We start from the raw sequence: 110,781 nt of genomic DNA on the forward strand, positions 1-110,781 counted from the left end.
CCAGGCGTTCGGCGAGGTCGGAGAGCACCAACCAGCCTTCACCGCCCGGTTCGAGATGATCGGCCAGACCGGCCAGGAATCGGCGCAGGACGTCCGAATCATCGTCGTACACGCCGAGTTCCAGCGCCGAGGTCGGCCGCGCGGGGATCCACGGCGGGTTGCACACGACGACGTCGGCGCGCCCGCTCGGCCACAGGTCGGCGAGTTCTACCCGCACCCGCTCGGCGAGTCCCAGGTCGTCGACGTTCGCGCGGGCGCAGGCCACGGCGCGCGGGTTGATGTCGGTCGCCACCACGCGAGCGCCGCGCCGCGCGAGAACCGCTGCCAGCACGCCGGTTCCGGTGCCGAGGTCGAACACCGCCGGCTCGGGCGAGGGCAGCGGCGCGGCGGCGACGAGGTCGACGTACTCGCCCCGGACCGGGGAGAACACGCCGTAGTCGGGACGGATCTTCGCGCCGAGCGCGGGCACGTCGACACCGGTCAGGTGCCACTGGTGCGCGCTGATCACGCCGAGCAGTTCGGGCACCGACACGCACACCGGCTCCCCCGTCGGCTCGCCGTAGGCGTGCGCGCACGCCTCGCGCACGTCGGGCGCGCCGCGCAGCTGCGGCCGGTGCTCGGCGTCGAGCAGCACGAGCACCTTGCCGAGCAGTTCGGCCCGCTCGGCTCGGGCGGTGCGCTGCGCGTGGAACAGCTCCGCGGCGTCGCCGCCCTCGGGTTCGGGCCGGAGGCGGCGCAGGCGGCGGTCCAGGTCCTGCACCAGGCGCCGGACGGCGTGGAAGTCGCCGCGGCACAGCATCGCCGCGCCGGACTCGGCGGTGCGGTGGGCGGCCTTGGCGGTGGTGCGGTCGTCGATGACGACGACGGTCGAGGGCGCGGGCGCCGAGTTCTCGGAATGCCAGCGGGCGGAGTGCGTCGATCCGTTCTCGGACCAGCTGATCGTCTTCAACGCTTGCTCCTGCGAGTGCCTCGGGTCGGGCAGCGCTCCGCAGGAGTGCGTCCGGTTCTCCAACTGTGCCCCCATCCTCCCACGAGCCGGAATCCGTTGGGCCGGACGATCGACATTCGTGGGCCGTCCGTGTGGCAAGAACGGGAAACCGCCCGCTCACCGGGGAGAATCGAGCGCACCGCAGCAAGAGGTGGGACATGTCCGGTGCGCTCTCGGGATCACGGCCCAACATCGTGCTGATCGTCCTCGACGACCTGGGGTACGGGGACCTCGGCTGGTACGGCTCGCCGATCGCCACACCGCGCATCGACGAGATCGGCCGCCGCGGCACGACCTTCCGGCAGGCCTACGCCGGCGCGCCCATCTGCACGCCCTCCCGCGCGGCGCTGATGACCGGCCGCTACGCGCAGCGCGTCGGGTTGCCGGTGGTGCTGTGGCCGGAGGAGGAACGCGGGCTGCCGGAGTTCGAGCGCACCGTGGCCGAGGTGCTGCGATCGGCCGGGTACCGCACCGGTGTCTTCGGCAAGTGGCACCTCGGCGACCCGCGGTTGTCCGGCAACCCGTGGGACGCCCAGCCCGAATTCCTGCCGTCCGCGCACGGTTTCGACCACTACTGCGGGATTCCCTACAGCAACGACCAGGGTTGGGGCGACCAACGGCGACTTCCGCTGTACCGGGGCGACGCGGTGGCCGTCGACGACGTCAACACCGAGCGCGGGCAGGAACTCCTGGCCGGGCAGTACACCGACGCCGCGATCGCGTTCATCCGCCGGAGCGCCGCCGAGCGGCGGCCGTTCTTCGCCTACGTGCCGCACAGCGCGGTGCACCAGCCGTTCCACGTGCCCGAGGAGACCGGCGGTGTCGACGGCCGCTACCCCGACATCGTCCGCGAGGTCGACCGGCAGGTGGGGAGGCTGCTCGACGAGCTGCGGGCGCTGGAGCTGGTGGACTCCACGCTGGTGATCCTCACCAGCGACAACGGGCCGTGGTACTCGGGCAGCACCGGAGGGCTGCGCGGGCGCAAGACCGATCCGTTCGAGGGCGGCATCCGGGTGCCGCTGCTGGCCCGCTGGCCCGGGCGCGTCCCGGTCGCCGAGAACCAGTACCCGATCTCGTTCGTCGACGTGCTGCCGACGCTGGCCGACCTGGCCGGTGCCGCGCCGCCCGCCGACCGTCCGCTCGACGGCATCAGCATCGCTCCCGCGCTGGCCGGCGAGCCGATGCCACCGGGTCGCACGCTGTACTTCTACGGCGATCTGGAGGAGGGGCCGAACGGGGAGGTCCGGCAGGACTGGGTGTGGAACGTCGCCGCGCTGCGCCAGGACCGGTGGAAGCTGCTGTGGCCGGCCACGGTGTGGCCGGAGCTGGGGCGCGAGATGCTGATCGACCTGGACCGCGACCCCGGCGAGACCACCGACGTCGCCGCCGCGCACCCGCTGATCCGCGACTCCCTGGCCGAGCGGGCGCGGATCTTCAACGACGACGTCCGCGGCAACCGGGCCGCCGCGGTCGAGCGCACCAGGCGGAAGCGGTGATCCGGATGCGAAGATGCGCAGGTGAGCGTCAAGGACCTGTGCCCGTGCGGCCTCGGTGAGCCCTACTCCGCGTGCTGCGGCCCGCTGCACGCCGGTGAACGCGACGCGGCCACGGCCGAGCAGCTGATGCGCTCGCGCTACTCCGCGTTCGCCGTCGGCGACGCCGACTACCTGCTGCGCACCTGGCACCCGAAGACCCGTCCAACCGAGCTCGACCTCGACCCGGCGCAGCGCTGGCTGCGCCTGGAGATCGTCTCCCGCACCGGCGGCGGCCCGTTCGACGCCGAGGGCACGGTCGACTTCATCGCCCGCTACCGCCACGACGGCCGCACCCACGTCCTCTCCGAGCGCAGCCGCTTCACCCGAACCACCAAGACCTGGCTCTACGTGGACGGCGACGTCGAGGCGTGAACGTCACCAGGGGACAGTTCTTCCTCGAATTGACCAGACATTTCGGACATCGATCATGGGTGATCCGAGGAAAAACCGTCCCCTGCCGAGCACCGCACTCCCCGGAACCCCAAACCCAAGATCCACATCCGGAGACCACCCACCCCCGCGGTCAAGAACCGCAACATTCATCGCGTCGAAAACCGCAACATTCGTCGTGCGAAAACTGCGGTTCTCGATCGACGAAAACCGGGGTTTTCGACCGGGGGTCGTCTGGGTGGGTGAGGGGTGGGGTTATCTGGCCGGTTTGGGGAGGTAGGACTTGGGGGTGAAGGTGAAGATCGTGTAAGTGCGGTCTTCGAGGGTGAAGCGGGCGTGCTTGGTCATGCCCAGGGCGCGGTGGACCTTGAGCGAGCGCTGGTTGGTGTTCTCGATGAACAACGCGGCGCTCGGGTAGCGGTCGCCGAGCATGAGGGCCATGCCGGAGAGCAGCAGGCGGACCACTCCCCTGCCCCGGTACTTCGGGGCCACCACGACCGGACCGTAGTAGAGGACGGGACCTTCGAGCTTGCTCGTCAGCTGGACCGTCCGCTGCGCGGGCGGGGGCATCGGGCCGCCGCCCTCGGAGGTCAGCACGACTCCGGCGATCTTGCCCTTGTCCTCGGCCAGGAAGATGCCCGGCCCGCCGGCGAAGGCCTCCAGCGCCGCCTCGTCCCACTCGCCCTGGACGAACCCCCGTTCGCCCCGCTCGTCCTCGGGCACCGCGTCCTCGTGCGCGGAGCGGAGCAGGTCGAGGATCGCGGGCCGGTCCTCCTCGGTCGCCAGGCGTACTGCAATGGGCATGCCGCGAAGCCTAACCGGCGCTGCGACCAGCGGCGTTGCCGGTCGCGGTTCGGGCGGAGCCCGCCCGACCGGCTAGTGGTACCGGTGCATGACCGCGTGACCCTTGCCGCGCGCGATGAGGGCGCGGTTGACCGGGACGGTGAGCGCGAAGGCGATGGCCAGCGCGGCCGCCAGCGATGCCCAGAACAGCCAGCTGGTCAGGCCGGCCTCCATCGCCCCCGGGATGAGGACCATGAACAGGTTGTCGACGATCTCCATGACCGTGATCGAGAGGGTGTCGGCCGCGAACGCGACGCCCAGTGCCGTACCGAAGCCGAGCCCCGCGCGCAGCACCGGCGCCATCGTCAGGCTGTAGCCGAAGACGAAGGCCAGCGCGACGGCCAGCACGATCGTGGCCAGGTTCCCCCAGCCCAGCGCCGTGCCGATGACCATGCCGAGGACCTCGCCGATGGCGCAGCCGGTCAGGCAGTGCAGCGTGGCGCTGATCGCCGAGCGCGTCAGCGCGCGCCCCTCGGTCGCGGTGTGGTGGTGGTCCATGACGACCTCCCGGTTGGTCCGTTTCGACTGGGCCGAACATACCCCTAGGGGGTATGGGTACGCAAGACGGGCCGCACCACGGCCATCGCTCTGACCTGGCAGAACGGGGTCGAGAAAAATCTGTTGCCCGCTCCCCCGGACGAGTCATAGCCTGCGGGTACACAGGAAAGGAGGTGGTCCGACGTTGAATACCAACAGGACTTGTGAGGTGGCTGTCCGCTAGGACCGCCCACGGCACTCCTGCCGACCCGAGCGCGCGACGATCCCGCGGGATCCCCGCACGGGAGCGCGGTCGGCGAATACCAGGCAGCTACCCGGCCCCGGAGCCCCGAACTGCGTCCGGTTCGGCCTCCTCATCGAGGAGGAAGCGGCTCCGGGGCTGCTGCGTGTTCAGGCCGCTTCGCACTCGGCGAAGAACGGCACGAAGTCCTTGCGGCGACCGTCGGCCCGCAGCGTGTGCCCCATCCGCTTGGCGAAGCGCGGCGTGATCCAGCGGTCCAGCACCCGCGTGCCGGAGAAGTCCGTGGCCAGCTGCTCCTCGAACTCGTCCAGGTCCTCCAGCCGGTGCAGCCACACCTGCGCGACCAGGTTGGCCTCGCTGCCGATCGTGGCGCACAGCCGGATCTCCGGCAGCGAGGCGATCGCGGCGGCGACCGTCGTCAGCTCGCGCTGCGGCACGTCCAGCCACAGGGTCGCGGCCACCTGCCACCCGGCGAGGTAGTGGGCGACCTCGCAGCGGGTGGCGACGTAGTCCGAGGCCAGCAGCCGCTCGATCCAGCGGCTCGCCGTCGCCGTCGAGCAGCCGAGGCGCCGCGCCACCTCCGACGCCGGTAACCGCGCGTCGGGCCCGAGCATCCGCAGCAGCGCCAGGTCCCGCTCCCCCGGCCGCGACCTGCCCTGCGCCGAAGCGGGTTTCAGCGCGCGCTGCTGATCGGGCGAGAGCGCGTCCAGCCGCCAGGAACCGCCTTCGCGCAGGATTCGGCGGAAGAAGTGCGTCCGGGTCGCGCGCACGCCCGGGACCGTCGCGATGGAGGTCATGACCTCCTCGTCGAGCTCCATGACGCCGGCGGAGGCGACGGTGAGCATCAGGTCCCGGCGGCCCGAGGTCGCGTCGATGTTCCAGACGTTGCTGAGCTTGGCGAGATCCTCGGTGACCGCGCGCCGGTTTCCCGGAACGGTCTCCACCTCGACGAACGCGTTGGCCTGCCAGCCGTGACCGCTCCAGGCGGGGTTGCGGCGCGGGTAGCAGCTGAACCACGCCAGGCCCTCGCGGGTGAGGCGGCGCCAGCGCCGGGTCAGCGTCGAGGGATCGACGTCGAGGACTCCGCCCAGCCGCGTCCAGGTGACGCGCGGGTTGATCTGCAGCGCGTGGATCAGGCTCAGGTCCGTCTCGTCGACTTTCGAAGAATCCTGCACGAAAACGACCGTATTCGAAGTTCTTTGCATCAACGAGACCCCGCGCGTGAACGGGGCATGATTCGGCGCATCCAGCAAGTGAGCACGCCAGCCGGTGCGACGGGCCCCGCCGCCGGCGTGCGCCGTGATCGACCTCTGGAGGCCGGGATGAGCACCCCGGGCATCGCCCACTCACCGATCCTGTGGATCGCCGCGCTCGCCGTGTTCGCGGTGATCGCCGTGCAGTCCACCGTCTACTGGCGCGCCGCCGTGCGCGGCGCCCCCGAAGCCGGGATGAGCCGGAAGGAGCTGGTCAGCGCGTTCCGCGTCGGGGCGCTGTCGGCCGTGGGACCGTCGCTGGCGGTCGTGTTCGTCGCGATCGGGCTGATCGCGATGTTCGGCACCCCCGCCGTGCTGACCCGCATCGGCCTGATCGGCTCGGCCGGGTTCGAGACCGCCGCGGCCCAGACCGCCGCCGAGGCAGCCGGCGTCGAGCTCGGCGGCGCGGGCTACGACGGCCGGGCGTTCGCGCTGGTGCTGTTCACCATGTCCGTCGGCGGCGCCGCGTGGATGATCACCGCCCTGGTGTTCACCCCGATCCTGCAGCGCGCCGACGCGAAGGTCCGCGCGCTCGACCCCGCGGTGATGGCGGTGGTGCCCAGCGCCGCGATGATCGCCGCGTTCAGCTACCTGGGACTGGCCGAGACCGCCAAGTCGAGCGTGCACCTCGTGGCGTTCCTCGCCGGAGCCGCGGCGATGCTGCTGCTCCAGCTCGTCGCCCGGCGCCTCGGGGCGCGCTGGCTCCAGGAGTGGTCGCTGGGGATCTCGATGGCCGTCGGCCTGGCCGCGGCCGGGATCGCGCTGTGAGCGGGAGGTACGTGATGACGGACGATTTCGAGCGCACCACCTCCCGGTGGGGCCGCTGGACGATGCTCGCCGGCCTGGTGATCTCCCTGGCGGGACCGGTGTACCTGATGTTCGGCGCCGGCCTGTGGCCCGGTTTCGGGTTGGTGGCCCAGGCGTGGCTGGCGGTGGCGGCGGTGTTCGGCGTGATCTGGTTCGTCGAACCGATCTCGTACTACCCGATGCTGGGCCCGGCGGCGACCTACCAGGCCTTCATGATCGGCAACATCGCCAACAAGCTGCTGCCCTCGGCCGTGGCCGCGCAGCAGGCGATCGGCGCGAAGCAGGGCACCCGCAAGGCCGAGATCGCCGCGGTCGTGGCCATCACCGGCGCCGCCGCCGTGCACCTGGTGTCGCTGCTGGTGTTCGTCGGGCTGCTCGGCACCTGGCTGGTCTCGGTGCTGCCCGCGGGCGTGCAGGAGGTCTTCGGCTACGTGGTGCCCGCGATCTTCGGGCCGGTGCTGGTGCAGTCGGCGATGACCGCCCGGCACCTGCGCACCGTGGTGATCTCCGTGCTGTGCGGGCTGATCGGCGTGTTCGTGCTGGTCCAGCTGGCACCCGCGACGAGCACCTTCGCGATGGCGCTGTGCGTGCTGGCCGCCGTGGCGCTGTGCCTGGTCTTCCGCCCGAAGGCGGAGAAGTCCGAATCCGACGAGCGAGCGGAGGTTTCCGCGTGAGCGCGACCGCTGTCAAGCAGGTCCTGACCGGACTCGACGACATCAGGGACGACCTGCACGCCCTGTACCGCCACCTGCACTCCCACCCCGAGCTGTCCATGCAGGAGCACGAGACGGCGGCGCTGATCGAGCAGCGCCTCGACGCGCTGGGAATCCCGGCGTTCCGCTGCGGCGGGACCGGGGTGGTGGGCGTGCTGGAGAACGGCCCCGGACCGGTGGTGGCGTTCCGCGCCGACACCGACGGGCTGCCCATCGACGAGCGCACCGGACTCGACTACGCCTCGACGGCCACCGGGACTTTGCCCGACGGCACCGAGACGGCGGTGATGCACGGCTGCGGGCACGACACCCACGTCGCTTCGCTGCTGGCCGCCGCGACGCTGATGGCCGGTGCGCGGCAGGCGTGGTCGGGGACGCTGGTGCTGCTGTTCCAGCCCGGCGAGGAGGTCGCGGCCGGTGCGCGGGCGATGGTCGCCGACGGGCTGTGGGACCGGGCGCCGCGCCCGGAGGTGGTGCTCGGCCAGCACGTCATGTCCGGTCCGGCCGGGGTGGTGGGCTGCGCGACGGGGACGGCGGCGTCGATGGCCGACTCGTGGCAGGTCGTGGTGCGCGGGCGCGGCGCCCACGGATCGCAGCCGGATCTCGCGCTGGATCCGATCGTGCAGGTCGCGCACACCATCACCCGCATCCAGGGCGTGGTGTCGCGGGAGGTGAGCCCGCTGTCGTCGGCGGTGGTGACGGTCGGGCGCATCGCGGGCGGTTTGAAGGAGAACATCATCCCGGACTCGGCGATGTTCACCCTCAACGTCCGCACCTTCGACGACGCCGTGCGCGCCCGCGTGCTGGAGGCGCTGCGGCGCATCATCCGCGCCGAGGCCGATGCCTCCGGCGCGCCGGAGCCCGAGATCACCGAGCTGTCGGCGTTCCCGAGGCTGGTCAACGACGAGGCGGTGTCCGGGCGGGTCACCGCCGCCCTCGACGCCCACCGGGGCGAGGGCTCGGTGCGCGCGGCCGAGGCGATGATGGGCAGCGAGGACTTCGGCGTGCTCGGCGAGGCCATCGGCGTGCCCTACTGCTTCTGGACGATCGGCGGAACCGATCCCGAGCGGCACGCGCGGGCCGAGGCCGACGGCGAGGTCGTGCCGGGGAACCACTCGCCGTTCTTCGCGCCGGTGCTCGAACCCACCCTGTCGCGGATGGTGGAGGCCGCGGTGGTGGGGATGCTGGAGTTCCTCGACGACGAGCCGCGGTGAGGCGGTCCGCCGCCATCGCCTCCGGGTGGACGAGATCGCGGGAGAGGGCGGCGAAGGTGTCGCCCAGGGGACGGTTTTTCCTCGAATCACCCATGATCAATGCCCGAAATGTCCGGTCAATTCGAGGAAAAACCGTCCCCTGGTGACGCCCTCAAAGCCGGAGACGCGCGAGTGCGGCATCAGAGGCCGAAGAGGGAGATGGCGGAGACGAGGGCGAGGCCCGCTACTGCGAGTGCACCCGAGGTGACCGCGAGGCGCTGGGCGAGGATGCGACGGCCGGACATCGCCGCGGCCGTGCCGACGACGACGGAGAGCGGGATCAGCAGCGCGCACAGCAGGTCAAGAGGCGCCATCGCCCGATCCCTCCCCGTAACGTCGGCGTTAACTCCGGTCGGCGGCAACTAAACTAACGATCAGGGGATCGTCCGTAAACACCTCACAGCGGGTGACTTCGGGCACCTGGCGCCAAAGCGCCGGTCCGGCCGCCCGGTGAACCCGAGCGGCCGGACCGACGTGCACCGGGTCAGCTCGGGGTCGGCAGCGACCGGCTGATGATCTCCTTCATGATCTCGGTGGTGCCCGCGTAGATCTGCTGGACGCGCATGTCGGTGAACACCCGGGCCACCGGGTACTCCTCCATGTACCCGTAGCCGCCGAACAGCTGCAGACACTGGTCGGCGACCTTCATCGCGCGCTCCGAGCACCAGTACTTGACCATCGCCGCGGTCGGGATGTCGAGCTCACCCTTGACGTGCAGCTCGATGCACTCGTCCAGGAACGACCGCGCCACCCGGGCCTCGGTGGCGATCTCGGCCAGCTCGAACTTCGTGTTCTGGAACTTGAAGATCGGCCGGCCGAACGCCTCCCGCTCGTGGACGTAGTTCAACGTCTCGTCCAGCACGAACTCCATCGCCGCCACGCACGCCACGGCCACGATGAGGCGCTCCTGCGGCAGCTGCGTCATCAGCTGGACGAAGCCCTCGCCCTCCTTCTCGCCGAGCAGGTTCGAGGCGGGCACCCGGCAGTCGTCGAAGAACAGCTCGCAGGTGTCCTGCCCCTTCATGCCGATCTTGTCCAGCACCCGGCCGCGCTTGAAGCCGGGGGTGTCGGTGGGCACGATGACCAGCGAGATCCCGGACGCGGCCTCCTCCGGGTCGGTCTTGGCGGCCACCAGCACGACGTCGGCCTGGTAGCCGTTGGTGATGAAGGTCTTGGCCCCGTTGACCACGTACTCGTCGCCGTCGCGGATCGCCTTGGTGGCGATGCCCTGCAGGTCGGAGCCGGTGCCCGGCTCGGTCATCGCGATGGCCGCGACGGCCTCGCCGCTGGCCAGCTTCGGCAGCCACTCGGACTTCTGCGCCTCGGTGCCGTAGGCGAGCAGGTAGTGGGCGACGATGCCGCTGTGCAGCGAGGCGCCCCAGGAGCTGTCGCCGACGCGCCCCTGCTCCTCGATGACCACCGCCTCGTGGGCGAAGGTCCCGCCGGAGCCGCCGTACTCCTCCGGGATCGACAGGCACAGCAGGCCGATCTCGCCGGCCTTGGTCCACAGCTCGCGGTCGACCTGCTTGTTGGCGATGAACCGCTCGACGTGGGGCTTGATCTCCTTCTCGGCGAAGGTGCGCGCGAGTCCGCGCAGGTCGTCGAGTTCCTCGGTCATCCAGGGCGAGGGGCGAGCGGGCACGGCGAATCCTCCCATTACGGAACGATGGAGTACTGGATACAGGTTGTAGCACGCGTTCCGAACTGGGTACAAGCTGTATCAGCAGGGGGCGCATCAGCAGGTACGGTGTCGCCGTGGTGAACGTGGCGAGATGGGTCGACTCCACGGTCCGGCGCCGGTCGGCCAAGGCGTCCCCGGACAACGACTCGCGGCGCGCGCAGATCGTCTCGGCCGCCGTCGAGGCGATCGACGAGACCGGCCCGCACGTGGGCATGGCGCAGATCGCCGACCGCGCCGGCCTCCCGCGCCCCAACGTCTACCGGCACTTCGCGAGCAAGGAGCAGCTCGACGCCGAGGTCACGCGCTTCGCCGCCACCGAGCTCATCCGCCGCGTCCGGCCGCACCTCACCCGCGCCGGGACGCCGTTCGAGGTGATCCGCGGGATCGTCGCCGCCAGCATCGCGTGGGCCTCCGAGCACCCCAACCTCTACCGGTTCGTCGCCGCCCAGCAGCAGACCAAGGCGCTGCACCGCGCCCGGATGGGCCGAACCCGCTTCCTCAACGAGATCGTGGAGGCGATGCGCGCCTACCTCGACGCCGCCGAACTGCCCGCCGCACCACCGGACGGCGTGCTCGCGGGCCTGATGGGCATGGTCGACGCCAGCATCATCTGGTGGCTCGACCACCACGACGAGACCGAGGAGGAGCTCGCCGACCGGGTGAGCCGCCAGATCGCCGTCGTGCTCATCGAACTCCTCGCCCAGCTCGGCATCGACATCCCCGACGACCAGGTCTTCCGCCCGAGCTAGGGGTCGGCGAGGAGTTGCTCCGCTCCGCCGCGATCCTCAACAGCGCCCGGGGCCCAGGCCGTACACGCGCTCGGCGTTGTCGCGGCCGATCATGCGGGCGACGCGCAGCGCGTCGTCGAGCGCCCACTCTCCGGAATCGACGTGGCGGGACAGGACTTCGGTCATCCCGCGGCGCCAGAGGCGGGCGCCGAGGTGGTGCAGCTCGGGCAGACCCCAGGCGTCCGAGGAGTAGAGGACCTTGGCGAACGGGGCGAGCTCCAGGGATTCGGCGAGCACCGCCGTCGCGCGGGCGCCGGTGTGGTTGATCGCCAGGCCGACGTCGAAGTGCACGTGCGGGAACACCTGCGCCAGGTAGGCCGCGTTGCGGTGGAACGGGTAGCAGTGCAGCAGCAGCACGTCCACGCCGCGCGGTGCGACCTCGCGCAGGAACCCGGTCAGCAGCAGCGGATCGCAGCGGTGCAGGTCCAGGTCGGGGTCGCCGAAACCCGCGTGCAGCTGGAGCGGCAGGCCGCGCTCCACCCCGGCCCACAGCGCGAACCGCAGCAGCACCGGGTCCGCCACCCGGGGCGCGCCGTCGCGCAACCAGCTCCCGGCCGCGCGCACGACCTCGGCCGAACCCGGTGGGCGCGGGTCGAAGCCGAAGCCGAACCGGTAGGCGATGATGCTCTTGATCCCGACCGCGAACGCCGTCCGCCGCGACAGCTCCTCCTGGAACCGCGCGGGCAGCTCGGCCGCCGAGACGCCGGAGCGGCCGACGTCCTCCAGCACCGACTCCAGCCGCACCACCTCGTGCACCGGTTTCCCGGACGCCTCGGCCAGTTCCGCGATCCCGCCGCCCAGGCCGGTGTCGACCAGGAACCGCCCCGCCCCCGAGGCCGCGAGCAGTCGCCGGCTCACCTCGGCGACGCCCAGCGAGACCCGCGCGGCCAGGTACTCCTCCGGCGAGGCGTGCGGCTCCAGGCCGAGCACCGGCGCGCACCAGCGCCGGACGGCAAACCCCAGCGGGGAGTCGAACTGCGTCATCCAGCCCGGGATCGGGGCGTCGGACTCGGTGAGCAGCGACTCGAACCCGGCCCGGTCGAGCTCTCCCGGCACCACGCCGTGGGCGTGGTGGTCCACCAGTGCGACGTCCTCGACCCCCGCGCGCAGCTCCTCCACCCCTGCACGGTACCCGGCCTCCGCGCGAGCTGGCAGCGTCGCGCAATCCGAATTATTATTGCGTCACAACAACAATTTTGGACGTCTACTGTGGATGGTGAAGCGTGCGCAGCGTTGTCCGGGGACGGATCAAGACCCGCTTCGACCGATGGGACCGGGACGGCCGGGGCGGCCTTCGCCGGGACGACTTCGAACGCGAGGCCCTGCGCATCGCCGCGGCGTTCGACGCACCGCCGGAGGCACCGGAATCGGTGCGGCTGCGGGAGGCGCTGCGCGGGCTCTTCGAGCTCTGCGCCGATCACGCCGGGGTCTCACCCGACGCCGCGATCAGCGAGGTGCAGTTCCTCAAGATCTCCGAGGACCTGATCTTCGAGCAGGGCGAGGCCGCGTTCAACCGGGCCCTGCGGCCCGTCGCGGCGGGTGTGATCGGCGTGTGCGACGGGGACGGGGACGGCCGGATCGACCGCGCGGAGTTCGTCCGGTGGCTCACGGCCCTCGGACTCGACGACGCCCAGGCCGGGGCGGCCTTCGAGCACGTCGTCGGCGGCGCGGGGACGCTGTGCCTGGACGAACTCCTCGCGGCGATCCGCGACTACCACTACGGCCGGCTCGACGTCGAGCTCATCGCGGGCTGACCTGCGGCGACGTGGTCCGCCGCCAGCGCCGTGACGGTGCGGCGGCAGACCTTGCCGGTCGGGGCCAGCGGGAGTTCCGGCAGGCGCAGCAGGTACTCCGGCAGCTTGCGCCGCTCCAGCCCCCGCTCGTGCTCCAGGAACTCGGTGAGGTCGGACAGCGACAGCTCGGCGCTGCCGGCGGCCTGGCTGACGCAGGCGCACAGCCGCTCCCCCAGCTCCTCGTCGGGCACCGGCACGCACGCCACGTCCACCACGGCGGGGTGCGCGCCGAGCTCGCGCTCCACCTCGGCCGGGCTGATCTTGAACCCACCGCGGGAGACGACGTTCTCCAACCGTCCCAGCACGTGCAACCGGCCGAGCTCGTCGAGCACGCCGCGATCACCGCTGCGCACCCACCCGCCGCGCGTGCGGTAGCGCTGGTCGAGGCCGGGATCGGCGACGTAGCTCAGCGGCGTCATCGGCCCGCGCGCCCAGATCTCCCCGGCCTCACCGGGGCCGACGTCGCAGCCGAGCTCGTCGACGATCCGGATGTCGGCGACCTCCGGGTCGGGCATCCCGGTCCCCGACCCGTTCCCGGTGCCGGTGAGCGCCGTGTGGCAGTTGATCCCGTCGGACGAGCCGTAGACGGTGATGACCCGGGCGCCGAACCGGCGGGTGCAGGCGCGCGCGGTGACGTCGGACAGCGGTGCCGCGCTGGAGACCACGGCCCGCAGGCTCGACAGGTCCTCCCCCGGCTCGGCGGGGTGCTCGGCGAGCCGCCGCAGCATGGTGGGCACGCCGAACAGGTGGGTGGGCCGGTGCCGGGTGACCGCGCGGAGCGCCTCGCCGGCGTCGAACCCGCGCTGCAGCACGGCGGTCGCGCCGAGCGCGGCGATGCCCACGTGCGTGACCAGCGACCCGTACCCGGAGGAGAGCTTCATCAGCACCAGCGCGCGCATCGGCTCGTCGCCGCCGCCGAGCTCGCGGACGTAGTTGGCGCGCCCGCCGACCATCGCGTTGTGCGAGTAGGCGATCATCTTCGGCTCGGACTGCGACCCGGAGGTGACCAGGATCCGCGCCGGGGCTTCGGGGTCGAGAGCCGGTGGGTACCAGTCGGTTCCGCTGTCGAGGTCGTCGAAGTGGAAGGCACGGCGCAGCGTCGGCAGCTGCGAGGCGACCTCGACGTCGGCGGGATCGGTGAAGATGCCCGCGGCGGCGCGGGATCGGCCGAGCAGGCTGCGGGTGTCCTGGGCACCGGACCCGTCCGGGTAGGGCAGGGCGACCGCCCCGATGGCGGCGACGGCGAGTTCGGCGACGATCAGGCGCCAGCCGTTGGGCATCCGGATGCCGATGATGTCGCCTTCGCCGAGGCCGTCCGCGCTCAGGGCTGCGGCAACCCGCCGCACCTCGTCGTCGAGGTCCCGGTAAGCGAGCACGACCTCGCCGTCGATGACGGCCTCGCGGTCGGGGTGCGCGCGCACCCGCTCGACGAACAGGTCGTAGACCGGCCGGTCGGGGCACAGACCCTGCTCGACCCAGTGCCTGCGCAGTTCGGCGGGCACCAGGTCGCGGATCTCGATGCCGTTGCGGGACGTCCAGGTCATGCGAACTCCCAGGGTGGTTGCGGTGCGGTGTGCGTCGTGCGGGTCAGCGCGCGCTTGAAGCGCGGGTCGGCGGCCAGTTCGCGCAGATCGGTGCGCACGGGCGTGCCGTCGGGCAGGACGGGCCGGCCGTCGCGCCACACGAACCGGCCGGAACCGCTGGGTTTCCGGGGGATCACGCCCGCCGCCGAGTACAGCGAGCTGTCCACGCGCGCGCCGCGCCCGGTGCGCTCGCGGCGCAGCAGCGCAGCGAGAACACCCGTGGCGCAGACGAGTCCGCCCATGATGTCGGTGAGCGTCATCAGCGACGGAGCGCGGTCGGGCGCGGCCAGCCCGCTGTGGGCCTGCACGAGGAAGTCGGTGCCCAGCGGCGGGTCCGGCCAGGGCAGCGGCGCCCAGCCCGACGACCACGCGTGCACGAGCCCGGGCCGCGCGCGGGCGAGGTCGTCGGCGTCCAGCCCGTACTGCTCGGCCCTCCCGGGCGCCCAGTTGTGCGCGAACGCGTCGGAACCCGAGACGAGTTCGCGCAGTTCCTCCTTCCCCGCAGCGGTTTTCAGATCGATCTCGGTGACGCGCTTGCCGTCGTTGAGCACCCGGAAGCGCGCCGAGACGTCCCCCGAGATCGGCGGGATGCCGCGCATCGGGTCGCCGCCCGGCGGCTCGACGCGGACGACGTCGGCGCCGAGCATCTCCAGCACGTGCCCGACCATCGGGCCCTGGATCCGGCGGGTGGACTCCACGACGACGATCCCCTCCAGCGGTCGCCCTCCCGTCCACGGGTGGGAGGGCGCCCCGCCCGGCAGGTCGTGGAGGGTGACCGCCGGGACGCGGGTCGGCTGGTCGCGCTCGGCGCGGACCGGGAGCACGCTCACCCCGGCGTCCTCGGCGGCCCGCAGCAGCTCGCGGAGCGGGAACCGCCTGGTGCGGGTGAGCAGTCCCGGGGGCAGCGAGCAGGAGGCGGTGGCGAAGCGCTGCTGGAACGGCCACCAGCCCGCAGCGATATCGGCCTGCTCGGCGTCGAGGGCGCTCCAGAACCGCTGCCACCCCTCGGGGTGCAGGGTTTCCAGCTCGAATCGGATCCCTTCGCGCGACCGGAACGGCGGGCGCTCGCCGGGTTCCCAGCGCTCGTCCCAGTCGTCATCGGTGGTGGCCACCGCGAGGTACTGCCCGACCGCCAGCAGCGCGGCCTGGGCGACCGAGGTGCGGGCCGACTCGATCCGCGCCCCGCGTGCCCGGGCCAGCTCGGCGGCCAGCGACGCCTGCGCGGCGAGCACCCCGGCCACCGCCGAGGCGTAGTCGACCCCGAGCCTGCGCGGGCCTCCGGACGCGCGGCCGTGGACGTGCATGATCCCGCAGGCGGCCTGCACCGCGGACTCGTCGCGCAACGTCATCTCCACCGGACCGGCCCAGTCCACGTCGCACCAGACCTCGGGCGCCACGCCGAGCTCGCGCAGCAGCCCGGCGGCGACGTGCTCGGCGATCACGGCTTCCTCCCCTGCACCGAGTGCAGGACGCTGGACGAGGCGCGGAATCCCGGATCGCGCATCACCTCGCGCACCCGCACCAGTTCCGCCTCGGTCATCCCGGCGGCCAGCAACCCGGCCCGCAGGTGGTGGGTGTGGTTGAGCTGCAGCGCCAGCTCGGGCGATCCGGCGTGCCGGGACCCGATGTGCGGGCGCGGGTCGATCTCGACCAGACCGGCGGCGCGCATCGCGGCGGCGGCCTCGCGACCCCACTCCGGATCGCCTCCCCGGGAGCGCATGTGCTCGGTCTTGGCGGCGAGGAACTTCTCGTACAGCGCGGTGTCGGCGGCCAGCAGCACCGGCTCGTAGGAGGTGTCGAGCTCGTCCACCTGCAGCCAGCCGCCGGGCTTGAGCGCTCGGATCATCTTGTCCAGCAGCGCTTCTCGCTGCGGGAACTGCTGCAGAAGCATCCGCACCGCGATGAGGTCGAAGTGCTCGTCCGGCAGCGGGTCGGTGGTGATGTCGTGCACCGCCGCGGTCAGGTTCGGGTGCGGCTCGATGTCGACGGGGGCGAGGTCGGTGGCCAGCACGCTCCCGGTGGGCGCGACCCGGTGAGCCAGCCAGCGGGCGATGCTGCCGCGCCCGGCGCCGACGTCGAGGCACCGCCAGCCGTCGCCGACGCCGAGGGCTTCCAGCCGGGCGGTCGTGATGCCGTCGTAGGCGGCGGCCAGGCAGCGGTGCTGCTCCGCCACGCGCGGCTCCTCGTCGGTGAAGGCGTAGGTCATGTCCACCGCCCGGTCCCGTAGGTGTCGGTGCTGCCGGTGAGCCGGTCGAGCAAGGCGAGCCTGCGGACCTTTCCGGTCCCGGTGCGCGGCACGTCGTCCCAGGTCAGCGCCACGGGATCGGCCATCTCCGGAAGTCCGTGGCAGGCGTGCCGCCAGGCGTGCTCCGACAGCGTCCCGTCGGCGGTGACCACGACCGGCAGCGGCGGGTGCTCGGCGCGGGCGAGCAGCACGCACTCCAGGGCGTGCGGGAGCCGTTCCTCCAGGGTGTCCTCGGTGGCCAGGCAGCTGCCTTCGGCGACGCAGTCGACCTCGCGGTCCACGAGGTGCACGCTGCCGTCGCGTCCCCGGATCGCGAGGTCCCCGGTGTTCCACCACTGCCCGCGCTTCTTGGCCGCGTAGCGCTCGGTCTCGCCGAGGTAGTCCAGGCACAGCGCGCGGGTGCGGGCCAGCACGAGCCCGGCCTCGCCGGGCCGGACCGGGTGGAAGGTGGCCGGATCCACCACGCGCAGGCGGGTTTTCACCGGGACCGGCCGTCCCGCCGGGTGCGCCCGGGCGCGGCGCCGCTGCACCGAGGAGCGGTGGTGCAGCCGGAACGTCAGCGGTCCCGTCTCGGTCTGGCCCCACCCGTCCAGCCACACCGGGTGCTTGCGGCCGCTGGCCCGGAGGTAGGCGCGCAGCGTCGGCGGGTGCACGGCGTCGTAGGTGCTGATGAACAGCCTGACCCGGCGGAACGGGTTGGCCAGCCGCGCGGTCAGCGGCTTGAACCGCACGAACGCGGAGGGCAGACCTTCGAACACGGTCGGCGGGTGCTCCCGCAGCAGCGGGTCGACCCGGTCGGGGTCCTGGGAGGTGAGCACGACGATCTCGGCGGGCGCGGCGGCGATGGTCGCGGCGGTCCAGCTGAAGGTGCGGCCGTGCGCGTAGCCGCTGGCGGTGGCGACCACGTCGTCGCGGCGCAGCCCCACGACCGGCGTCGGCAGGGCTTCGAAGCGGGCGAGGTTGCCGATGATCGTGCGGGTGGAGTGCACGACGAGCTTGGGGACGCCGGTGGTGCCCGAGGAGTGCGTGATGATCAGCGGCGCGTCGTCGTCGCGGCGCTGCGGCTCGGGCGGGGCGCTGCCGCGCAGCTCGTCGAGGGAGACGGTGCCGGGCGCGGGCGCGGTGCTCACCGTCGTGCGGGCGAAGGAGGCCAGGTCCACGCCCTCGGCGACGCCGCGGCCGAGCACCCGCGGCGAGGTCACCAGCACGTCGGGTTCGAGGCGTTTGAGCAGCGCCGAGGCCGTTTCGGCGGACAGGTGCGGGGAGAGCTTCGCCGGGACGGCCCCGGCGCGGATGGCGGCGCAGGCCAGCAGGTCGACGTCCCAGTGGTCGTCCTTGAGGATGGCCACCCGCCCGCCGGGCCGCGCACCCGCCGCGACCCACCAGCCCGAAGCGGCGCGCACCAGTTCGGCCAGCGCGGTCACGTCGTGACGGAGCCCGGTCTCGGGTGCGATGTCGAAGGGCCGGTCGAGGTGGATCGTCGTGGTGCGCCCTCGGGCGGAGGCCTGCTCGAAGAGCACACCCATGTCGTGCGGTAGCAACGCGAACTCCTTGTCGTCAGACCGGAACCGGTGAGCCGAGCCTGCTGAGCGTGCGGGAGACCGCCAGCGCGGCGGTGCGCACGGCGCCTTCGCTGTGCGGGCGCAGGTTCACCCAGTCGCCCGCGTAGTCGACCGGCCCGAGCTCGCGGGACCGGAAGCCGGGCAGCGCGGCGAGCGCGGCCGGGGTGCACTCGGGCAGCGCGTGCCGGTGCCGGTGCACCCGGGCCTCGCCGCCGATCGGGAGGTAGCGCCGCACGGCCTCGGTGACCCGCGCGATGACCTCGTGGTCGGGGGCGTCGAGCAGCGCCGGGGTGTTCTCGACGTTGACCACGGCCGTGACCAGCCCCTTCCCCGCCGGGACGCGGCGCGGGTGCTTGAGGTGGTCGAAGAGGATCGCGGCGAGGAACTCCTCCTCGGCGCGCGGGGTGATCACCAGGTAGGGCTTGCCGGGCAGCTCGACCGGGGCGTCGAGCAGGAACGGCACCTTGATCGCCGAGGAGAACGTGCACGCCGCCAGGAACTCCGCCTCCACCGCGGGAGCGCCGGGGTGCAGCCGGGCGGCGATCGGGGCGGGCACGCACAGCAGCACCTGCCGCGCGGTCACCACGTCCTCGCCCGCCCGCAACCGGGCACCCGTCCCGTCGGCGACGACCTCGCTCACCTCCTGGCCGGTGACCACGTCGAGGTCGACGGCCATGCGGCGGCACGGGGTGTCCATCCCGTCGCGGTAGGTCCGCCACGCCGAGGCGGCGCCGACGGCGCGCTGCATTCCCAGAAGCACTGCGGCCGAGGACTTCTCGGGATCCCACAGGCAGAACGAGGCGGCGGGCTGGAGCAGGTGGTCGCCCACGTCGCGGTGGTGCCGGCGCGCCAGCTCGGCGACGGTGGTGTCGCCGAGCTCCGAGTCCTCGGGGCGTTCCGGGTCGACGGGGACGCCCAGCCGCGGCAGCTCCAGCCGTGCGCGCACCGACAGCCCGGCGCCGGTGACCAGCCCGCGCGCGGACCCGAAGCCCAGGTGCGCCCGCCCGTCCCGCCACATCCCGATGGGACGGCCGATCGGCGGCACGTCCTCGGCGCGGAACCCCAAGCGCCGCAGCAGGTCCCACGTCGCCGGGTAGCCGTGCGGGGAGATCTGCTCGGCACCGGTGTCGACGGCGTAGCCGTCACCGCGCGCCGTGGCCATCCGCCCGCCGACCTGCCCGGCCGCCTCGTAGACCCGCACCTCCAGCCCGGCCCGCTGCAGCTCGTGGGCGGCGGTGAGCCCGGCCACGCCTGCGCCGACGACGGCGACGTCCAGGTCGCGGCTCATCCGAGGGCCACCAGGACGTTGGCCAGCACCAGCAGAGCGACGCAGGTGCGGTGCGCGGTGAAGCCCAGCTTGCGGGCCCGCATGATGTCACCGACCGCGAAGCCCAGGTGGTACTGCCGCGCTCGCAGCGCGGTGGCCGGAAGCAGGAGCAGCGCGAACCACCACGGCGCGACACCGGTCAGCGAGGCCAGCGCGCCCAGCAGGAACTCCCCGACCGACAGCGCGGCGATGAACCGCGCGTTGCCGCGGCGCGAGGTCAGCGCGGCGACCGTCGGGCGGGCCACCGCCCGGTCCCCGTCGACGTCGTTGGTGTTGGAGTACACCCCGAACATCAGCGGACCCATGCCGAACAGCACTGCCTGCACCAGCACGAATCCCGAGAACTGGCCGGTGATCAGGCCGTAGGGCGCCAGCACCAGCGTCGCGCCCAGCACCACCAGGAACGCCTCCTGGAAACCCCGGTAGCTGAGCTTGAGCCCGTAGGAGTACTGCAGCGCCGCGGCGAACACGACCGCCAGCAGCACCACGGTCCACATCGGACCGTGCGGGGCGGTGAGGATCGCCGCGCCCCACAGCAGCGCGCCGATCCCGGCCGCGCCCCAGGCGAAGCGCAGCGCCTCGGCCTCGGTGAGGGTGCCCGCGACCAGCGGTTTGCGGAGCTTCTTGCGCAGCCGGTCGTCCGAGCCGTAGTTCACCAGGTCGCTGCCGTCGCGGAACCCGGTGATGTCGTCGAACGCCACCCCGGCCACGATCACCGCGACCGCGCCGAGCAGGAACAGCAGCAGCGTCCCCGGCTCGGTGGGCGCGGCCGAGGCGACGACGAGGATGCCCAGGTAGTAGTCGTAGACGTCGAACTTGCCCAGCCGCAGGTAGCTGCGGAACCGGGACTCCTGCGGAACGTTGAGCATCTCAGCGGACATGCGTGCTGAACTCCTCCACCGCGTCGGCGACCCGCTCCACCTCGGCGTCGGTCAGGTGCGGGTAGATCGGCAGCGCCAGGATGCGGGCGCAGGCGCGCTCGGCGTTCGGCCAGCGCTCGCCCACCGGCGCGTGCCGGGCGAATGCCGGCTGGGAGGGCAGCGGCTGCGGGTAGTACACGTGCGACCCGATCCCCTTCTCCGCGAGGAACCCGCGCAGCTCGTCCCGCCGGTCGCTCTGCACGCAGTAGACGTAGTAGCAGCGCCCGTTCCGGCCGGGCGGCGGCGGTTCGAGCCCGGGCAGCCCGGCGAAGCGCTCGGTGTAGTGCTCGGCGATGCGGGCGCGGCGCTCCAGGCGTTCGGCGAGCCCGGTGTAGCGGTAGGACTGGAACGCGGCCTGGAACTCGTCGAAGCGGCTGTTGACGCCGACCACCTCGTGCACGAACCGCTCGCGCTGACCGTGGTTGCGCAGCATCCGGACCCGTCGCCCCAGCTCGGGGTCGCGGGTCACCACCGCGCCACCTTCACCGGGCATCCCGAACGACTTGACCTGCACGAACGAGTAGACCCCGGCCTCGCCCCACAACCCGGCCGGGGTGCCGTCGAGCACCGCGCCCTGGGCGACGGCGGAGTCCTCCAGCAGCCGCACCCCGCGCGCGGCGGCGATCCCGGCGAACCGGGGCATGTCGGCCATCACCGAGAACATGTGCGCGGGCATGATCGCCTTTGTCCGGTGGGTGATGCGCGCTTCCACCTCGCCGGGGTCGACGACCATCGTGCGCGGGTCGACGTCGGCGAACACCGGCTGCGCCCCGACCTCCAGCACCGCCGAGGCCAGCGGCGCGCAGCCGAACGCGGGCACCACGACCTCGTCGCAGGTGCCGACGTCCATCGCGCGCAGCACGAGGCCCAGGGCCGCGGTGCCGCTGCCGCAGGCCACGACGTCGGCGGCGCCGAGCTCGGCCCGCAGCAGGTCCTCGAAGGCGCGGGTGTGCTCGCCGAGGATGAACTTCTGCTCGGGCGCGGTGCCGATCTCGCGGATCAGGTCGAGCATGACCTTGCGGTCGCCCTCGAACAGGTCGGGAGGGAAGAACGGGATCTGCATCAGGGCCTCCCGGCGTAGAACTCGCGGATCGTCGCGCACACCCGGTCCACCTGCTCGTCGGTGAGGTCGGCGTGCAGCGGCAGCGCGAGCGCGCGACGGCTGGCCGACTCGGCGCGGGGGAAGTCGCCCCGCCGGTGGCCGAGATCGGCGAAGCAGGGCTGCAGGTGCAGCGGGACCGGGTAGTAGGTCTCGGTGCCGATGCCGCGCTCGGCGAGGTGCTCGGCCAGCTCGTCGCGCAGCTCGACCTCGATGAGGTGCACGTAGAACACCGGGTCGTCGCCGGGCACCGGCAACCGCACGACGCCGTCGAGGCCGCGCCGGTAGCGCTCGGCGATCTCGGCCCGGCGGGCGATGTCGTCGTCGAGGTGCGCGAGCTTGGTCAGCAGGATCGCGGCCTGGATGTCGTCCATCTTGCTGTTGGTGCCGGTCATCCCGGTCTCGGTGGAGATCGTCGGGAAGTCGTCGAGGGTGCGTCCGAGCCGCCCGTGGTGGCGCAGCCCGGCCACCAGGTCGGCGAGCTGGTCGTCGTCGGTGAGCACCGCGCCCGCGTCGCCGAGCGCGCCGAGCGTCTTGGCGGGGAAGAACGACAGCACTCCCCCGGCTCCGTGCAGCCCCGCGTGCACGCCGCCCTGCCGCATCCCGATCGCCTCGGCGCTGTCCTCCACGACGGTGAGGCCCCGCTCGCGCGCGACCTCGCCGAGCGCGGTCATGTCGGCCATCCGGCAGAAGAGGTGAGCGGGCATCACGAAGCGGGTGCGCGGGGTCGCCACCCGCGCCACCTCGTCCGGGTCGAGGGCGTAGGTGTCGCGATCGACGTCGGCGAACACCGGCGTGCCGCCGGCCAGCACCACCGCCGAGGCGGTCGCGATGAACGAGTAGGCGGGCACCACGACCTCGTCGCCGGGCCGCAAGCCCAGCGCCCGCAGCAGCAGGACCAGCGCATCGGTCCCGCTGTTGACGCCGACGACGCGGCGCGCGCCGGTATATTCCGCGAGCGCGGCTTCGAGCTCGCCGACCTGCTTGCCGTGCGAGAACTTGCCGTTGTCGAAGACCTCGGCTATGCGCGAGCTCATCTCCGGCCAGAGCCGTTCGAAGGTGCGGGCCTGGGAGAAGAACGGAACGGGTGCTTCCGCCACTCCCCCAACGAATTCCGTCCCGAGGGACACGCTGAACCAACCCCCTGTAAGCGTTCAGAACCTAGATCGAACTTAACGAGGGCTGATCTTTTTCGACGTGTGGAGGAGCCAACTTCACTCCTTCCAGTGAGACGTCGTTTTTCCGGCAGCAGAACGACTTCCGAGCGCGGTGGTGGTCTGTACAGTCGCCGGGGCCGGGTTCACCGGCGCCTCTCCTCCCACCCATCGGTCCACAGAGGACGTCGTGCGATGCTGCAACCATTCGTGATCGGACTCGGCCGCGCCGGTTCCGGCCTGCACCTGCGCGTGCTGGCGCAGGCCCGCGAGGTCGCTCCGGGGCTGTTCGCCGGCGGGCGCGTGGTGGCCTGCGACCCCGACGCGAGACGGCACCGGCCGGACGTGACGCTCGTCGACTCGATCGGCGCCGCAGCGGCGACGCTCGACCCGCACCGCACCGTGGTGCACGTCTGCACCCCGCCGCAGGGGCGCGCCGGGGTCCTCGCCGAGCTCGCCGAGCACGGGTTCCGCCGGGTCATCGCGGAGAAACCGCTGGCGACGAACCTGGAGGAGCTCGCGGCGATCGAGTCGATCCGCGACCGGCACGGCATGGACATCGCGGTGGTGAGCCACTGGCTGGAGTCCCGGCTCACCGAGCACCTGACCGGTCTGGTGGCTCGTGGCGGACTCCGCTCGGTGACCTTCGACCAGGACAAACCGCGGTTCACCCGCTCGTGCGCGACCACCGGGCACCCGACCGCGTTCGACGTGGAGCTGCCGCACTCGCTGGGCGTGGTGCTGCGGCTGGCGGGTTCCGCCGAGATCACCGAGGCCGAGTGCGCCGACATGCGCGTCGCCGACACGGTGCTGCCGAGGCTCGGCAGCGCCCGGCTGGTCCTCGACCACGCCGGGGGCGTGCGAAGCGAGATCCGCTCGGATCTGACCGCGCCGATCCGGCGCCGCCGCATCACCCTCGAACTCGACTCCGGGCGGGTCGTCGGCCACTACCCGATCGGTGCCGACGACGACCACGCGCAGCTGGAGATCAACGGCCGCCGGGTCGTCTTCCGGGACGACGCGCTGACCCGCTGGATGGTGCGCGCCTACGTCCACCACCACCGGCCCGCGGGCGAGCACGGCACGTTCGACCTGCACGCCGACATCATCCGCCTGCTCACCACCGCCAAGGAGAGGACGCTCGCGCATGCACGCTGACCAGCTCGTCGGCATCGGGGACGAGGCCGGCGCCTCGCTGCCGGAGCAGATCGCCGCGATCACCGAGCTCGGCTGGCCCGGCATCGAGCTGCGCACCGTCGACGGGGTGGCGCTGGCCGAGCTGGACTCGTCCCGCTTCCAGCGCGTCCGCCGCGCGGTGCAGGCGGCCGGGCTGCGGGTCGTCTGCCTGGACTCGCGGATCGGCAACTGGTCGCGGCCCATCACCGCTGACCCGGCCGACGACCTGCGCGAACTCGACGTGCTGGGCGACCGGTGCGCGGCGCTGGGCACCCGGTACGTCCGGATCATGTCCTACCTCGCCGACGGTCTCGACGAAGCCGAGTGGCGGGAGCGCGTGCTGGAGCGCATCGCCCTGCTGGGCGACCGCGCGGCCCGGCACGGCGTGGTGCTGCTGCACGAGAACTGCTCGGGCTGGGCGGGTTCCGACCCGGAGCGGATGCTGCGGCTGGTCGACGCCGGTGGCCCGTGCCTGCGGCTGCTGTTCGACGTCGGCAACGGGGTGGAGCACGGGTACGACGCCTTCGAGGTCCTGCAGCGGGTCCTGCCGCACGTCGAGCACGTGCACGTCAAGGACGCCGTCGGCGTCCCGGGCCGGGCCGAGTACGTGCTGCCCGGCGACGGTGACGCGCGCGTGCACGACTGCCTGCGGCTGCTGCTCGACCACGGCTACAGCGGAGCCCTGTCGCTGGAACCGCACCTGGTCACCCGGCCGCACGAGGGCGTGGCCGGGTCCGACCCCGGACCGTTCCTGCGGGCAGGGCGGCGGTTGGAGCGGATGCTGCGGACCGCGCCGACCGGTGTCGCGTGATGGGCTTCTCCGACGACGATTGCGCGCTGCTGCTGGAGCTGCTGGAGCTGCCGACCGTCAGCCCGCTGGAGACCTCCGATCCGCCGCAGCTGTGGCAGGCCCAGCGACGCTACGCCCGCGCGGCCGAGGAGCTGGGGTTCCGGGTGCTGCACCACCGCCCGCCCGATCCGGGGGTGCTCGACCGCGACGACGTGCCCGAGACCGTGCGGCGCGCGGGGCCGGAATTCCTCGACGCGCAGCCGAGCCTGCTCCTGCGGCTCGGGCCGGAACTGCCGCGATCCGAGACGGTGATGTTCAACGTGCACCTGGACACCGTCGCCGGTCTCGAACCCGTCGGGCTGCGCGACGGCCGGTTCACCGGTCGCGGCGCGATCGACGCGAAAGGCCCTGCGGTGGCACTGCTCTCGGGGATCCGGGACGCACTGCCCGCTCTGCGCGACGACGTCGCGGTGCTGCTGCAGGTCGTCTCCGGCGAGGAAGGCGGGGCGATGGGCACCTACGGCACCCGCCCGCTGGTCGAGCAGGGCCACGTGGGGCGGCTCAACATCTGCTGCGAACCCACCGGTCTGCGGTACCTGCCTCGCTCGACGGCGTCGATGACCGCGCGGGTGCGGGTGGACGGGCAGGGCTCGATCGACGACCGGCCCGACGCGGGGCACAACGCGACCGCGCTGCTCGGGTTCCTCGCCCAGCACCTGGCGTCCCGGCTGGACCCGACCGACCGGCCCGGCCGGCTCTGCGTCGCCGGGCTGCGCACCGGCGACCTGCACAACCGCGTCTACGGGTCCGGGCAGCTGCTGCTCAACCTCTCCTACGCCACCACCGCCGAGGGCGCGGCCGCCGAGAAGGAGCTGCAGCGGGCGTTCGAGGACGGCATCGCGGAGTTCCGCGAGCGCTTCTCGGGCAGCAGGGAGTTCGCCCGAACCGCCCGGGACGCGGCGGCCATCACGCACCTGGACTGGGTCAAGCGCGGCCTGCCCTGCCTGGACGACACCGACCCGTGGGCCGAGAACCTGCTGGAACGCGCGGGCGCCCGGCGCTGGCCCGACGAGGAACCGGCCTTCACCTGCGACGCGATCTGGATGCACGACCTGCCCGGCTGCTTCACCGCCGTGCTCGGCCCGGGTCGCCTCGACACCAACCACGCCCACGCCGACGGCGAGCACGCCGAGCGCGCGGAGCTCGAGGAGTTCGCCGCCGTCGTCTCGGCGCTGCTCACCGAGTTCGCGCGACACCGCACCGGAGAGGAACACGATGCAGCCTGACACCGCGACCGTCCCCCACGAACGCCTGCACGGCCTGGTCGCCGAGCGGTTCCGCGCGCACGGCGTGCCCGAGCGCCGCGCCGGCCTCGCGGCCTCGGCGCTGTGCCACGGCGACCTGTGCGGCTTCGACTCGCACGGCGTGTTCAACCTGCCCCGCCTGTACCTGCCGCTGCTGGAGTCCGGCCGCGCCGACCCCGCCGCCGAACCGGTCGTGCGGTCCGACCTCGGCGCCTGCGCGACGGTCGACGCCGATCGCGCGCTGGGCCTGTGGGCGGCGGCGGAGCTGATGGACGACGCGATCGCGCGGGCCCGCGAGCACGGGCTCGGCCTGGTGTCGGTGCGCGGCGCGACGCACTTCGGGTGCGCCGGGTTCCACGCGGCCCGCGCCGCCGAGCAGGGCATGATCGGCGTCGTCGCGAGCAACTGCGGCGGTCAGCGCATCGCCCGGCCGCCGCTGGGCGCGCTGCCGCTGCTGGGCACCAACCCGCTGGCGGTGTCGGCGCCCGCGCTGCCGGAGCACCCGTTCCTGCTGGACATGAGCACGACCGTGGTGCCCACCGGCAAGGTGCGGGTCGCGGCGGGAGACGGCGCGACGATCCCGGAGGGCTGGCTGGCCGACGACTCCGGGACCGCGGTGACCGATCCGAGCGCCCTCGACGGCGGCACGGCGCACCTGCGCTGGCTCGGTGGCGACCCGGACACGGGCGCGCACAAGGGTTTCGGGCTCGGTCTGGTCGTGGAGCTGCTCGCCGCGCTGCTGTCCGGATCGGCGCTGGGACCGACCCCGGGGGCCGTGCTGGGCGACTCGGGGCGCGACGACGACATCGGCTACTTCCTGCTGGCGATCGACGCCGAGCGGCTGCGTCCCGGCTTCGCCGGGGCCGCGCGGGCGATGTTCGGCGCGGTCCTGGACTGCCCGCCCGAGGGCCAGGTGCACTACCCGGGCTGGCACGAGGCCGAACGCGCGATGCGCCGTCGCCGCGACGGCGTTCCGGTCCGGGCCCGGCTGCTGGCCGAGCTCGGCGAGGTGGTCGGCTGATGCGCCGCGTGGGAGTCGTCGGGCTCGGCGCGATCTCCGCCTACTACCTGGCCGCCGTCGAGGCCCGGGGCTGGGAGCTGGCCGCGGTCTGCGACCTGCGACCGGACAGGCTGCGCGGGTTCGCCCCGCACGTCGGCTGCTTCACCGACCACCGGGCGCTGCTGGGCTCGGTCGAGCTCGACGGGCTGATCGTCACCGCCCCCAACGACGCGCACGCCGCGGTGTGCCGGGACGCGCTGCGGCGCGGAGTCCCGGTGTGCGTGGAGAAACCCCTCGCGGTGTCTCTCGACGACGCGCGGGAGCTCGTGGCGATCGCGACCAGGTCCGGTGTGCCGCTGCTGACCTCGTTCCACCGCCGCTACAACGACAACGTGCGCCGGCTGCTCACCGAGGTCACCGCGCGCGGGGGTGCGACGGCGCTGCGGGTGCGCTACCTGGAGCGCATCGAGGAGCACCTCGGCGGGGACACCTGGTACCTCGACCCGGTTCGCTGCGGCGGCGGGTGCGTGGCCGACAACGGGCCGAACGCCTTCGACCTCGTGCGGCTGTTCCTCGGTGACGTCGACCTGGTCCACGCGGTGGTCAAGGAGGAGGGCGGCACCGACCGCCAGGCCGTGATCGAGCTCGAATCGGCCTCCGGCGTCCCGGCGGTCGTGGAGCTGGACTGGTCGCATCCCGGCGAGACCAAGGACGTCGAGATGCTGCTGGCCGACGGGACGCGGCTGCGCGCCGACATGCTGGCCGGGCACCCCGGTTTCAAGAACTCGCTGTGGCACGAGTACCACGGCGTGCTCGACGAGTTCGAGACGGCGGGGACCGATCCGGGCGGGCTCGCCGCGCTGCGGCTGGTCCACGACACCTACCGGTTCTGCCAGGAGGGAACGCGGTGAACCCCGACGAGGACGGTCCGAAGAGGACGCTGCAGGCGCGCGTGGTCAAGGTCCTGGTGCACCACCGCGCCGAGCGCGGCATGTCGCTGGAGCCGCACGCGAGCCGCTGCGTCCGCGCCGGTGACGTGCACGAGTTGGTCACCACCGACCACACCGACACCGCCGAGGGCGCCCGCATCGACCGGGTCGCGTTCCTCGGCTTCGCGGAGTTCGACCGCGGCGGCGTGCTGGACCGGGGCGACGAGGTGTGGTTCGGGGACCGCCGGGTGGGCACCGTGCTGGGCTTCGACGCCTGCCACTTCCCGAACCACTACAACGTCCTCATCCACGCCGAAACCCCGCTCAGCGGCGCGGATCTCCACCTGCGCCCGGAGGCGCGCCTGAGCTTCAGCCAGCCGCTAGAGGTGGCTGATGTTCTCCCCGGCGAGCTTGCCCCGGGTGTCTAGCAGCAGGCATCGCGAGGCGACCAGGCGGACCGGGTCGTAGCACGCGTGGTCCTGCAGCAGGATCGCCAGGTCGGCCTCGCGCAGCCCGTCCTCCACGTGCTCGACGCGGCGCAATCCCCTTTCCCCGACGGCGAATTCGGGGACGTTCGGGTCGTGGTAGACGACCTCCGCGCCGGACTTCAGCAGGCCGGAGGCCACGGGTAGCGCCGGCGTCTCGCGGGTGTCGGCGATGTCCGGCTTGTAGCTCGCGCCCAGCAGCAGCACGCGGGCTCCCTCGACGGCGATCCCCGCGTCCTGCAGCAGCCGCTCGGCGCGGTCCACCACGTGGTGCGGCATCCGCTCGTTGACCTCGCGCGCCGCGCTGAGCGTGCGGAAGTCGAAACCGGCGCTGACCCCGGCGGTTTCGAGGTAGACCGGGTCCACGGGGATGCAGTGCCCGCCGACGCCGGGGCCGGGCTGGAACGGCGCGTAGCCGAAGGGCTTGGTGCCCGCGCAGTGCAGCACGTCCCACACGTCGATGCCGGTCCGGTCGCAGAACAGCGCGACCTCGTTCACCAGCGCGATGCTGACGTAGCGGTAGGTGTTCTCCAGCAGCTTGGCCATCTCGGCCTCGCGGGTGCCGCGCGAGACCACGAGGGTGTCGATGAAGCGCCCGTAGAACGCCACGCCGTGCTTGGCGCACAGCGGGGTCACGCCCGCCACCACCTTCGGGGTGTTGCGGACGCCGAAGACCTCGTTGCCGGGATCGATGCGCTCCGGCGAGTAGGCGAGGTGGAAGTCCTCGCCCGCGACCAGACCGCTGGACTCCTCCAGGATCGGCCGGACGACGTCCTCGGTCGTGCCCGGGTACGAGGTGGATTCCAGCACCACCAACGTGCCGGGGCGCAGGTTCTCGCCCACCGAGCGCGCGGCGGCGCGCACCGCGCTCAGATCGGGGGCGCCGTCGGTGAGCCCGGTCGGCACGCACACCACGACGGCGTCGGCCTCGGCGATCACCGCCGGGTCGGTCGTGGCGCGGAACCCCGCGGCCGCCATGTCGGCGACCGCGGAGTGCGGGACGTCGGCCACGTGCGAGCGACCCGCGCCCAACCCCGCCACGACCTCGGCGGAGATGTCGAAACCGGCTGTCCTCATGCCGATTTCGTGCGCGCGGACCAGCAGCGGCAGGCCGACGTATCCCAGCCCGACCACGACCAGGTCGGTCCTCGCCTCACTCATGCCGAGAAGCTGCCCGTACCCGGGGGGACGTGCGAGCCGTGCCCGGGCGGGACCTGGAGCCCCGGCGTCATGCAGAACGGGTCGCCGTACACCGTGATCACGCGATCGGTGTCGTTGACGATCACGTGCGAAGCCAGCGGGAGCTTGTGGCAGCCCTGCGGGTCCTCGAACTTCGTCAGCGGCTGGAGCTCGGTCTCGAACACCGTCACCCGGTTCGACGGCTCCTGCGCTCCCGCGAGACCGGCACCGCCCATCGCCAGCGCACCGGTGGCCAGGACGACCGAAGCAACGCGCACCATTCTCATGGAATATTCCCTTCCCGATGATGAACAAAATCCGACCGTTCGGCACGGAATTTCCTCGCATTTCCGGTAAACGGCCGGGCCGGACAGTAGCAAGACGTGAAAGTACGCGCAGCGAATGGATATCCGCACCTCCGAGATCAGATCAATAGTCCGCTCGATCGTGCGAATCGAAGTGCCGACGGACGAGACCCGTGATCCTATTCCGCTTCGAAGGAGATCGACGGCGATCTCCTTTTCCCCTTGAGTGAACGAAGGAGCTCAATCCGCATGATGCCCCATTTCGGGAAGAAGTCAGCACTTTTCGGCGCGACCGCAGCACTGGCGGCCGCGCCGCTGCTCGGCGGTCTCCTGACCGCGCAGGCCGCCCCGGCCGCGCCCGACAAGGCGCTGCTGACGTGCGACATGACCGGAACGGCCCAGTTCTCCCCGGCGCTGTCGGGGAACCCGTTCGGCGCGGCCACCACGATGAAGGTCGAGGGCGAAGCCATCGGCTGCACGCCCTCCGGGAGCTGGGCCGAGGACGTCGAGAGCGCGACCTTCAGCGGTGACCTCTCCGGCCGGATGTCGTGCACCTCGCTGCCGCGCGACGTCGGCGGGGACGTCGACATCACCTGGAAGTTCAAGGACGGCAGCACCGAGACCAGCAAGGCCAACTTCTCCCTGAAGCTGGAGGGCAACCCGCTCCGGCCCAGCCAGGGGGTCAGCGGCGCGTTCGTCGGCGAGACCGTCGACGGCGAGTTCCCCGGCACCGAGCACAAGGGCACCGGCAAGTTCGACCTGGCCTCCGCCGCGGGCGGCTGCCTGTCCGGCGGCCTCTCGGAGCTGGACTTCGGCGGCAAGTACGAACTGAGCCGCTGACGGCTGAGCCGGCAGGACCCCTGCGGGACGCGAGGGGCGGGGCGACGGAGCCCCGCCCCTCGCTGCGCGCCGAGCGGGCGGAACCAGCGCCGCACCGGCGTTTTTCGAGAACCGCGACGTCTCGTTGATCCGGCGCAGGACCGTACCAACTCGCGAAAACGCTTGCAGCGAAAAGGGTTCCGGATCAGCGATTCCGCATGGGTAGTGCGCTCGATCGTGCGATTCGGACTGCTGCACCCGAGCGATCGTGCTGCCATCTGAAACCGGAGGACGTCGACGTCCTTCATCCCCTTGAACGAAGGAGTTCCACGAAGATGCTGTCCCAGTTCACCAAGAAGTCCGCCATCACCGGTGCTGCCGCGGCCCTGGTCGCCGCCCCGCTGCTCGGCGCCCTGACCGCTCAGGCCGCTCCCTCCCCCGCGCCTGAGGACGCCAAGGCGGTGCTGTCCTGCGACCTGAGCGGAACGGCCGAGTTCGCACCTGCGCTGTCGGCGAACCCGCTCGGCGAGCAGACCCAGATGAAGGTCTCGGGCGACGCGAAGAACTGCGCCCCCGCCGGCCGCGAGGCCGCCGACGTGGAGAGCGCGACCTTCTCCGGCGACCTCGCCGGCACGATGTCGTGCACCTCGCTGCCGCGCGACGTCAACGGCGACGTCGACATCACCTGGAAGCTCAAGGACGGCAGCACCGAGACCAGCAAGGCCAACTTCGCCCTGAACATGGAGGGCGATCTCACCAACCCCGGCCAGCCGGTCACCGGCGCGTTCGAGGGCGAGACCACCGACGGCGAGTTCGCCGACGCCAAGCACAAGGGCACCGGCAAGTTCGACATGGCCTCCGCTGCGGGCGGCTGCCTCGCCGGCGGACTCTCCACGCTCGACTTCGCTGGCGAGTACGAGCTGAGCAAGTGACCTCCTGACACCGGCAGGACCCCCACGGGACGAGGGGCGGGGCAACGAGGCCCCGCCCCTCGCTCTTGCCCATAAATCAATCAAGCGTGCTTGATTTTTCTCGCGCTCGGGCTCAGGCTGGTCGGCATGGCCAACGTGGGCGCTCTGCTGGAAGACCTGTGCGCGGAAGGCGATGAGCTCGACGAGCACGTCGCCGGACTGGACGAGGCGAGGTGGGCGCTCGCCACGCCCGCCGAGGGGTGGACGATCGCGCACCAGATCGCCCACCTCGCCTGGACCGACGACGTGGCCCTGCTGTCGGCCACCGATCCCGACGGCTTCGCAGCCGTCGTCGAGAAGGCGATGCAGGACCCGTTCGGGTTCGTCGACGCCGGGGCCGCCGAGCGGGCCCGCGCGCGGCCCGCCGACCTGCTGTCCACCTGGCGGCTCGGCCGCTCCCGGCTCGCCGAGTCGCTGCGCGGAGTCGAGAACGGCCGCAAGCTCGCCTGGTTCGGACCGCCGATGGGCGTCGCCTCGATGACCACCGCGCGGCTGATGGAGACCTGGGCGCACGGCCAGGACGTCGCCGACGCCCTCGGCATCACCCGCACCCCCACCGCGCGGCTGCGCCACGTCGCGCACATCGGCGTGCGCACCCGCGACTTCGCCTACGCCACCCACGGCCAGAACCCGCCCGCCGAGGAGTTCCGCGTCGAGCTCGTCGGTCCCGGCGGCGAGGCGTGGGAGTGGGGCCCGGCCGACGCCGCGCAGCGGATCACCGGACCCGCCCTGGACTTCTGCCTGCTCGTCACCCAGCGGCGGCATCGCGACGACCTGGCGATCGAGACCGCCGGCGAGGACGCGGCGCACTGGCTGACCATCGCTCAGGCCTTCGCCGGCGCACCCGGCAAGGGCAGGGAGGCGGGCCAGCACTCATGATCGGCACCGACCCCGAGCTGCTGCGCGTCGGCAACTGCTCCGGCTTCTACGGCGACCGGTTCTCGGCCATGCGCGAGATGCTCACCGGCGGCGAGCTGGACGTGCTCACCGGCGACTACCTCGCCGAGCTGACCATGCTCATCCTCGGCCGCGACCGGCTCAAGGACCCCGATCTGGGGTACGCCAAGACGTTCCTGCGCCAGCTGGAGGACTGCCTCGGAATCGCCGCCGAGCGCGGCGTGCGGATCGTGGCCAACGCGGGCGGCGCCAACCCGGCGAGCCTGGCAGCCCGGATCCGGGAGCTCACCGCGCGGCTCGGCCTGGACGTCTCGGTCGCGCACGTCGAGGGTGACGACCTCACCGCCCGCGCAGCCGAGCTCGATCTCGGCTCTCCCCTGGTCGCCAACGCCTACCTGGGCTGCTGGGGGATCGTGGAGTGCCTGAACTCCGGCGCCGACGTGGTGGTCACCGGCCGGGTCACCGACGCCTCGGTCATCGTCGGACCCGCCGCGGCGCACTTCGGCTGGGAGCGAACGGATTTCGACGCGCTGGCCGGGGCCGTGGCGGCCGGGCACGTCATCGAGTGCGGGACGCAGGCCACCGGGGGCAACTACTCGTTCTTCACCGAGATCGCCGACCTGACACGGCCGGGCTTCCCCCTCGCCGAGCTGCGGCGCGACGGCTCCAGCGTGATCACCAAGCACCCGGGCACGGGCGGCGCGGTCACCGTCGACACCGTGACGGCGCAGCTGATGTACGAGATCCAGGACGAGCGCTACGCCGGCCCCGACGTCACCACGCGGCTGGACACCATCGACGTCTCCCAGGACGGCGAGGACCGGGTGCTGCTGCGCGGCACGCGCGGCGAGGCACCACCGCCGGAGCTGAAGGTCTCGCTGAACACCCTCGGCGGCTTCCGCAACGAGGTGGACTTCGTGCTCACCGGTCTCGACATCGAGGCCAAGGCCGAGCTCGCCCGGCGCCAGCTCGAAGCCGGGCTCACCCGGCGACCCGCCGAGCTGACCTGGACCCTGTCCCGGCTGGACCGCCCCGACGCCGACACCGAGGAGCGCGCCAGCGCCATCCTGCGCTGCGTCGCCCGCGATCCCGACCAGGACGTGGTCGGGCGCGCGTTCTCCAACGTCGCCGTCGAGATGGCCCTGGCCAGCTACCCCGGCTTCAGCCTCACCAGCGTCCCGGGCAAGGCCTCCCCCTGCGGCGTCTTCACCGCCGGGTACGTCGATCCGGCCCGGGTCCCCCACGTCGCGGTCCTCCCCGACGGAGAACGGGTCGACGTCCCTCCCGTTTCCGAGGTGGGGGAAGTTTTCATGAAAACTTCCCCCACCCCACCACCAGGACCGGAACCCGAACCACTTTCAGACGGACCCACCCGCAGGGTCCCGCTGGGGACGTTCGTCGCGGCGCGCAGCGGGGACAAGGGCGGCAACGCCAACATCGGTGTCTGGGTGCGCACCGAGCAGCAGTGGCGCTGGCTCGCGCACGCGCTCACCGTCGAGAAGGTGCGCGAGCTGCTGCCGGAGGCCGCCGAGCTGGCGATCACGCGGACCGCGCTGCCCAACCTGCGCGCGCTGAACTTCGTCGTCGAGGGAATCCTCGGCGACGGCGCGGCGTCCCAGGCCCGATTCGACCCCCAGGCCAAGGGACTCGGCGAATGGCTCCGGTCCCGGCACATCGACATCCCGGAGGCGCTGCTGTGAACCCGTGGGACACCGACGAGCGGCGGGGGTTGCGCGAGACCGCGCGGCGCTTCACCGAGAACGAGATCCTGCCGCACCAGGACGAGTGGGAGCGCGCGGGCGCGTTGCCGCGGTCGCTGCACGAGAAGGCCGGTGCGCTGGGGCTTCTCGGCGCGGCGCTGCCCACCGACGTCGGCGGGGGCGGCGGTGACCTCATCGACGCGGCCGTCATCGCCGAGGAGATGCACCACGCGGGCGTTTCCGGCGGCACCTTCGCCTCGCTGTTCACCTGCGGCATCGCCGTCCCGCACATGGCCGCCGCCGGAGACGCCGCGCAGATCGAGCGCTGGGTGAAGCCGACGCTGGCCGGCCGCAAGATCGGTTCGCTGGCCATCACCGAGCCCGGCGGCGGGTCCGACGTCGGGCACCTGCGCACCCGCGCCGACCGCGACGGCGACCACTACGTGGTCAACGGCGCCAAGACGTTCATCACCTCAGGCTGCCGCGCCGACTACGTCGTCACCGCCGTGCGCACCGGCGACGACGGCGCGGGCGGGGTGTCGCTGCTGGTCGTCGAGAAGGGTTCGCCGGGTTTCACCGTCTCCCGCAAGCTGGAGAAGATGGGCTGGCACGCCTCCGACACCGCCGAGCTGGCCTTCACCGACGTCCGCGTTCCCGCCGAGAACCTGGTGGGGCCGGAGAACTCCGGGTTCCTGCAAATCGCCCAGGCGTTCCTCAGCGAGCGCCTGTCGCTGGCGGTGCAGGCCTACGCCGGGGCCCAGCGCTGCCTGGACCTGGCCGAGCAGTGGTGCCGCGACCGGGAGACCTTCGGGCGCGCGCTGATCACCCGGCAGTCCGTGCAGAACACGCTCACCGAGATGGCCCGCAAGATCGACGTCGCCCGCGTCTACGCGCGACGGCTGGCCGAGCGGGCAGTCGCCGGTGAGCAGGACCTGACCGTCGAGGTGTGCTTCGCCAAGAACACCGCGGTGGAGGCGGGCGAATGGGTGGCGCACCAGGCGCTGCAGCTGTTCGGCGGGCTCGGCTACATGCGCGAGTCCGAGGTCGAGCGCCAGTACCGGGACATGCGCATCCTCGGCATCGGCGGCGGCACCACCGAGATCATGACCGGACTGGCGGCGAACCGATTGGGGTATCGAGCGTGACGATCGTGAAGTCCGCACTGGACACGAGTTCCGGCGACTACGCCGACGCCGCGAAGGCGATGGTCGACAAGATCGCCGAGATCGACGAGGCGCACGCCACGGCGCTGGCAGGCGGCGGCCCGTCGAAGGTCGAACGGCACCGCAACCGCGGGAAGCTCACCGCCCGGGAGCGCATCGAGCTGCTCATCGACGAGGACTCGCCGTTCCTCGAACTGTGCCCGCTGGCCGCCTGGGGCAGCGACTTCCAGGTGGGCGCCTCGGTGGTCACCGGCATCGGCGTGGTCGAAGGCGTCGAGTGCATGATCGTGGCCAACGACCCGACCGTGCGCGGCGGCACCTCCAACCCGTGGACGCTGCGCAAGTCGTTGCGCGCCAACGAGATCGCCGAGAAGAACCGGCTGCCGGTGATCTCGCTGGTGGAGTCCGGCGGCGCGGACCTGCCGACGCAGAAGGAGGTGTTCATCCCGGGCGGCGCGCTATTCCGCGACCTCACGCGGCTCTCGGCGCAGGGGATTCCCACGATCGCCCTGGTCTTCGGCAACTCCACGGCCGGGGGCGCCTACATCCCCGGCATGTCCGACCACACGGTGATGGTCAAGGAGCGCTCGAAGGTGTTCCTCGGCGGGCCGCCGCTGGTGAAGATGGCCACCGGGGAGGACGCCGACGACGAGTCGCTGGGCGGCGCCGACATGCACGCCACCACCTCCGGCCTGGCGGACCACTTCGCGGTCGACGAACCGGACGCGCTGCGGCTGGGCCGCTCCATCGTCAAACGCCTGAACTGGAGCAAGAAGGGCCCGGTCCCGCGCACCGAGGTGCGCGACCCGCGCTTCTCGCCCGAGGAGCTGCTGGGCGTGGTGCCCGCGGACCTGAAGGTGCCGTTCGACCCGCGCGAGGTGATCGCGCGCGTCGTCGACGACTCCGACTTCGACGAGTTCAAACCGCGCTACGGCTCCAGCCTGGTGACCGGGTGGGCGGAGCTGCACGGCTACCCCGTCGGCATCCTCGCCAACGCGCGCGGCGTGCTGTTCTCGGAGGAATCGCAGAAGGCCACCCAGTTCATCCAGCTGGCCAACCGCGCCGAGACGCCCCTGCTGTTCCTGCACAACACCACCGGCTACATGGTGGGTGCCGAGTACGAGCAGGGCGGCATCATCAAGCACGGCGCGATGATGATCAACGCGGTGTCCAACAGCAAGGTCCCGCACATCTCGCTGCTCATGGGCGCCTCCTACGGCGCCGGGCACTACGGCATGTGCGGGCGCGCCTACGACCCGCGGTTCCTTTTCTCCTGGCCCAGCGCGAAGTCCGCGGTGATGGGCCCGGCGCAGCTCGCCGGGGTGATCTCGATCGTCGGCCGCGCCGCCGCCGAGGCCAAGGGCCAGCCGTTCGACGAGGCCGGTGACGCCGCGATGCGGGAAGCGGTGGAGAACCAGATCGAAGCCGAGTCGCTGCCGATGTTCCTGTCCGGACGGCTCTACGACGACGGAGTCATCGACCCGCGCGACACCCGCACGGTGCTGGGGATGTGCCTGTCGGCCATCCACAACGCCCCGATCGAAGGCGCCGAGAACTTCGGCGTCTTCCGGATGTGAGGTCCCACGCGATGATCACCAACGTTCTGGTCGCCAATCGCGGTGAGATCGCCCGGCGGGTGTTCGCGACCGCCCGCCGCATGGGCCTGTCCACCACGGCCGTGTTCTCCGACCCCGACGCGGCCGCGCCGCACGTCGGCGAGGCCGACGCCGCGATCCGGCTGCCCGGCGACACCCCCGCCGAGACCTACCTGCGGGCCGAGCGGCTCGTTCAGGCAGCGCGGGCGGCCGGCGCCGACGCGGTGCACCCCGGCTACGGGTTCCTGTCCGAGAACGCCGCGTTCGCCCAAGCGGTCTCCGACGCCGGGCTGACCTGGGTGGGCCCGCCGGTCAAGGCCATCGAGTCGATGGGCTCGAAGGTCGAGGCCAAGGCCCTGATGTCCGACGCCGGGGTGCCGGTGCTCGCCGAGCTCGACCCGTCCTCGGTCACCGACGACGACCTGCCCGTGCTCATCAAGGCCTCCGCCGGGGGCGGCGGGCGCGGCATGCGGGTGGTGCGGGAACTCGCCGAGCTGCCCGAGCAGATCGACGCCGCGCGCCGCGAAGCCGAGTCCGCCTTCGGCGACCCGACGGTGTTCTGCGAGCGCTACCTGGAGACCGGCCACCACATCGAGGTGCAGGTCCTGGCCGATCGGCACGGGGCGGTGTGGGCGCTGGGCGAGCGGGAGTGCTCGATCCAGCGCAGGCACCAGAAGGTCGTCGAGGAAGCCCCGTCTCCGCTGGTGGAGCGCACACCCGGAATGCGGGAGCGGCTGTTCGAAGCGGCGCGGCTGGCGGCAGCGGCCATCGGGTACGAGGGCGCGGGCACCGTCGAGTTCCTGGCCGACGAGCAAGGCGAGTTCTTCTTCCTGGAGATGAACACCCGGCTGCAGGTGGAGCACCCGGTCACCGAGAACACCACCGGGCTCGACCTGGTGCGGATGCAGCTGCAGATCGCCGACGGCCACGCCCTGCCCGCCGAACCGCCCGCGTCCCAAGGGCATTCGATCGAGGTCCGGCTCTACGCCGAGGACCCGGCGCAGGACTGGCGCCCGCAGAGCGGCACCCTGCAACGGCTCGAGGTCCCGGGCACCGCAGCGGAGTTCGCGGTGCTGGACGCGCCGGGCGTCCGGCTGGACTCCGGTGTCGCCGACGGCGACGCGGTGAGCATCCACTACGACCCGATGCTGGCCAAGGTCATCTCCCGCGGCGACAGCCGCGAGGAGGCGGCGCGGCTGCTGGCGGCGAGCCTGTCCCGGGCGAAGATCCACGGCCTGGTCACCAACCGCGACCTGCTGGTCCGGGTGCTGCGGCACCCCGCGTTCCTGGCCGGGGACACCGACACCGCGTTCTTCGACCGGCACGGCCTGGCCGCCCTGGCCCGGCCGCTGGCCACCGACGACGCCGTCGCGCTCTCGGCGGTCGCCGCCGCGCTGGCCGCCGCGGCCGAGAACCGCCGCACCGCGCGGGCTCTCGGCGGGTTCCCGTCGGGCTGGCGGAACCTGCCATCGGTCTCGCAGACCAAGACCTACACCAGCGGCGATCGCGAGATCGAGGTGTCCTACCTCGCCAAGCGCACCGGTGCGGAGGTCGCCGACCACCCCGGGCTGGCGCTGGTGGAGGCCACCCCGACCCGCGTCGTCCTCGACGTCCCGGGCGAGCACGGGGCGCTGCGGCGGAGCTTCGACGTCGCCCGCCACGGCGAGCACGTCCACGTCGACTCCCCGCTGGGGCCGGTCGCGCTGGTGCGCACCCCGCGCTTCACCGACCCCGCCGAACGCGTCAGCGAGGGATCGCTGCTGGCGCCGATGCCCGGCAAGGTCGTCCGGCTGGCCGCCGCCCCCGGCGACCAGGTCGCCGCGGGACAGCCGCTGCTGTGGCTGGAGGCGATGAAGATGGAGCACACCGTCGCCGCGCCGACCGACGGCGTGCTCGCCGAGCTCAACGTCACCGCAGGTCAGCAGGTCGAGGTGGGAACCGTGCTGGCCGTGGTCGACGCCCCCGACACCGAGGAGAAGGCATGAGCTTCATCGAGACCGACGAGCAGAAGGAGCTGCGCGCCTCCGCCGCCAAGCTCGCCCAGCGCTACAACCACGTCGACTACGTGCTGCCCAAGGCGCGCGCGCACGAGCCGCTCACCGAGCTGTGGGACGAGGCGGGCCGGCTCGGGTTCCTCGGCGTGAACATCCCCGAGGAGTACGGCGGGGGCGGCGCGGGCATCTACGAGCTCGCGCTGGTGCAGGAGGAGCTCGCCGCGCAGGGTGCCGGGCTGCTGCTGGTCGTGGTCTCCCCCGCGATCTGCGGCACGATCATCACCAAGTACGGCACGGCCGAGCAGAAGCAGCGCTGGCTGCCGGGGCTGGCCGACGCCGGCACCACGATGGTCTTCGCCATCACCGAGCCGGACGCGGGCTCGAACTCGCACCACATCACCACCACCGCCCGCCGCGACGGCGCCGACTGGGTGCTGCAGGGCCAGAAGGTGTTCATCTCCGGCGTCGACCAGGCCGACGCGGTGCTGGTCGTGGCGCGCACCGAGGACTCCCGGACGGGCAAGCTCAAGCCCGCGCTGTTCATCGTGCCCACCGACGCGCCGAACTTCGTGGCGCAGCCGATGGAGATGGACATCATCGCCCCGGACCGGCAGTTCACGCTGTTCCTCGACGACGTGCGGCTGCCCGCGGACGCGCTGGTCGGCGAGGAGGACGCGGCGCTGATGCAGCTGTTCTCGGGCCTGAACCCGGAGCGCATCCTCGGCGCGGCGATGGCCACCGGGACGGGCCGCTACGCGCTGGACCGGGCCGTGGAGTACGCCAACCAGCGCCAGGTGTGGAAGACCCCGATCGGCGCCCACCAGGGCATCGCGCACCCGCTGGCGCAGCACAAGATCGAGGTCGAGCTCGCGAAGGTGATGATGCAGAAGGCCGCCACGCTCTACGACTCCGGGCGGGACATGGAGGCCGCCGAGGCGGCGAACATGGCCAAGTACGCCGCGGCCGAGGCCAGCATCGCCGCCCTCGACCGCGCCATCCAGACCCACGGCGGTTCGGGCCTGACCTCCGAGCACGGCCTCGCCGCGATGCTCGGCGCCGCCCGCATCGCCCGGGTCGCCCCGGTCAGCCGTGAAATGATCCTCAACTACGTCGCCCAGCACAGCCTGGGCCTGCCCAAGTCGTACTAGGGGCTGTTCGACAATTGCGGTGGAGCCGCTGCTTCAGGTGCGGGACTCGACCGGCACCGTCGAGCGGGGTGACCACAACACAGTTCTCAGGGGGATCAGCGGGATGAGGTCGCGGGAGCCCAAGCAGGACCGCAGTCGCGCGACGCGGCAGCGCTTGCTGGAGGCCACCATCGACTGCTTGGCGTCGCAGGGCTGGGACGCCACGACGGTCACGGCCGCCGCGCAGCGGGCGGGGGTGTCGCGCGGTGCCGCGCAGCACCACTTCCCGGCTCGGGAAGACCTCATCACCGCTGCCCTGGAGCACATGTTCGACGCGCGGATGGCCGAGATCCGCGCCGAAGGCACCCGGCTGCCCGACGGGCCCGGCCGCACCGAGGCCGTGGTCGCGCGGGTGGTCGACTACTTCACCGGCGACCTGTTCAAGGCCGCGCTCCAGGTCTGGACGGCGGCAGCGGCCGACCCGTCGCTGCGGGAGCGGATCGTCCCCCTGGAGGCCCGCTTCGGTCGCTCGGTCCACCAGGTGGCGATCGAGATGCTCGGCGCCGACGACCGCGACCCCACCACCCGGCGCCTCGTGCAGGCCACCCTCGACATGGCCCGCGGCCTGGGGCTGGCCGACGTCCTCACCGACGACTCGACGCGCCGCAAGAACATCGTCGCCCAATGGGCGAAGACCCTCGACGACGCCCTGCCACCGGTCGCCTGAGACGCGAAAGGGCCCGTGCCCCCGCCGGTGTCGAACGGGATCACGGGCCTGCCTCACGCCTCGGTCACGGCACGACCTGGACCTCGTCCCCGACCTGGAGCTTGTCGAAGAAGACCTCGGAGGACTTCTTCGACAGGTGGATGCAGCCCGCCGAGCGGTCGGTGAGGCTGCCCTGGTGGAACGCGACGCCGGTGTCGGTGAAGAACACCGAGTTCGGCATCGGGGCGTCGAACTCCTTGCTGTGGTGGTCCTTGTCCTTCCACGTCACGTGGAAGGTGCCCGCGGGGGTGGGGCTCTCGGGACGGCCGCCGAGCGCGGAGGCCTCGCCGTAGTAGACCTCGCCCGCGCGGATCAGCCACGCGCGGTTCTGCGACAGGCTCACGCACGCGTGCGCGGTCGCGGTGCAGGGAGTGCCGGGCACCAGCTGCGGCTCGGGCGCCGGCTCGGCGGAGGCGCTCACCGCTCCGAGCGGCAGCGCGGTGGCCGCCGCGGTCACCGACACCATCGCGATCCTGCTTAACATCCGTTCTCCCAACGTTCTCGGCCTCGGCCCGAACCCCCAGTTCACGCGGGATGGGGACCTCGAATCTGCCGTGGAGTGATCAGAGCAGCACACACTGTAGCGGAGGAGGTTTCGATCCGGTGACGAACGGCCGCAACACCACCCGAGACGCGCAGCGGGCTCAGCCCGCGACGCGGCGCACCGAGTGCACCTCGCCCATGTACTTGACCTCTTCGACCGTGACGTCCTGGCCCTCGGTGGGCGCGTGCACCATCTTGCCGTTGCCGATGTAGATGCCGTCGTGGCTGGCGGAGCTGTAGAAGAAGATGATGTCGCCGGGCTTCATCTCCGACTGCGACACCGACCGCCCCGCCGAGACCTGCGAGCGCGTGGAGCTCGGCAGGTCCACACCGGCCTGCTTGTAGGCCCACTGCACGAGGCCCGAGCAGTCGAACTCCGACGGCCCCTTGGCGCCGAAGACGTACGGCGAGCCCTGCTTGCTCAGGGCCGCGTTGACCGCCTTGATCGCCGCACCCGAGCCGGCGAGCTGGCCGACGGCGCTGGTCACGCCGGACAGCGCGTCCTTGTCCTGCTCGCTGAGCTCCTCGTACTTCTCCTTGACCTCGGCGACCTGGGCGTCCATGTCCTTCTTGCGCGCGGCGATGTCGCCTTCCAGCCGGGCCGCGTCGGCCTCGGCCCGCTCGGCTCCGGCGCGGGCCGCGTGGGCCTGCTGCTGCGCGCTCTCGGCGCGGCGGGTGGCGTCGGCGAAGGCGTGCACGGCCTCGTTGTTGTGCTGGGCCATCAGGTCGAGCGCGGCTGCCCGGTCCAGGAACGCGTCCGGGGTCTCGCTCTCCAGGATGGCGCCGATGGAGTTCATCCGCGCCCCCTTGTAGGAGGCCTCGCTGAGCCGGTCGACCTGGCCGCGCAGCTGCTCCTCCTGCGCGTGCGCCCCCGCGGCGACCTTGTCGGCCTGCTGCGCCTCGGCGTTGAACCGGTCGAGGTCGCGGCGCTTGGCCGCGTGATCGTCCTGCGCCTTCTTGTAGTCCTCGGTGAGGACCTCCGCCTGGCGGGACAGCTCGCGCAGCTTCTGCGCGGCCTGCGACGCCTCGCCGGACTGGGGCTCGGCCACCGCCGCCGGGGCACCTCCGAGCATCGCGGTGGAGACGGCAGCGACCGCCAGCAGCGCGGTGCGCTTGGGGACGTGGTGCGGGTTCGGCATGGGGCCGTTCACTCCTTCGAGCGGGGTTGCGGCAGTGGGCGGTCACCCTAGATCCCCGCTCAACCGGAAGCCCGAACCGGCCACATCCCCCCGACGAACCCGTGCGCTGCGAGAACGACCCCGAACGAGCCAAGTGGACGAGGCCCTTCCGGCCGTCCACCGATCGTGATCCTTCGCACCGCCCGATCCGGCTAACACCGGGCGGAGCTGCGACGACGTGCCCTCGACGGACCCGCGATCAGCCCGCGACGCGACGGACGCTGTGCACCTCGCCCATGTACTTGACCTGCTCGACCATGACGTCCTGGCCCTCGGTGGGCGCGTGCACCATCTTGCCGTTGCCGATGTAGATGCCGACGTGGCTGGCCGAGGAGTAGAAGAAGATGAGGTCGCCGGGCTTCATCTGCGACTGCGACACCTTCGTCCCGACGGACACCTGCGACTGCGTCGAGGCGGGCAGGGACACCCCCGCCTGCTTGTAGGCCCACTGCACCAGACCGGAGCAGTCGAACGAGCTGGGCCCCTTGGCGCCGAAGACGTACGGCGAGCCCTGCTTGCTCAGCGCCGCGTTGACCGCCTTGATCGCCACGCCGGACCCGAGCAGCGCGCCGACCTTGCTCTTCACGCCGGACAGCGCGTCCTTGTCGGAGTCGCTGAGCTCCTCGTAGGTCTCCTTGACCTTGGAGACCTGGGCGTCCATGTCCTTCTTGCGCGCGGCGATGTCGCCTTCCAGCCGGGCCGCGTCGGCCTCCGCCCGCTCGGCTCCGGCGCGGGCCGCGTGGGCCTGCTGCTGCGCGCTCTCGGCGCGGTGCGTGGCGTCCGAGAAGGCGTGCACCGACCGGCTGTTGTGCTGCGACATGAGGTCCAGCGTCGAAGCGCGGTCCAGGAACGCGTCCGGGCTCTCGGCGTTGAGGATCGCCGCGATGGAGTTCATCCGGGAGCCCTTGTAGGAGGCCCTGCTGAGCCGGTCGACCTGGCCGCGCAGCTGCTCCTCCTGCGCCCGGGCCCCGGCGGCGACCTGGTCGGCCTGCTGCGCTTCGGCGTTGAACCGGTCGAGGTCGCGGCGCTTGGCCTCGTGGTCGTCCTGCGCCTTCTTGTACTGCTCGGTGACCTCCTCGGCCTGCCGCGACAGGTCCCGCAGCTTCTGGGCCGCTTCGGAGGCCGACCCCGCCTGGTCGGGCTGGGCGCCGGCCGGGGCGGCACCCAGCAGGGTCGACAGCGTCACGGTCGACAGCGCGGCGGCGGCCACCAGCGCCGTGCGCTTCGGCGTGTGCTTGGCGTAGTGCGTCATGGCCTCGTTCACTCCTCCTGCAGACCGCGAGGTGACGGCACCGTAGAACGCGGCCGCAGCGCGGGAGAAAGCGGACAACGACGCTGAAACAGGTTGGCAGCGGCGAAACCCGGCGTCGAATCCGGCCGAGAACGGGCATTTCCGCGCGGCTTTCGGACTCCTCCGGGAACGTGATCTTCGGCACCGTCCGGTTCGGCTAACGCCGGGCGCCCGCGCGACGACTTCGCGGGGAAGGGCCTTTCGACGTCGCCCCAACCGGGAAGAACCGACTTCGACTGGGATTTTGCCACTTTCTCGAGAATGCGATCCCGACCGGTCCGGCAATGGTGCGAATTCGCGATCCAAATTGCGATGACCAGCCGAATCGCCTCTTCCCGCAGCCGGTTTCGGCGCCCCTACCTCGACGATCTCCGTTTCGGAGTTTCGCCAATCTGGTCTAGACCCGTTGACACGGCACAGGCCGGACCATACGTTCTGCCGCGCTATCGCAAATTCCACCCGACCGTTCTCCGGGGCCGAGCGCGCCGCGTTCCGGATCGATTCACGACCCGAAGCCGCACGCCGGGTCGTCCTGAGGGGAGACCCCTGTGACGAGGAAACCGATCCGATGGGCCGCGCTCGCGGCCGGTCTGCTGATGCTGCCGATCGCGGGCGCCCTGACCGCGCAGGCCGCGCCGGGCGAGCTCAAGGCGGCCCCCTACTACATGCCGCTGGACAACAACCCGCAGGACATCGCCGAGGCGATCGAGTCCAGCGGGCAGAAGGACTACATCTTCGCCTTCGCCCTGGCACCGTCCACCGACTCCTGCACGCCCACCTGGGACGGCAAGCCCGGCCAGGAGGTCGCCACCGACACCGCCGTGAAGGCCAAGGCCGACGCGGTGCGCGCCGCGGGCGGCAACCTGTCGGTGTCCTTCGGCGGCTACAACGGCATCGAGCTGGCCACCGCCTGCGCCGACGCCCCCGCGCTCGCCGACGCCTACCAGCAGGTGATCGACAAGTACGAGCTGAACCACATCGACCTCGACATCGAGGGCGACGACCTCGGCGACGTGCCCAACGAGACCAAGCGCTTCGAGGCCATCAAGATCCTCAAGGAGCGCAACCCCGACCTGCACGTCACCCTCACGCTGCCGATGACCACCGTCGGCCTCAACGAGGCCGGCAAGGCCGAGATCCAGCGCGCCAAGGACATGGGTGCCGAGATCGACCTATTCAAGATCATGGACTTCGACTACGGCGGGCCCGGCCAGGACATGGCCAACAGCGCCATCTCCGTCGCCGAGGCCTTCCACCAGCAGCTGCGCCAGATCCACCCCGAGTTCGACGACGCCGCGGCCTACGCGCGCACCGGCCTGATCCTCATGAACGGCCACACCGACCAGCCGTCCGAGCTGTTCACCCCGGACACCTTCCGCGCACTGCTGGACTACGCCCAGCAGAAGCAGATCGGCCGCCTCTCCTACTGGGCGCTCAACCGCGACCGCGTCTGCACCGAACCCGGCGGCTGGGCCGACGGCAAGTGCAGCAGCGTCGAGCAGCAGCCCTACGAGTTCACCAAGATCATCGCCGAGTTCCAGTGACGCCCCGGAGGATCACCATGCGAATGTCCCGGAAGATCGTGACCGCCCTGGTCGCCGGTTCGATGCTGCCGCTGGCCGCGGGTTCCGCCCTCGCCCAGGAAGCCCCGGCCCCCGCCGAGATCAAGACCGCGCCCTACATCGACGTGATGCAGGAGAAGCCCACCCTCGCCGAGGTCGCCGAGGCCACCGGGCAGCAGCACTTCACGCTGGCCTTCGTCCTCGGCAGCGCCGCGGGCTGCACCCCGATGTGGGGCGGCGAGCGGCCCGTCGACGACCCGGCCATCAAGGGCCAGATCGACGAGCTGCGGGCGCAGGGCGGCGACGTCATCGTCGCCACCGGCGGCGCGATGGGCCCCTACCTGGAGAGCGTCTGCGGCAGCGCGGACGAGCTGCTCAACGCCTACAAGGCGATCCTCGACGCGACCGGCGCCAACCACCTCGACGTCGACGTCGAGGCCAACATCCCGCAGGACCTCGTCAACGAGGCGCTGGCCAAGCTGCAGGCCGAGCGCGGCACCAAGGTCAGCTACACGCTGCGCGTGCAGGCCGACGAAACCGGCCTGGACCCCTACTCGGTGCAGGTGCTGCAGAGCGCCGCCGCGCACGGCGTCGACGTCCTGGTCAACCCGATGACCATGGAGTTCGGTTCCCAGAAGCCGTGGGGCGACGCGGTGATCGCCGCCGCCGAGAGCACCCTGCGCCAGATGAAGGAGATCTGGCCGGACCTCAGCGACGCCGATCTCAAGGCGCGGCTGGGCGTGACGCCGATGATCGGCCGCAACTTCAACGGCAACATCTTCACCCAGGACCACGCGCGTCAGCTGCTGGACTGGGCCAACACCAACAAGATCGGCCTGCTGTCCTTCTGGTCGGCCGGCCGCGACAACGGTGACTGCCCGGGCGGCGCGGTGTCCCCGACCTGCAGCAGCATCGAGCAGCAGCCCTTCGAGTTCACCACGATCTTCAAGGGCTTCGGCGCCTGATGCCGACCGCGATGCCGGCGTTCCCGCTCGGGAGCGCCGGCATCGCGCTCAGGACCCCAGGCACTCGTAGGTCGCGCGCACGTAGTCGCGGGTCTTGGCCGCTCCGACGAGTTCGGCCGCCATCTTGTTCATCGCGTACGCCAGGGTCGTCCGGCGGTCGAGGTCGTTGACCACCACGGCGCCACCGTGCCCGACCCACCAGCAGATCCGCCCGGACGGCGTGGGCATCAGGTTCGGCGTCGGCAGCGCGTAACCCATCCCGAACGGGATGCGGTGCCCCAGAACCCGGTCGCGGGAATCGGACTGGACCTCGAAGATCCGCTCGATGACCTGCGGCGACAGGTAACGCCTGCCCCCGATCTCGCCACCGTGCGAGATCGGCGACTGCATCCGGGCCACCGAGCGCGCGTTGCCCTGGCCGTTGAACCCGCCTAGCTCGGCGCCCAGGAACTCCCGCGTGGTCGTCACCTTCATCGACAGCACCGGGTTGAGCAGCGCCCGCTGCCCGAACTCCCCCAGCTCCGGCGCGTGCGGCGGCGACTTGAGCCGCGCGACCCGGGCGTCCACCGATTCCGGTGCGCCGAGCCAGTAATCGGCCTCCAGCGGCTCGGCGAAGCGGGTGCGCAGCAGCTCCCCGGCGGTGCTCCCGGTGGCCCGCAGCACGAGTTCGCCGAGCAGGTGGCCGTGGCTGATCGCCTGGTAGCCGGACCCGTCCCCCGGCGCGAACCACGGCTCCTGCGCGGCCAGCAGCGCGGCCGCCCGGCGCGTGTCGTAGAGGTCCTCGACGGTCATCGTCGCGTCCCAGCCCGGAAGTCCGCTGGTGTGCCCGAGAACGTGCCGGACCAGCACCCCGGACTTGCCCTTCTCGGCGAACTCCGGCCAGTAGCGCGCCACCGGCGCGTCCAGGTCCAGCTCGCCGGAATCGGCCAGCGACAGCACCACCAGCGCGAGCATCGTCTTGGTCACCGAGAACGTGTTGACCAGCGTGTCGGACTCCCACGGCACGCCCTCGGAGGCCTCCCCGGCCCACAGGTCCACGACGGTCTCGCCGTCCTGGATCACGCACAGCGAGGCGCCGCGCTCGTCGCCGTCGGCCAACCGGCGTTCCAGCAGGTCCCGCAGCGGCGCGAACCGGGGTGCGCAGTGCCCGTTCATCATCGGGGTCCCGTTCATCATCGGGCTCGCTTCCTGCCTGCGGCGATCTCGCGGTGCAGATCGCGGACGTATCGGGCGAAGTCGAGCTGGATGGTATGCCGCGGCGCGTCGTAGTACTGGCCCAGGTGCTTGCGCTCGTCCTGCGCCATGATCCGCCGCATCCGGTCCGGCTCGGGCAACCGGTACTCGCCGGTGAGGTGCGCGGCGATGAGCTTGCTCTGCTGCTCGGCGAGGTTGACGATCGTCGGCGAGGCCTGTGCGAGCCCGGCGAAGTAGAGGTTGTCGATGCCCGGCTTGAGGATGCGCTTGTACAGCGGGAACCGGTGATCGACGTCCGGCTGCAGCGCGTCGTCGTCGAAGAACGGGAAGCTCATCGCGTACCCGGTGGCGAACACGATGACGTCGGCCGCGATGCGCGTGCCGTCGGAGCACTCGACCTCGTCGCCGTCGAGCCTGCTGATCGCGGGAACGCAGGTCAAATCGCCGGACCCGGCCTTGGCGAGGAAGTCGATGCTCACCGAGGGGTGCGCGGACAGCGGCTCGTGGTCGGGTTCGGGCAGGCCGTAGTCGCTCATGGCGCCGACGTTGCTGCGAATGGCCTTGCGCGCCAGGCGGAGCGCCAGCGGTTTGGGCATCCAGGGCGGCATCATCAGCTTGTCGGCGGGCTTGCCGCCGCGGTACTTCGGCAGCACCCACACGCCCCGGCGCGCCGAGACCCACACGTGCTCGGCGATGGAGCGGTGCGAGAGCTCCGAGGCGATGTCCAGCGCCGAGTTGCCCATGCCCACCACCACGACCCGCTTGCCGCGCATGTCCACCGGCGAGAACGGGCTGCGGTAGGAGTGGCTGTGCAGGGTCGTCCCGCGGAACTCGCCCGGGTACTGCGGGGTGCGCGGGCTCCAGTGGTGCCCGTTGGCGACGACCAGCGCGTCGTACTCGCGGGTCTCCCCGCTGCTCAACCGGACTCGCCAGCGCCCGTCGGCGGTGCGCCCGGCGTGCTCCACGCGGGTGTTGAAGGTGATGGTCTCGCGCAGGCCGAAGTGCTCGACGTAGTCGCGGAAGTACCGGTGGATCAGCGTGTGGTGCGGGAAGTCCGGCCAGTCCCCGGCGGCCGGGAAGTCCTCGAACTGCAGGCGGGTGGTCGAGGTGTCGATGTGCAGGGACTCGTAGCAGGCGGACCGGCCGTTGGGGTTGTCGAAGTACCAGTTGCCGCCGACGTCGTCGGATTCCTCGAAGCAGTCGTAGCGGATCCCCGCGTCGCGCAGCCGCTTGGCGGTGGTGAAGCCGGAGCACCCGGCCCCGATGATGCAGACCACCGGATCCGAACCCATCGACAACCTCCTCGTCGCGATGCGATCGCTGATCGCGTCCCGGGTGCGGAGCGGTCCCGGGCGCGGAGCGCTTCCGATCGACCCCGCGCGGAGCGGTCCCGGAAGACCCCGGCGGCGGGGCGATCGTCGATCGACTCTGCCATTTCGCTGACGCAATGTCTAGTGAGTGGACGGTAGGGTCGGCCCGGTGACGACCCTCCGGCAGCAGCAGAAGCAGCGAACCCGCGGCGCCCTGCTGACCGCCGCCCGGCGGCTGTTCGTCGAGCGCGGCTACGCGGCGGTCACCGTCGACGACATCACCACCGAGGTCGGTTGCAGCCGCGCGACGTTCTACCTGCACTTCAGCGGGAAGCCGGACGTGCTGCGACGGATCGGCGCCGAAACGGTGCAGCAGCGCGCGGTCTCGGTCTACGCCGACCTGGACGAGGTGCTGGCCACCGGCTCGCGCGCCGAGTTCGCCGAGTGGCTGCGCCGCGCGGTGGCCTGGTTCGAGCGCAACCGGGACATCCTGCCGGTGTGGGACGAGGCGGTGGCCCTGGAGCCCTCGTTCCGGCCGATCGCGACCGAGGCGGTCGCGGAGCTGCCGGCGGCGATGCCGCGCTACCTCGAGCGGTGGGGCGAGGCCCGCTCCGAGGAGGCGCGGCTGCGAGTCGGACTCCTGGTGACCCAGCTGGAGCGGTTCTTCACCCGCTGGGCCGTGCAGGGCACGTTGGACACCGGTGACACCGATCCCGCGGTGACGTTGACCGACATCTGGTACCCGGCGTTGCTACCACCCGAGCACCACCACTCGACCGAGGTCGACTGAAAAGTCTTTCACATCAATTCGTTTCGCAGAGTGATCGCCTGGACCACCCCATCCGGCGATGCCCATTCGCTCGCGTTTTCGAATGGCGTGGGGCATCATTTAGTACATGAGTTCGAAAGCGAGCAACCCCAGGTCCGCACCCCGTCGAACGTCCACAGTGGCCGGAACGAGCACGCCGGTGATCACGACGAAGACCGCACCGCACCAGGAATCGACGATCCGCCCGTCACTCTCGCGCGGCCCACCGCCGCTGACCGCATGACACCGCACCGACCTCCGGGCCGGTCGACCGAACATGCCCGCGTGGCTTGCTGTTTGACAACTGCAGAGTGGGAAAGCGGGACCGGAGGCCCTCTGCGGTCGCCGCGCGGATCCACCGCGTCCGCGCGGCGACCGCCGGGTCCGACGGCGAGGTGCTCAGAACCGAAGGCGGCCCCCGCCACGTGTTCACAACGACCCCGACCGATCAACGGAAGAGCCCCCATGCCGATCCCCGCCCCCGACTTCGACCAGATCTTCGTCGACGGTTCCCGCCACGCGCTGTCCGACGGCGACGGCGCCACCGTCCGGCTGCACCAGGAGACCTCGCTGTGGATGCCCTCGGGCAAGGTCTGCGCCGGTGAGCCGTTCATGTTCGGCTCGGCCGAGGACGGGGCGTTCGTCCAGGACGTCCCGCCCGGCACCTACCCGGTGGTGCTGGCCGAGGCCCGGTTCGGCGAGGCCGACCAGCCGAGCTGGTACCAGGCGGTGGCCGCGATCAAGCTCCAGGTCCGCGACGAACCGACCGCGTCCTGGGAGATGGCCGTGGTCGCCGGGCAGGACCCGGCGACGCTGGACGGCGACTCGTTCTTCGGCTACCCCGTCGACGGCGGCACCGGCGGTTTCGTCGACGCGGGCAACCTCGCGCACTGCGACGACGAGGAGTACATCGACCGCGTCCTGGAATGCCTGGAGGAACGCGACTTCACCGGCGTCGGCAAGCTCACCGACGACGAGGACCGCACGATCGTCGTCGTGTGCTCCTCCGGCGGAGGCGACGGGCACTACCCGACCTGGGTCGGCCGCAACGCCGACGGTGAGATCACCTGCTTCGTCACGGACTTCTTCATCCTCACCGACGACGGCGACGAGGACGACGCGCCCGACGACGGCGGCACCGGTCCGGACGAGACCGCGCACTGCGCGCTGAACGACCCGGCGCTGAACAATGCGGCGCTGAACGCTTCGGTTCTGGGCGACTACGCACTGGCCGACTTCGCCACCGGTCACGAGATGCGCGTCGGCCAGACGCTGCGCCGCGAGTCCCTCACCTCGCCGAACGGCCGCTTCTCGCTGGTGCACCAGGACGACGGCAACGTCGTGCTCTACGACAACGAGTCGCTGCGCGCGTGGTGGGCCTCGGACACCTGCGGCGCCGACACCGCGTTCTGCGCGCTGCGCGAGACCGACGGGCTCACCCTGTTCTCCCCGCAGGGCAGGCGGATCTGGCGCAGCGGGGCGACCCGACCGGCCGCCGCGCTCGCGGTGCGCGACGACGGCGACGTCGTCATCACCGACGTCGACGGCGAGACCGTCTGGTCCACCGGGAGCGCCTCGGTCGTGCCCTCGGGCCCGGCCGCGATCGGTGACCGGATGCTGCCCGGCGAGACCCTCGGCCGCCAGTCGCTGACCTCGGAGTCCGGTCGTCACACGCTGACCCACCAGGACGACGGGAACCTGGTGCTCTACAGCAACGAAGGCCGCGGCGCGCTCTGGGCGTCCGACACCCAGTTCCGCGGGACCGGCCGCTGCAAGCTGCTGGACAGCGGCGACCTCGTCCTCTACGACCGGCGCGGCCGGATCGTGTGGTCCACCGGAACCGAGGGCAACCCGGGCGTCGCGCTCACGGTCGGCGACGACGGTGTCGAGCTGCGCAACGCCGACGACGTCGTGGTCTGGAGCGTTCACACCGCACCGGGGACGGAGTTCACCTCAGCCATCGCCGCGACGGCGGCGACACCGGTACAGCCCCTCCAGCCGTTGTCGTCGTCGCTTGCCACCGAGATGACCGCGGCGGTTCCGGCGGTGCCGATGGGTGAGGCCGATGGGTGAGGCCGTTCCGGCCGAGCGAGCCCGGAACTGACCGGACGCTCCCGCGAATCCGCCGGGTGATCAGCTCCCCGCCGTCACGGCCTGGGGCTTCCCGTCCTCCTCGTCGCCGACCTTGTCCTCCCCGCGGCGTCGGAAGAACTGGAAGCCGGGGATGCCGGCGATCGCCCGGCGGACGTCGTAGGTGACCTCCAGGAGTTCGTGGATCTCCGGGCCGACCCTGTCGAGCGTGCGCAGGATCGGCAGGATGTCGGACAGGACGTGCTCGGTGAGCTGCGGGAGCTCGTCGACCAGGCGGATCGCCGCGTCGACCTCGGAGTCGGAGAGCTCGTCGACGAACCGGTCCAGCAGCGGCGCGGCCTTCTTCGCCGTCGGCGCGTAGACCGCGAGCAGCTCGTCGGCGTCGGCGGAGGTGCGCCGCGCCTGGTCCACGGTCTTCGCCGCGTCGTCGCACACCCCGCTCGCGCGCCCGACCACCGCTTCGGCCATCGACGAGACGCGACCGGCGTCGGAGACGATCGGCGCCGCCGCGACGGCCACCGCCCGGGCGTCCTGGATCGTGTCCTGAGCGTCCGCGACGGTGCCGTTGGCGCGCTGCACCAGGTCCTCGACCTGGTCGACGACCGCGGAGATGCGGCCGACGAGCTGCTCCGCGTCACCGAGGAGCCCGAGGACGCGGGTCGGAGCGGTGGCCACGGCGGTGGCCGATTCGGTCGCCCAGCTCACGGTGGACTTCGCGAGTCCGAGGACGTCAGAGGGCGCGGGTACGCGGAACAACATGCCCTTCACTGTGCACACCGATTGATCGAATCGCCACCACATCACGGCGCGTCGCCGGTCAGCGCGGAACCGGGCCCGCCGGACGCGCCGAGGCCGAGCCCGGCGTTGAGGCCTACTCGACGCGGGCTCGGTCGCTGTTCCCGTCCGACAGGAACGACGCCAGCGCACCACCCCGTTCGAGCACCTCGGTCCGGTCGCGGCGGGAGAGCCGGTGCAACGGCGCGATGCTCACCGTCCCGTCCGCGCACCGCCAGGTTCCGGCGACGCGCCCGTCCACCAGGACGACGCGCTCGCCGGCCACCGACAACCCGCGGTGCTCGTCGTCGATGACGCGGCTGCGATCGTGGTACCCGAGGACCGCGTTGTCGAAGGCCGGCAGGAACCGCACGGGCGCGGGCACGTCCGGGTCCGGACGCGGCGCGTCGGGCAGGTCCAGCAGCTCGCGACCGCGCTCGTCCCGGAACGACACGAGTTCCTCGCGCACCGCCTTGACGGCACCGGGCAGGCCCGCCAGACCCGACCAGGCGCGGATGTCGGCGGTGGCGGCGGGGCCGAACGCCGCGAGGTAGCGACGCACGAGTTCCCGCCCGGCCTCGTCACCCGGGGACTCCGGCTCGACCTCGTGGCCCAGCCAGGTCGAGATCGGCAGGTAGCGCGCCGCTCCCCCGGTCCGCCACAGTCCGCGCGGGGGCAGCTGGGCCACCGGGATCAACGCTCCGACCAGCGTCTCCCCCAGAGCGCGAGAGCTGGTTCCGGGCCAGCGCGGGGCCACCGCCCGGCCGAGGTCGGCCATCGACTGCGGCTCGCCTCCGGCCAGTACCTCCCGGCCCGCCGCCGCGAGCTCGTCGAGGTCTACCCCCGCCAGCTCGCGGCGGTAGACCCCGAGGACCCGTTGCAGCAGCATCGCCTCGTGGCGCGTTCGCCAGGCCAGCACGTCCGGGGCGGTCAGCAGGTGGATGGTGCGGCGCATCAGGTGCGTCCGCACCACCCGCCTCTCGGTCAGCAGCTCCGAGAGCTCCGCCGGGTCGAAGGCGCGCAGCCGGGACCAGAGGCCGACGAAGGGCTCCTGCGGTTCCTGCGCCTGCAGGCCGCACAGGTGCGCGACGGCGTCGTGCGGCGCGAGTTCGGCGGGTTCGAGCAGCAGTTGCCGGGCCAGGCTCGCGCGGTTGAGCGCCCGGTCGTCGAGAACCACCACGCGCTCAGGTGGTGGTCCGGCCGTCGATCGACTCGCGGATGATGTCCGCGTGCCCCGCGTGCTGGGCGGTCTCGGAGATCACGTGCAGCAGCACCCGCCGAGCGCTGAGCACCGTGCCGGGCTCGTTCCAGGGCGCCTCCGGCACCGCGTGCTCGATCAGCAGGTCGGGCAGCGCGGTGACGACCTCCTCGGTGCGAGCGGCCACCTGCTCGTAGCGCTCCACGATCCCGTCGAGGGCGTCGCCGGGAAGCATCTGGAAGTCGTTGAGCCGATCGGTCATCCACTGCGGGTACTCCCGCGCGGTGCCGGCCTCGATGTCGGCCCAGGTGACGCCGTCGGGCAGGGAGAAGGACATGGCGGACTGGCCTTCCAGCACGAACCCCATCCACGCCTCCTCGGTGCTGGCGACGTGCTTGACGATGCCGCCCAGGCACAACCCGCTGCGGGTCGGGCGTTCGCCCAGCTGTTCGTCGGTGAGGCCGCGCACGGTGGTGAGCACCTGTTCGCGCGCGGTGGCCAGCTCGGCGAGCAGATCGCGCTTTTCGATTTCGAGTGCTTTCTCAGCAGTGGTCATAACGGCAGGATGGCACCGGTAGCGGTCAGGATGTGTCCGCTACCGGGTGCACGATGGGGTTCATGCCGACCACTTCAGCCCGGCTGCTCGCGCTGCTGTCCCTGCTCCAGGCACGACGGGACTGGCCCGGTTCGCTGCTGGCCGAACGCCTGGAGGTCAGCGATCGCACGGTGCGCCGGGACATCGACCGGTTGCGCGAGCTGGGCTATCCGATCTCGACGGTCAAGGGCCCCGACGGCGGGTACCGCCTGGAGGCGGGCAGCAACCTGCCGCCGCTGCTGTTCGACGACGAGCAGGCGGTCGCGCTGGCCATCGCGCTGCGCATCGCGACCACCGCGGGTGCGGGCATCGAGGAGGCCGCGACCCGCGCGCTGACCACGGTGCGCCAGGTGATGCCGTCCCGGCTGCGGCACCGGATCGACTCGCTGCAGGTGACCGCTGTGGAGCGCAGCACGGCGCACCGGGTCGACAGCGAGGTGCTGATGGCGCTCAGCGGCGCGGTGCACGCGCGCGAGGAACTGCGCTTCGACTACAGCGGCTCCGACGCTCCACGCCGGACGCACCCGCACCACCTGATCACCTGGGGCGGGCGCTGGTACCTGGTCGCCTGGGACCTCGACCGCGACGACTGGCGGATCTTCCGCGCCGATCGCATCACGCCGCGCACCCCGACCGGACCGCGCTTCGGTCCGCGATCACTCCCGGGCGGGGACGTGACGGCGTTCGTCCGCGGTCGATTCCAGGGCGCCGAAACCTGGCCGTGCCAAGGAACTGTCGTCCTCGACCTGCCTGCGGCCACGGTGTCGCGCTACACCTACGACGGCGTCGTCGAGGAGCTGGCGCAGAACCGGTGTCGACTCACCCTGGGCTCGTGGTCCTGGCGTTCGCTGGCCGCCGAGCTCGGCAAGTACGACGCGGAAGTGGAGGTGATCGGCCCCGCGGAGCTCAGGACCGCCTGCGCGCAACTCGCCGAGCGCTACGCGAAAGCCGCGTCAGATGAGCCGAACACGCGATGAGTGACGCTCTTTCACCCCGCGGACCGCGTCACCTTGCTTCCGCTGGGGAGACGCACGGCGGACCTGCCCGCCGCTGCGCCGAACCGGCAGGCCATCAGGAAGTAGACGGCCAGGATCTTCGGTCGCGTCGTCACGATGTCCGAACTCCTTCGGGGAGGCGAGATTTCATGCTCGGTGATATCGCATGATCACGGAACCGCCGTCCGCGCCGTGGCACTTCGGCGCGGTTTGACCCGGACGAGGGAGCGACGTTGACCAATTCGGTCCGACGCGCGCCGACCGGACGCCGGGAGGCGCGTCCTCAGGGTTCGATGAGTCCGGCCCGGATCGCGTAGCGGGTGAGCTCCAACCGGTCCTTCATGCCCAGCTTCGCCATGAGGTTGGAGCGGTGGCGCTCGACGGTCTTGATGCTGATGACGAGCAGATCGGCGATCTCCTTCGAGGAGTGCCCTTCGGCGACCAGCTTCAGGATCTCCTCCTCCCGATCGGTGATGGCCCGGTCCGGGACCGCCTCGCCCTGCCCCGCGCGGTCGAGGTAGTTGCGGATCAGCGCGGTCACGGCGCCCGGGTACAGGAACGGCTCGCCGCGCATCGCCGCGCGGCAGGCCTCCACCAGGTCGCGGTCGGCGACGGACTTCAGCACGTACCCGGAGGCGCCGGACTTGAGCGCCTCGAACAGGTACTGCTCGTTGTCGTACATCGTCAGGATCAGCACCCGCAGGTCCGGTTGCAGCCGGATCAGCTGGCGCGCCGCCTGCAGCCCGGTCAGCCGCGGCATCGCGATGTCGAGGATCGCCAGGTCCGGGTGCCGGGTCCGGGCGAGCTCGACCGCCTCGGCCCCGTCGCCGGCCTCGGCGACGACGGTGAGGTCGGGTTCGTTGTCGAGGATGAGCCGGACCCCGCGCCGGACCAGCACGTGGTCGTCGGCGAGCAGGATCCGCGTGGGGTCGGTCATCGCCCGCCCCCGTCCTGGATCGGCACGTCGAGCCGCACTTCCGTTCCGCCCTCCGGACCGGGCTCGACCGCGAGCACCGCACCGGCGAGCAGCGCGCGCTCCCGCATTCCGCGGATGCCCGCGCCCTCCGGGGCGTCACCGATGCCCACCCCGTCGTCGCGCACCCGCAGCCGCACGACGGACTGACCGACGCGGACGCTCAGGTCGATGCGGGTGGCCGCGGCGTGCCGGACGGCGTTGGTGATGCTCTCCTGCGCCACCCGGTAGATGACGAGCTCGACCTCCTCGCCGAGCTCGGGCAGCTCGCCGTCGATCCGGCAGCGCGCCACACCGCCGCCGACCTCGCCGGCCAGCGACTTGAGCGCGCTGGCCAGGCCCAGCTCCTCCAGCACCCCGGGGCGCAGCCGCCGGGCGATGCGGCGGATCTCGTCGAGGCTGTCGCGGGTGGTCTCCTGCACCTGGTGCAGAGCGGTGGCCACGGCCTCCGGCGCGTCGTCGGACACCCTCCGCATCTCCAGCAGCACCGCGGTCAGGCTCTGCCCGACCTCGTCGTGGAGCTCGCGGGCGATGCGCCGCCGTTCGGCCTCCTGCGCCGACAGGGCCCGGGCGTTGCTGGTGGCGCGCTCGATCTCCAGCCGGTCGAGCATCGCGTTGAACGCCTTGATCAGGTCCGCGATCCCGCCGTGCCCGGACACCGGCGGGCGCGAACCCGGCCGCAGCAGGTCGATGGTGGTCATCGCGCGGGTCAGCCGCCGCAGCGGCAGGAACCCGATGCGCAGGAGCAGCGCGTTGGCCACGAGCATCGCGGCCAGCCCGGCGACCAGGATCAGGCCCTCGGCGGGCAGCACGGGCGTGGACACCGTGGCCGGGCTGAGCACCAGCAGCGCGGTCGCAGCGGTGAACACTGCGGCGTTGAGCAGGAACACCCGCCAGAACAAGGACACGTCCGCACCTCCCGAATCCCCTCATTCGACCACCGGGCGCAGTTCGAACACCCATACGGGTGGTTGGGCGCGCGGAATGGGTGTCAACCCCGATGGAGAAATCCGCCTGCGTGGGTGAGGCTGGGCCCGGTAACTGCGGCAGAGGAAGAGCAACAAGCGTGACAACAGCCGGATCCGGCGGGTCCAAGAGCAGCCGGAAGATCAGCTGGGATCTGGTTCGGGCCGGCTGCGTGATGCTGGTGATGCTGTACCACTCCACCAGCCTGAGCGTCTTCCTCCACCCCGAGCTGGAACCGCGCGCCTTCGAGTTCCCCTACCAGGTCGGCGCCAGCATGCTGCTGGTCGTCTCCGCCTACTTCGCCTGCGTGACGATCGGCCGCGGCACGATGCTGCGCTACTGGTGGGGCCGGATCGCCCGGCTGCTGCCCTCGTTCCTGGCGGCGGTGGTGATCAGCTACTTCGTCCTGCGGGCGTTCCCGATCGAGGGCTGGTTCTTCCCGCTGCCCGAGGACCTGCGGGCGAACCTGCTGATGCTGTGGCACTGGAAACCGCAGTACTACCCGTTCATCGACGGCTCGCACTGGACGGTTCCGCTGCAGCTGATGGGCTTCACCGCCGCAGCGCTGCTCTACAAGAGCAGCTGGGGCCACGGCAGGCGAATGCTGATCATCATGTGGGTCGCGGTGGTCCTGCCGCTGCTGCAGTGGCCGATCCGCATCAACGACCCGGTCGAGAGCTACCGAGTGGTGGTCGACGGCATCGGCATGCACCGCTGGCACCTCTTCGTCGCCGGTGTGGCGATCTGGATGTGGTCGGTCAAGCGCCTGAGCACACCGCACTTCGCGACCCTGCTGGGGCTGTGCATGGTGGCCCAGGAGGTGCACAACTACACGCGCACCCCCGAGGGGCTGCTCGCCGACACCGGGTCCTCGGTCGCCGTCGCCATCGGCATGTGCCTGATCGCGCTGGTCGCGCGCTCCCCGGACATGCCGATGCCGCCGCTGGCGCGCCGCGCGGTGAGCTGGTTCGCCGGCATCTCGTACGGCACGTTCCTGATGCACCAGGCGATCGGCTACATCGTGCTGCGCAAGCTGCAGGACGTGGGCGTGGACACCGTCACGCAGACGGTGGCGATGCTGGCCACCGGCACCCTGCTGGGCTGGGTGCTCACCCGTGCGGTGGAGACGCCCGCGCACAAGCTGCTGATGCGGCCCTTCACCCAGCGCGGTCCGGCTCACACCCGGGAAACAAATCCCAGCGGCCGGCGTTGAACCCACTGTGAAAAAGATCGGGTTCCTGTCCTTCGGGCACTGGTCGGACTCGCCGCACTCGCAGACGCGGACGGCCTCCGACGCCCTGCACCAGGCCATCGACCTGTCGGTGGCCGCCGAAGAGCTCGGCGCCGACGGCGCCTACTTCCGCGTGCACCACTTCGCGCGGCAGTACGGCTCGCCGTTCCCGCTGCTGGCGGCGATCGGGGCGCGGACCAGCCGGATCGAGATCGGCACCGGCGTGATCGACATGCGCTACGAGAACCCGCTCTACATGGCCGAGGACGCGGGGTCGGCGGACCTCATCTCCGACGGCAGGCTGCAGCTGGGGATCAGCCGGGGATCGCCGGAGCAGGTCGTCGACGGCTGGCGCTACTTCGGCTACCAGCCCCCGGAGGGCCAGTCCGACGCCGACATGGCGCGCACCCACACCGAGGTGCTCATGGAGGTCCTCAAGGGAGGCGGGTTCGCCCAGCCCAACCCGCGGCCGATGTTCCCGAACCCGCCCGGTCTGCTGCGCGTCGAGCCGCACTCGCCGGGCCTGCGCGACCGCATCTGGTGGGGGTCTGGTTCCAACGCCACGGCGCGGTGGGCGGCCGAGCTCGGGATGAACCTGCAGAGCTCGACCCTCAAGGACGACGAGAGCGGTGAGCCGCTGCACGTCCAGCAGCGCAAGCAGATCGAGGCATACCGGGAGGCCTGGCGGGCCGAGGGGCACGCGCGCGAGCCGCGCGTGTCGGTCAGCCGCAGCATCTTCGCCATCGTCAACGACCTCGACGACATGTACTTCGGGGACGAGGGCAACACCGAGGACAAGATCGGCAACATCGACGCCCACACCCGGGCCGTCTTCGGCCGGTCCTACGCGGCCGAGCCGGACGTCCTGGTCAAGCAGCTGGCCGAGGACGAGGCGATCGCCGCGGCCGACACCCTGCTGCTCACCGTCCCCAACCAGCTGGGCGTGGACTACAACGCCCACGTCATCGACAGCATCCTCCGCCACGTGGCCCCGGAACTCGGCTGGCGCTGATCCGCCGAGCGCCCCGGCCTCGCGGCCGGTGAGCCGGAACTGGCTGAGCCAGTCGACCAGTTCGGTATTGACTTCGCCGCGCGATTCACGGAAAGTGGCTGAGCCAGTGAGCCACTGTGCCGCGCGCCACACCCCCTCGTGGCGCGCGGGCCCGCGCAGGCAAGGAGGCAAAGGTGCCGCCCGAAGTCATCTCGATCCTGGTGCTGGTCGCCGCGTTCGTCATCGCCACCACGCTGTCGGTGAACATGGGCGTGCTGTGCTTCGCAGCCGCGTTCCTGGTCGCCACGGTGTTCGGCGGGCTGTCCGAAGACGACATCTTCGACGGCTTCCCCGGGGACCTGTTCGTGGTCCTGGTGGGCGTGACGTTCCTGTTCGCGATAGCCCGGGCCAACGGCACGACCGACTGGGTCGTGCAACGCGCGGTCCGCCTGGTCGGAGGCCGGATCGCCCTGATCCCGTGGGTGATGTTCGGCATCGGCGCCGTGCTCACCGCGATCGGCGCGGTCAGCCCGGCCGCGGTGGCGATCGTGGCGCCGATCGCGCTGAACCTCGCCGCCCGCTACAAGATCAACCCGCTGCTGATGGGCGCGATGGTCGTGCACGGCACGCAGGCCGGCGGGTTCTCCCCGATCAGCATCTACGGCAGCATCGTCAACGAGGTCGTGGCCAACAGCGGCCTTCCGGGCAGTCCGGTCGTGCTGTTCCTGGGCAGCTTCGCCGCCAACGCGGTGATCGCGGGCGTGGTGTTCGTGGTCTTCGGCGGGTTGCGGCTGCGCCGCGCCACCGAAGCCCGGCAGCTCATCGCGACCGGGTCGGGCGGCACCGGCGCGGACCTCTCCGACGACGACCGGGTCGAGCAGCTCAAGCTCAACCGGGACCGGCTGCTGACGCTGACCGGTCTGGGCGTCCTGGTGGTCACCACGCTCGGCTTCGGCCTCGACGTCGGTCTGATGGCGATGAGCATCGCGGTGGTGCTCAGCGTGCTCTCGCCGAAGATGGGCAAGGCCGCGCCGAGCGAGGTCGCCTGGCCGACCGTGCTGCTGATCTGCGGTGTGCTCACCTACGTCGGCGTGCTGGAGAAGATGGGCACGATCGACTACGTCGGTCATTCCGTGGCAGGCATCGGCGTTCCGCTGCTGGCGGCGCTGCTGCTGTGCTACATCGGCGCGATCGTGTCGGCGTTCGCCTCCTCGGTGGGCATCATGGGCGCCCTCATCCCGCTGGCGGTGCCGTTCCTGCAGACCGGCAGCGTCGGGCCGATCGGCATGATCACGGCGTTCGCGGTGGCGGCCACCGTGGTCGACGTGAGCCCCTTCTCCACCAACGGCGCGATCGTGCTGGCCAACGCCAAGGACGTCGACAAGGACGCCTTCTTCCGGCAACTGCTCGTCTACGGCGGGGTCATCGTGGCGGCGGCGCCGCTGGTGCTCTGGATCCTGCTGGTGCTGCCCAACTTCGGGTGAGCGCAGCGCAACGGGGTGCGTCGCTCGACGGCGACGCACCCCGTTCGCGACCTCAGACCAGGTCGCCGTCCTGGACGACGTGGCGGATGCGCTTCGGGTCGGCCAGCGCGGAGATGTCGCCGAGCGGGTCGCCGTCGCAGACCACGAGGTCGGCGCGCGCTCCCTCCCGGAGGGTGCCGATCTCGCCGCTCATGCCGAGCAGTTCGGCGGCGGTGCTGGTCGCCGAGCGGATCACCTCCAGCGGTTCCTGGACCTCGCTGCGGATCCGGAACTCCTCGTTCTGGTGTCGGTGCATCCCGCCGAGCAGGTCGGTGCCGTAGACGATCTTCACGCCGCCCCGGTGGGCCGTCTCCAGCGCGGCGAGCCCGGCCCCGAGCACCTCGTCGACCTTGCGCCAGCTGTCCTCGGGCAGCCCGTACTCGCGTCCCTCGGACTTGAGCGCCCAGTAGGTCACCAGCGTCGGCACCAGGAACGCGTCGTGCTCGACGAACTCGGCCACGTTGGACTCGTCGATGAGGTTGCCGTGCTCGATGGAGCGGATGCCGGCGCGCAGCGACCGGCTGACCGAGCGGGCCGTGTAGGCGTGCGCGGCCACGTAGCGGTTGGCGGCCTCGGCTTCCTGCACGATGGCCTGCAGTTCGTCCATCGAGTACTGGGTGGAGTCGATCCGGTCGGTCGGCGAGGCCACCCCTCCCCCGGCCATCACCTTGATGTGGTGGGCGCCCTTGCGGAGCTCGTCGCGGGCGGCGGCGCGCACCGCGTCGACGCCGTCGGCGATGCGTCCGAGCCCGGCGCAGCACTGGTGCCCGTCGTGCAGGCGGGTGCCGCGCGGGCGGCTGTCGCCGTGCCCCCCGGTCTGGCTCAACGCCTTGCCGCAGAAGGCGAGTCGCGGCCCGCGGAGGAGCCCTTCGGCCTGGGCGTCGGCGAGCCCGAAGTCGGCACCGGAGGCGTCGCGCACCGTGGTGAACCCGCGGTCGAGCATCCCGCTCATGATCCGCGCGGAGTGCGCCGTCGCGTAGGACGGCGACCAGGTGGTGAGCGCCCCGAGGTCGGCGGTGGCGGCGGTGACGTGCACGTGGGCGTCGATCAGGCCGGGCAGCACGGTGGCCCCGCCGAGCTCGACGACGCGCGCGCCGTCCGGCGCCTGGAGACCGGGGCCCGTCTCGACGATGCGGCCGTCGGCGCACAGCACGTCGCCTTCGGCGTACTCACCGGTCTCGACGTCGAGCAGCGCGCCGGAGCGCAGCAGCAGGATGGTCACGGGGTCGATTCCTCCTCGGGTTCGTCGATGCGCTGCACGAGTTCGCTCAGCACGGGCACGGCCAGCGAAGCGAGCTCCTCCACGCGCGGCACCTGGGACCGCTGGTAGGCGCCGGGCGCGTCGAGCAGGTTGAGCACGCCGAGCGCGCCGGACGGCCCCACCACCGGGGCGTTGATCACCGAGCCGCAGCCGAGTTCGGCGATGAGCCGGTGGTCGGCGAAGACCTCCCGCACCGAGGCCTCGTCCGGGCCGAAGTAGGGCTCTCGCGCGACGATGCAGCGCTCCAGCCAGTCGGCGGCGACCTCGACGCTCTTCTCGCCACCGACCGGGTACTGCTCGGGGTGGCTGCTGTGCGCGCGGTGCAGCACGCGGCGACCGGGCAGCCAGGCCAGCACCGTGAACAACCGGACCCCGACGTCCCGCCGGACGCGTTCTTCCACTTCGGACAGCCTCATCGGGTCACCGCCTCCGCTCCGCCGGTCTCGGTGAGGTCTTCCAGCGACCGGCCCGCGGTGGAGAGCCCGAACAGCAGGGTGCACACCACGCCGACCGCGAGCACGGCGGTGGTCAGGCCGAACACGCCCGCGAAGCCCAGCGAGGCGGCGGACAGGCCGATCACCGAGGGCGCGATGATGCTGCCGACCCGCCCGAACGCGCTGGACAGCCCCGTTCCCGAGGCCCGGATCCAGGTCGGGAAGACCTCCGGGGTGTAGGAGTAGACGGCCGCGTAGGTGCCGTTGAGGAAGAACGACAGCACCGCCGCCGAGGTCGTGATCAGCACCGGATCGGTCATCTGGCTCATCCAGAACGCGCTGGCGGCGGCTCCGGCGAGGTAGAGCGCGATGGTGTTCTTGCGGTCCAGGTACTCGCCGAGCCACGCCGCCGAGAAGTACCCGGGCACCTGCGCCAAGTAGATGATGATCGAGAACTCGAAGCTCTTGGTGACCGTGATGCCCTGCTGCACCAGCAACGTCGGGATCCAGGTGAAGAACCCGTAGTAGGAGAAGGTGATCACGAACCAGATCAGCCAGGTGATCGCGGTGCGCCGCGCCATCGAGCCGCTCCACAGGTACTTCAGCGCGGACAGCAGCCCGATCTTGCGGGTCTCGGCCGGCTTCTCGACTACCGCCTCCGGGATCGGCGGCAGCTCGGCGCGGGTGGCGGCCCGGACCTTCGCCTCCAGGCCGACCACGATCTCCTCGGCTTCGGCCGCGCGTCCGTTGGCCAGCAGGTAGCGGGGTGATTCGGGCAGCGAGCGGCGCCACCACAGCAGCAGCACGATCGGCAGCGCGGTGATCACCTGAGCCCAGCGCCAGCCCTCGGGCACCGGTTGCACGACGAAGCGGCCGAGCAGCGCGGCGGCCACGAAGCCGAAGGAGAAGAACCCGGCCAGGGCACCGACGAACCAGCCGCGTCGGGCGGCGGGCACGAACTCGGACAGGAAGGGCGCGATGATCGCGCTCTCGGCCCCGGCGCCGAACCCGGCGAGCACGCGGGCGCCGAGGAAGATCTCGTAGTTCGGCGAGAGCGCCCCGACCACTGAGAACAGGGCGTAGACCGCCAGGGCCCACATCATGACCTTCTTGCGACCGATGCGGTCGCCGAGCAGTCCGGCGCAGGTGGCGCCGAACAGGAAGCCGAAGGGCGTCGCGGAGCCGATCAGGCCGAGCTGCGCGTTGGTCAGCCCCCATTCGTCCTGGACGCTCGGCAGCAGGAAGGCCACGACGGCCGAGTCCATCCCGTCGAAGGTGTAGCCGAGGCCGCCGAGCAACAGCAGCAGGTAGTGCGGCCGGCTCAGCGGGAGCCGGTCGAGTCGGGCCAGCAGGGACACGGGGTGCCTCCAATGTGTCGCAGCACCGAGCGAAAGTGGACAGCAACATATAGTGCAGTTATTGCAAACTGCAATACCTGTTGCGTTGTGAGCTCGTTAAGCTGTGCGCGACGAGAGGAGCCCCAGTGACCGACGGCGAGCCCGACGGGTTCGAGGCGTGGCTGCGCGGGCGCGTGCCCGAGCGCGGGTTGCGCAGCAAGGGCTCGTCCGTGCTGCAGGTGCTGCTCACCCAGCCGCGACGGGTCTCGTACAGCTCCGCCGCCGAGGCCGCCGAGCTGGCCGGTGTCAACGTCGCCACGGTCAGCCGGACCGCGCAGGCGCTGGGCTTCACCGGCTGGTCCGACCTGCAGCAGGAGTTGCGGGCCCGCTACCTGTCCTCGCTGAGCGCACCGGACGTGGCCGCCGCGCAGCGGACCGAGGGCGAGCTCGGCGGAGCGTCGCTGCGCCGGGACCTGGAATCGCTGGCGGTGCTCAACCGCCGCCTCGACGAGCAGCTGCTGCGCACCGTCGCCGAGGCGATCGCGCAGGCGCGGCGCACCCTGATCGTGGCCAACGGCAGCTACGTCTCGGTCGGGACGGCGCTCGGGCACAACGTCCAGCTGGCGGGCTACGCCGCGACCGTCGTGCACGACGACGCCGAGCTGGCCAACGCGGTGTCGCGGATCGAACCGGGCGACGTGGTGATCGCGATCAGCTTCTGGCGGCTCTACCAGAGCACGGTGACCGCGGCCGAGGAGGCGCACGACCGGGGCGCGCGGGTCTTCGCGCTCACCGACGCGGCCAGCCCCGCCCTGGCTGCGGCGGCCGAGCAGGTGGTGCTGATCCCGGCTGAGGGCGTGGCGTTCTTCCCCTCGCTGGCACCGGGTTTGGCGGTGGCGCAGGCGATCGCGGCGCAGCTGTCCACGGTGGACCCGGACCGCACCCGCCGCTCCATCGAGGCCGCCGAGGCGCAGTGGTCGCGCTTCCACCTGCTGCACCGAACGCCGCGGCGCGACTGATCACCCGAGCACGAGGGGCACACCGCCCGGCAGTCCGTCCAGTTCGGACTCGGACGGTGCGCGCCTGCCGGTGCCCACCAGCAGGGCGTCGGCGTCCGAGAACTCCGCGGGGAACGGGGTTCCGGCGATCCGGTCGAGCATGTCCCGGGACGCGGCGAGGGTCTCGGCGGGCGGGCCCGGGACGTGCGGCAGGTGCGCGACCAGGTCGAGGTGGTGCAGCGTCCACTCCAGCACGTAGGCGTCGAGGTAGTCGGCGACGATGAGGACCTCGCCCTTGGTGCTGATGCGACCCCGCGGGTCGGCGAGCCGCGCGGCCCGGCCCGCGGCCGAGCCGACGTCGTCGAGGTGGAACTTCAGCAGCCGCGGTTCGTGGTAGGCGGCGGCGAGCCGGACCGTCAGCGCGTCGGCCGGGTCATCACCGCCGGGCTGGGCGGGCGCGAGATCCCAGTAGGTGACGGCGTTGCGGGTCGGCTCGGAGTCCGCCGGGGTGGCCAGCGCGATCAGGACGTCCTGCGCGTCGATGATCAGGTGGCACACCAGATCTCGCACCAGCCAGCCGCGGCACCCGGACGCCCGCAGCAGGTCGTCGTCGGCGAGGTCGGCGACGACCGCCCGCAGCGACGTCCAAGCCGTGGTGAACAGCTCCATCCCGCCACGGTAACCACTCCGGCTCTCAGGTGGCCGACACCCGGGCTCGCAACCCGTCGAGGAGCAGCTGCAGCCCCTGCTCGAAATCCGCCGCACCGCCCGGGTTCCGGTCGATCGCGCCGGCGCTGGCGGCCTGCATCGCGGTCTGCTCCTCGACGGTGTGGCCGAAGACCAGGTGCAGGATCGCGCGGGTGCCGATGTCGACCAGCTCGCCCGGCAGGCCGCCGTCGGCGAGCGCGGAGCGCAGCGCGGCGGCCGGTTCCCGAGCGCCGAGCCCGAAGGTGTGGGCGGTGACGACGACCTCGGCTCCGTCCCGGTAGGCGAGCATCGCGTCGCGCAGCTCGGCGCAGATCTCGATCACCCGCCGGTCCCAGCGCTCGGCGCTGCGCGGCCTGCTGCCCCGCTGCAGGATCTCGTCGGCCACGGCCGCGAGCAGCGATTGCTTGTTGGGGACGTGGTGGTAGAGCGCGCTGGGCTGGACGCCGAGCTCGGAGGCGAGCCGGCGCATGGTCAGCGATTCCAGCCCGTACTCGTCGAGCACCGCGACGGCTCGTTCCACGACGTCGCTGCGGTGGTAGCGCACTCGGAGACCTCCCGTTGACCGATCGACGCCCCCAGTCTAGCCTGAACGCCGTTCAGGTGAACACTGTTCAGGTCGACTTCGGGAGACACCCATGAGCTTCACCTTCGATCAGCTCGCCGACGCGGTCCTGGCCGGACGACCGGTCTCGACCGAGGACGCGCTGACCGTGCTGCGCGCCGACGACTCCGAGCTGATGTCCGTCGTGGCGGCGGCGAGCAGGCTGCGCAGGGCGCACTTCGGCAACACCGTGAAGGTCAACTACCTGGTGAACCTGAAGTCCGGGTTGTGCCCGGAGAACTGCAACTACTGCTCCCAGGCGCTGGGCTCCAACGCGCCGATCCTGAAGTACTCGTGGCTGTCGAAGGACGAGACGCTGCAGCAGGCCGGCGCCGGGCTCAAGGGCGGCGCGAGCCGGGTGTGCCTGGTCTCCTCCGGGCGCGGACCGTCCCACCGCGACATCGACAAGGTCACCGAGATGGTCGGCGCGCTCAAGTCCGAGCACCCCGACGTCGAGGTGTGCGCGTGCCTCGGACTGCTCTCCGACGGCCAGGCCGAGCGGCTCAAGGACGCCGGGGTGGACGCCTACAACCACAACATCAACACGGCCGAGAGCCACCACGACTCGATCGTCCAGACCCACACCTACGCCGACCGCGTCGACACCGTGGGCAAGGCCAGGACCGCGGGCCTGTCGCCCTGCTCGGGGCTCATCGCGGGACTCGGCGAGACCGACGAGCAGCTGGTCGAGGCGCTGTTCGCGCTGCGCGAGCTGGAGTCGGACTCGATCCCGGTGAACTTCCTGATGCCCTTCGACGGCACCCCGTTCGAGAACACCTGGGAGCTCTCCCCCGCCCGCTGCGTGAAGATCCTGGCGATGGCCCGGTTCGTCTGCCCGGACCGGGAGGTCCGCATCGCAGGGGGTCGCGAGATGCACCTGCGCTCGCTGCAGCCGGTGGCGCTGCAGGTCGCCAACTCGCTGTTCCTCGGCGACTACCTCACCTCCGAGGGCCAGGAGGCCGAGGCCGACCTGGCCATGATCCGCGACAGCGGTTTCGTGGTGCTGGGCTCGGAGGAGGAGATCGCGCAGCGGCCGGTCGATCCGGCGATCCGCCGTCGCGGCGCGGGCACCGACGTCCTGCCCAACGCCTGATGGAGGCCCCCGCGCTGCTGGCCTACGACCGCGAGCACCTGTGGCACCCCTACACCTCGATGCTCGACCCCGCCCCGACCCGGCTCGTCACCGGCGCGTCGGGCAGCCGGATCGAGATCGACGGCGTCGGTGAGGTCGTCGACGGGATGGCCTCGTGGTGGTCGGCGATCCACGGCTACCGGCACCCCGCGCTCGACGAGGCGCTGCGGTGCCAGGCCGAGCGGTTCTCGCACGTGATGTTCGGCGGTCTCACCCACGAACCGGCGGTCGAGCTGGCGCGGCGCCTGGTCGAGATCACCCCCGACGGGCTCGACCGGGTGTTCCTGGCCGACTCCGGTTCGGTGAGCGTCGAGGTCGCGATGAAGATGGCGCTGCAGCACCAGCGCGGTCGCGGACGCCCCGAGCGCACCCGGTTCCTCACCGTCCGCGGCGGCTACCACGGCGACACCTTCGACTGCATGAGCGTGTGCGACCCCGACGGCGGCATGCACTCGATGTGGTCGGCGCTGCTGCCCGAGCAGGTCTTCGGCGAGCGGCCACCGGCGGTCGGCGAGGACGTGACCGCGTGGGCCGAGGGCTTCCGGGCGCTGGCAGCCGAGCACGCCCACCGGCTGGCCGGGCTCGTCGTGGAACCGCTGCTGCAGGGCGCGGGCGGGATGCGCCCCTACCCCGCCGAGTGCCTGCGGGTGTTCCGCGAGATCGCCGACGAGCACGGGCTGGTGCTGATCTTCGACGAGATCGCCACCGGGTTCGGCCGCACCGGCACGCTCTTCGCCGCGGAGGCCGGCGGGGTGAGCCCGGACGTGCTGTGCCTGGGCAAGGCGCTCACCGGCGGCTACCTGACGATGGCGGCGACGCTGTGCACCGGCGAGGTGGCGCGCGGGATCTCCGGCAGCGACTCCGGCGTGCTCATGCACGGTCCGACGTTCATGGGCAACCCGCTGGCCTGCGCGGTGGCCTCGGCGAGCCTGGACCTGCTGGCCACCGGCGGGTGGGAGCAGGACGTGCGGCGGATCAACACCGGACTGCAGGCGCTGCACGACGTCGACGCCGCCGAGGTGCGGGTCCTCGGCGCGGTCGGCGTCGTCCGCCTCGACCACCCGGTGGACGTCGCCCAGGCGACCGAGGCGGCGCTGGCCGAGGGCGCGTGGCTGCGCCCGTTCCGCGACCTGATCTACACGATGCCGCCGTACGTGTGCAGCGACGAGGACGTGGCGACGCTGTGCGCGGGCATCGCCGCCGCGGCGGAGGCGGGATGAGCTGGCAGCGGTGGCTGGCCGAGCAGCGGGAGGAGCGCGAGCGCGCGGGCCTGCGCCGCGCGCTGCGCCCGCGCGCGCTCGGCGAGGACGTCCTGGACCTGGCCGGCAACGATTACCTGGGCCTGAGCGCGCACCCCGAGGTGCGCGCGGCCGCGGCCGGGGCGGCCCGGTCCTGGGGCGCGGGATCGGGCGCGTCGCGGCTGGTCACGGGCACGACGACGCTGCACGGCGAGCTGGAGGCCGAGCTCGCCGACTTCACCGGGCGACCCGCCGCGCTGGTGTGCTCCACCGGCTACCACGCCAACCTCTCGGCGGTCACGGCGCTCGCCGACCGCGACGCGCTGATCGTCTCGGACGCGCACGTGCACGCCTCGCTGATCGACGCGGCCCGGTTGTCGCGCGCTGCGGTCGATGTGGTGCCGCACAACGACGTCGACGCGGTGCGGGCGGCGCTGGAGAAGGCCGACGGGCGACGGGCGATGGTGCTGACCGAGTCGGTGTACTCGGTTCTCGGCGACGCCGCACCGCTGCCGGAGCTGGCCGCGCTCTGCGCCGAGCGCGGCGCGCTGCTGCTGGTCGACGAGGCGCACGGGCTCGGTGTCGTCGGCGACGGGGGCCGGGGCCTGGTGGCCGGTCTGGGCGAGGCGCCGCAGGTGGTCATGACGGCGACGCTGTCGAAGTCGCTGGGCGCGATGGGCGGGGCGGTGCTGGGGTCGCCGGAGCTGGTGGAGCACCTGGTCAACCGGGCTCGGCCGTTCATCTTCGACACCGCGCTGGCGCCGGCGCCCACCGCCGGAGCGCTGGCGGCGCTGCGCCTGCTGCGGGACCGCCCGGACCTGCCGGAGCGGATCCACCACCGGGCCGCGCGGCTCGCCGAGCGGCTCGGCGTCACCCGGTCCGCGGGCGCGGTGCTGTCGGTGCCGATGTCCTCGCCGCAGCGGGCGCTGGCGGCGCAGGACGCCGCGCGCCAGGCCGGTGTGCGGGTGGGGTGCTTCCGGCCGCCGTCGGTGCCCGACGGGGTCTCCCGGCTGCGGATCACCACCCAGGCCGGTATCGCCGAGGACGCGTGGGACCGCGCGGTCGAGGTGCTCGCGGGAGTCGTCGAGCGGCATCGGAGGGCAGCATGATCGTCTTCGTCACCGGGACCGACACCGGCGTCGGCAAGACCGTGGCCACCGCCGCGCTCGCCGTCCACTTCGGACCGGACGTGGTGGTGGTCAAGCCGACCCAGACCGGCACCGACGAACCCGACGTCGAGGTCGTCCGCCGCCTGGCCGGATGCCGGGTCGCCCAGCTCGCGCACCTGCCCGACCCGCTCGCCCCGGACACCGCCGCCCGGCTGCGCGGCACCGCGGTCCCGGCGATCGGCGAGCACGCCGCGCACGTCCGCGCGCTCGCCCGCCGCCACCAGGTGGTGATCGTGGAAGGGGCGGGCGGAGCCCTGGTCCGCCTGGACACCACCGGGGGCACGCTGCCCGACCTGGCCGCCGAACTCGCCCTCGATCACGAGGTGCGCCTGCACGTCGTCACCCGGGTCGGCCTGGGAACGCTCAACCACACGGAGCTGACCGTCGAGGCCCTGCGCGGGCGCGGTCTGGAACCGGCGGGGCTCGTGCTCGGGTCGGTGCCCGAACACCCCGACCTGGCCGAAGGGTGCAACACCACCGAGCTCCCCCGCGTCACCGGCCTCCCGGTGCTCGCCGCGCTCCCCGAGCGCGCGGGATCGCTCCCGCCCGAGGAGTTCCGCGGCCGGGTCGCCTCCTGGTTCCGCTCCCGGTGATGCCCGAGCGCTGGGGCTGTTCGCCGCCCGCGCGCAGCGCTACCTCGGCGTGACGATGCGGTGGTCGAAGGCGTAGACGATGGCCGCGGCCCGGTCGCGCACGTCGAGCTTGACGAAGATGTGGCCGACGTGGCTCTTCACGGTCACCTCGGAGATGCCGAGCTCCGCGGCGATCTCGGCGTTCGAGAGGCCGCGGCCGAGGAGCACCAGCACGTCGTGCTCGCGGGAGGTGAGCTCCTCGACGGCGGTGGCCTCGGGTTCGGGCGCGCTGGTCCGGTAGGCGGTGAGCACGCGACCGGTGACGGCCGGGTCGAGGCAGGCCTCGCCCGCCGCCAGCGCGCGCACGGCGCGGATGACGTCCTCGGCGGGCGAGTCCTTGAGCAGGAAGCCGCTGGCCCCGGCGCGCAGCGCGCCGGAGAGCAGCTGGTCGTCGTCGAAGGTCGTCAGCACCAGCACCGGCGGCGGGTCCTCCGCCGCCTGCAACCGGCGGGTGGCCTCGATGCCGTCGACGTGCTTCATGCGCAGGTCCATGACCACGACGTCGGGACGGTCGGCGGCCACGGCGTCGTCGACCTCTGCCCCGTCCGCGCACTCGCCGACGACGGCGAACCCGTCCTTGCGGCGCAGGATCCGCCGCAGTCCCGAGCGGACCAGCTCCTGGTCGTCGACGAGCAACACCTTGATCATCGGGCCTCCGCGGGGATCATCGGGCATCCGGAGCGGGCGGGGCGTCGGGCGCGAAATCGGCGCGCACCACCCACCGGCCGTCCTCGGGACCTGCCGAGAGGTGCCCACCCAGGAGCTCGGCGCGCTGGCGCATCCCGGCGATTCCGTTGCCGGTCACGACCTCGGGGACCGCGCCCGCGAGGTCGTTGGACACCGTGAGCGCGGTGCCGGGACCGAGGACGAGGCGCACCTCGGTGCTGCCGCCGGGCGCGTGCTTGACGACGTTGGCCAGCGCCTCGCGGGCGATCCGGTAGAGCGCGAGACCCGTTGCGGCCGACACCGTTCCGGGATCGCCGCGGACGTCGCAGGTCACCGGGACCCCAGCGCGCACGACGTCGGAGACGAGCTCGTCGATGTCATCGATCCCGGGTTCCGGGCGGACCTTCGTCGGCTCGGAGTCCAGCAGCCCCACCGTGCGGCGGATGTCGGCGATGGCCTGGCGGCCGAGCCGCTCGGCGTCGGTGAGCGCGTCGACGGCCTCGTCGACGTCGCGGTCCTCCTGCAGCGCGCGGCGGGCGCCGGTGAGGTGCAGCAGCGTGATGCTCAGCGAGTGGGCGACGACGTCGTGCACCTCGCGGGCGATGCGGCGGCGCTCGTCGTCGGCGGCTTGCGCGGTCCGCTCGGCCTGCGACCGGCGCTCCTGCTCGAACAGCCGCAGCTGGGTCCGGATGATGTAACCGGTCGCCCAGCCGAGCGCGATGGTCACCAGCGAGAACGCCAGCCCGTAGCCGAGGTGGCCGAGCGCGGCGGCGGTGATGGGGACCAGCGCGGCCACCGCGGCGGTCGTCAGGCTCACCCGCGCCGAGGTGACGGCGGCGCACTCGGCGAGCATCACCACCAGGATCAGCGGCGCGAGGTCGTTCGCGACCGGGTGCACCAGCAGGATCGAGGTGCCCAGCATCGCGCAGACGGCCACCCCGAGGGGCCGCCCGCCGTCCGGGATGGGCCTTCCCGCCAGCAGGTGCACCACCGGCACGATCGCGAGCAGACCGCCGACCAGCGTCCAGTCGACGATCCCGGCGGCCAGCCGCTGCACCACCGCGACGGCCGAGACCACCACCAGGCACGCGTGCCCCGGCAGCACGACGGCCGGCGGGTAGCCGAACGGCAGCGCCGCCGCCCTGCCGTGCACGTAGCGGATCGCACTCCTCATCCCGGTCACCCTAGAACGCCGCGAGCAGCGGGTGGATCTCCTCCTCAGGTAGGAGGCGAAACCGGGCCCGCAGGACGATGTGCGCCCGGTCACCCGCCCGATAGCGTTGCGGGCATGACGACCTCGATCGCCCCGTCCGCAGCGCCGCACCGGGGACGTTGGTGGGAGGACGCGACGCCGTCCGCTTCCCGCGAGTGGGCGCCTTCGCCCGCCGGTCCGACCGACGATCCGGGCACGCCGCCACCGCTGCTCGGGACGGGACGGCTGCGCCAGACCCTGCGGTTCGCCCACGACCAGGGCGGGCTGCTGTTCGAGGGCGCCCGGCGGCACGGCGACATCTTCGGGGTCACCACGATGCTGGAGAAGCGGCCGCTGGCCATCACCGCGCACCCGGATCACGTGAAGTCGCTGTTCACCGCGGGACCGGCGCTGGCGCCGTCGACGGCGGGCCAGTCGATGCTGCGCCCGATCGTCGGCGATTCGGTGCTGACGGTGACCGGGGAACCGCACCGGCGCAAGCGCAAGCTGCTCATGCCGCCGTTCCACGGCAAGGCCATCGCCCGCTACCGCGAGCAGATCCAGGAGGCCACCGACCGGGAGATCGGCTCCTGGCGGGCCGGTTCGCGGATCCGGCTGGCCGACGCCGCCCAGAAGGTCACCCTCGACGTGATCATGTCCGGCGTGTTCGGCATCGACTACAGCTCCGGCGAGGCCGAGCAGCTGCTGCGCACGCGGCTGCGGCAGCTGCTGGGCCTGTCGGTCAGCCCGCTGGCCCGGGTCAGCGAGGCGCTGTCGATGCGCCGGTCCGAGCCCGTCGGCGTGCAGAAGTGGGGCCTGGCGCACCTCGACCGGGCGGTCATGGCGGTGATCGCCGAGCGTCGCGCCGCGCACGTGCCGGGCGAGCGGCACGACATCCTGTCGCTGCTGCTCGACACCCGCGACGACGAGGGCGAGCCGCTCAGCGACGGCGAGTTGCGCAACGAGCTGCTCACGCTGGTGCTCGCCGGGCACGAGACGACCGCGAACTCCATCGGCTGGGCCTTCGAGCGCCTGGTCCGCGCACCGGGCCCCTACGGCAGGCTGCGCGAAGCGGCGCGGGGCGAGGACGACGAGGACTACGTGGAGGCCACGATCCACGAGTCGATGCGGGTGCGGCCGGTGATCCCGATGCTGGGCAGGCGGGTCAAGGCCGACTGGCGCTTCGGTGACGCCGTGGTGCCTGCGGGCACGCGCGTGCTGATCGGGGTGCTGTCGCTGCACCACCGCGACGACCTCTACGCCGACCCGTTCACCTTCGACCCGGACCGGTTCGTCGGCGTGAAACCCGGCTCCAGCACGTGGATCCCGTTCGGCGGCGGCGACCGGCGGTGCCTGGGCGCGACGCTGGCGATGGAGGAGATGCGCATCCTCACCGCCGAGATCGCCCGCCGCACCGACCTGAAAGCCGTGTCGCAGGCGGCGGAACGCCCGGTGCACCGCAACGTCACGATGATCCCGGGACGGGGCGGCGCGGTCGAGATCACCTCGGTGCGACCGTGATCACTCCCGTGACCTGGCCTACTTCCGGCTAATTCCCGATCATCGCGATGCGATCACCCGTGTGGGGAGACACCTCGTTGACGGGAGCGGAGCGATGAGCACCGACACGAGAACGCGCATCATCCTGAGGAACCTGGCGCCGCTGCGGGAGCAGGCCGAGCCGTACGACGACTGGCGGCGGCTGGACCGCGAGGCCGCGGTCGCCGCCCACCGCATCCGGGACTTCGAGCTCCCCGGCCGGAGCAAGCGCGACGAGCGCTGACCGCGCCCGGGCCCAGCGGTCTCAGGTTTCAGTGGTCTCAGGCCCAGGGGCCTCAGGCGCTCCGGGAGCTCAGGCTCCCGGAGCGAGGATCTCGGCGTCGAAGCCGACGGCTCGCAGGGTGCCGAGCGGGTCGGCGACGAGCTTGCGGGCGTCGAGGTCCATGATGCCCAGCACGCAGGTGATGTCGGCGGAGATGGTGCCGTCGGCCTTGGTGATCACCGTGTCGAGGTGGAACGACTTGCCCGAGCCGAACTTGGCCTCGCAGGAGGCCTCGACGTGCTCGTTGGCGCGCAGCTCGCGCCGGAAGTTCACGGTGGTGCTCAGCAGCACCGGCGACAGCTTCTGCGCGACCAGCCCGTCCCAGTCGCACCCGGCCGCCTGGAACCCGGCAACCCGCGCCACCTCGCCGTACTGGTGGTACACCGCGTGGTTGACGTGGCCGAGCGCGTCGAGCTCGTAGCTGCGGACCTGAAGCGGAACACGAAAAGTCACGTCGCCACCGTAAGCAGCGGGTCCGGCACGCGCTCCGCAATCATGACCAGGATCGCAAGTGGCCCAGGCCTCATCAGGGCGCCTGGTGGTCCCCGTCAGGGCACCTGGTAGTCACTGTCGCGCGCGTCGGTGATGGCCATGTGGCCGGGGGCGTGACCGATCGCGAACGACGGCCTGGACTGCATCACCGCCGCCTGCGGGGTGACGCCGCAGGCCCAGAACACCGGGATCTCACCGGGCCGGACCTCCACCGCATCGCCGAAGTCGGGCGCGCCGAGGTCGGCGATCCCCAGCTGCTCCGGGGAGCCGATGTGCACCGGGGCGCCGTGCACCGCCGGGTAGCGGGAGGTCACGCGCACGGCCGTGGCGACCAGCTCCGCCGGGACCGGACGCATCGAGACCACCAGCGGGCCCGACAGCGCCCCGGCGGGGCGGCACTGCCGCGACGTCCGGTACATCGGCACGTTGCTGCCGGCCTCGATGTGGCGGACCGGCACGCCGGCCTCCAGGAGCGCGGCCTCGAAGGTGAAGCTGCACCCGACCAGGAAGCTCACCAGGTCGTCCCGCCACAGGTCGGTGACCTCGGTACGCTCCTCGACCAGCTCCCCGTCGCGGTAGACGGTGTAGGCGGGCAGGTCGGTGCGCAGGTCACCGGCGAACAGCGACGCGCCGGTCTCCCCCGGCTCGGTCACGTCCAGCACCGGGCACGACTTCGGGTTGCGCTGCGCGAACAGCAGGAAGTCGTAGGCGTGCTCGCGGGGCAGCGAGATCAGGTTGGCCTGGGTCCACCCGGCGCTGAAACCGGAGGTCGGCACCCGCAGTCCGCCCCGGAACGCCGCCCGGGCCTGCTCGGGTGAGAAGTCCTTCGACATCGCGCGCTCCTGACGTGCTCAGAGGAATCGGAAGTGGACGTGCTGGCCCGGGCGCGCCTGCGCGGCCTTGGCCACGTCGGCGGCCACCACCACGCCGATCACCGGGTAGCCGCCGGTCACGGGGTGGTCGGCCAGGAAGAGGGTCGGCGTGCCCAGCGGCGGCACCTGCAGCGCGCCGGTGACCATGCCCTCGCTGGGGAGCTCCTCGGTGCGGCTGCGCTCCAGCACCGGTCCGTCGAGCCGCATGCCGACCCGGTTGCTCTCGGAGGTGACCTCGTAGGGCGCGCTGACCAGCGTCGTCAGCGCCTCGGAGGTGAACCAGTCGTCGCGCGGACCGGGTCGCACCCGCAGCACGACGTGCTCCGGTGGATCGGCGACGGGCGCGAGGTCCACGACCGGGAACCGCTCCGGCGGCGCCCCGACCGGCAGCGCGGTGCCGGGGCTCAGCGGGTCGGGTCCGAGGCCCGAGAGCACGTCGGTGGACCGCGACCCCAGCACCGGGTCGACGTCGAGACCGCCGCGGACGGCGAGGTAGCTGCGCAGGCCGACGGCCGGAACGCCCAGCCGCAGCTCGGTTCCGCGCGGCACGCGCAGCACCGAGTTGGGCGCCGCACCACGACCGTCCACTGTGATCGGACAGGGCGCCCCGGTGAGCGCCACCGTCAGATCCCGGTGGGCGCGCAGGGCGAGTCCGCCGAAGGTGATCTCGATTCCCGCAGCGCCCTCGTCGTTGCCGACGAGCCGGTTGGCCAGCCGCAGCGAAACGGCGTCGGCGGCACCGGAGGTGCCCACGCCGATCCCGGCCAGTCCCGGCCTGCCGAGGTCTTGCACGGTGGCCAGCGGGCCGGTGGCCAGCACTTCCACACTCATCCGATCTCCCGGAACCGCACTCGCACGCCCGGTCGCAGCAGGGCCGGCGGGTCGCGGTCGATGTTCCAGATCTGCAGGTCGGTGCGGCCGATGAGCTGCCAGCCGCCGGGCGATTCGCGCGGGTAGATGCCGCTGAACGCCCCCGCCAGGCCGACGGCCCCGGCGGGCACAGCGGTGCGCGACTCGGTGCGCCGCGGCACCACCAGGTCCTCGGGCCCGCCGGTGAGGTAGCCGAAACCCGGTGCGAAGCCGCCGAAGGCGACCTTCCAGTCGGCTCCGGTGTGCCGGTCGACGACCTCGCGCTCGGTGAGCCCGGTCAGCCGCGCGACCTCGGCGAGGTCGGCCCCGTCGTAGACCACCGGCACTTCCAGCTCCTCGCCCTCGCCGCGCAACCCGTGGCGGGGCTCGGCCGCGCGCACCGCCTCCTCGATGGCGCGCAGGTCGGCGCGGCGCGGATCCAGTTGCAGCAGCAGCGTTCTCGCCGCCGGGACGAGGTCGATGACGCCCTCGGGCGGTTCCTCGGACAGCGCCGCGTAGAGGGCGTGCACCTGCTGCAGGTCGGCCAGCTCGATCAGCAGCCCGGAGTCGGCGCAGGGCAGGAACCGCATCACGGGCTCCCCGCTGCGGAGGCGCCCGCCGCGAAGGGTCGCAGCACGACCCCGGCGTCGGTGAGCCGGTCGCGCACGGCCCGGGCGATGGCGACCGCGCCCGGGCTGTCGCCGTGCACGCAGATCGAGTCGGCCCGCACCCGGATCTCGCTGCCGTCGACGGCGCGGATCGGTTCGCCGGCGGCCAGCGCCAGGCAACGCGCGGCGATCTCGTCGGGATCGTGCAGCACAGCACCGGTTTCGCGCCGCGACACCAGCGTCGCCTCGGGCGTGTAGGCGCGGTCGGCGAAGGCCTCGCGGTAGGTCGGCAGCCCCGCTCTCTCGGCCTGGTCGAGCCACTGGGACCCGGGCAGCCCCAGCACCGCCATCGCCGGGTCGTAGGCGCGGACCGCGTCGACGACGGCGGCGGCCTGCTCGGCGTGGTGCACGATGGCGTTGTAGAGCGCGCCGTGCGGTTTGACGTAGCGGACCTCGGTGCCCGCGACGCGGGCGAAGCCGGCCAGCGCGCCGATCTGGTAGATCACGTCGTCGGTCAGCTCGCGCCGCGGCACGTCGATGAACCGGCGGCCGAACCCGGCCAGGTCCCGGTAGCCGACCTGCGCGCCGACGGCCACCCCGCGCTCGGCGGCCAGCTCCACCGCCGAGCGGATCACCGTGGCGTCCCCGGCGTGGAAGCCGCAGGCCACGTTGGCGCTGGTCACCACGCCCAGCAGCGCCTCGTCGTCGCCGAGTTCCCAGTGGCCGAACCCTTCGGCCAGATCCGCGTTGAGGTCCACCGTCGTCACTCCCCCTCGCTCCTCATTCCCCGGCGTCATTCCCACAGCATCAATCCCACGGGGTCATCCCCACAGCGTGATTCCCACAGCGTGATTCCCACGGGGTCATTCCCACAGGGCAGCGATGCCGCTCAGGGAGTTGACGCCCAGGTACACGGTCACCAGCCAGGCGACCGCCCCGAGCACCAGCAGCCAGCGCGGGTAGCGGTAGCCGCCGAGCAGGTCGCCGCGCCGGGCCGCCACGAACATCAGCACGCCGAAGCCCACCGGCAGGATCAGCCCGTTGAGCGCACCCGCCAGCACCAGCAGTGTGGTGGGCGCCTGCTCCAGCAGCACGAAGACCAGGGCCGAAACGGCCACGAACGCCACGACGAGCCAGTTGCGGGCCTTCTCCAGCGAGCGGGAGAAGGTGACCAGGAACGACACCGACGTGTAGGCGGCGCCGACGACCGAGGTGATGCTGGCCGCCCAGAGGATCATGCCGAACAGCCGCAGCCCGACCTCCCCGGCCGCGTGCTGGAACGCCTCCGCCGTGGGGTTGCCGGAGCCGAGCGTCGCGCCACCGGCGACCACGCCGAGCACCGCGAGGAACAGCACGAGCCGCATCACGCCGGTGACCAGCAGCGACACCACGGAGCTGCGGCTGACGTCGACGATCTGGTCGGGCCCGGTGACCCCGGCGTCGACGAGCCGGTGGGCGCCCGCGTAGGTGATGTAGCCGCCGACGGTGCCGCCGATGAGGGTGGTGATGGCGAGGAAGTCGACCTGCTCGGGCCACACGGCCTGCACCACCGCCTGCCCGACGGGCGGCGCGGAGGAGAAGGCGACGAACGCGGTCAGCAGGATCATCACGACGCCGAGCACGACGACGATGCGGTCCATCGCCACGCCTGCGCGCCTGCTCAGGAAGATGCCGATGGCGATCACCGCGGACAGCGCGCCGCCGATCTTGGCGTCGAGGCCGAACAGCGCGTCCAGACCGAGCGAGGTGCCCGCGATGTTGCCGACGTTGAACACGAGACCACCGAAGACGACCAGCGCGGCCATCGCGTAGCCGAGACCGGGCAGGACCCTGTTGCCGAGGTCCTGGGCGCGCATGCCGGAGACGCCGATGACGCGCCAGACGTTCAGCTGCACGGCGATGTCGATCAGGATCGACACCAGGATCGCGAAGGCGAACGCGGCGCCGAGCTGGACGGTGAACTGGGTCGTCTGGGTGATGAAGCCGGGTCCGATGGCGCTGGTGGCCATGAGGAACACGGCGCCGAGCAGGGTGCTGCGTCTGCCCTTCGAACCGTTCTGCCGGGGTGTGCTCGTGTCGGTCATGGCACTCCGATCGCGGTTGCTGCGGTTCGGAACAAGATAGAGAATTGTTGAACAATCCCGCAATCCCTCAGGTGGAACTTTCCCGCTAAACTGTTGATCACCTGGACCGACTGCACTGGGAGCCGGAGTGACCGCGACCGACCCGTGGGCTGACCTGCTGGCGGCCGACCGGGCGCTGCTGGACCGCACCAGCACCGCCGAGCGGGTCGCCGACGTGCTGCGCCAGCGGATCATCGACGGCGCCCTCTCCCCCGGCACCCGGCTGTCGGAGGAGAGCGCGGGCAAGGCCCTGGCCGTCTCCCGCAACACGCTGCGCGAGGCGTTCCGGCTGCTGGTGCACGAACGCCTGCTGGTGCACGAGTTCCACCGCGGCGTGTTCGTCCGGGTCCTGTCCGCCGAGGACGTCATCGACCTCTACCGGATCCGCCGCCTGCTGGAGACCAGCGCGGTGCGGCGCGGCGAGAACCCGGACCTGGTCGCCGCGGTCGACCACGCGGTCGGTGACGGCGAGCGCGCGGCAGCCGAGGAGCGCTGGTGGGACGTGGGCACGGCCAACATGCGCTTCCACGAGGCGGTGGCGGCGCTCGCGGGCAGCCCCCGGGTCAACGAGACGATGCGCCAGCTGCTCGCCGAACTGCGCCTGGCCTTCCACGTGATGTCGCGACCCGAGGAGTTCCACCGCCCCTACCTCGGCTTCAACCGCGAGATCGCCGACCTGCTCACTGCGGGCGAGCGCGAGCGGGCGGCGGCCAAGCTCGACGCGTACTTCGACGCCGCCGAGGACCAGCTCGTCGCCGCCTACCGCGACCACCAGGGGTAGGGGCGACCCACCAGAGGCTGGGCGACTACCAGGGGTAGAGCGCGGTCAGCAGCACGTGCGCAGCCGTTCCTCCGAAGATGCTCAGGACCGCGTTGCGCTTCCACAGGTGCAGGCCGACGGTGGCCGCCAGCGACAGCGCCGTCGGCACGTAGGCCGAGACCTCCGCGTCGCGCAGGGTGTAGACGGCGAGGATCACCATGACGCCCACCGGCATCCGCGCGCCGAGGAAGTGCACGGTGGCACTGCTGCGCAGCGGCGCCAGCGCGGCGAACGGCAGCGCCCGCAACGCCCAGGTGACCACGGCGGACACCGCCACCACGCAGCCGACGTAGATCGGGTCAGGCATCGGAAGCCTTCCCGCGCAACGCGATTCGGCCCACCAGCAGGCAGCCGGTGAACATCCCCAGGGCGGCGAGCAGCATCTGGTCGCCGAACAGCAGCATGGACACCAGCGCGCAGATCATCGCCAGCGCCGGTGCGGGAACGCTGCGCCGGGCGCGGTGGGCGTCGAGCGCGAGCACCACGAACAGGGCGGTGAGGGCGAAGTCCAGCCCGTCGAGCGGGAACGGCACCAGGGCCCCGAACAGCGCGCCGAGCGTCCCGCCGGCGACCCAGTAGCACTGCAGCAGCACCTGCAGCCACACGATGCGCCTGCCGCTCCAGTCCTGCGCGGCGGGCCCGGTGGTCAGCGCGTAGGCCTCGTCGGTGAGCGCGAAAGTGCTGTAGAGCTTGCCGATCCGGCCGCGCACCCGGTGCAGCGGGAACGACAGCGCGTAGAAGGCGTGCCGGAAGTTGACCAGCAGCGCGGTCACCGCGACCTGAGCGAGCGGCGCGGCGGCCGCGACGAGCCCGATCAGCAGGAACTCCAGCGAGCCCGCGTAGACCAGCGCGGTGAACGCGCTCGCCCACCACCAGTCGAAACCGGCGTGCGCCACGAGCAGCCCGAAGGCGACGCCGAGCGGGATCATCGCCAGCCCCACGGAGCTCGAATCCCGTAGTGCAGCGCGGAAGTCGCCGCGCGGGGGCGCAGCGGCCCCCTCGACCAGAACAGCAGGCATGACTGCAATTTTAGGTGGCGAACGGAGTAATATGGTTGCTCACCGTTCCCCGTTTTCGACCCGGAGAGCAATGATATGCCGATGGACGACCTCGATCGAGCAATATTGTCGCACCTGCATCAGGACGGCAGGTTGACCAACGTCGAGCTCGCCCAGCGGGTCGGTCTCACCCCCGCCCCGTGCCTGCGGCGGGTCAAGCGCCTGGAGTCGGAGGGGATCATCGCGGGCTACCGCGCCCGCATCGACCCGGCCGCGGCCGGGCGGGGTTTCGAGGTGATGGTCTCGGTGGAGATCAGCATCAACGACCTGCAGACCGTCGAGGAGCTCGAAGCGGCGATCACCGCCTACGACGAGGTCGTCGAGGTCCACCGCCTCTTCGGCCGCCCCGACTACCTCATCCGGGTCGCGGTCGAGGACTCCGCCACCTTCGAAACGTTCCTCACCACCAAGCTCATGGCCCTGCGCGCCGTCGCCCGGGTCGACTCCCACATGATCATGAAGAAGCTCAAGACGAGCGACTGAGCGTGGGCGGCCCCCAGCGCAGCACCCCTCGCCAGGGACCTTCGCGCTGCGTCGGGGCTACTCGCCCTTGGGTTCGCCCGGCGGTTCCTGGGTGCCGTGGCGCGGCGGGTGCGTCGGTTGCGGGGATCCGGCCGGTGTCACCGGCGATCCCTTCGCCGAGTCGCGCGCCTCGGCTGGCTGAGCCCGGTGCTCACCCGGCGCGGGTTCGGCACCGCGGTCGAGCTCCCCGAGCCGCTGGTTGATGAGCTCGACGACCTGCGGCCGGTCGTTGTGCCGCTGCTCGTAGTCGAGCACCTGGCCGAGCTCGTCGCGGCCGAGCGAGCGAATCATGTGCTGCAGCGAACCCGTCGACAGCTGGTCGTAGTCCGGCAGCGGAAAGTCCTGCTCCTGCATCGGAGCCTCCTGGTCCGGGCGCGTGTCGGCGGGGGCACGTGCGGCCCCCGCCGACCTGGCACCGTTGAATCGCGCGAACTCCCGGGATCGGTGCTGGGAGTCACCCGTCCCGGCGAAAGGCGTCCTTCGCGTGCTCGCCGGCCTGCTTGAGGTTGCCCTTGGCCTGCTCGGTCTTGCCTTCGGCCTCGGTCCGGCGGTCGCCCGTCGCGCTGCCGAGCTTCTCCTTGGCCTTGCCCAGCGTCTCCTCGACCTTGTGACGGGCCTTGTCCATCGCAGACATGTGCAACTCCCTCTCTTCGTCGGGAGACCAACGGCTACCCGGTGGCCCTGCTCCCGAAACGCGGCGTCCCCGCCCGGAGCGGGCCTCAGCTCTCGCGGACCCTGCGGCGGTGGCTGGTGTCGCAGAACGGGTAGGTGCGGCTGCGGCGGCAGGCGCAGACGGCCACGACGAACCGATCGGAGTCCACTGTGGTCCCGTCGCCCAGGTCCAACCGGACCGGTCCTTCCACCAGGATCGGCCCACCGGGCACGACGGTCACCCGCCTGCGGTCAGAGCGTCCGGTCGGCACGGATCACCACCAGTTCCTCCCAGCGCTGCCCGGGCGCGATCAGGCCGCGCTCCTCCAGCACCCCCGCGCGCTTCCGCAGAACCGGACCGAACACCTGCCGCTGCCGGTCCACCACCGCGGCCTTCAGCCCTTCGGAGCGCAGCCGCGCCACCGTGGCATCGGCGTCGGCCACGTCGGACTGCACCATGAGCAACGTGCCGCCGCGCTCCAGCAGTCCGGGAGCGCGACCGCACAGGCGGTCGATGACGGCCCGCCCGTCGTGTCCGGCGTCCCAGGCCCGCGCGAGCCCGCGCGGGTGCTCCGGCCGCGCGGCGGGCACGTAGGGCGGGTTGGCCAGCACGACGTCGAACGGTTCCGGGTAGTCGCGGGCCAGCGCATCACCCGGCACCACCCGCACCGGTAGGCCGCGCAGCCACGCGTTGACACCGGCCACCGCGACCGCGCTCAGCGACACGTCCACGGCCGTCACCTCCCGAGCACCGGCCCGCCCGGCGGCCAGGGCCAGGGCACCCGTCCCGGTGCCCACGTCGAGAACACGACTGCCCGGACCGACCCCGGCATCGCCCAAAGCCCGTGCCAGCAACCAGGTGTCGCCCTGCGGCCGGTACACGGCCGAAGTCCTGAGCAGTCTCATGTCCACACAGGTTTCCGGTCGTGCACCCGGGCAAACCGCTCGCCCGCAGGTTTGGCCCCGTTCGAACCCGGGAAAGCAATGCCGTGCCAGGCCGATCGCAGCCACGAGGAGGTGCGGCCGGTGAACACCCCCGCCGTCGAGGCCGCACCGGCCCGCGCTCCCGACCAGGTGTTGACCTTCGGCGTCGAGGAGGAGTTCCTCGTCGTCGATCCGCGCACCGGTGAGCCGTCCGACGGCGGACCGGGCGTCCTGGCCGGTGTCTCCGTCCTCGACCCGCAGCAGGGAGCCCACCCCGAACTGCTGACCGCGCAGACCGAGGCCAGCACCGGCGTGTGCGGCGCGCTGGCGCAGCTGCGCGGCGAGCTGCGCGCGGGACGGGACCGGATGGCCCTCGCCGCGCGCGAGGAGGGCCTGGCGCTGATCACCTCCGGCACGCCTCCCCTGCCGGGCGCGCCCAGCCCGGTCTCGCCGGGCGCGCGATTCGCGCGGATCGCCGAGACCTACCGGGCGGTGGTCACCGACTACCAGGCCTGCGGCTGCCACGTGCACGTGGGCGTGCCCGACAGGGAAACGGCGGTGGCCGTGATCAACCACCTGCACCGGTGGTTGCCGTCGCTGCTGGCGATGTCGGCGAACTCCCCGTTCCACCTCGGCGACGACACCGGCTACGCGAGCTGGCGCATGGTGCAGCAGTCCCGGTTCCCCGGTTCGGGGATCCCGCCGCACTTCGCCTCCGCGGCCGATCACGACCGGCAGGTCGAGCGGCTGGTGGACTGCGGGGTGCTCGTCGACGGTGCCATGTCGTTCTGGCTCGCCCGCCCGTCCCCGCACCTGCCGACCGTGGAACTGCGGGTCGCCGACGCCGCCACCACCGTCGGCGAAGCCGTGCTGCAGGCCGCGCTGAGCCGGGCGCTCGTCCGCACCGCGCTGCGCGAGCTGTCGGCGGGGCGCGAGGCGCCCCGCACCGACGAGCGGCTCACGCAGGCCGCGGTGTGGACCGCGGCCCGCCACGGGCTCGACGGGCCGGGGATCGACCTGGTCGAGACCAGGCGCGTCCCGGCCGCCGAACTCGTCCACGCCATGGTCCGGTGGGCCTCTCCCGCGCTGGAGGAGACCCGCGACCTGGTCGTGGTCCGCAAGCTCCTCGCCGGGCTGCTGCACTGCGGCACCGGCGCCCGCAGGCAGCGCGCGGCGGCCGCCCGGGGAGCGCTGCTGCCCGCGCTGCAGATCCGACCCCGATGGGAGGGAGCCCGATGACCGCGCTGCCGCACCCGCGAGGCCCGCTGTCGGAGGCCGTCACCACCGCGCTGACGGGCGCGGCCCCGGTGCCACCGCCCGCCGCGGCGCGCGGCCACGACCCGTTCGGCGACGACCTCGCGCTCGCCCTGCACACCTGCTACGAACTGCACTACCGCGGCTTCGACGACGTCTCGCCGGACTGGGAGTGGGAGCCGGAGCTGCTGGCGCTGCGGGCCGAGATGGAGCGCTCCTTCCTGGACGCGCTGCGCGAGCAGGTCCGCGTCTCCGACGACGTCACCGGAGCGCTCGACGGGCTGCTGGTGGAAACCGTTCCGGGCAGCGGGGTTTCGCACCACCTGCGCGATCGCGGCGAGTGGTGGCAGCTGCGGGAGCACTTCGCGCACCGCTCGATCTACCACCTCAAGGAGGCCGACCCGCACGCGTGGGTGATCCCCCGGCTGCAGGGCCGGGCGAAGGCCGCGCTGGTGGCGGTGGAGTTCGACGAGTTCGGTGGCGGCCGAGGCGACCGCGTCCACGCCCGCCTGTTCGCCGACCTGCTGGAAGGCGCGGGCCTGTCGCCGGAGTACCTGCACTACCTGGACGTGGTGCCCGCACCGCAGATCCGCATCGTCAACCTCATGTCGCTGCTGGGACTGCACCGGGGTTTGCGCGGCGCGCTGGTCGGGCACTTCGCCGACGCCGAGATCACCACCGCACCCAGCGCGCAACGCCTGGCCACCGGGCTGCACCGGCTCGGGGCGGCACCCGAGTGCGTGCACTTCTACACCGAGCACGTCGAGGCCGACGCCGTGCACGAGCAGGTGCTGCGCCGCGACGTCATCGGCGACCTGCTGGACCGCGAACCGCACCTGGCCACCGACGTCGTCTTCGGGATCGAGGCCACCGAGTTCCTGGAAGCGAAGCTCTCCGAGCACCTGCTGGACGCGTGGGGTGCGGGCCGCACCTCCCTGCTCAGCCCGCTCGACGGGGCACCGCAGCTCGCTGCGAGCGGGTGACCGCCGGTCGAGAATCGGACCGTCACCGGAGTCGACTCGGGAGTCACCCATGAGCACAACGGCGCAGATCGGCGTCACCGGCCTGGCGGTCATGGGCCGCAACCTGGCCCGCAACTTCGCCCGCAACGGCTACGCGGTCGCGCTGCACAACCGCACGCCCGCGCGCACCCGCGACCTGGTCGAGGAGTTCGGGCAGGAGGGCACCTTCGTGCCCACCGAGTCCGCCGAGGACTTCGTGGCCGCGCTGGAACGGCCGCGACGGCTGGTCATCATGGTCAAGGCCGGTGATCCCACCGACGCGGTGATCCGCGAGTTCGCCCCGCTGCTCGACTCCGGCGACGTGATCATCGACGGCGGCAACGCGCACTTCGCCGACACCCGCCGCCGCGAGCAGGAGCTGCGCGAGCGCGGCATCCACTTCGTCGGCACCGGCATCTCCGGTGGTGAGGAGGGCGCGCTGCACGGCCCGAGCATCATGCCGGGCGGTTCGAAGGAGTCCTACGCCTCGCTCGGCCCGATGCTGGAGCGCATCGCCGCCCAGGCCGCTGACGGGGCGCCGTGCGTCACCCACGTCGGCGCGGACGGGGCCGGTCACTTCGTGAAGATGGTGCACAACGGCATCGAGTACGCGGACATGCAGCTCATCGGCGAGGCATACCAGCTGCTGCGCGACGTCGGCGGCTACTCGCCGGAGGAGATCGCCGGGATCTTCCGCGCGTGGAACACCGGCCGGCTGGACTCCTACCTGATCGAGATCACCGCCGAGGTCCTCTCCCACGTGGACGCCGCGACCGGGCGCCCGTTCGTCGACGTGGTGGCCGACCGGGCCGAGCAGAAGGGCACCGGCCGCTGGACCGTGCAGCTGGCCCTGGAGCTGGGCGCGCCGGTGTCCGGGATCGCCGAGGCGGTCTTCGCGCGCTCGTTGTCCGGCCACACCGCCCTGCGCGAGGCTTCCACGAGATCGCCGCGGGCAGCGCGCAGTACGACTGGAGCCTCGATCTCGGTGCGATCGCGTCGATCTGGCGCGGCGGGTGCATCATCCGCGCGGCGTTCCTTGACCGCATCCGCGCCGCCTACGACAGCCGCCCGGACCTGCCGAGCCTGCTCGACGACGCCGAGTTCGCCGAGGAGATCGCCGAGGCGCAGGACGATTGGCGCGCGGTGCTCGTCTCCGCCACCGAGCAGGGCGTTCCCGCACCGGGTTTCGCCGCCGCGCTGTCCTACTACGACGCGCTGCGCGCCGACCGGCTCCCGGCCGCGCTCACCCAGGGCCAGCGGGACTACTTCGGCGCCCACACCTACCAGCGCACCGACCGCGACGGCACCTTCCACACCTTGTGGGGAGGCGACCGCAGCGAGGTCGAGGTCTGATCAGCCCTCGCGGGGCGGTCTCGCCGCGGGGACCGCGAGCGCCGAGGGCACGAGCAGGACCGCGACCAGCAGCAGGGCGTGCAGGGTGCCGACGTGGTCGGCGAGGTAGCCCAGCAGCGGCGGTCCCGCGAGGAACGCGGTGTAGCCGATGGTCGACACGACGCTGACCCGGGCGGCGGCCCGGGCCGGGTCGTCGGCCGCGGCGCTCATGCCGACCGGGAATCCCAGCGAGGCGCCGAGCCCCCAGATCGCGGCGCCCAGGAACACCAGCGGCAGCCAGGTCCCGTGCACCACCAGCAGGACGCCGACGGCGGCCGTGGCCATCGTCGTCCACAGGACCTTGACGCGGCCGAAGCGGTCGAGCAGGACGGTGCCGCCGACGCGTCCTGCGGTCATGGCGCTGAGGAACACGGCGAACCCGACGGCGCCGAGCCACGGCGGGACGTCGTGACCGTCGACCAGCGCCACCGCCAGCCAGTCGTTGGCCGTGCCCTCGGTGAGCGCCATCGCGAGCACCATGAGCCCGACCAGCAACGTGCGGGGTTCGGCCCAGGCCCGCAGGATTCCGCCGCCGGACTTCGCGTCCGGATCGGGCTCGTCGTGCGCGGGCAGCAGCGACGGGACGGCCAGCGCCGGGCCGATCGCCGCCAGCAACGCGGCCGCGATCAGGTGCGCCACGACCGGCACGCCGAGCGCGGCGCAGGCCGCGCCGACACCGGCTCCGATCACCGTGCCGAAGCTGAACCCGGCGTGGAAGCGGGGCATGATCGTGCGGCCGATCGCGCGCTCGACCGCGGCGCCGTCGATGTTCATCGACACGTCCCACAAGCCCGTGCCCAGCCCGAACGCGAACAACCCCGCCGCAGTGATCCACACGCTGCCGAACAGCCCGGCCCCGGTTCCGGACAACACCAGCCCGGAGGCCGTGACCACGGCTCCGCCGCTGATCACCGCCCGCGCCCCGAACCGGTGCACCGCCGTCCCGGACAGCGGCAGCGCGAGCAGCGATCCCGCCGAGATCGCCAGCAGCATCCGGCCCAGCTCCCCGGGCGTCACGGACAGCGCGTCGCGCACCTCCGGGATCCGCGACATCCAGCTGGCCATCGCGAACCCGTTGAGCGCGAACACCACCGCGACGGCGTTGCGCGCCCGCAGCACGCCCGGTTCGGCACGCGTTTCGACCGCCACAGAAATCCCCCAGGAACCGTTGGGCACAGCACCGCGATGCACGGCATCGATCCAGACCGCTCACGAGTCTGGGCCACAACCCTTAGGCGGTCAAACCACTTTCCGCAAGCATGAGCCGGATCTCCGGCAGGGCCGTTTGAACAGCACCGGCACCCGGTCCAGGTCTGCCGATGCTCCGCCGTCCGAGCCCGACCAGTGGTTGCTGGGCAGGACGTTGATGCCGATGGCGTGGCTCGCGGGTGTGAGGTACCGGGTGGCCATCGGTTAGGGTGAAGTCCATGTCGAGCCCCGAATCGGACACTGCGGGGGCTTTCGGTCACGCCGTCAGCCCCCTGGACCACTGAGGTTCCAGCCTTCCCGCCCAGCTTCTGCATGCGTGGGCGGCTGTTTGGACGTTCGATCGGGCTGGCCGTGGTGACGAGACGCCTTCTGCTCGTTTCTCGCCTCGGAGTTGCTCGATGCCTTTCGCCCTCTACATGCTCGCCCTCGCGGTCTTCGCCATGGGCACCTCGGAGTTCATGCTCGCCGGCCTCGTGCCGAACATCGCCACCAGCCTCGACGTCTCGGTGGGAACGGCCGGACTGCTCACTTCGGCCTTCGCGGTCGGGATGATCGTCGGCGCTCCCGCGATGGCTGCCTTCGCCCGCCGGTGGCCCGCACGTGCCACGCTCCTAGGTTGCGTGGTGGTCTTCGCCCTCTGCCACGTCATCGCCGCGGTCACCCCGTCCTTCTCCGTGCTTGCCGCAACCCGCGTCTTGGCCGCGGTTGCCAATGCCGGCTTTCTGGCGGTCGCCCTGAGTACCGCGACCCGTCTTGCAGCCCCGGACCTGAGAGGACGAGCCCTGGCGGTCCTTCTATCCGGTACCACGATCGCCACCGTCGCCGGTGTCCCGGCGGGCGCGCTGTTCGGTGCGGCAATGGGCTGGCGGAGCACGTTCTGGGCAGTCGCGCTGCTGTGCGTCCCCGCAGCAATCGGCATCCTCACCGGGCTCCGCCCCCGCCCGGGATCAGCACCGGAAGGGCCCGGGGGTGCCCCTTCCTTGCGCTCCGAACTGGCCCAGCTCCGAGCGCCCCGCCTGCTCATGGCAATGCTGCTCGGCGCGCTGGTCAACGGTGGAACCTTCTCCGCGTTCACCTTTCTCGCACCCGTCGTGACCGGAACCGCCGGGCTGGACGAGGTGTGGGTGCCGCTGGCCCTGGTGCTGTTCGGCATCGGATCCTTCGTCGGAGTCACTGCCGCGGGGAGGCTCTCCGACCAGCACCCCCGCCTGGCTCTCGGCGTGACCGCGCCCATCCTGCTGTTGGGGTGGCTGGCTTTCGCACCGCTCGCGGCACACCCCCTACCGCTTCTGGTCCTGGTCTTCGTCCAGGGAGCCTTGGCGTTCGCGGTGGGAAGCACGCTGATCGCGCGGGTCCTCCACGCGGCGTCCGAAGCTCCCACCATGGGTGGTTCCTATGCGACCGCAGCGCTCAACATCGGCGCTGCCGCCGGTCCGGCGATCGGGGCCGTGGCGCTGTCCGGTTCCGCTGACCTGGGTCCTGTGCGAGTGGCAACTGCCTTGACCGGGATCGCGTTGCTCATGATGCTGCCATCGCTGGGGCTCATCGCACCGCGGGACCGGACCGCGGAGGTCGTCCGTTGACTCACGCGAACGCTCCGCTGAGCCTCGAAGTGCGTCGCCGACTCATCAACCCGATACCGAATCCGACCGACAGCGGCGGCTGGCATGTCCCCACGGCCGCCAACGTCCTGCCCTCGTACGACTAGTAGTTGCCCTGGCACTCCTGCAGTTCCTGCTCGGTTGCTTCCGGGCCGCTGTGGAACCGGCAGGAGCGCTCGATCTCGTCGCTGTCGGCGTGGCCGTCGTCGAGCGGCGAGTCACCCGGGCACTGCTGCGGGTCGTAGACCTCCGGGCTGCTGCAATCACGCGTCCCACCGGATTCGGACTCGCTCGGCGTGCTGGATCCCGACTCGGGGCCCGTTGCTGGCTGCTCGCTCTCCGGCCGGCTCTTCTCCGCTGACCGCCCGAAGCATTCGTCCCAGGTCATCCCGGCACACGGCCCGATGCGCGGGTCGTCATCGGCCACGTCGGTGTACCCGTTGCCCGTTCCGTTCAACTGGCACATCCAACCGATCACGTCGTCCCCCCAACGACAATGCTCGTACTTCACCGCTTCGCCGGACTCCGATGGCGAATCCTGCTGCTGCGCGGAGGAAGGTGGTGGTGGTGGTGGTGCCGGTGCAGGTGGCGGAGCGGGCACGGTGATCGTGACCGGCGGCGGTGCGGGTTGCGCCGGCAGCACCGAGCACCCGGCCAACCCGAGAGCGGAAGCTGCGAACGCGGTAGCGATGAACCGAATGGACATGAACGATCCCCCGAAGGAAGGGCAGGGCTCCACTACGCCCTGGCTTGGATGCGCAGCTCGCGCAGACGATCTTGATTGAAGTCGGCCAGCTCGATCGCGGCGTCCCGCGCCGCGGGAGTCGCGGCCACGTCGATCTGCTCGTGCCAGAACCGCACCGCTTGCTCGTGCGAGGTGATCGCCTCAGCGATCCGGCGCTGCTCGGCCTTGCGCTGCGCGAAGAAGTACCGGGACACCGCGATCACCACCGCAGCGATCACCCCGACGACCAAGAACACCGGCCAGAGCTTGGCCACGACCACGCACACGAACAGCAAGGCCAGGAACCCGGCGCACCAGCGCATCGGAGCCGGCTCCCCGACGGGGGCCGCCGGCCGCACCGACGGCGAGTTGAACTCGACCACGAACCGCATCCCCGTTGACGTGCGTTTCGGCTCGACGTTGCGCTCTCCCATGACGATCCCCCCGGGCACTGGTTGCCGGTGGGAAACCGGCCTTCGCCGGCTCCCGGCAGCGGGCTGCTACCCGCGAAGCAACCGTGCACCACCCTGGTGCAGTCACCCAGGGTCGAAGGACCCGGGAACGCTAGTCGCTTCCCGCGTGGCGGTCGAAGCCGGCGGGATCGTGCGCGGCGACGATGTCGATCTCCTCCGGCCGGGCCGCGAGTGCGCGGAGCCGGGCCTGGTTGCGCAGCCGAGCCCGGTTGTCGACGGCCATGACGCGCTGGAACGCGCGCAGCGCGGGAGGGCAGTGCGGGGGAGTCGCGAGCTCGCCGTCGGCGAAGACGGCGTCGCCCGCGTGCAGCAGCCAGCCCGAGCCGGTGCTGACGGCGACGCCGACGTGGCCGGTGGTGTGGCCGCCGAGCGGGATCAGCAGGATCTCCTCGGGCAGCCCGTCGAGGTCGCGCACCGCCTCGAAGCCGAACCAGTCCTGCCCGGAAGCGGTCTCGTAGCAGGCCCAGTCGGGACCGTGCGCCCACTGGCTCGCCCGGTAGCGCATGTCGGAAGCCGCCGTGGCCGCGCGCAGCTCCGGGCCGTGCACGTGCACCTTGGCCTGCGGGAAGTCCCGCAGACCCCCGGCGTGGTCGAGGTCGAGGTGGGTGAGCACCACGTGCCGCACGTCGGACGGGTCGTAGCCGAGTCGCGAGACCTGCGCGAGCGCCGTCGAACCGGTGTCGAGCAGCGGGTTCATCAGCATCCGGAACTGCTTCGGCAGCGAGGTCCGCGCCGGGTCGGAGTCGGCGCTGCCGAAACCGCTGTCCACCAGCACCAGTCCGCTCTCGGTCTCGACGAGCAGGCAGTGGCAGACCATCCGCGCGCGGCGCAGCACCGACCCCGCACCGTCGATCATTCGGCCGCCGAGGGGACGCATCGGACCGCAGTCCAGGTGGTGAACCCGCATGCGACCCACCCTAGGCGATCATCCGCCCGCCATCGCCCCGATGATCATGTACGGCTCCTTGCCGGAGACGACCTCCTCCGGCAGCGGATCGTCGATGTCCTCGTTGGACAGGTCCAGTTCGCAGGCGAAGAACCTGATGAACGCGCGCCGCTTCCGGGTGTCGTGGTCGCGGACGGTGCCGCGCAGCGCCGGGTAGCGGGCTTCCAGCGCGTCGAGCACGAGTCGCTGCGTCGGAACCCCGTCGACCTCGACGAGGACCTCGTGCTCGGGGATCTTCGCCAACGTGCGCAGGTGCGCGGGAAGCAGGATGCGGATCATCGGAGCGTTTGCACCTCCACCGACAGGACCGAGGGCAGGTTGGTGACGATGGGGCGCCACGTGTCGCCGGAGTCGGGCGAGACGTAGACGTCGCCGCCGGTGGTGCCGAAGTAGACGCCGCAGTCGTCGAGCTCGTCCACGGCCATCGCGTCGCGCAGCACGTTGACGTAGCAGTGCTCCTGCGGCAGCCCCTTCGTCAGCGGCTCCCACTCGTTGCCGCCGACGCGGCTGCGGTAGACGCGCAGCTTGCCCTCCGGCGGGTAGTGCTGCTCGTCGCTGTGGATCGGCACCACGTACACCGTGTCGGGCTCGTGGGCGTGCACGTCGATCGGGAACCCGAAGTCGGTGGGCAGGTCGCCGCTGATCTCGTACCAGGACTCGCCCGCGTCGTCGCTGCGCATCACGTCCCAGTGCTTCTGCATGAACAGCACGTCGGGCCGGTCGCGGTGCAGCGCCAGGCGGTGCACGCAGTGGCCGACGTCGGCGTCCGGGTCCGGGATCTGGCCGGAGTGCAGGCCGTGGTTGATGGGCTTCCAGGACTTGCCCCCGTCGTCGGTGCGGAACGCCCCGGCCGCCGAGATCGCGATGTAGAAGCGGTCCGGGTTGTTCGGCGCCTGGATGATCGTGTGCAGGCACATGCCGCCCGCACCGGGCTGCCAGTTCGGGGCGGACTCGTGCTCGCGCAGCGCGGGAAGCTCGTGCCAGCTGCGCCCGGCGTCGGTGCTGCGGAAGAACGCGGCGTCCTCGACCCCGGCGTAGATCGTGTCGGGGTCGGTCGCCGAGGGCTCCAGGTGCCAGACGCGGGTGAACTCCCACGGGCGCGGCGTCCCGTCGTACCAGAGGTGCGTGCCGGGAGTGCCGTCGTAGGAGAAGTGGTTGTCGACGGGGTTCCAGGTGCGCCCGCCGTCGTCCGAGCGCTGGATCTGCTGCCCGAACCAGCCCATCGACTGGGAGGCGAACAGGCGGTCGGGATCGACCTTCGAGGCTTTGAGGTGGTAGAGCTCCCAGCCGCCGAAGTGCGGGCCCTCCACCTCCCACGTTTCGCGGGTGCCGTCGGCGGTGAGGATGAACGCTCCCTTGCGGGTGCCGACGAGGACTCGGACACGGCTCATGAGTGGCTCCCTGCGCTGGTCACGACTGGTCTCCAGCTCAAGGTAGGCCCGCAGCGACCGGCTGTCTTCTCCGATCTTGCGCAATCGGCGAGGCCAGCGGCGGCAGCGCGACCAGCACCGGGGCCGACCAGGGCGGCACGACCCGCAGGGTGATCTCGCGGTCCTCCGGCCGCCGCCCGGGTCCGATGCGCACGGGCGCGGGTGAGCCGCCGACGACGTTCCAGCCCGGCACCAGCTGCTCGGTGTGCTCGGCGCGGGCGGAGAACGCCGTGGCCAGCAACCAGTACGTGCCGGCCGCGATGCCGGTGAGCGCGAAGCAGCCCAGCTCGTCGAGCAGCGCCCCGACGACCGGCACGCCGCGCGGGGCGCGCTGCGGGAACAGGCCGACGTAGATCGCGGCCTCCCCGCCGAGCGCGAGCAGGGCGTCCGGGGCGAGGTGGACCGCGCCGGTGACGGTGCCGCCCGCGCCGGTTTCACCGGTCATGACGGGCCGGGGCGGGGCGTCGCTGAGCAGGTCGGGCAGCCTGCGGAACTGCACCGGGGACAGGCCGATGTCGGCGGTGAACCGGCGGGTGAAGGTGCCGACTGAGCTGAAGCCGACCTCGCAGCAGATGTCGCTGACGCGCTCGTCGGTCTCCAGCAGCAGCCGTTTGGCCCGCTGGAACCGGTGCGCGGCGAGGAACTTGCCGGGTGGCTGCCCGTGGGCGCGCTCGAACGCGCGGGCGAGGTGGAAGGGGCTGTAGCCGACGTGATCGGCGACGTCGGACAGCGTGATCGGTTCCCGCGCGTGCCCGGCGATGAAGCGCGCGGCCTCGACTGCGACGTTCGACATCTCCACCTTCCCCCGTTCGGCCCAGTCCCGGCGGCATGACGCGACGGTACCCCGCACATCCGACATTCCGGATTCGAAATCGGCCCGAGACCCGGCTGGGCTAGGCTGCACGGGTTTGATCTTGGGAGATCGGGGGTGTCGGTGCGGAAGCTGGTGCGGCGAGTCCGGTCCGGGTTCGATCGCGCGTGGTACGCGGCGGTGCGGGCGTGGCCGCTGTCGCTGGTGGCGCTGGGCGCGCTGCTGATCGCGGTCGCGCTGCTGCCGGTGGCGGTCGGGATCGCGCCGGCGGTGCTCCTGCTGTGCTGGGCGGTGTCCTGCTGGCCGCGCACCTGCGCGGGGTGCGCGGCCGCTGGGCCGGTCACGACTTCTCCCCCGCCGCAGAACCGTTTCCGCACACCGAGATCGGAGTTCCGGCCGCCTACCCGGAGTCCTGGTTCGTGCCGCTGGCCGGTCGCGGGACGGCGCTGCTCAGCGACGACATCGACCACGCCGTGCGGGAGCGCCGCTTCGCGGTGCGCCTGGCCGAGCGGCCCTACCGGCCCGCGCCGCTGCTGCGCGCGACCGCACCGCACCTGCCGGCCCTGCGCTCGGCGGAGAGCCCGCTGTTCAACGGCCCGGTGGTGGGGTTGCGCACCGATCCGCTGCCGGGCCCCGGCGATGCCGAGGTGCGGCTGCACCGGGCTCGCTTCTTCGACTTCCAGTGCTCCAACGAGCTGTGCGGCCTGCGGATCGCCGAACGCGGGTCCGGCGAGGTGTTCGACGCCCGCCGCGCGCTGCTGACCGATGCGGCGGGCCGGTTGCGACCGCTCGACGCCGGTGAGCTCGCCGACGTGGTGGGCGTGTCGACGCTGGCGTTCACCACCGATGGGCTGCTGGTGATCGTCGGCGACGGCGACCCGTCCGGCAGCGGCTCGCTGGAGCCGCGGGACCTGGTCACCGCGGACGGTGCGCCGCGCCGGGAGCTGGCCGAGGTGCTGTGCACCGGCATGGAGCGCGAGCTGCGCGAGGAGACCGGGCTGGCGCGGGGTTCGGTTGCCGGAACCGAGCTCACCGGGTTCGCGCGGTGGATGGAGCGCGGCGGGAAACCGGAGTTCTTCGGCATCACCCGGCTGTCGGTGTCCAGCGCGAGCCTGCACGGCGACGACGTGTCGTTCCTGGAGGTCGACCTGGCGACGCTGCGCCGGGAGCTGCGCACCGGCGCGGGCCTGCTGGAGGCGCCGAGCCTCCCGCAGCCGATCCGGGAGCACGGGACGCTGCCGCTGCTGCTGGCGATCCGCGCGGCGGCGCTGCGGTAGGGGAATCCTTCAGCTCCGCACCGGGAATCACCGATGGCGACCGGTCGCGGATCTTCCTAGCGTTGATCGGCACGAGGCGGTTCCTCGACCGAGAAGGACGCGCCATGCCTGTGCTCAGCGAGAACGGCGCGCGCACCGGTGCCGGGCGGATCGGCCTGGCCAGCGGGGTGGGTGCGACGCTGGAGTTCTACGACTTCGCGATCTACGGCACCGCCGCGGCCCTGGTGTTCGGGCAGATCTTCTTCCTCAGCGACGACGAGTGGTTCGGCGCCTTCCTGGGGCTGGCGACGTTCGCCGTCGGGTTCCTGTTCACACCGCTCGGAGCGCTGCTGTTCGGCTGGGTCGGCGACCGGTTCGGGCGCCGGTTCTCGCTGCTGCTGACGTTCGCGGTGATGGGGTCGGCGACGCTGCTGATGGGCGTGCTGCCCTCGTACCTGGCGATCGGGATCACCGCACCCCTGCTGCTGATCGTGCTGCGCGTGTTCCACGGGCTGGCGCGCGGCGGGGAGATCGGGGGCGCGGCGGTGCTGGCCGTCGAGCACGCGCCCGCGCACCGCCGGGGCCTGTACGGGTCGTTCGCCGCGCTGGGCTCGCCGCTCGGGCAGCTGCTGGCGAACCTGGCCTTCTCGCTGGTCCTGCTGATGCCGATGCGGGCCCGTGATCGACTGGGGCTGGCGGGTGCCGTTCCTGGTCGGCGGGCTCGTGCTGGCGCTGGGCGTGTGGGCGCGGCGCGGTGTCGCCGAGACGCCGGAGTTCGCGGCGCTGCCGCGCGACCGGAAAACCCCTCTCGCAGCGGTGCTCCGGGAGGGCTGGCGGCGGTTGATGCTGGCGGCCGGGGTGAACCTGGGGCTCAACGCCAACATGTTCATCCTCGCGACGTTCATGCTCTCCTACGCCACCGCCGCCGCACCGCAGGGCCTCGCGCTGCCGAGGCAGCCGATCGTGCTGGGCAGCGTCGTCGGGTTGCTGTGCCACTCGGTCACGATCGTGCTGGCCTGCTGGTTGTCGGACCGGCTGGGCCGCAAACCGGTGATGCTGTCGGGAGCGGTGGCCGCGCTGGCCTACGCGCTGGTGATGTTCCGGATCGCCGACATCGGCACGCCGCTGGCCGTGGGGGTGGCGGTGATCATCGGGTTCACCCTCGGCGGGTTCCTGTTCGGGCCGCTGCTGACCTACTTCTCGGAGCTGTTCAGCGTCGAGCAGCGGCAGTCCGGGGTGGGGCTGGCGTTCCAGCTCGGCAGCGTGCTCGGCGGCGGGCTCGCGCCGGTCATCGCCAACCGGCTGATCGCGGTCACCGGCAGCTCGACCGCCGTCGGCTGCTACATCGCCGCCGGGTTGCTGGTGTCGCTGCCGTGCCTGCTCGCCCTGCCCGAAACCGCGCCCGCGCGCACGAGAGGAGCCGCATGACCGAGTCGACGATCGCCGCGCTGACCAGGCGGATCGAGGTGCTGGAGGCCGAGGCCGAGGTCCGCCGGATCCAGGCCCGGTACCTGTTCCTGTGCGACACGCCGTGCCCGGAGTTCGGGGTGCGCGACGACGCCGAGCGCATCGACAGGATCATCGAGCTCTACGCCCCCGACGCTGTCTGGGAGGGCGTGGGCGAGCACTACGACGGCCAGTTCGGGCGCGCCGAGGGGCACGCGGCGATCCGGGCGCACTTCGAGCGGTTCTGGAGCCGGGAGCCGGCGCTGGTGCTCAACGCGCACTACCTGACCTCGGAGCAGATCCGCGTGGACGGCGACGAGGCGACCGGGCTGTGGATCCACCTGCAGCCGTGGCTGTTCGCCGACGGCAGCGGGGTGCTGCGCTCCAGCAGGCTCAACAACGCCTTCCGCCGGGACCCCGACGGCTGGAAGATCACCCGCACGCGCACCGAGAACGTGCTCATCGCTCCCCTGCCCGCGCGGTTCGCCACCGACCACCCGACGGCGTCGGTGCTGCTGGACCCGTAACCAGATCGGACCTGTCCGGGAGCCGTTCCGGCTGCCTAGTCTTGTCCTGTTCCCTGGTTCGCCTGGAGGGATCTTGACGACGTCTTCCACCCCGGTGGTGCACATCGTCGACGACGACGAGGCGCACCGGCAGTCCCTGGTGTTCCTGCTCAGGACGGTCGGCGTGCAGGCGCTGACCTACCCGGACGCGACCGGGTTCCTCGACGAGTTCGACCCGGCCGAGCCCGGTGTGGTGATCGTCGACGTGCGGATGCCCGGGTTGAGCGGGTTCCAGCTGCAGGAGGCGCTGTTCGAGCGGGAGTACCCGGCGCCGGTGATCTTCTGCTCGGCGCACGGCGACATCCCGATGTCGGTGCGCGCGATGCGCCTCGGCGCGGTGGACTTCCTGGAGAAGCCGTACGAACCGCAGCGCATGCTCGACGTCGTCCAGGACCAGCTGCGCGAGGCCGAGCAGTCCTTCACCGCCCACGCCGAACGCCTGCGCGTCCGCGAGCGGATCTCGACCCTCACCCCGCGCGAGCGCGAGGTCCTGCGCCTGGTCGTCGACGGCCTCTCCAGCCAGCTCATCGCCCGGAACCTCGGCACCAGCGTGAAAACCGTTGACGTGCACCGAGCCCGCATCAAGGCCAAGACGAACGCCGACAGCCTCGGCACCCTGGTCCGAGACCTCCTCCACCACTCGATCCCCCTCTGACCCCACGAAGTTCTCATGAAAACTGACACCGGAGGTCGATGTCCAGATGAACGAAGTTTTCATGAAAACTTCCCCCACCCCCAAACCAACCAAACCGAGGAACCCCAAGGAGGAAAAGTCGAAACCCCCTCTTCACCAAACCCTTTCATCGACCACGAGGCGATCGGCTCTCGATTGAGTGAGACAGTTTTCATGAAAACTGACACCGGAGAACGACCTCGGGGTGGGAAAGTTTTCATGAAAACTGACATCGGAGGTTGACGTTGGGGTGGGGGAGGTTTTCATGAGAACTTCGTTTGGTCGGGTTCGGTCCAGGTGGCTTCGGCCGTCCAGTAGTGCATGCCCGAGGGGCTGATGCCGTGGTGCCACGGGGTGGTGCGGCGCAGGAGGGGTTCGACCCGGGCGGTGGCGGCGTCGGCGGCGTCCGGGCCGTCGGCGTCGACGAGCCAGTGGACCCATTCGAGCTCGCGGCCCGCGGTGTCGTGGACGAACAGGTCGACGTGCCGCCAGCCGTAGCCGTGGGTGTCCTCGTAGCAGGTCAGGGTCATCTTCCGGTCATCCACGACGCGCTCCCGCCAGGCTGTGGAACTCCCGCTGGAAGTACACGAGGCCGCCGCTGCCGGAGCGTGTGATCACCCGCTCGACCTCGACGAACATCACCGAGTGCGAACCCTGCGCGCGCACCTGGCTCAAGCGCCCGATCAGCGAGGCGGCCGCGTCGCGCAGCACCGGCACCTCGGCGAAGTCGCAGACCTCGCCGGTGAACCGCTCGTGCATCGGCAGCGCCCCGGCGAAGCGCAGCGCCAGGTCCCGCTGACCGGATCCGAGGACGTTGACGCAGGCCCGCTCGTTGGCCGCGAGCACGTCGTGGGCGCGGCTGGCGCGGTGCACGCACACCAGCATCGTCGGCGGCTCGTCGGTGACCGAGCAGGCTGCGCTGACGGTGATGCCGGCCCGTCCGCGCGGCCCGTCGGTGGTGACGATGTTGACCCCGGCCGACAGGTTCGCCATCGCCGCGCGGAACTCGCGCTGCGCGGCCGTCAGATCTGCCACACCGCCTCCTCCCACCGGCTTCCCCGCGAACCTACGGCCGCCGACCACCCGCCCGGTATCGAGATTTCCCCGCCGCACCCTGAAGTTTTCCCCTACCCGGGCGGCAGCGAGAAGCCGAAGACGGAGCCTCCGCCGTCGCGGGGTTCGCACCAGATGGCGCCGTGCTGGCGGTTGATGATGCGGTGGCTCAGCGCGAGTCCGATGCCGCTGCCGTGCTCCTTGCTGGTGAAGGAGTCGGCGAACACGTCCTCGCGCACGCCGCGTCCCCGGTCGGCGACGGTGACCGTGCCGCCGTCCTCGCGGGTCTCGGTGACCAGCTCGACGCGCCGGTCCTCCGCGTCGGCCGCGACGATCTCGTCGATGGCGTTGAAGCACAGGTTGAGCACCACCTGCCCGGTCAGCACCCGTTCGCAGCGCACCGGGACCGGTTCCGGGCTCGCCCGCACCACGACCTCCACGCCCGCCGAATCGGCGCGCAACCGCACGAAGTAGAGGCATTCGTCGAGCACCGCGTTGAGGTCGACGACCTGCTCGACGTGTTCGAGGTGGCCGACGAACGAGCGCAGCGCGCCGACGATCGCCGACACCCGGTCGATCTGCCGGTTCGCGCTGTCCAGCCCGTATTCGAGCGCGGCGGTGGTGCCGTCCGGGACCTGGCCGGAGGTTTCGAGCGCGTGGGCGTGGGCGCGGACCCCGGCGAGGAAGTTGGCCGCGGCGGCCAGCGGCTGGCCGAGCTCGTGGGCGATGGCCATCGCCATGTCGCCCATCGCGTTGTAGCGGGCCAGGTAGTTCTCGTGCCGGAGCTCCAGTTCGCGCCGCTGCTCGCCGCGCACCCGGGTGGAGACGTCGTGCAGGATCATCAGGAACGCGTCGACGTCGCGCAGCCGTTCCAGACCGCCCTCCAGCGTCACGGGTTCGGCGCCGGGGATCTCCAGCCGCACGGGCGCGACCGGGTCGGCCGCGGCGGACGCCTCCGCCCAGCTGGTCTCGGCTCCGTCGCGGCGCAGCCGGGCGTAGGACTCCAGCAGCCGCCCGACGGGCGGGTCGGTGTCACCGGACAGTCCGAGGTGGGCCAGGGCGGTGTCGGTGGCGAACCGGATCGCTCCGCCGGCGTCGAGCATGAACGCCACGGTCGCGGTGTGCCGGGCGAGGGCGTCGACGTAGGAGGTGGTCTGGCGCAGCTCGGCCTCCACCCGCTGCTCCCGCTCGACGTCCCGGAACTGCACCATCACCGCAGGTCCCTGGGCCAGTTCGACGCGCACCGCGACGGCGTCGGTGGGGATGACGCGGCCGGATCTGGACCGGTAGTGCCACTCGATGCGGCTCATGCCCTTCTCGACCGCGTCCTGCAGCCACGCCCGGCCGATCACGCGGTCGTACTGCTGGGCGGAGCTGCTCATGTGGTTGGCCTTGAGCGGCCGCAGCTCGCTGACGCTCCACTCCAGCAGCGCGCAGGCCGCCGGGTTGGCCCACAGGATGTTCTTGGTCGCCGCGTCGTGGATCAGCACGCACAGGTGGGAGGCGCGCATCATCGCGACGAAGTCGGAGTCCACCAGTTCGGGAGCCTGCGGGTCGACCACCACCGCCCCAGGTTAGATCCCCGTTGAGGCACCGTCGCTGAAGATTTCCCCTACCCGCCACCTGGGCAATCCCGATGTCCTCGCGCGCCGTCGCTGCCTAGCGTCGAAGCACACCCGGACGACGAGGAGCGTGCCCATGCCCCAGGGAACCGCCGGTGGCGCGCTGTGGGAGTCGGTGCTGGCCGAGCTCGCCGAGCGCCGCGAGGAGTTCCACGCGCAGTCCTACGTCCCGCGCGACTTCGTCGGCAGGCTCAAGGAGCTGGGCCTGTTCCGCGCCTCCACCCCGGCCCGCTTCGGCGGCGATCCGATGTCGCCGCCGGAGTTCCTGCGCGCGGTCGAGCGGATCTCGGCGGTGGACGGATCGACGGGCTGGGTGGCCGGTTTCGGCTCGGCGGGCACCTACCTGGCGTGCCTGCCGCTGGACACCCAGGCCGAGCTCTACGCCGATGGGCCGGACGTGGTCTACGGCGGCGCGATGTTCCCGGTCAACCCGGTCACCCGCACCGACGGCGGCTACCTGATCGAGGGCCGGTGGCGGTTCGCCAGCGGCTGCATGGGCGCCGACCTGCTCAGCGTCGGCATCCCCGGCGACGCCGACGGCGACAACCGGCCGCGCGCGGCGATGCTGCGGCCCGAGCAGGTCGAGATCGTGCGGGACTGGGACGTCACCGGCATGCGTGCTTCGGGCTCGTTCGACGTGGTCGTCGACGGCGTGGAGGTGCCGCGCGAGTGGACGTTCATCCGGGGCGGCGAGCCGTGCGTGGACGAGCCGCTGTACCGCTACCCCGCCATCGGCTACCAGGCCCAGGTGCACGCCGCGGTGGGCCTGGGGGTGGCGCGGGCGGCCCTGGATTTCGCCTCGCGGGCGGGGGCACGCACCGGCGTCACGGGCGCGCCGCCGCTGGCCGACCGGGCCTACTACCGCACCGGGTACGCCCAAGCGGTGGCGGCGATGCGGTCGGCGCGGGCGTTCTACTACGAGGTCGCCGAGGAGGTCTGGGGCGCGGTCGACGGCGGCGCGGACGTCTCCGACGAGCAGAACGCGCTGGTCAGGCTCTCGGCGACGCACGTGGCGGCGACCGCGGCGCAGGTGGTGCACGAGGTGTGCGGGTTCTCCGGGACCGCGACCATCGACAACGCCCACCCGCTGCAGCGGATGCGCCAGGACTCGCAGGTGCCTGCGCTGCACGCGTTCCTGATGCCCTCGATGTACGACGCCGCCGGGGCCGTGCTGCTCGGGCGGCCGCCGACGGTGCCGGGTTTCCGCTGACCTCGACCCAGGGAGCTGACATGACCGCTGCTGCCCCGCTGCGGGTGCTGTTCTGCATCGGCATCAACCAGAACTTCTTCGACCTGCCCCGCGACGGCGTCACCGCCGGCGACGTGTGGACGGCGTTCGTCGCGATGATGGACGGCATCAAGGCGCTGCCCGGGGTGGACTTCATCGGCGACATCGACGACGACAGCCACCTGGTCGGCCCGTCGGACACGTGGCCGTGGACCTGCTACCTGCTGGCCGACGTCGACTCCCAGGAGACGGTCAAGGCCGTCTGCGACCTGTTCCGAACCGTCCACATCGGACGATCGGAGTGGAAGTTGTGGAAGTACGCCAAGATCGAAGCCCGGATCGGCCGGGCGCTCACGCCGCGCGAGTACTGAGGTGACCCGATGACCGCGAGCAACGCGCACGACCTGGCGCCGTCCGACCTCGTCGCGCCCGACCGGGTCGCCGGGCGGATCTACACCGACCCGGCGATCTTCGAGCTGGAGATGTCGCGGATCTTCGAACGCAGCTGGGTGTGGGTCGCCCACGACAGCGAGCTGCCCGAGCCGGGCACCTTCAAGTCCACCCACGTCGGCAGGCAGCCGGTGATCGTCACCCGCGACCGCCGCGGCGAGGTCCGCACGGTGCTCAACCGCTGCCGCCACCGGGGCGCCAGCGTGTGCGAGCGGAAGTCCGGGCGCGCCAACGGTTTCACCTGCCCGTACCACGCGTGGTCCTACGGCCTGGACGGGTCGCTGCGCGGTGTCCCCTACCCGGACGGCTACACCGGGGTGCTGGACCGCAGCGGGATGGGGCTCCAGCGGCTGCGCACCGAGTCCTACGGCGGGATGATCTTCGCGACGTTCGCCGAGGACGCCGGACCGCTGGCCGAGTTCCTGGGCGACGCGCGGGGCTGGATCGACCGGTTCATGCGGCAGGGCGGCGGGTATCCGGTGAAAGTGCTGGGCACGCACCGGTTCCGGTTCAGCGGGAACTGGAAGATCCAGCTGGAGAACACCACCGACGGCTACCACTTCCCCATCGTGCACCGGTCCTGGATGGCGTCGGTGGACGCCGAGACGGCGAACATGATGAGCTTCATGACCGACCCGCGGGCCATCACGCACGCCCTCGGCAACGGGCACTCGGTGATGCAGATGGTGCCCGAGCACTCCGACCTCGACGCCGACGACGGCACGGAGAAGCTGCAGGACCGCTTCGCGGGTCTCATCGGGCGGCTGGAGTCGGAGGGCGTCGAGGCGGCCGAGATCCGGCGGCTGGTGCGCGCGATGCACGGCACCGGGTTCAACCTCAACCTTTTCCCGAACGTGTCGTGCTCGATCTCGTTCTTCCGGGTGCTGAGGCCGATCGGCGTCGGCGAGACGGAGATCGAGCACATCGCGATCGGCCCGGACGGGCCGCCGGAGATCACCGGCCCGGTCAACCGCGAGCGGCTGCGCGCCCACGAGCACTTCCAGGGACCGTTCGGGTTCGGCACGCCCGACGACGCCGAGGGCTGGGACCGGGTGCAGCGGGGCGCGGCGGGCGCCCCGGAGATGCCGATCATGGTCAACCGGGGTCTGGGCCGCGAGGAGCCGTCGCCGGAGGGCTGGCCGACCTCGCACGTCACCGACGAGACCGGCATGCGCGCTGCCTACGCGCAGTGGAAGGCGATGATGGCCGATGACTGAGGTGCGGAACCCGGTGGACGCGCGGGTGACCCGCGCGATCGCGCTGGTGTGGCGGGAGGCCGAGCTGCTCGACCGCAAGGACTACGCGGCCTGGCAGGAGCTCTACGCCGACGACGGGATCTACGTCGTCCCGATCGACCGCGACGCCGAGGAGTTCGACGACGTGCTCAACATGGTCTACGACGACCGGCGGATGCGCCGGCTGCGGGTGAACCGGATGACCGAGGGCTACGCGATCGCCGCCGTGGATTCGGCGGTCACGGTCCGCACGGTCTCCCGCTTCACCACCACCAGGGTCTCCGACGCCGAGGTGTCGCTGCGCGCCGCGCAGGTGCTGGTGGCCTACAAGCGCGGCACCCACGACCTGTGGGCGGCGGACGTGGACTACACGATCCGGCTGGGAACCGAGGACACGTTGGCCCGCAAGGTGGTTCGTCTGGTCAACAGCGACGATGCCGTTCCGGCAGCGGGATTCCTGCTGTGACGGCCGTGGTCACCGGCGGCGCGAGCGGGCTGGGCGCGGTGATCGCCCGGCGCTTGCACGCGGACGGGCACGCGGTGGCGATCGCCGACGTCGACGGCGAGGGCGCCCGGGACCTGGCCGCCGCGCTGGACCCCGCGACCGCGCGCGGGCACACCGCCGACGTCACCGACCGGGCGGCGCTGGTCGGCCTCCTGGAGTCGGTGCGCGCCGAGTTCGGGCCGGTCCAGGTGCTGGTGAACAACGCGGCGCGCACGCGGGCCACGCCGCTGCTCGAGATCGGCCCGGAGGAGCTGGAGGAGGTCATGGCGGTCAACTTCACCGGCACCTTCCACGCCTGCCAGATCTTCGGCCAGCACATGGCCGAGCAGGGATACGGCCGGATCGTGAACATGGCATCGCTGGCCGGGCAGAACGGCGGGACGGCCACCGGGGGCCACTACGCGTCGTCGAAGGGCGCGATCATGTCGGCCACGAAGGTCTTCGCCCGCGAGCTCGCCGCCCGGGGCGTGACGGTCAACGCCGTCTCCCCCGGCCCGCAGGACTCGCCGACGGTCCGCGCCATCGTCGGCGAGCGGAACCTGGAGGCGTTCCAGCGCGCGATCCCGGTCGGCAGGCTCGGCGACCCCGCCTTCGTCGCCGACGCGGTCGCCCTGCTGGCCTCCCCGGCGGCCCACTCGGTCACCGGCGCGTGCTGGGACATCAACGGAGGCCTGCACATGCGGTGATCCTTGTAGGGGTCGGCCGGTGTCGCTTAGGGTGCGGCGAAGTCGACGCGAGGGGTACGCCGTGGCCGAAGTGGATCGGGACATGCGCGCGGAGGTCGTCATCGAGGCTCCGCCGGAGCGCGTGTGGGAGCTGCTGACGCGCACCGGCACCCACGCCGAGGCGAGCCCGGAGCTGGTGGCGATGCTGCCGCTCAAGCCGGGCGGGTTCCGCGCGGGGCAGTGGTTCCTGGGCGTCAACCGGCGCAAGGCCGCGGTCTGGCCCACGCGCAACGTCGTGACGATCTTCGAACCGCACCGGCGGTTGGCGTGGGTGACCACCACCAGCGGCGCCCGCTGGCTCTTCGAGCTCGAAGCGACCGGCTCCGGCACCCGGCTGGTCCAGCGCCGCGAGCTCGTCCGAGCGCTCCCGAAGATCAGCACGCTCTTCGCCAACCTCGCACTGGGCGGCGAGAACGGCCACGCCGACGAGCTGGAGACCGGCATGGCCGCCACCCTCCAGCACATCAAGCGGGCCGCCGAGACCGGCTGATCACTCCTCGCACGACGATCATGACACCCGTCGGGAACCGCTGCATTCGCGCCGCGAAGAACGGCGTTTCGGCACCGGGTGGTCAGCGGGTGACGGCGACGTAGACGGTGTTGGCGGAGGTGCCGCGCGTGTAGTGGTTGTCGAAGGTGACCACGTGGGCGGTGACGTCGTCGAAGACCTCGTCGAGGACGGCGACGAAGCCGTCTTCCGGCGGGTCGTCGGACCAGAGGGCGAAGACCCCGCCTGGCCGCAGGTGCGCGGCCATCCGCCGGAGGCCGTCGGGGGTGTAGAAGTCGGCGTGACCGCCGTCGAGGACGTTCTGCGGGGAGTGGTCGATGTCGAGGAGGATCGCGTCGAACGCGCGTCCCCCGTCGAAACCCTCGGCGGAGGCCGCTAGCGCGAAGAAGTCGCCGTGCAGGAACCGGTTCCGCGCGTCCCCGGTGAGTTCCGGGGCCAGCGGGAGCAGGCCGCGCTCGTGCCACTCGATCACCTCGCCGAGCCCCTCGACCACCAGCAGCGACCGGACGCGCTGATCCTCCAGCGCCGCCCGCGCGGTGCAGCCGAGCCCGAGACCGCCGACCACGACGTCGAGCTCCGAACCCGGCACCGCGGCCAGCCCGAGCCGGGCGAGCTCCTCCTCGGCGACGGTGAACAGGCTCGACATCAGGTACTCGTCGTCGAGCTTCACCTCGAACACGTCCACGTCGAGCGCGGGATCCCGCCGACGCCGCAGGCTGATCGCCCCGATCGGCGTCTCCTGCCAATCCAACTCCTCGAACCGCGCACCCACGAAGTACCCACCTCTCCCGAAAACCCCGACCCTACCCGCTACCAGCGAGAACGGGGTCAGGAGATCGCGGCTCGCAGCCGGGCGAGCATCCGCCTCGCCGGAGGGTCGGTGAAGCTTCCCAGCAGGCCGACGGCCTCGCTCCGGTGGGTGCGCGCTTCGGCGAGCGCGCCGGTGGCGCTGAGCGCGTCGCCGAGGTGATCGAGCACGAGCGCGGTGCGCCACTCGTCCCCGAGCTCCCGGAACGCGGTCAGCGCCAGCTTGTAGAAGCTCATCGCCTCCTCCGAGCGCTCCAGCAACGCGTAGACCTCGCCGGTCGCGTCCAGCGCCTCCGCTTCCCGGGCGCGGTCGCCGAGGCGCCGCTGCTTCGACGCCGCCCGCTGGTAGGACTCCAGCGCCTCCGACAGCGACCCGAGTCCGACCTGCGCCCTGCCCAGCTCCAGCAGCCAGAACGCCTCCCACGCCTGGTTCTCGCAGCGGTGGGCGATCGCCACCGCCGCCTCGGCGTGCTCGCGGGCCGCACCCGGTCTGCCCGCGCCGCGGTGCGCGCAGCTCAACCCGCGCAACGCGTCGCCCTCACCGCCGTGATCGCCTCGGCGCCGGTAGATCTCCAGGGCTTCCCGGAGGAGCTCACCGGCCTCCTCGAAGTTCTCCAGTCCGAGGTGGACGTTGCCGATGTTGTTGGTGGAGATGGCGATCCAGTGCTCGTCGTCGAGTTCCCGCGCGATCTCCCGCGCCCGCTCGAACCCGGTCGCCGCGCGGTCGAGATCCCGCCCCCGGAAGTGGGCCATCGCGATGGCGTTGGTGGAGTTGAGCTCGCCGCGCCGGTCCCCCAGCTCGCGCCGGATCTCCAGGGCGGCGGTCTGGTAGCGGATGCCCTCGGCGAACTGCGCGGACTGGGTGTGGGCCTTGCCCAGGCTCTCCAGCATCCCGGCCTCGGCGTGGCGGTCCTGCAGCTGGCGGGCGGCACCGAGCCCGATCCGGCTGGTCTCGAACCAGTCGTCGAACCGGTTGCGCAGCGCGAACACCGCGCGGAGCAGTTCCGCGAGCCGCCACGCGAGCTCGGGCATCGCGGCCTCGTCGGCCACCCGCGTCGCGTCGACCAGGTTGTCGCGCTCGCGTTCGAACCAGTCGATCGCCTCGGCGTGCGTGTCGAACACCGGCAGTTCCGACTCGCCCTCGTCGGGCAGCTCCGGCCGCCGGAACACCGGTGCCACCACCGCCACCGCCCGGTCGGCGGCCCGCAGGTACCAGACGAGGGTTCGGCGCAGCGCTGCCCGCGCCGTCTCGGCGGTCTCCTCGGCCCGCGCCTGGTCGGTGGCGTAGGCGCGCAGCAGGTCGTGGAAGCGGTACCGGTCGGGGTCCGGGTGTTCGAGCAGGTGCGCGCCGACCAGGTCGTCCAGCAGCCTTCGCGTCCGGTTCAACGGCAGGTCCGCCAGCGCCGCCGCCGCGCCCGCCCCGAAGACCCGTCCCGGGTGCAGGCCCAGCAGCCGGAAGAGCCTGCCGGTCTCGGGCGACAGGGCGCGGTAGGACCAGGCGAACACGGTGCGCACGGCATCGGACTCGTCGTCGTCACCAGCGGTCAAGGCGTCCCAGAGGGCCGATTCGTCGCGCAGCTCGGCGATGAGGTCGCGCAGCGGCATCGACGGTCTGCTGACCGCGCGTTCGGCGGCGATGCGCAGCGCCAGCGGCAACCGCGCGCACAGCCGGGCCAGCTCCACGAGCTCGCCCGAGTCGTCCTGCAGCCGATGGCCGTCGGCCAGCACCCGAAGCAAATCCACGGCCTCATCTTGGGGCAACACGTCGAGCGCCACACGGTAGGCCCCGTCCCGGGCGACCAGACCGGACAGCCTGCTCCGGCTCGTGACCAGCACCAAGCAGGCTCCGGTGCCCGGCAGCAGCGGCCTGACCTGGCTCACGGTCGCCGCGTTGTCCAGCACGATCAGCATCCGGCGCCCGGCCAGCAACGAGCGGTAGAGCGCCGACCGGGACTCCACGTCGGAGGGGATGCTCTCGGGCGCCGCGCCCAGCGTCCGCAGGAATCGGCCCAGCACCTCGGACGGGGTGACCGGCGGCCCCGGGTCGTACCCGTGCAGGTTGACGTAGAGCTGCCCGTCCGGGAAGCGGTGGGCAACCCGGTGCGCCCAGTGCACGGCCAGCGAGGTCTTGCCGACGCCGGCGGTGCCGACCAGAACGCACGGCGCGTGGCTGCCGGACGCGTTCTCGATGATGACGTCGAGCCGCCGGAGCTCGTCCCGCCGGTTGACGAAACCGCGCGCGTCGGCGGGCAATTGGCGGGGCACGCCCTCCTCGGCGGGACCCCAGCCGTGGAAGTGGATGCCGCCGCTGACGTTCCCTGCCTGCACGACCTCGTTGGCCGCTCCGGAGAGATCGTTGCGGGGGTTGTCGCCGTCCTGCTCGCGCATCGCCCACCCCGAGACGTTCAGCCGGTCATCCGGTTCCCGGCGGCCTGATCCCGGCGACCTCCCGGTCGAAGAACTCCGAGAGCGCTTCACCCCGGTCGTAGGTGGATCGGATGAAGCGAATCGCCTTCTTCGCCTCCGCGGCGTCCACGGACCTGATCGCCCCCACCGCGATGCCCTCGTCGTCGTAGACGACCTCGTACACGGTGTCCGGGCCGATGACGAACAGCTCCGGGAGCGGGCCGTTCTCCTCCAGGGCGGTGAGCCGGTCGGCGTCGATCACCCGGATCCAGTCGCCGAACTCCTCGCGGAGGCGCAGCGAGTTCAACTCCCAGATCAGGTAGGGGCTGAGCGGGCGTTCGACGACGCGGAGCCTGCGAACCTCGAAGCCGTGCTCGGCGATCCGCCGGTAGTACTCGCGCATCTCCGGCCGCCGCTCCTCGATGAGCCGCAGCGCGCGGTCCCAGTCGCCCTGGTCGAACGCGGTCCAGCTGGCGCTCTCCGGCTGCCGGAAGGTCTGCCTGCGTTCGAGCTTCCACCCACCGGTGTTGGCGGTGCTCCAGAACCTCTCGTTGAAATCCCGGATGTACTCGTCGAGAGTGAGCTCCTCACCCGAGATCTGCGCGATCGCCTCACTCATCGGGAATATCCACCTTCGCGGATCGCATCATGCGTCCGGGAATGACGACGAGCCGTTCGTCCTCGCCCACGTCGACGCCCTCGGGCAATCGCCCTTCGTAGGAATCGGTGAGATCCCGGCCGATCACCGCGACATCGCCGTTGTCGAGCTCCCAGACATCGGGGCACGTCGGATCGTTCTCCGTGGCGCCGAGTTCCAGCGCCGATTTGCCCAGCCGTCTCTTGAACGACGCCGCCGGGTCGGCTTCCCACAAGCGAGGCATGGGATCCCCCTCCGCGAACACCCGCTTCGGCACGAAGTTTTCGCGACCATACTAGTGGTCCGCGCGAACCGACGAGAGCATTCTCGCATGACGACCCCATCGTCGGTGCCCGCTTCGCAGTCGCAGTACGGCGGGTGAATCATCCGGGGCATACCGTTGCTCTGCATTACAACACTCCGCTGCCGCCATTCGGCATTCCGAGCTCAACTCATCCTTTCGGGCTAAGCACTCGTTCACTTCGGCGGACTTTTCCGAACCTCGGCCGAAAGCGGAATCGCGGCACGCCACCTGCTCACCGGGAAAGCATCGACCACCGGTGAATTTCAGGAACATTTGGCGTGCGCGCGGGGCGCCCGACGTCGTTCTTCCGACGAGCGACGATCCGGATGAAAGGGATTCCGGGAGAGGTTCCCGGATCGCGTGCAACGTTCGAACGCGGGGGCGGTTCGCTCCGCAACGAATGCGGCTTCTGAAGTACGCGCTCGGCTCGCTAACGTGTCGCGCCAGCGAAGTGCGGCAGAGCACATCCGGACGGGCGCCTAGGGCGTCCACAGTGGAGGATTTCGTGGTGGAGGACGCTCTCGCGCCGTCGCGGGGATCGGGGAACGGCCTGCGAACGCAGCTGCTGCGGCGCAAGCCCGTCGCCGATCTCGTCGCCGACAGCGGGCGGGGTCAGGGCGGGGAGCTGCGGCGCTCGCTGGGGTTGTGGCAGCTGACGATGCTCAGCGTCGGCGCCACGCTGGGCACCGGCATCTTCGTGGTGTTGGGCGAAGCCGTGCCGCTGGCCGGCCCCGGTGTGGCGCTGGCGTTCGTCATCGCCGGCGTCACCGCGCTGCTCTCGGCGCTGTCCTACGCCGAGCTGGCGGGCATGATCCCGGTCGCGGGCTCCTCGTACTCCTACGCCTACGCGACGATGGGCGAGCTGGCGGCCTGGGTGTGCGGCTGGTGCCTGATGCTGGAGTACGGCGTGTCGGTCGCGGCCGTGGCGGTCGGCTGGGGCCAGTACGTCAACGAGCTCCTCCAGCTGCTGGTGGGCGTGTCGCTGCCGGAGTCGCTGAGCGCGCCGCCGGGCGACGGCGGAATCCTCAACGTGCCGGCGGCCGCGGTGGTGGTGCTGGCGATGGTCGCGCTGCTGGGCGGTGCGCGGGAGAGCGCGCGGGTGAACACCGCGATGGTGCTGATCAAGACGGCGACGCTGGTGCTGTTCTGCGTCCTGGCGTTCACCGCCGTGCAGGACGGCAACTTCTCGCCGCTGCTGCCGCTGGGCATGGGCGGGGTGAGCGCGGCGGCGGGCAAGCTGTTCTTCTCCTACATCGGTTTCGACGCCGCTTCCACCGCCGGGTCCGAGGCCCGCGACCCGCAGCGCGACCTGCCGCGCGCGATCATGCTGTCTCTGGTGCTGGTCACGG

At 71.8% G+C, this 110,781-nt stretch carries 114 protein-coding genes and 2 pseudogenes (2 of these 116 only partly in view); 55 read left to right on the forward strand and 61 right to left on the reverse strand.

What is annotated here, in order from left to right:
- Positions 1–949, reverse strand: the 5' portion of a protein-coding gene (locus QFW96_RS00285) for a methyltransferase (protein ID WP_281453413.1). The gene continues 173 nt to the left of window position 1, outside the view; the window shows 949 of its 1,122 coding nt (coding positions 1–949); it begins with the start codon at positions 947–949; its stop codon lies beyond the left edge, outside the window.
- Between the two features lie 197 nt (positions 950–1,146).
- On the opposite strand from QFW96_RS00285, the gene QFW96_RS00290 reads away from it, so the two are divergent.
- Entirely contained in the window at positions 1,147–2,484 is a 1,338-nt protein-coding gene (locus QFW96_RS00290; RefSeq protein ID WP_281453414.1) for a sulfatase-like hydrolase/transferase, read from the forward strand.
- A 21-nt stretch (positions 2,485–2,505) separates the two neighbouring features.
- Positions 2,506–2,895 carry a YchJ family protein gene (locus QFW96_RS00295; RefSeq protein WP_281453415.1) on the forward strand — a complete coding sequence of 130 codons (390 nt, stop codon included), beginning with the start codon at positions 2,506–2,508 and terminating at the stop codon, positions 2,893–2,895.
- A gap of 273 nt (positions 2,896–3,168) precedes the next feature.
- Here QFW96_RS00295 and QFW96_RS00300 read toward each other — a convergent pair whose 3' ends face one another.
- The 3 genes from QFW96_RS00300 to QFW96_RS00310 form a co-directional block, all read right to left on the reverse strand.
- Positions 3,169–3,717: a GNAT family N-acetyltransferase gene (locus QFW96_RS00300; RefSeq protein ID WP_281453416.1), complete on the reverse strand. Its 549-nt coding sequence runs from the start codon at positions 3,715–3,717 to the stop codon at positions 3,169–3,171.
- Between the two features lie 72 nt (positions 3,718–3,789).
- The gene (locus QFW96_RS00305) at positions 3,790–4,254 is read right to left on the reverse strand and encodes a DUF4396 domain-containing protein (RefSeq protein WP_281453417.1); all 465 of its coding nucleotides are present in this window, start codon (positions 4,252–4,254) and stop codon (positions 3,790–3,792) included.
- Positions 4,255–4,644: 390 nt separating this feature from the next.
- Entirely contained in the window at positions 4,645–5,670 is a 1,026-nt protein-coding gene (locus QFW96_RS00310; RefSeq protein WP_281453418.1) for an Lrp/AsnC family transcriptional regulator, read from the reverse strand.
- Positions 5,671–5,817: 147 nt separating this feature from the next.
- Between QFW96_RS00310 and QFW96_RS00315 the strand changes: the two genes are divergently transcribed.
- From QFW96_RS00315 to QFW96_RS00325, 3 genes are read left to right on the forward strand one after another with little or no spacing between them, the layout of a single operon-like run.
- Positions 5,818–6,516 (forward strand): DUF5058 family protein, encoded by a 699-nt coding sequence (locus tag QFW96_RS00315; protein WP_281453419.1) that lies wholly within the window; start codon positions 5,818–5,820, stop codon positions 6,514–6,516.
- Between the two features lie 14 nt (positions 6,517–6,530).
- Positions 6,531–7,229 carry a hypothetical protein gene (locus QFW96_RS00320; protein WP_281453420.1) on the forward strand — a complete coding sequence of 233 codons (699 nt, stop codon included), beginning with the start codon at positions 6,531–6,533 and terminating at the stop codon, positions 7,227–7,229.
- Positions 7,226–8,482: an amidohydrolase gene (locus QFW96_RS00325; protein ID WP_281453421.1), complete on the forward strand. Its 1,257-nt coding sequence runs from the start codon at positions 7,226–7,228 to the stop codon at positions 8,480–8,482. The genes QFW96_RS00320 and QFW96_RS00325 overlap by 4 nt, the downstream gene beginning before the upstream one ends.
- A 179-nt stretch (positions 8,483–8,661) precedes the next feature.
- Here the strand turns inward: QFW96_RS00325 and QFW96_RS00330 are convergent, their stop codons facing one another.
- A complete protein-coding gene (locus tag QFW96_RS00330) occupies positions 8,662–8,835 on the reverse strand; it encodes a hypothetical protein (RefSeq protein ID WP_281453422.1) in 174 nt (57 codons plus the stop codon).
- 170 nt (positions 8,836–9,005) lie between these two features.
- A complete protein-coding gene (locus QFW96_RS00335) occupies positions 9,006–10,139 on the reverse strand; it encodes an acyl-CoA dehydrogenase family protein (RefSeq protein ID WP_281454001.1) in 1,134 nt (377 codons plus the stop codon).
- A 137-nt stretch (positions 10,140–10,276) separates the two neighbouring features.
- Here QFW96_RS00335 and QFW96_RS00340 point away from each other — a divergent pair, with 137 nt between their 5' ends.
- A complete protein-coding gene (locus QFW96_RS00340; RefSeq protein ID WP_281453423.1) occupies positions 10,277–10,951 on the forward strand; it encodes a TetR/AcrR family transcriptional regulator in 675 nt (224 codons plus the stop codon).
- A 36-nt stretch (positions 10,952–10,987) separates the two neighbouring features.
- Here QFW96_RS00340 and QFW96_RS00345 read toward each other — a convergent pair whose 3' ends face one another.
- On the reverse strand, positions 10,988–12,109 hold the full coding sequence (locus QFW96_RS00345) for an amidohydrolase family protein (protein ID WP_281453424.1): 1,122 nt from the start codon (positions 12,107–12,109) through the stop codon (positions 10,988–10,990).
- Between the two features lie 104 nt (positions 12,110–12,213).
- Here QFW96_RS00345 and QFW96_RS00350 point away from each other — a divergent pair, with 104 nt between their 5' ends.
- Positions 12,214–12,744 carry an EF-hand domain-containing protein gene (locus QFW96_RS00350; protein WP_281453425.1) on the forward strand — a complete coding sequence of 177 codons (531 nt, stop codon included), beginning with the start codon at positions 12,214–12,216 and terminating at the stop codon, positions 12,742–12,744.
- Here QFW96_RS00350 and QFW96_RS00355 read toward each other — a convergent pair.
- Genes QFW96_RS00355 through QFW96_RS00390 form a run of 8 tightly spaced genes read right to left on the reverse strand, consistent with a single transcriptional unit; the run spans position 12,708 to position 22,619 of the window.
- Positions 12,708–14,327 carry a class I adenylate-forming enzyme family protein gene (locus QFW96_RS00355; protein WP_281453426.1) on the reverse strand — a complete coding sequence of 540 codons (1,620 nt, stop codon included), beginning with the start codon at positions 14,325–14,327 and terminating at the stop codon, positions 12,708–12,710. The two genes, QFW96_RS00350 and QFW96_RS00355, sit on opposite strands and share 37 nt — an antisense overlap.
- The gene (locus tag QFW96_RS00360) at positions 14,324–15,808 is read right to left on the reverse strand and encodes a CoA transferase (RefSeq protein WP_343231346.1); all 1,485 of its coding nucleotides are present in this window, start codon (positions 15,806–15,808) and stop codon (positions 14,324–14,326) included. Before QFW96_RS00360 ends, QFW96_RS00355 begins: the two co-directional genes overlap by 4 nt.
- Positions 15,805–16,572: a class I SAM-dependent methyltransferase gene (locus QFW96_RS00365; protein ID WP_281454003.1), complete on the reverse strand. Its 768-nt coding sequence runs from the start codon at positions 16,570–16,572 to the stop codon at positions 15,805–15,807. Before QFW96_RS00365 ends, QFW96_RS00360 begins: the two co-directional genes overlap by 4 nt.
- The gene (locus tag QFW96_RS00370; RefSeq protein WP_343231347.1) at positions 16,569–18,152 is read right to left on the reverse strand and encodes a class I adenylate-forming enzyme family protein; all 1,584 of its coding nucleotides are present in this window, start codon (positions 18,150–18,152) and stop codon (positions 16,569–16,571) included. Before QFW96_RS00370 ends, QFW96_RS00365 begins: the two co-directional genes overlap by 4 nt.
- A 16-nt stretch (positions 18,153–18,168) precedes the next feature.
- Positions 18,169–19,461 carry a protoporphyrinogen/coproporphyrinogen oxidase gene (locus QFW96_RS00375; protein WP_281453427.1) on the reverse strand — a complete coding sequence of 431 codons (1,293 nt, stop codon included), beginning with the start codon at positions 19,459–19,461 and terminating at the stop codon, positions 18,169–18,171.
- The gene (locus QFW96_RS00380) at positions 19,458–20,381 is read right to left on the reverse strand and encodes a UbiA family prenyltransferase (protein WP_281453428.1); all 924 of its coding nucleotides are present in this window, start codon (positions 20,379–20,381) and stop codon (positions 19,458–19,460) included. Before QFW96_RS00380 ends, QFW96_RS00375 begins: the two co-directional genes overlap by 4 nt.
- Entirely contained in the window at positions 20,371–21,483 is a 1,113-nt protein-coding gene (locus QFW96_RS00385) for a DegT/DnrJ/EryC1/StrS family aminotransferase (protein WP_281453429.1), read from the reverse strand. The genes QFW96_RS00380 and QFW96_RS00385 overlap by 11 nt, the downstream gene beginning before the upstream one ends.
- Positions 21,483–22,619, reverse strand: coding sequence for a DegT/DnrJ/EryC1/StrS family aminotransferase (locus tag QFW96_RS00390; protein WP_281453430.1), 1,137 nt, complete (start codon positions 22,617–22,619; stop codon positions 21,483–21,485). Before QFW96_RS00390 ends, QFW96_RS00385 begins: the two co-directional genes overlap by 1 nt.
- 249 nt (positions 22,620–22,868) lie before the next feature.
- Here QFW96_RS00390 and QFW96_RS00395 point away from each other — a divergent pair, with 249 nt between their 5' ends.
- Genes QFW96_RS00395 through QFW96_RS00420 form a run of 6 tightly spaced genes read left to right on the forward strand, consistent with a single transcriptional unit; the run spans position 22,869 to position 28,300 of the window.
- On the forward strand, positions 22,869–23,831 hold the full coding sequence (locus QFW96_RS00395) for a Gfo/Idh/MocA family oxidoreductase (RefSeq protein ID WP_281453431.1): 963 nt from the start codon (positions 22,869–22,871) through the stop codon (positions 23,829–23,831).
- Complete coding sequence (locus tag QFW96_RS00400) at positions 23,821–24,660, forward strand: sugar phosphate isomerase/epimerase family protein (RefSeq protein WP_281453432.1); 840 nt, start codon at positions 23,821–23,823, stop codon at positions 24,658–24,660. The genes QFW96_RS00395 and QFW96_RS00400 overlap by 11 nt, the downstream gene beginning before the upstream one ends.
- Positions 24,660–25,925, forward strand: coding sequence for a M20/M25/M40 family metallo-hydrolase (locus QFW96_RS00405; RefSeq protein WP_281453433.1), 1,266 nt, complete (start codon positions 24,660–24,662; stop codon positions 25,923–25,925). Before QFW96_RS00400 ends, QFW96_RS00405 begins: the two co-directional genes overlap by 1 nt.
- The gene (locus QFW96_RS00410) at positions 25,915–26,964 is read left to right on the forward strand and encodes an Ldh family oxidoreductase (protein WP_281453434.1); all 1,050 of its coding nucleotides are present in this window, start codon (positions 25,915–25,917) and stop codon (positions 26,962–26,964) included. The genes QFW96_RS00405 and QFW96_RS00410 overlap by 11 nt, the downstream gene beginning before the upstream one ends.
- Entirely contained in the window at positions 26,964–27,854 is an 891-nt protein-coding gene (locus QFW96_RS00415; protein WP_281453435.1) for a Gfo/Idh/MocA family protein, read from the forward strand. The genes QFW96_RS00410 and QFW96_RS00415 overlap by 1 nt, the downstream gene beginning before the upstream one ends.
- Positions 27,851–28,300 (forward strand): DUF6917 domain-containing protein, encoded by a 450-nt coding sequence (locus tag QFW96_RS00420; RefSeq protein ID WP_281453436.1) that lies wholly within the window; start codon positions 27,851–27,853, stop codon positions 28,298–28,300. Before QFW96_RS00415 ends, QFW96_RS00420 begins: the two co-directional genes overlap by 4 nt.
- Here QFW96_RS00420 and QFW96_RS00425 read toward each other — a convergent pair.
- Positions 28,253–29,518 (reverse strand): nucleotide sugar dehydrogenase, encoded by a 1,266-nt coding sequence (locus QFW96_RS00425; protein ID WP_281453437.1) that lies wholly within the window; start codon positions 29,516–29,518, stop codon positions 28,253–28,255. The two genes, QFW96_RS00420 and QFW96_RS00425, sit on opposite strands and share 48 nt — an antisense overlap.
- Complete coding sequence (locus QFW96_RS00430; protein WP_281453438.1) at positions 29,515–29,817, reverse strand: hypothetical protein; 303 nt, start codon at positions 29,815–29,817, stop codon at positions 29,515–29,517. The genes QFW96_RS00425 and QFW96_RS00430 overlap by 4 nt, the downstream gene beginning before the upstream one ends.
- A 273-nt stretch (positions 29,818–30,090) precedes the next feature.
- Between QFW96_RS00430 and QFW96_RS00435 the strand changes: the two genes are divergently transcribed.
- The 9 genes from QFW96_RS00435 to QFW96_RS00475 all read left to right on the forward strand — a co-directional run bounded on the left by QFW96_RS00435 (position 30,091) and on the right by QFW96_RS00475 (position 40,834).
- Positions 30,091–30,681, forward strand: coding sequence for a hypothetical protein (locus tag QFW96_RS00435; protein WP_281453439.1), 591 nt, complete (start codon positions 30,091–30,093; stop codon positions 30,679–30,681).
- Between the two features lie 314 nt (positions 30,682–30,995).
- Positions 30,996–31,592, forward strand: coding sequence for a hypothetical protein (locus QFW96_RS00440; RefSeq protein ID WP_281453440.1), 597 nt, complete (start codon positions 30,996–30,998; stop codon positions 31,590–31,592).
- Between the two features lie 126 nt (positions 31,593–31,718).
- Complete coding sequence (locus QFW96_RS00445) at positions 31,719–32,510, forward strand: TIGR03084 family metal-binding protein (protein ID WP_281453441.1); 792 nt, start codon at positions 31,719–31,721, stop codon at positions 32,508–32,510.
- On the forward strand, positions 32,507–34,228 hold the full coding sequence (locus tag QFW96_RS00450; RefSeq protein ID WP_281453442.1) for an acyclic terpene utilization AtuA family protein: 1,722 nt from the start codon (positions 32,507–32,509) through the stop codon (positions 34,226–34,228). Before QFW96_RS00445 ends, QFW96_RS00450 begins: the two co-directional genes overlap by 4 nt.
- Positions 34,183–35,373, forward strand: coding sequence for an acyl-CoA dehydrogenase family protein (locus tag QFW96_RS00455; RefSeq protein ID WP_281453443.1), 1,191 nt, complete (start codon positions 34,183–34,185; stop codon positions 35,371–35,373). The genes QFW96_RS00450 and QFW96_RS00455 overlap by 46 nt, the downstream gene beginning before the upstream one ends.
- The gene (locus QFW96_RS00460) at positions 35,370–36,968 is read left to right on the forward strand and encodes an acyl-CoA carboxylase subunit beta (protein WP_281453444.1); all 1,599 of its coding nucleotides are present in this window, start codon (positions 35,370–35,372) and stop codon (positions 36,966–36,968) included. The genes QFW96_RS00455 and QFW96_RS00460 overlap by 4 nt, the downstream gene beginning before the upstream one ends.
- An 11-nt stretch (positions 36,969–36,979) precedes the next feature.
- Positions 36,980–38,971, forward strand: coding sequence for an ATP-binding protein (locus tag QFW96_RS00465; protein WP_281453445.1), 1,992 nt, complete (start codon positions 36,980–36,982; stop codon positions 38,969–38,971).
- Entirely contained in the window at positions 38,968–40,128 is a 1,161-nt protein-coding gene (locus tag QFW96_RS00470; RefSeq protein WP_281453446.1) for an acyl-CoA dehydrogenase family protein, read from the forward strand. The genes QFW96_RS00465 and QFW96_RS00470 overlap by 4 nt, the downstream gene beginning before the upstream one ends.
- 103 nt (positions 40,129–40,231) lie before the next feature.
- Positions 40,232–40,834: a TetR/AcrR family transcriptional regulator gene (locus QFW96_RS00475; protein WP_343231348.1), complete on the forward strand. Its 603-nt coding sequence runs from the start codon at positions 40,232–40,234 to the stop codon at positions 40,832–40,834.
- 64 nt (positions 40,835–40,898) lie between these two features.
- On the opposite strand, the gene QFW96_RS00480 is transcribed toward QFW96_RS00475, so the two are convergent.
- The 3 genes from QFW96_RS00480 to QFW96_RS00490 form a co-directional block, all read right to left on the reverse strand.
- The gene (locus tag QFW96_RS00480) at positions 40,899–41,357 is read right to left on the reverse strand and encodes a L,D-transpeptidase (protein WP_281453447.1); all 459 of its coding nucleotides are present in this window, start codon (positions 41,355–41,357) and stop codon (positions 40,899–40,901) included.
- 160 nt (positions 41,358–41,517) lie between these two features.
- Positions 41,518–42,555, reverse strand: coding sequence for a C40 family peptidase (locus tag QFW96_RS00485; protein ID WP_281453448.1), 1,038 nt, complete (start codon positions 42,553–42,555; stop codon positions 41,518–41,520).
- A 238-nt stretch (positions 42,556–42,793) separates the two neighbouring features.
- Positions 42,794–43,846 (reverse strand): C40 family peptidase, encoded by a 1,053-nt coding sequence (locus tag QFW96_RS00490; protein WP_281453449.1) that lies wholly within the window; start codon positions 43,844–43,846, stop codon positions 42,794–42,796.
- Between the two features lie 587 nt (positions 43,847–44,433).
- On the opposite strand from QFW96_RS00490, the gene QFW96_RS00495 reads away from it, so the two are divergent.
- Together QFW96_RS00495 and QFW96_RS00500 are read left to right on the forward strand one after the other, a co-directional pair.
- On the forward strand, positions 44,434–45,429 hold the full coding sequence (locus QFW96_RS00495; protein ID WP_281453450.1) for a chitinase: 996 nt from the start codon (positions 44,434–44,436) through the stop codon (positions 45,427–45,429).
- A gap of 23 nt (positions 45,430–45,452) precedes the next feature.
- Positions 45,453–46,412, forward strand: coding sequence for a chitinase (locus QFW96_RS00500; RefSeq protein ID WP_281453451.1), 960 nt, complete (start codon positions 45,453–45,455; stop codon positions 46,410–46,412).
- A 48-nt stretch (positions 46,413–46,460) separates the two neighbouring features.
- On the opposite strand, the gene QFW96_RS00505 is transcribed toward QFW96_RS00500, so the two are convergent.
- Positions 46,461–47,588 carry a serine hydrolase domain-containing protein gene (locus QFW96_RS00505; RefSeq protein WP_281453452.1) on the reverse strand — a complete coding sequence of 376 codons (1,128 nt, stop codon included), beginning with the start codon at positions 47,586–47,588 and terminating at the stop codon, positions 46,461–46,463.
- Entirely contained in the window at positions 47,585–48,898 is a 1,314-nt protein-coding gene (locus tag QFW96_RS00510; protein WP_281453453.1) for a flavin-containing monooxygenase, read from the reverse strand. The genes QFW96_RS00505 and QFW96_RS00510 overlap by 4 nt, the downstream gene beginning before the upstream one ends.
- 187 nt (positions 48,899–49,085) lie before the next feature.
- On the opposite strand from QFW96_RS00510, the gene QFW96_RS00515 reads away from it, so the two are divergent.
- Positions 49,086–49,706, forward strand: a complete 621-nt coding sequence (locus QFW96_RS00515) for a TetR/AcrR family transcriptional regulator (protein WP_281453454.1) — start codon at positions 49,086–49,088, stop codon at positions 49,704–49,706.
- 483 nt (positions 49,707–50,189) lie between these two features.
- Positions 50,190–51,797 (forward strand): DUF4241 domain-containing protein, encoded by a 1,608-nt coding sequence (locus QFW96_RS00520; RefSeq protein ID WP_281453455.1) that lies wholly within the window; start codon positions 50,190–50,192, stop codon positions 51,795–51,797.
- A 60-nt stretch (positions 51,798–51,857) separates the two neighbouring features.
- Here QFW96_RS00520 and QFW96_RS00525 read toward each other — a convergent pair whose 3' ends face one another.
- The 3 genes from QFW96_RS00525 to QFW96_RS00535 all read right to left on the reverse strand — a co-directional run bounded on the left by QFW96_RS00525 (position 51,858) and on the right by QFW96_RS00535 (position 54,343).
- Positions 51,858–52,574: a hypothetical protein gene (locus QFW96_RS00525; RefSeq protein ID WP_281453456.1), complete on the reverse strand. Its 717-nt coding sequence runs from the start codon at positions 52,572–52,574 to the stop codon at positions 51,858–51,860.
- 112 nt (positions 52,575–52,686) lie between these two features.
- Entirely contained in the window at positions 52,687–53,769 is a 1,083-nt protein-coding gene (locus QFW96_RS00530) for a winged helix DNA-binding domain-containing protein (protein WP_281453457.1), read from the reverse strand.
- A gap of 4 nt (positions 53,770–53,773) precedes the next feature.
- Positions 53,774–54,343 carry a DinB family protein gene (locus QFW96_RS00535; RefSeq protein ID WP_281453458.1) on the reverse strand — a complete coding sequence of 190 codons (570 nt, stop codon included), beginning with the start codon at positions 54,341–54,343 and terminating at the stop codon, positions 53,774–53,776.
- Between the two features lie 62 nt (positions 54,344–54,405).
- Here QFW96_RS00535 and QFW96_RS00540 point away from each other — a divergent pair, with 62 nt between their 5' ends.
- Positions 54,406–55,359 carry a helix-turn-helix transcriptional regulator gene (locus QFW96_RS00540; protein WP_281453459.1) on the forward strand — a complete coding sequence of 318 codons (954 nt, stop codon included), beginning with the start codon at positions 54,406–54,408 and terminating at the stop codon, positions 55,357–55,359.
- Positions 55,360–55,370: 11 nt separating this feature from the next.
- Here QFW96_RS00540 and QFW96_RS00545 read toward each other — a convergent pair whose 3' ends face one another.
- From QFW96_RS00545 to QFW96_RS00555, 3 genes are all read right to left on the reverse strand, one after another.
- Positions 55,371–55,493 carry a hypothetical protein gene (locus QFW96_RS00545; RefSeq protein WP_281453460.1) on the reverse strand — a complete coding sequence of 41 codons (123 nt, stop codon included), beginning with the start codon at positions 55,491–55,493 and terminating at the stop codon, positions 55,371–55,373.
- A gap of 167 nt (positions 55,494–55,660) precedes the next feature.
- Positions 55,661–56,314, reverse strand: coding sequence for a response regulator (locus tag QFW96_RS00550; RefSeq protein ID WP_281453461.1), 654 nt, complete (start codon positions 56,312–56,314; stop codon positions 55,661–55,663).
- Positions 56,311–57,258 carry a HAMP domain-containing sensor histidine kinase gene (locus QFW96_RS00555; RefSeq protein ID WP_281453462.1) on the reverse strand — a complete coding sequence of 316 codons (948 nt, stop codon included), beginning with the start codon at positions 57,256–57,258 and terminating at the stop codon, positions 56,311–56,313. The genes QFW96_RS00550 and QFW96_RS00555 overlap by 4 nt, the downstream gene beginning before the upstream one ends.
- A gap of 158 nt (positions 57,259–57,416) precedes the next feature.
- Between QFW96_RS00555 and QFW96_RS00560 the strand changes: the two genes are divergently transcribed.
- The 3 genes from QFW96_RS00560 (at position 57,417) to QFW96_RS00570 (ending at position 61,022) form a co-directional block, all read left to right on the forward strand.
- Positions 57,417–58,529: an acyltransferase family protein gene (locus QFW96_RS00560; protein WP_281453463.1), complete on the forward strand. Its 1,113-nt coding sequence runs from the start codon at positions 57,417–57,419 to the stop codon at positions 58,527–58,529.
- A 7-nt stretch (positions 58,530–58,536) separates the two neighbouring features.
- Positions 58,537–59,559 carry an LLM class flavin-dependent oxidoreductase gene (locus QFW96_RS00565; protein WP_281453464.1) on the forward strand — a complete coding sequence of 341 codons (1,023 nt, stop codon included), beginning with the start codon at positions 58,537–58,539 and terminating at the stop codon, positions 59,557–59,559.
- 173 nt (positions 59,560–59,732) lie between these two features.
- On the forward strand, positions 59,733–61,022 hold the full coding sequence (locus QFW96_RS00570; RefSeq protein WP_281453465.1) for an SLC13 family permease: 1,290 nt from the start codon (positions 59,733–59,735) through the stop codon (positions 61,020–61,022).
- Between the two features lie 52 nt (positions 61,023–61,074).
- Here QFW96_RS00570 and QFW96_RS00575 read toward each other — a convergent pair whose 3' ends face one another.
- Genes QFW96_RS00575 through QFW96_RS00585 form a run of 3 tightly spaced genes read right to left on the reverse strand, consistent with a single transcriptional unit; the run spans position 61,075 to position 64,114 of the window.
- Positions 61,075–62,283, reverse strand: coding sequence for a metal-dependent hydrolase family protein (locus QFW96_RS00575; RefSeq protein ID WP_281453466.1), 1,209 nt, complete (start codon positions 62,281–62,283; stop codon positions 61,075–61,077).
- Entirely contained in the window at positions 62,280–62,738 is a 459-nt protein-coding gene (locus tag QFW96_RS00580) for a GAF domain-containing protein (protein WP_281453467.1), read from the reverse strand. The genes QFW96_RS00575 and QFW96_RS00580 overlap by 4 nt, the downstream gene beginning before the upstream one ends.
- Positions 62,735–64,114: an MFS transporter gene (locus tag QFW96_RS00585; protein WP_281453468.1), complete on the reverse strand. Its 1,380-nt coding sequence runs from the start codon at positions 64,112–64,114 to the stop codon at positions 62,735–62,737. The genes QFW96_RS00580 and QFW96_RS00585 overlap by 4 nt, the downstream gene beginning before the upstream one ends.
- A 125-nt stretch (positions 64,115–64,239) precedes the next feature.
- Here QFW96_RS00585 and QFW96_RS00590 point away from each other — a divergent pair, with 125 nt between their 5' ends.
- Positions 64,240–65,112, forward strand: a complete 873-nt coding sequence (locus QFW96_RS00590) for a MurR/RpiR family transcriptional regulator (RefSeq protein WP_281453469.1) — start codon at positions 64,240–64,242, stop codon at positions 65,110–65,112.
- Here the strand turns inward: QFW96_RS00590 and QFW96_RS00595 are convergent, their stop codons facing one another.
- Positions 65,113–65,760, reverse strand: coding sequence for a maleylpyruvate isomerase N-terminal domain-containing protein (locus tag QFW96_RS00595; protein ID WP_281453470.1), 648 nt, complete (start codon positions 65,758–65,760; stop codon positions 65,113–65,115).
- A 25-nt stretch (positions 65,761–65,785) separates the two neighbouring features.
- A complete protein-coding gene (locus QFW96_RS00600; RefSeq protein ID WP_281453471.1) occupies positions 65,786–66,343 on the reverse strand; it encodes a TetR/AcrR family transcriptional regulator C-terminal domain-containing protein in 558 nt (185 codons plus the stop codon).
- Between the two features lie 91 nt (positions 66,344–66,434).
- Between QFW96_RS00600 and bioB the strand changes: the two genes are divergently transcribed.
- The 4 genes from bioB to bioD are packed head-to-tail and all read left to right on the forward strand — an operon-like array spanning position 66,435 to position 70,532.
- Complete coding sequence (gene bioB, locus QFW96_RS00605) at positions 66,435–67,493, forward strand: biotin synthase BioB (protein ID WP_281453472.1); 1,059 nt, start codon at positions 66,435–66,437, stop codon at positions 67,491–67,493.
- Positions 67,493–68,752: an adenosylmethionine--8-amino-7-oxononanoate transaminase gene (locus tag QFW96_RS00610; protein ID WP_281453473.1), complete on the forward strand. Its 1,260-nt coding sequence runs from the start codon at positions 67,493–67,495 to the stop codon at positions 68,750–68,752. The genes bioB and QFW96_RS00610 overlap by 1 nt, the downstream gene beginning before the upstream one ends.
- A complete protein-coding gene (locus tag QFW96_RS00615) occupies positions 68,749–69,879 on the forward strand; it encodes an 8-amino-7-oxononanoate synthase (protein WP_281453474.1) in 1,131 nt (376 codons plus the stop codon). The genes QFW96_RS00610 and QFW96_RS00615 overlap by 4 nt, the downstream gene beginning before the upstream one ends.
- Positions 69,876–70,532: a dethiobiotin synthase gene (gene bioD / locus QFW96_RS00620; protein WP_281453475.1), complete on the forward strand. Its 657-nt coding sequence runs from the start codon at positions 69,876–69,878 to the stop codon at positions 70,530–70,532. Before QFW96_RS00615 ends, bioD begins: the two co-directional genes overlap by 4 nt.
- A 39-nt stretch (positions 70,533–70,571) precedes the next feature.
- Here bioD and QFW96_RS00625 read toward each other — a convergent pair whose 3' ends face one another.
- The gene (locus QFW96_RS00625; protein WP_281453476.1) at positions 70,572–71,219 is read right to left on the reverse strand and encodes a response regulator; all 648 of its coding nucleotides are present in this window, start codon (positions 71,217–71,219) and stop codon (positions 70,572–70,574) included.
- 16 nt (positions 71,220–71,235) lie between these two features.
- Positions 71,236–72,411 carry a sensor histidine kinase gene (locus QFW96_RS00630; protein WP_281453477.1) on the reverse strand — a complete coding sequence of 392 codons (1,176 nt, stop codon included), beginning with the start codon at positions 72,409–72,411 and terminating at the stop codon, positions 71,236–71,238.
- 114 nt (positions 72,412–72,525) lie between these two features.
- Here QFW96_RS00630 and QFW96_RS00635 point away from each other — a divergent pair, with 114 nt between their 5' ends.
- Both QFW96_RS00635 and QFW96_RS00640 read left to right on the forward strand, forming a co-directional pair.
- Positions 72,526–73,950, forward strand: a complete 1,425-nt coding sequence (locus tag QFW96_RS00635; protein ID WP_281453478.1) for a cytochrome P450 — start codon at positions 72,526–72,528, stop codon at positions 73,948–73,950.
- A gap of 94 nt (positions 73,951–74,044) precedes the next feature.
- Entirely contained in the window at positions 74,045–74,212 is a 168-nt protein-coding gene (locus QFW96_RS00640; RefSeq protein ID WP_281453479.1) for a hypothetical protein, read from the forward strand.
- A 69-nt stretch (positions 74,213–74,281) separates the two neighbouring features.
- On the opposite strand, the gene QFW96_RS00645 is transcribed toward QFW96_RS00640, so the two are convergent.
- The 6 genes from QFW96_RS00645 to QFW96_RS00670 all read right to left on the reverse strand — a co-directional run bounded on the left by QFW96_RS00645 (position 74,282) and on the right by QFW96_RS00670 (position 79,156).
- A complete protein-coding gene (locus tag QFW96_RS00645) occupies positions 74,282–74,704 on the reverse strand; it encodes an acyl-CoA thioesterase (RefSeq protein WP_281453480.1) in 423 nt (140 codons plus the stop codon).
- A 95-nt stretch (positions 74,705–74,799) separates the two neighbouring features.
- Complete coding sequence (locus tag QFW96_RS00650; protein WP_281453481.1) at positions 74,800–75,576, reverse strand: putative hydro-lyase; 777 nt, start codon at positions 75,574–75,576, stop codon at positions 74,800–74,802.
- Between the two features lie 18 nt (positions 75,577–75,594).
- A complete protein-coding gene (locus QFW96_RS00655) occupies positions 75,595–76,446 on the reverse strand; it encodes a 5-oxoprolinase subunit C family protein (protein ID WP_281453482.1) in 852 nt (283 codons plus the stop codon).
- A complete protein-coding gene (gene pxpB, locus QFW96_RS00660) occupies positions 76,443–77,054 on the reverse strand; it encodes a 5-oxoprolinase subunit PxpB (RefSeq protein WP_281453483.1) in 612 nt (203 codons plus the stop codon). Before pxpB ends, QFW96_RS00655 begins: the two co-directional genes overlap by 4 nt.
- On the reverse strand, positions 77,054–77,830 hold the full coding sequence (locus QFW96_RS00665; RefSeq protein WP_281454006.1) for a LamB/YcsF family protein: 777 nt from the start codon (positions 77,828–77,830) through the stop codon (positions 77,054–77,056). Before QFW96_RS00665 ends, pxpB begins: the two co-directional genes overlap by 1 nt.
- 105 nt (positions 77,831–77,935) lie before the next feature.
- Complete coding sequence (locus QFW96_RS00670) at positions 77,936–79,156, reverse strand: NRAMP family divalent metal transporter (protein WP_281453484.1); 1,221 nt, start codon at positions 79,154–79,156, stop codon at positions 77,936–77,938.
- 127 nt (positions 79,157–79,283) lie between these two features.
- Here QFW96_RS00670 and QFW96_RS00675 point away from each other — a divergent pair, with 127 nt between their 5' ends.
- The gene (locus tag QFW96_RS00675) at positions 79,284–79,976 is read left to right on the forward strand and encodes a GntR family transcriptional regulator (protein ID WP_281453485.1); all 693 of its coding nucleotides are present in this window, start codon (positions 79,284–79,286) and stop codon (positions 79,974–79,976) included.
- A gap of 25 nt (positions 79,977–80,001) precedes the next feature.
- Here the strand turns inward: QFW96_RS00675 and QFW96_RS00680 are convergent, their stop codons facing one another.
- Positions 80,002–80,322 carry a branched-chain amino acid transporter permease gene (locus QFW96_RS00680; RefSeq protein WP_281453486.1) on the reverse strand — a complete coding sequence of 107 codons (321 nt, stop codon included), beginning with the start codon at positions 80,320–80,322 and terminating at the stop codon, positions 80,002–80,004.
- Positions 80,315–81,034 carry an AzlC family ABC transporter permease gene (locus QFW96_RS00685; protein ID WP_281453487.1) on the reverse strand — a complete coding sequence of 240 codons (720 nt, stop codon included), beginning with the start codon at positions 81,032–81,034 and terminating at the stop codon, positions 80,315–80,317. The genes QFW96_RS00680 and QFW96_RS00685 overlap by 8 nt, the downstream gene beginning before the upstream one ends.
- 81 nt (positions 81,035–81,115) lie before the next feature.
- On the opposite strand from QFW96_RS00685, the gene QFW96_RS00690 reads away from it, so the two are divergent.
- Entirely contained in the window at positions 81,116–81,556 is a 441-nt protein-coding gene (locus QFW96_RS00690; RefSeq protein WP_281453488.1) for an Lrp/AsnC family transcriptional regulator, read from the forward strand.
- Positions 81,557–81,613: 57 nt separating this feature from the next.
- Here the strand turns inward: QFW96_RS00690 and QFW96_RS00695 are convergent, their stop codons facing one another.
- From QFW96_RS00695 to QFW96_RS00710, 4 genes are all read right to left on the reverse strand, one after another.
- Positions 81,614–81,949 (reverse strand): DUF8129 domain-containing protein, encoded by a 336-nt coding sequence (locus QFW96_RS00695; RefSeq protein ID WP_281453489.1) that lies wholly within the window; start codon positions 81,947–81,949, stop codon positions 81,614–81,616.
- Between the two features lie 100 nt (positions 81,950–82,049).
- Positions 82,050–82,229 (reverse strand): CsbD family protein, encoded by a 180-nt coding sequence (locus QFW96_RS00700; RefSeq protein ID WP_281453490.1) that lies wholly within the window; start codon positions 82,227–82,229, stop codon positions 82,050–82,052.
- A gap of 85 nt (positions 82,230–82,314) precedes the next feature.
- Complete coding sequence (locus QFW96_RS00705; RefSeq protein ID WP_281453491.1) at positions 82,315–82,518, reverse strand: CDGSH iron-sulfur domain-containing protein; 204 nt, start codon at positions 82,516–82,518, stop codon at positions 82,315–82,317.
- Positions 82,499–83,152 (reverse strand): HemK2/MTQ2 family protein methyltransferase, encoded by a 654-nt coding sequence (locus tag QFW96_RS00710; protein WP_281453492.1) that lies wholly within the window; start codon positions 83,150–83,152, stop codon positions 82,499–82,501. Before QFW96_RS00710 ends, QFW96_RS00705 begins: the two co-directional genes overlap by 20 nt.
- A gap of 120 nt (positions 83,153–83,272) precedes the next feature.
- Here QFW96_RS00710 and QFW96_RS00715 point away from each other — a divergent pair, with 120 nt between their 5' ends.
- The 3 genes and pseudogenes from QFW96_RS00715 to gndA all read left to right on the forward strand — a co-directional run bounded on the left by QFW96_RS00715 (position 83,273) and on the right by gndA (position 86,778).
- Entirely contained in the window at positions 83,273–84,409 is a 1,137-nt protein-coding gene (locus QFW96_RS00715; protein ID WP_281453493.1) for a carboxylate-amine ligase, read from the forward strand.
- On the forward strand, positions 84,406–85,407 hold the full coding sequence (locus tag QFW96_RS00720) for an iron-containing redox enzyme family protein (protein WP_281453494.1): 1,002 nt from the start codon (positions 84,406–84,408) through the stop codon (positions 85,405–85,407). The genes QFW96_RS00715 and QFW96_RS00720 overlap by 4 nt, the downstream gene beginning before the upstream one ends.
- Before the next feature lie 49 nt (positions 85,408–85,456).
- Positions 85,457–86,778, forward strand: a pseudogene (gene gndA, locus QFW96_RS00725) (NADP-dependent phosphogluconate dehydrogenase).
- Here the strand turns inward: gndA and QFW96_RS00730 are convergent.
- Positions 86,779–87,966: an MFS transporter gene (locus tag QFW96_RS00730; protein ID WP_281453495.1), complete on the reverse strand. Its 1,188-nt coding sequence runs from the start codon at positions 87,964–87,966 to the stop codon at positions 86,779–86,781.
- 458 nt (positions 87,967–88,424) lie between these two features.
- Between QFW96_RS00730 and QFW96_RS00735 the strand changes: the two genes are divergently transcribed.
- The gene (locus QFW96_RS00735) at positions 88,425–89,609 is read left to right on the forward strand and encodes a Cmx/CmrA family chloramphenicol efflux MFS transporter (RefSeq protein WP_281453496.1); all 1,185 of its coding nucleotides are present in this window, start codon (positions 88,425–88,427) and stop codon (positions 89,607–89,609) included.
- A 121-nt stretch (positions 89,610–89,730) separates the two neighbouring features.
- Here the strand turns inward: QFW96_RS00735 and QFW96_RS00740 are convergent, their stop codons facing one another.
- From QFW96_RS00740 to QFW96_RS00765, 6 genes are all read right to left on the reverse strand, one after another.
- Positions 89,731–90,333 (reverse strand): hypothetical protein, encoded by a 603-nt coding sequence (locus tag QFW96_RS00740; protein WP_281453497.1) that lies wholly within the window; start codon positions 90,331–90,333, stop codon positions 89,731–89,733.
- A 32-nt stretch (positions 90,334–90,365) separates the two neighbouring features.
- Complete coding sequence (locus QFW96_RS00745; RefSeq protein WP_281453498.1) at positions 90,366–90,785, reverse strand: hypothetical protein; 420 nt, start codon at positions 90,783–90,785, stop codon at positions 90,366–90,368.
- A 130-nt stretch (positions 90,786–90,915) separates the two neighbouring features.
- Positions 90,916–91,731 (reverse strand): MBL fold metallo-hydrolase, encoded by an 816-nt coding sequence (locus QFW96_RS00750; protein ID WP_281453499.1) that lies wholly within the window; start codon positions 91,729–91,731, stop codon positions 90,916–90,918.
- Positions 91,732–91,749: 18 nt separating this feature from the next.
- Positions 91,750–92,049: a MoaD/ThiS family protein gene (locus QFW96_RS00755; protein ID WP_281453500.1), complete on the reverse strand. Its 300-nt coding sequence runs from the start codon at positions 92,047–92,049 to the stop codon at positions 91,750–91,752.
- Entirely contained in the window at positions 92,046–93,161 is a 1,116-nt protein-coding gene (locus QFW96_RS00760; RefSeq protein ID WP_281453501.1) for a WD40/YVTN/BNR-like repeat-containing protein, read from the reverse strand. Before QFW96_RS00760 ends, QFW96_RS00755 begins: the two co-directional genes overlap by 4 nt.
- A 37-nt stretch (positions 93,162–93,198) precedes the next feature.
- Positions 93,199–93,993, reverse strand: coding sequence for a helix-turn-helix domain-containing protein (locus QFW96_RS00765; protein ID WP_281453502.1), 795 nt, complete (start codon positions 93,991–93,993; stop codon positions 93,199–93,201).
- A gap of 206 nt (positions 93,994–94,199) precedes the next feature.
- Here QFW96_RS00765 and QFW96_RS00770 point away from each other — a divergent pair, with 206 nt between their 5' ends.
- The 5 genes and pseudogenes from QFW96_RS00770 to QFW96_RS00790 all read left to right on the forward strand — a co-directional run bounded on the left by QFW96_RS00770 (position 94,200) and on the right by QFW96_RS00790 (position 97,934).
- Positions 94,200–95,288 (forward strand): hypothetical protein, encoded by a 1,089-nt coding sequence (locus QFW96_RS00770; RefSeq protein WP_281453503.1) that lies wholly within the window; start codon positions 94,200–94,202, stop codon positions 95,286–95,288.
- Between the two features lie 104 nt (positions 95,289–95,392).
- A pseudogene (locus tag QFW96_RS00775) lies at positions 95,393–95,863 on the forward strand (MFS transporter); the annotation flags it as partial.
- An 82-nt stretch (positions 95,864–95,945) separates the two neighbouring features.
- The gene (locus tag QFW96_RS00780; RefSeq protein ID WP_281453504.1) at positions 95,946–96,695 is read left to right on the forward strand and encodes an MFS transporter; all 750 of its coding nucleotides are present in this window, start codon (positions 95,946–95,948) and stop codon (positions 96,693–96,695) included.
- On the forward strand, positions 96,692–97,240 hold the full coding sequence (locus QFW96_RS00785) for a nuclear transport factor 2 family protein (protein WP_281454007.1): 549 nt from the start codon (positions 96,692–96,694) through the stop codon (positions 97,238–97,240). The genes QFW96_RS00780 and QFW96_RS00785 overlap by 4 nt, the downstream gene beginning before the upstream one ends.
- A gap of 73 nt (positions 97,241–97,313) precedes the next feature.
- Positions 97,314–97,934, forward strand: a complete 621-nt coding sequence (locus tag QFW96_RS00790) for a response regulator transcription factor (RefSeq protein WP_281453505.1) — start codon at positions 97,314–97,316, stop codon at positions 97,932–97,934.
- Positions 97,935–98,215: 281 nt separating this feature from the next.
- Here the strand turns inward: QFW96_RS00790 and QFW96_RS00795 are convergent, their stop codons facing one another.
- From QFW96_RS00795 to QFW96_RS00805, 3 genes are all read right to left on the reverse strand, one after another.
- On the reverse strand, positions 98,216–98,497 hold the full coding sequence (locus QFW96_RS00795; protein WP_281453506.1) for a hypothetical protein: 282 nt from the start codon (positions 98,495–98,497) through the stop codon (positions 98,216–98,218).
- Positions 98,490–98,987, reverse strand: a complete 498-nt coding sequence (locus tag QFW96_RS00800; RefSeq protein WP_281453507.1) for a flavin reductase — start codon at positions 98,985–98,987, stop codon at positions 98,490–98,492. Before QFW96_RS00800 ends, QFW96_RS00795 begins: the two co-directional genes overlap by 8 nt.
- A gap of 92 nt (positions 98,988–99,079) precedes the next feature.
- Positions 99,080–100,570, reverse strand: coding sequence for a sensor histidine kinase (locus tag QFW96_RS00805; RefSeq protein WP_281453508.1), 1,491 nt, complete (start codon positions 100,568–100,570; stop codon positions 99,080–99,082).
- Between the two features lie 133 nt (positions 100,571–100,703).
- On the opposite strand from QFW96_RS00805, the gene QFW96_RS00810 reads away from it, so the two are divergent.
- From QFW96_RS00810 to QFW96_RS00835, 6 genes are all read left to right on the forward strand, one after another.
- The gene (locus tag QFW96_RS00810; protein WP_281453509.1) at positions 100,704–101,837 is read left to right on the forward strand and encodes an acyl-CoA dehydrogenase family protein; all 1,134 of its coding nucleotides are present in this window, start codon (positions 100,704–100,706) and stop codon (positions 101,835–101,837) included.
- 20 nt (positions 101,838–101,857) lie between these two features.
- Positions 101,858–102,226 carry a hypothetical protein gene (locus QFW96_RS00815; protein ID WP_281453510.1) on the forward strand — a complete coding sequence of 123 codons (369 nt, stop codon included), beginning with the start codon at positions 101,858–101,860 and terminating at the stop codon, positions 102,224–102,226.
- 9 nt (positions 102,227–102,235) lie between these two features.
- The gene (locus QFW96_RS00820) at positions 102,236–103,522 is read left to right on the forward strand and encodes an aromatic ring-hydroxylating oxygenase subunit alpha (RefSeq protein WP_281453511.1); all 1,287 of its coding nucleotides are present in this window, start codon (positions 102,236–102,238) and stop codon (positions 103,520–103,522) included.
- Positions 103,515–104,006, forward strand: a complete 492-nt coding sequence (locus tag QFW96_RS00825; protein ID WP_281453512.1) for an aromatic-ring-hydroxylating dioxygenase subunit beta — start codon at positions 103,515–103,517, stop codon at positions 104,004–104,006. Before QFW96_RS00820 ends, QFW96_RS00825 begins: the two co-directional genes overlap by 8 nt.
- Entirely contained in the window at positions 104,003–104,731 is a 729-nt protein-coding gene (locus QFW96_RS00830) for an SDR family NAD(P)-dependent oxidoreductase (RefSeq protein ID WP_343231350.1), read from the forward strand. The genes QFW96_RS00825 and QFW96_RS00830 overlap by 4 nt, the downstream gene beginning before the upstream one ends.
- 61 nt (positions 104,732–104,792) lie before the next feature.
- Positions 104,793–105,260 carry an SRPBCC family protein gene (locus QFW96_RS00835; RefSeq protein WP_281453513.1) on the forward strand — a complete coding sequence of 156 codons (468 nt, stop codon included), beginning with the start codon at positions 104,793–104,795 and terminating at the stop codon, positions 105,258–105,260.
- Between the two features lie 82 nt (positions 105,261–105,342).
- On the opposite strand, the gene QFW96_RS00840 is transcribed toward QFW96_RS00835, so the two are convergent.
- From QFW96_RS00840 to QFW96_RS00855, 4 genes are read right to left on the reverse strand one after another with little or no spacing between them, the layout of a single operon-like run.
- Positions 105,343–106,050: a polyamine aminopropyltransferase gene (locus QFW96_RS00840; protein WP_281453514.1), complete on the reverse strand. Its 708-nt coding sequence runs from the start codon at positions 106,048–106,050 to the stop codon at positions 105,343–105,345.
- A 56-nt stretch (positions 106,051–106,106) separates the two neighbouring features.
- Complete coding sequence (locus QFW96_RS00845; RefSeq protein WP_281453515.1) at positions 106,107–108,473, reverse strand: ATP-binding protein; 2,367 nt, start codon at positions 108,471–108,473, stop codon at positions 106,107–106,109.
- A 25-nt stretch (positions 108,474–108,498) separates the two neighbouring features.
- Positions 108,499–109,110 carry a DUF6879 family protein gene (locus QFW96_RS00850; RefSeq protein WP_281453516.1) on the reverse strand — a complete coding sequence of 204 codons (612 nt, stop codon included), beginning with the start codon at positions 109,108–109,110 and terminating at the stop codon, positions 108,499–108,501.
- A complete protein-coding gene (locus QFW96_RS00855; RefSeq protein ID WP_281453517.1) occupies positions 109,103–109,405 on the reverse strand; it encodes a hypothetical protein in 303 nt (100 codons plus the stop codon). Before QFW96_RS00855 ends, QFW96_RS00850 begins: the two co-directional genes overlap by 8 nt.
- Before the next feature lie 532 nt (positions 109,406–109,937).
- Between QFW96_RS00855 and QFW96_RS00860 the strand changes: the two genes are divergently transcribed.
- Positions 109,938–110,781, forward strand: partial view of an amino acid permease gene (locus tag QFW96_RS00860; protein WP_281453518.1) — the 5' portion only. The gene runs 587 nt beyond the window's last position; the window shows 844 of its 1,431 coding nt (coding positions 1–844); it begins with the start codon at positions 109,938–109,940; its stop codon lies beyond the right edge, outside the window.

It is taken from the genome of Saccharopolyspora ipomoeae (assembly GCF_029952525.1).
Classification (GTDB): domain Bacteria; phylum Actinomycetota; class Actinomycetes; order Mycobacteriales; family Pseudonocardiaceae; genus Saccharopolyspora; species Saccharopolyspora ipomoeae.

Excerpts from the sequence above, each read along its gene's own strand:
- QFW96_RS00290 (WP_281453414.1), top strand. The coding sequence starts at position 1,147 with ATGTCCGGTGCGCTCTCGGGATCACGGCCCAACATCGTGCTGATCGTC.
- QFW96_RS00300 (WP_281453416.1), bottom strand. The coding sequence starts at position 3,717 with ATGCCCATTGCAGTACGCCTGGCGACCGAGGAGGACCGGCCCGCGATC.
- QFW96_RS00305 (WP_281453417.1), bottom strand. The coding sequence starts at position 4,254 with ATGGACCACCACCACACCGCGACCGAGGGGCGCGCGCTGACGCGCTCG.
- QFW96_RS00315 (WP_281453419.1), top strand. The coding sequence starts at position 5,818 with ATGAGCACCCCGGGCATCGCCCACTCACCGATCCTGTGGATCGCCGCG.
- QFW96_RS00320 (WP_281453420.1), top strand. The coding sequence starts at position 6,531 with ATGACGGACGATTTCGAGCGCACCACCTCCCGGTGGGGCCGCTGGACG.
- QFW96_RS00330 (WP_281453422.1), bottom strand. The coding sequence starts at position 8,835 with ATGGCGCCTCTTGACCTGCTGTGCGCGCTGCTGATCCCGCTCTCCGTC.
- QFW96_RS00335 (WP_281454001.1), bottom strand. The coding sequence starts at position 10,139 with ATGACCGAGGAACTCGACGACCTGCGCGGACTCGCGCGCACCTTCGCC.
- QFW96_RS00355 (WP_281453426.1), bottom strand. The coding sequence starts at position 14,327 with ATGACCTGGACGTCCCGCAACGGCATCGAGATCCGCGACCTGGTGCCC.
- QFW96_RS00365 (WP_281454003.1), bottom strand. The coding sequence starts at position 16,572 with ATGACCTACGCCTTCACCGACGAGGAGCCGCGCGTGGCGGAGCAGCAC.
- QFW96_RS00375 (WP_281453427.1), bottom strand. The coding sequence starts at position 19,461 with ATGAGCCGCGACCTGGACGTCGCCGTCGTCGGCGCAGGCGTGGCCGGG.
- QFW96_RS00380 (WP_281453428.1), bottom strand. The coding sequence starts at position 20,381 with ATGTCCGCTGAGATGCTCAACGTTCCGCAGGAGTCCCGGTTCCGCAGC.
- QFW96_RS00385 (WP_281453429.1), bottom strand. The coding sequence starts at position 21,483 with ATGCAGATCCCGTTCTTCCCTCCCGACCTGTTCGAGGGCGACCGCAAG.
- QFW96_RS00395 (WP_281453431.1), top strand. The coding sequence starts at position 22,869 with ATGCTGCAACCATTCGTGATCGGACTCGGCCGCGCCGGTTCCGGCCTG.
- QFW96_RS00400 (WP_281453432.1), top strand. The coding sequence starts at position 23,821 with ATGCACGCTGACCAGCTCGTCGGCATCGGGGACGAGGCCGGCGCCTCG.
- QFW96_RS00405 (WP_281453433.1), top strand. The coding sequence starts at position 24,660 with ATGGGCTTCTCCGACGACGATTGCGCGCTGCTGCTGGAGCTGCTGGAG.
- QFW96_RS00410 (WP_281453434.1), top strand. The coding sequence starts at position 25,915 with ATGCAGCCTGACACCGCGACCGTCCCCCACGAACGCCTGCACGGCCTG.
- QFW96_RS00415 (WP_281453435.1), top strand. The coding sequence starts at position 26,964 with ATGCGCCGCGTGGGAGTCGTCGGGCTCGGCGCGATCTCCGCCTACTAC.
- QFW96_RS00425 (WP_281453437.1), bottom strand. The coding sequence starts at position 29,518 with ATGAGTGAGGCGAGGACCGACCTGGTCGTGGTCGGGCTGGGATACGTC.
- QFW96_RS00430 (WP_281453438.1), bottom strand. The coding sequence starts at position 29,817 with ATGGTGCGCGTTGCTTCGGTCGTCCTGGCCACCGGTGCGCTGGCGATG.
- QFW96_RS00435 (WP_281453439.1), top strand. The coding sequence starts at position 30,091 with ATGATGCCCCATTTCGGGAAGAAGTCAGCACTTTTCGGCGCGACCGCA.
- QFW96_RS00440 (WP_281453440.1), top strand. The coding sequence starts at position 30,996 with ATGCTGTCCCAGTTCACCAAGAAGTCCGCCATCACCGGTGCTGCCGCG.
- QFW96_RS00445 (WP_281453441.1), top strand. The coding sequence starts at position 31,719 with ATGGCCAACGTGGGCGCTCTGCTGGAAGACCTGTGCGCGGAAGGCGAT.
- QFW96_RS00450 (WP_281453442.1), top strand. The coding sequence starts at position 32,507 with ATGATCGGCACCGACCCCGAGCTGCTGCGCGTCGGCAACTGCTCCGGC.
- QFW96_RS00455 (WP_281453443.1), top strand. The coding sequence starts at position 34,183 with ATGGCTCCGGTCCCGGCACATCGACATCCCGGAGGCGCTGCTGTGAAC.
- QFW96_RS00465 (WP_281453445.1), top strand. The coding sequence starts at position 36,980 with ATGATCACCAACGTTCTGGTCGCCAATCGCGGTGAGATCGCCCGGCGG.
- QFW96_RS00470 (WP_281453446.1), top strand. The coding sequence starts at position 38,968 with ATGAGCTTCATCGAGACCGACGAGCAGAAGGAGCTGCGCGCCTCCGCC.
- QFW96_RS00475 (WP_343231348.1), top strand. The coding sequence starts at position 40,232 with ATGAGGTCGCGGGAGCCCAAGCAGGACCGCAGTCGCGCGACGCGGCAG.
- QFW96_RS00480 (WP_281453447.1), bottom strand. The coding sequence starts at position 41,357 with ATGTTAAGCAGGATCGCGATGGTGTCGGTGACCGCGGCGGCCACCGCG.
- QFW96_RS00485 (WP_281453448.1), bottom strand. The coding sequence starts at position 42,555 with ATGCCGAACCCGCACCACGTCCCCAAGCGCACCGCGCTGCTGGCGGTC.
- QFW96_RS00490 (WP_281453449.1), bottom strand. The coding sequence starts at position 43,846 with ATGACGCACTACGCCAAGCACACGCCGAAGCGCACGGCGCTGGTGGCC.
- QFW96_RS00500 (WP_281453451.1), top strand. The coding sequence starts at position 45,453 with ATGTCCCGGAAGATCGTGACCGCCCTGGTCGCCGGTTCGATGCTGCCG.
- QFW96_RS00505 (WP_281453452.1), bottom strand. The coding sequence starts at position 47,588 with ATGATGAACGGGACCCCGATGATGAACGGGCACTGCGCACCCCGGTTC.
- QFW96_RS00510 (WP_281453453.1), bottom strand. The coding sequence starts at position 48,898 with ATGGGTTCGGATCCGGTGGTCTGCATCATCGGGGCCGGGTGCTCCGGC.
- QFW96_RS00520 (WP_281453455.1), top strand. The coding sequence starts at position 50,190 with ATGCCGATCCCCGCCCCCGACTTCGACCAGATCTTCGTCGACGGTTCC.
- QFW96_RS00525 (WP_281453456.1), bottom strand. The coding sequence starts at position 52,574 with ATGTTGTTCCGCGTACCCGCGCCCTCTGACGTCCTCGGACTCGCGAAG.
- QFW96_RS00535 (WP_281453458.1), bottom strand. The coding sequence starts at position 54,343 with ATGACCACTGCTGAGAAAGCACTCGAAATCGAAAAGCGCGATCTGCTC.
- QFW96_RS00540 (WP_281453459.1), top strand. The coding sequence starts at position 54,406 with ATGCCGACCACTTCAGCCCGGCTGCTCGCGCTGCTGTCCCTGCTCCAG.
- QFW96_RS00550 (WP_281453461.1), bottom strand. The coding sequence starts at position 56,314 with ATGACCGACCCCACGCGGATCCTGCTCGCCGACGACCACGTGCTGGTC.
- QFW96_RS00580 (WP_281453467.1), bottom strand. The coding sequence starts at position 62,738 with ATGAGGCTGTCCGAAGTGGAAGAACGCGTCCGGCGGGACGTCGGGGTC.
- QFW96_RS00595 (WP_281453470.1), bottom strand. The coding sequence starts at position 65,760 with ATGGAGCTGTTCACCACGGCTTGGACGTCGCTGCGGGCGGTCGTCGCC.
- bioB (WP_281453472.1), top strand. The coding sequence starts at position 66,435 with ATGAGCTTCACCTTCGATCAGCTCGCCGACGCGGTCCTGGCCGGACGA.
- QFW96_RS00610 (WP_281453473.1), top strand. The coding sequence starts at position 67,493 with ATGGAGGCCCCCGCGCTGCTGGCCTACGACCGCGAGCACCTGTGGCAC.
- QFW96_RS00615 (WP_281453474.1), top strand. The coding sequence starts at position 68,749 with ATGAGCTGGCAGCGGTGGCTGGCCGAGCAGCGGGAGGAGCGCGAGCGC.
- bioD (WP_281453475.1), top strand. The coding sequence starts at position 69,876 with ATGATCGTCTTCGTCACCGGGACCGACACCGGCGTCGGCAAGACCGTG.
- QFW96_RS00625 (WP_281453476.1), bottom strand. The coding sequence starts at position 71,219 with ATGATCAAGGTGTTGCTCGTCGACGACCAGGAGCTGGTCCGCTCGGGA.
- QFW96_RS00630 (WP_281453477.1), bottom strand. The coding sequence starts at position 72,411 with ATGAGGAGTGCGATCCGCTACGTGCACGGCAGGGCGGCGGCGCTGCCG.
- QFW96_RS00635 (WP_281453478.1), top strand. The coding sequence starts at position 72,526 with ATGACGACCTCGATCGCCCCGTCCGCAGCGCCGCACCGGGGACGTTGG.
- QFW96_RS00640 (WP_281453479.1), top strand. The coding sequence starts at position 74,045 with ATGAGCACCGACACGAGAACGCGCATCATCCTGAGGAACCTGGCGCCG.
- QFW96_RS00650 (WP_281453481.1), bottom strand. The coding sequence starts at position 75,576 with ATGTCGAAGGACTTCTCACCCGAGCAGGCCCGGGCGGCGTTCCGGGGC.
- QFW96_RS00655 (WP_281453482.1), bottom strand. The coding sequence starts at position 76,446 with ATGAGTGTGGAAGTGCTGGCCACCGGCCCGCTGGCCACCGTGCAAGAC.
- pxpB (WP_281453483.1), bottom strand. The coding sequence starts at position 77,054 with ATGCGGTTCCTGCCCTGCGCCGACTCCGGGCTGCTGATCGAGCTGGCC.
- QFW96_RS00670 (WP_281453484.1), bottom strand. The coding sequence starts at position 79,156 with ATGACCGACACGAGCACACCCCGGCAGAACGGTTCGAAGGGCAGACGC.
- QFW96_RS00680 (WP_281453486.1), bottom strand. The coding sequence starts at position 80,322 with ATGCCTGACCCGATCTACGTCGGCTGCGTGGTGGCGGTGTCCGCCGTG.
- QFW96_RS00685 (WP_281453487.1), bottom strand. The coding sequence starts at position 81,034 with ATGCCTGCTGTTCTGGTCGAGGGGGCCGCTGCGCCCCCGCGCGGCGAC.
- QFW96_RS00690 (WP_281453488.1), top strand. The coding sequence starts at position 81,116 with ATGGACGACCTCGATCGAGCAATATTGTCGCACCTGCATCAGGACGGC.
- QFW96_RS00695 (WP_281453489.1), bottom strand. The coding sequence starts at position 81,949 with ATGCAGGAGCAGGACTTTCCGCTGCCGGACTACGACCAGCTGTCGACG.
- QFW96_RS00700 (WP_281453490.1), bottom strand. The coding sequence starts at position 82,229 with ATGTCTGCGATGGACAAGGCCCGTCACAAGGTCGAGGAGACGCTGGGC.
- QFW96_RS00710 (WP_281453492.1), bottom strand. The coding sequence starts at position 83,152 with ATGAGACTGCTCAGGACTTCGGCCGTGTACCGGCCGCAGGGCGACACC.
- QFW96_RS00720 (WP_281453494.1), top strand. The coding sequence starts at position 84,406 with ATGACCGCGCTGCCGCACCCGCGAGGCCCGCTGTCGGAGGCCGTCACC.
- QFW96_RS00735 (WP_281453496.1), top strand. The coding sequence starts at position 88,425 with ATGCCTTTCGCCCTCTACATGCTCGCCCTCGCGGTCTTCGCCATGGGC.
- QFW96_RS00740 (WP_281453497.1), bottom strand. The coding sequence starts at position 90,333 with ATGTCCATTCGGTTCATCGCTACCGCGTTCGCAGCTTCCGCTCTCGGG.
- QFW96_RS00745 (WP_281453498.1), bottom strand. The coding sequence starts at position 90,785 with ATGGGAGAGCGCAACGTCGAGCCGAAACGCACGTCAACGGGGATGCGG.
- QFW96_RS00750 (WP_281453499.1), bottom strand. The coding sequence starts at position 91,731 with ATGCGGGTTCACCACCTGGACTGCGGTCCGATGCGTCCCCTCGGCGGC.
- QFW96_RS00755 (WP_281453500.1), bottom strand. The coding sequence starts at position 92,049 with ATGATCCGCATCCTGCTTCCCGCGCACCTGCGCACGTTGGCGAAGATC.
- QFW96_RS00760 (WP_281453501.1), bottom strand. The coding sequence starts at position 93,161 with ATGAGCCGTGTCCGAGTCCTCGTCGGCACCCGCAAGGGAGCGTTCATC.
- QFW96_RS00765 (WP_281453502.1), bottom strand. The coding sequence starts at position 93,993 with ATGTCGAACGTCGCAGTCGAGGCCGCGCGCTTCATCGCCGGGCACGCG.
- QFW96_RS00785 (WP_281454007.1), top strand. The coding sequence starts at position 96,692 with ATGACCGAGTCGACGATCGCCGCGCTGACCAGGCGGATCGAGGTGCTG.
- QFW96_RS00810 (WP_281453509.1), top strand. The coding sequence starts at position 100,704 with ATGCCCCAGGGAACCGCCGGTGGCGCGCTGTGGGAGTCGGTGCTGGCC.
- QFW96_RS00815 (WP_281453510.1), top strand. The coding sequence starts at position 101,858 with ATGACCGCTGCTGCCCCGCTGCGGGTGCTGTTCTGCATCGGCATCAAC.
- QFW96_RS00820 (WP_281453511.1), top strand. The coding sequence starts at position 102,236 with ATGACCGCGAGCAACGCGCACGACCTGGCGCCGTCCGACCTCGTCGCG.
- QFW96_RS00825 (WP_281453512.1), top strand. The coding sequence starts at position 103,515 with ATGACTGAGGTGCGGAACCCGGTGGACGCGCGGGTGACCCGCGCGATC.
- QFW96_RS00845 (WP_281453515.1), bottom strand. The coding sequence starts at position 108,473 with ATGCGCGAGCAGGACGGCGACAACCCCCGCAACGATCTCTCCGGAGCG.
- QFW96_RS00850 (WP_281453516.1), bottom strand. The coding sequence starts at position 109,110 with ATGAGTGAGGCGATCGCGCAGATCTCGGGTGAGGAGCTCACTCTCGAC.